A 115,343-nucleotide genomic window follows, 5' to 3' on the forward strand; every position below is an offset into this window, starting at 1 on the left:
CTAGATTTTTGCCATGAGTTTTGGAATAGTACATCGCCTGATCCGCTTCTCGTACAATATCATCTGAAGTCATATATTTGCGCAGCGTACTATGACCGATGCTAAGGGTTACCGTTGTCTCCTGTTCTACGCGATGCCGGATTGACTCAGCGATTTGCTCGGTACGGGCATTGCGATGCGTAATCAGCGCCACTAGTTCCTCGCCTCCGAATCGGCCAGGTACGCCATAGTCCTCCACCTCTTCCCGAATAATCAGAGACACTTGCTTCAAGATTTCGTCTGCTTGATCATGACCATATGTATCGTTGACTTTCTTGAAATTGTCGATATCGCAAAAAATAAATGAAATTTTGTACTCGTTGCGGATATATTGCTGCATCACTTTCATAATATGTCTTCGATTGAATAGACCTGTCAACCCATCCGTAATAGAAGTGCGATAAGTCATATGAAGCAGTTCGACCACGCGCTCGAACAAGATGAAGAACAATAGGGAGTAATAGGCGAGTGGGAGTAGCCGTTCCAACAGGAACAGCTGATTGTTATTGTATGTAAACAGCAAGGCATTCATAGATGTAAGCAAAATCGTGGCAAAGTAAGCTGCTAAGCTGCATATATAAGTGATACGCTGTCCGATTCTGGGTGCTACCCACACATAACAAAACAGCGTTGCGAACATAAGATATAGAAGCAGTGGCCATGCGTTAGCGATGGTAGGTGTGATGTTCGTGTCAAAAGGAATAGACAGCATCGTCGCAATTGGGATGACCAGCAGCATTGCTGAGAAGCGAACACGATATCCTCGAGTAGGCCTCTTGTAGAGCCGGTATATCGCCATGTTCACGAGAACAAAGGAAAACGCTTGCAAGGTCGCGCCACCGACAAACCAGTTATAAATATGAGGGTTCCACTCCAGCAATGGCAGACGAATCACATCAATCAGACGTTCCGCCGCCATAAGGAATAAGGAGATAACGAGCAAAATATATGCTGGTGATCGCTGACGGATATAAAGACGAATCGCCATCAGAATCATAATAAATGTAATGTAAAGGATACAGGAAGACACTGATCCCATCACATTGTTCACTTCAGAAAGGGAATTAGCCAAATGAGTCATGAATGACAGCTCCATTGGGAAGGTTCTTTACTGAAACATATGTTCTAATATATCATAAAGGTTGAATGGCGAAAAGCGCGAACAAGAAGGAGGCGCTCGCATGAATATTTTGCAAGCATTGTTTTTTCCGCCTGAACAGCCTGGAGGGGTATCCTCCATGATTCCATATATACTTGATCGATTTCAATCGCCCCACTGGGAGATGGAGATCTTTTCGCTGCCGAAGCGAATACGGGGCAAAGGGCAGGAAGAAGTCCATTTTCATACTTTCGATTGGAAGCAGTACGGGGATAGTTCGATTGTGCAGAAATATGTTCAAACGTATCGCGACTATGTCTGGTGGTCGAAGCTGCGACTTACGAATCGCTATGATCTGATACATGCACATCATCCCATTGTAGGACTTGTAATGAAGCAGTTGTACCCGGATACACCTGTAATTATGACCGTTCACTCTAGCTTTGAACAAGAGCTCATCTTAAATGGAAAGATTGAACCCAATGGACCGGAGCATCAATTTCTAACATCCTTATACCGTGAGTTGGAGTCTCAAGTGGATGAGATGATGACGGTGTCCGCTTCTTTCCGGACGTATCTGAGGGCTTATGTTCATGATGCGGATCGAATAGAGGTTCTGCCGAATGGATTTGATGAGAAGCGATTCAAACCGATCGCCCATGATAATGCGGTGCCTCAACTCATCACGATGTGCCGCTTAGTTCCTGCCAAAGGGCTCGATGTACTGCTGCAGGCATGTGCAGAGCTAAAGCGGCGGGGTCATGCTTATGTACTTCATATTATCGGCGATGGGCCGATTCGGGAGGATCTAGAGCAGCTCGCACAGGAGCTGTCTATATATGATGAGACGATATTTTACGGCTATATGCTTCATCCCGAGGAGTTTATGCCGTTCTTCGATATTTTCGTATTACCGTCGCGGGCAGAAGCATTCGGTTCTGTATTCGCTGAGGCGGCGCTATGCTGGCTTTCTCTTATTGGAACGAATGTTGGCGGGATAGCAGAGCAGATTGAAGACGGGGTGAATGGACTGCTTGTACCGCCTGATGATCCGACTGCGCTCTGTAATGCGCTGGAGAGAGCGATGATGGATGGATCATTCCGCTATGAACTTGCGCGGGCTGCGTGGGCAAAGGCGAAGCAAACCTATTCGCTAACACGTATCGTGAATGAATTGAAGCGCAAATATTTACATTATCAATTGAAGCGGGGGTGAGGCATTGATTCCGTTTCGTTTTCTACATGCGGCGGATTTGCATGTTGATAGCCCCTTCCGCGGTCTACAAGTTCTGCCGGATAAGCTGAAGGGAGAAGTTCAGGAATCAACGTTCGCTGCCTGGGACAATCTCGTACGGTTAGCAATTCGTGCGAAGGTAGACTTTGTTGTCATTAGCGGTGATTTATACGATGGCAGAGATCGCTCGCTTAAGGCGCAGTGGAGGCTTCAGCGGGGGATGGAGCAGCTTCAGGATAAGCAGATTCCCGTGTATATCATTCATGGGAATCACGATCCACTTCATCGCGAGGTGAAGTGGGAGTGGCCAAGCAATGTGACCGTTTTCCCCACGGATAAACCACAAGCCGTTATTGTTCCGAATAAGAATGCCTCGCCGGTAGCGGTTATATGCGGCATGTCTTATGGAGACATGGCAGTATACGAGAATTTGGCAGCGATGTATCCCAGCCGTCCTGAAAGGAATGCTGTGCAAGCGAGGAATGGCCTTTCCCCGGATGAGGATTGTACGGTGCATGCAGATAGAGTAGAGGAGAACACTCATAGGAGTCAACAGTCAGTTGCAGCTAATGAACTGTTCCGCATCGGTCTGCTTCATGGAACGGTTGATGGAAGTGCAGAACACGATCCCTACGCACCATGCTCCAAGAGAGAGCTTGTGGAAAAGGGATATGATTATTGGGCGCTAGGCCATATTCATAAGAGAGAAGTGCTGCACGAGTCTCCTTATATTGTATATCCCGGCAATACACAAGGCAGGCATGTAAAAGAAACAGGTGCGAAAGGCTGCTACCTGGTTAATGTGAATGAGCTTGGTGATGTCAACCTGCAATTCGAAACATTGGACACGGTTCGCTGGCGTCAGGAGCAGATCGATGTTAGTGGGATAAGTTCACTTCAATCTATCATGCAGCTGCTTGATGAGAAGATGGCAGCTTGGAAAGGTGAAGAGGGGGAGCGATTAACGCTGATTCGTGTGGAACTGACCGGACGAACGCCCTTGTATGCCTCGCTGCAGCAGGAATCCTTCACCGAACAATGGAGGGAAGCATGGCAAGCACAAGAGCTTGACCATGCTTCTTATGAAGAGGTGTCAGGGATTCTGTGGCCAATCGCACTTCGCATCAGCTGTACACCTGATATTGATATTGAGCAGTGGGAGGCGACTGATAGCTTCCCAGGAGACTTGATCCGAATAGCGAGTCAGGCACAACAGCATGATACAGCTAGAGAAGCGTTGATTCAGGAAGCATTGCAGACACTTCTGCAGCAGCCACGCTTGCGGAATTGGCTTGCCTCCCAATCCAGCGAGACACAGGAGGAATGGGTGCGAGAAGCGATGCTGTTAGCCGTTGAGTGGCTCCAGAGCGGGGTGAAGCGTCCATGAAAATATTACAGATTCACCTTATGGGGTATGGAGGATTCCGTGATGCGGTAATCCCGCTTGCGGAACGCGGTTCGAATATGGGGATTACGCTGCTCTATGGACCTAATGAGGCAGGGAAGAGTACGATTACCTATTTTATTCGGGACATGCTGTATGGATTGCCGAAGCGGAGAAGCAGTCATACCCGATATGTGCCGATCGAAGGGGCTATATATGGGGGACGGATGAGCGTGCTCGATCGAAGTGGTGCCGAATGGACGATTGAGCGGTGGGAGCGGGATGGTTCGCTCCATACGAGTATCCGTAAGGTGTCTGCAACAGGAGTTCTGATAGATATCAGCCAATCTCAATTGGAGGATGAACTGTTAGGGGGATTGAATGCGGGACTCTTCTGCCGCTTATTTGGCATAACACTCGATGAGCTGCAGGAGCTGCAAACGCTGCAGGATGACGAGGTTGGGGCCTATTTATATGATACAGGGCTGTATGGCGGCAGAGGGATAACTGAGGCGGAGCGTTGGCTGCAGCAATCGATGGATGGACTGTTTCGGCCGAGGGGCCGCAATCAGTTGATCAACCAGACCCTTCATACGATGGACAAGCTAGAACGAGTTCAGCGAGAAGCGCATCGTCATGCGGGAAAGCTAAGTGAGTTAGAAGATCAGTTGACTCGAATAGAGCTAGAACTGAATCAGTGTGTAGAGCAGCGGATTGTACAACGGGAGGAACTGGCTAAGGCTGAACGCGCAAGCGACGTGGCCGATACGTGGATTCGCTATATAGCCGCCAAGCAAGAGCTGGATGAACAGCCGACAGATCTGTCAATAAGGCTGCCTGAGCTTGCTGCCCAGTGGCGGGAGCTTGATCGGAAGCTTGCTGATACGGAAGCTGCTTGTAGAGGAATCGAAGAGAAGCGGCAAGCAGCAGCTGACCGTAAGAAAGGGAAGGAGCCGTTCAAACAGCTTCTAGATCTGGAGTCGGAGACACGCCGGCTTGCGCAGTTGACGGATACCGTCCAACATTGGCGAGAAGCAGCGGGAGAGGCAGAAGTGGAATGCAATGCTGCCGAAGCTGAATTATGGCGGCTCTCTCGTCAGACAGATTCATCATGGACACCGGAGATGCTGCTGGCGAGCAAAACTTCCTTATACTTGGAGCAGGCGCAGTTGGCAGAGAGACGTGCGGATGCGTGTCGTCTCGCAATCGCGCAATCAGAAGCCGGGATGGAACATGCAGTCCGTGAGGCACAGCTTGCGGCCAAAGAGTACGACGATGCCAAGATGCAGCTCGAACGCTGTGAGACGGCTGGAGTGAATGGCAGTGGCTTTGCCCCAAACGAGGGAAGCGCAGCAGATATCGCACGCGCAGAGCAATCATTAGCAGATGCGATGCGGGTGTGGAATGCTTCGAGTGATGGCAAGGAGCATGTTCCTACACCGGAACGAGTACATAACGAATCCTATTCTCGAAGGAACCGCAATGCACCGCGTCCGCAGAAGTTTGCGCACTCCCGCATTATCTATGGATTTGGATTAGGTGTAGTGCTGCTGGCTGCCGGGCTCGGGTGGATGGCACAGCAATGGCTAATGGCTCTCGTCATTGCCTTGGTAGGCCTAGCAGCTACCGTTGTAATGGCATATGTATCTTCACAATCTCCACCGCATTCTTCAGACAAAGCGGATGTGATGGCGCGTAGCGAGAGTGCGCAAGATGGATTGGAACATGCAATCCGTGTGCATGCTGAGGCGCTCCGTCAATTATTGCAGCCCTATCTCTCTAGCACAGCACGCAGTATACCCGATGCTGGCATCGATGAACTAAGAAGGACTGCACAAGAGGTTGGAGCCTGGCATCGTGAACGATTACATGTACAAGAACGCTGTCGTTCTCTGTATGAGACGGTGATTGTGACTGAACGACGCTGTCGACTGCTTACAGCGGAACTGGATGCTGCGCATAAGAAAGAAGAAGGGCGTCTACGCGATTGGCATGCATGGCTCGATCAAGAGAATCTTCCAGAACGACTCACCCCTGCGGGTGTAAAGGAACATTGCAGAAGGTGGGAACAAGCCGAAGAAGTGGAGCAGCAGCGCCATCGCGCGGCTGTGAAGCATGCGCGCCTGCTTGGCCAGCTGGAATTGTTCGAGCAGGATTGCAACAGCTTGCTGCATACCGCACAGCATCTGATCACAACTCGATCTCAACAAGCGATGAAGGCGAATGACGCAGGTTTGGGGGAAGAAGGAACTGAAGCTGTGTTCCATTACGGAGCCGCTGCTCATGATGATGGAGTGGAGCTTCTGTCTGGATCAATGATAGGTGGATTATTCCGTCTGCTGGAGCGAATCGAGCGTGAACAGGCTGTCGAGCAGGAATATCAGCAATTGATGCTTCACAGCAGTTCCTTAGATGATGAGTGGAAGGAGAAGCACATTCATGCCAGTCAGATGCAGGAGACGATGAATAAGCTTCTCCTGGAAGCCGGTGTGAACACTGGTTTTGAATTGCTGCATTGTGCTGATGCGTACAACTATAAGCTTGAGCTGGAGCGGCAGGTTCGGGAGCTGGAAGCAGTGCTGTATCGCGGAGGAGAACGCACGGCATTTCGACCAATGGAGGAACTGCTGATTCAGTATGATGGACGTGAGCTCGAGCAGCGATGCATTTCCATCGCACGTCAAATGGAACAGCTGGATACACGGATTCGAGAGCTGGAAGGACGCAAGGGAAGATTGGAGCAGGAGCGGGAGAGGTTGAAGCAAGAGGTGGAGGGGGCTTCCCATCATCAGGAAATTGCGCTGCAGGAATCGAAGCTGGACGAGCAAGCGTCCCGTTATGCAGTTCTGGCGCTTGCCAAGACACTCTTGCAACGTACTCGCAGATTGTATGAGGAGGAGAAGCAGCCTGCTGTACTGAAACGTGCTGCCCATTATATGGAGCAGATGAGTGCTGGGCGATATACTCGCGTGCTGATTCCCTTCGGTGAGAAGACGATCGCGCTGGCAAGGCCGGATGGTCAGGTAGTATGGAGTCACCATTTCAGTAGAGGAACTGCAGAGCAGGTATATCTGGCTATTCGATTTGCGCTTGCAGAAGCGCTAACGAACCGGGCATCCGTGCCATTCGTGCTGGATGATATTCTAGTCAACTTCGATCAGGAACGGCTAGGATTGGCAGCGAAGGCGCTTATTGCGCTCTCCGATTCGCATCATGTCATGATGACGACTTGCCATCCTCATGTCGTTGATTTGATAAAGCGTGAATTGCCGGAAGAAGTGCGGTTGATTGAAATGCAACGATTGCATATAGCTCTTAAGCATAGGCGCGGTTCCCTTCAGTAGAGGGACTGCGCCTTATTTGCACCTAGATATAAGGTTCACTGTTGTTAGCTCTCAGGCGGAGAAGTTGGATGCTTCTGACGTGCAGGCTGCAGTGGCAGCGCTGCAGGAAATGGAGCGTCGGTCGGCGGACGATGAGTATGAGTCGGACGCTGTCCAGATGAACGAATTAGCAGGTATATCCATGCAAGGCTGAACACTCCAAATATTGGATACAAGTGAGATACCAGCGGCTTGAAGCCGAATTGACTGAACAGAAAGCAAAATAGCATGATCATGATAATAAGGAGCTTCGGATGAATTCCTGTACGTTGATGCATCTGCAGGGTAATCCCATACACATCGGCAACGTAGGTTGTAAAGATCTCGGAAAAAATAAGCATGACATAAATCAATTGAATGAATACGCCAAGTCCGGATGCAATATGGCCCATGGGAATATCGAATTGCGTAATACCAGGCATGTACACAGCCAACGCAAAATGTCCGGAAAGCAGCATTAATCCAATTAGTACGCCTCCGATAATGCCCCCAAGTTGAATCACTTTTTTGTTCGGCATCGAAGCTCCAAGCGGGACGAGAACAGCTTGCGCCATTGCTAAATTAAAGGCGCCATACAAGAGCGGCGCACTCCATGCTGCATAGAAGGCCTTGTCCGTGCTCAGCGTTAGTGCTTGCGCAGCATTTGGCATTTGGATGGTATGAATGATAATGAACAAGGTAAACGTAAGCATTGTAGGTGCGACGATGGAGTTCAGCTTCAAGATGGCGCCCATTCCTCGGCTAACGAACCAATAGGAACCAACCAATGTAAGCAGCAGACCAATCTGGTAGTTCAAATGCAGATACTCCACGAACACGGATCCTGCTCCTGCCAGCATTACACTATTGACGCAAATAATAATGACCATCGTGAATAGACTGACTGCTCCGCCAATCCGATCTCCGAACAGCATGCGATTAATGTCCTCATAGGATCGAGCCTTGATGTCATGAGACAGGAGCATCAGCTTCGTGCCCAGCCAGATGAACAGCACTGTCGACAATGCGATGGTAAAGGGAGCCCACCACCCATAAGCTGTGAAAAATTGCAATATTTCTTGTCCGGTCGCAAACCCTGCCCCCACGACGGTTCCAATATACGTGAATGCAATTTGCATAACTAACACTGCTTTTCTCAACGTTAAGACGCCTCCTTGCCAGCCAGGCTTGTACGCATTACTATAAAATATGAGCAAGTAGGTTCGGACATGACTGCATGGTTATGATAAAATAGATATCGAATTACGGGAGGGGGGCTTACGGTGCAGACAGTCATGTGGGCGCTGTCCAATTATGGATACATAGCTTTATTTATGTTGCTTGCGCTAGGCATCATCGGCATCCCTGTACCGGATGAGACGCTGATGGTCTTTGTAGGCAGCTTGACTGTAAATGGCCCATTTCAATACACACTTGCCTTCGCTGTCTGTCTTGCGGGGAGTATGACCGGGATGTTCATCAGTTATATAGTCGGTCGTCGGGTGGGGAAGCCCTTGCTGGATCGGTACGGGAAGAAGTTGAAGTTGACGCCGAAGCGAGTTGAACGAACAGAGCGCTGGTTTCAGAAATATGGAAGTTGGAGTATTGTGTTCGGCTATTTCGTGCCGGGACTTCGTCATTTGACTTGTTATTTGGCGGGGATGTCCAGAATGAAATGGACAACTTATCTTTTTGCGGCTGGATCAGGTGCATTATTGTGGGTGGCTACATTTCTAACGATTGGACATATTGTGGGAAATCATTGGCGTGATGCGGTGCGATGGCTTCACTCGAAGGGGAACCCGATTCTGTTTGGTGGTCTTGTAGTGCTTGCGGTAGGAGGCACTATCACATACTTTATTATTCGTTATCGGATGCGAACCAATAAAACGCCTTGACTCCACGTGGAATCAAGGCGTTTCATTTATTATAGAGTCCATTATACGCGCTCGTTGGAAAATAGCTTAACTGCTTGGATCTTGTTTGTCGTCGGATCCAGATCAAGTCTCAACAAGCAGTTCTTTAATTCATAGCTCCACACATAATCTGTATCATGATCTGGACGTCCGAGCACCTTGGAGGCGGTAGCTTCACTGTCTCCAATTGTTAAGCCCTGGATTCCTGTCGAGGTATCCTCACCAGATACTTCAACAAATATGACTCGCCCATCCTGCTTGCATCCGTAAGAGAAGCCTTCGTATTGATACACGTCAATTGGATCGGTATCATCCATGACATAATGCTCCTCAGGTTCTCCCCATAGCTCCTTAACTGCGGCATTGTTCGAAGCAAGCACAATGCCTTTCAATTGAGGGTGTGCACGATCAAAAGCTTGATCCGTATATGTAGAATCACCGTTATGAGAGGATTGGCTCTTTGGTGATGCAATTTCGGTTTTCTCGTTTTGTTTCCCTACAGGCTTGCGTTCATCTGGCTTCACCTGAGAATCTTTCTGGTGCGAATAAGGTGTATCCGTTTCAATTGGGGGGATGCTGTGCTCCTGTGAGGTGCATCCTTGAAGCAGCCACGTCATCATGACTGCGGCCAGTACAATGGTTATACTGCGTTGCCGAGTAGATCGCCACATCGTAAATCCTCCTCTACCGCCTCGCGACGGGCCTAGAACATATTACCCTATATACGGAATTTGAATCAATTGCCAATTTGGACGTTATGAACTAGTTATCAACAGTAAATAATAAAAAATAAGCAAAAATAACCCTCTTATATAGTTAGACGCTTCAAAGCTCCATTTAGTTTCAGTTGATGAAAAGAATTGTCTGCTTTTCTCCATTCACCACTTTGACATATAATAAAAGATAAGATGGTGAGAGGGGGCAACGCAGATGGTGGATGAACGAACGGCTCGCTTTTTGGAAGAAAAAGTGACGGAGGCTAAAAACCATTTTGAACGGGCACTAGCATGCAAACACACGGAATTCGATGATTTGTACCCGTATATGATCGAACACCCTCAATTTTTCTGGTACAAAAGGTATGTCGCTTGGTCAGAATTGCTGACGATCGTAAAGCTGTGCGATCAGATGCAGGTGGGCTGGACAGGGAAATTTACCGCGCAACAAGTTGCGTATATTAACAAGCGTGTCATGTCTGCCAAGGTATTGGACTATTGGTTTGAAACGAACGATACGAAGGAACATGTGGGCTATTGAGATGAAGCATGCGTATGTGTGGGGCCTGCTGATGATGGCAGGCCTTGCATGTTGTACATAGCGGAGGTGTGAAGTACATGATGATGGAGGAAGCGGAGCTTGATCGTTATCGAGTGGAAGGAACATTTGTCAGAGTCATTAGGGACATACTGGAGATGAACGATGTTCGAGGATTCGTGGTTGCATGGGATGATGAGTATGTCATGATTCGCAAGCGAAATCGGCGTGTTGTGAAGCTGAGTCGCAGCTATATGATTCAACCTGCAGATGAGCCAAGAACAGTCCCTGAGACTTGATCGGATATACTGGAATACTGCATGGCAGCGGGGAGGGAAACCTGCCAGCTGCCTTGCAGCAGAAATAAGAAGATATCATTGCAAAAAGTTTATAAAAGTGTTGACGATCCTATAATGACGTGATATTATATTCCTTGTCGCCAGGAAAACAACTTAGCGACTCAATCGGAAGTAATCAAATATGCGGTCGTGGCGGAATTGGCAGACGCGCTAGATTCAGGTTCTAGTGGTAGCAATATCGTGGAGGTTCGAGTCCTCTCGACCGCACCATACTTTCATCAGTGAATCCTCATGCTTATGAGGTTTTTTTATATTTACATGATCTAATAACCCGTCGTCGATGATTTTCGGCAGCGGGTTTTTTTTACGTTTCACCCTTTAATAATCATCAATTTCCCATCAGATTGTATGCGTTAATCACAATCGTTTCATTTTTGCTATGACGGTGCTTGACACAATGGTTCCAACCGTGTATAGTAATGATTACTGATTCCGAATTATTATCGGTTTCAAACGCAACATCTTATATGCGGTCATGGCGGAATTGGCAGACGCGCTAGATTCAGGTTCTAGTGGTAGCAATATCGTGGAGGTTCGAGTCCTCTTGACCGCACCATACTCTAATTAGCAGAATCCTTACGTCATTAAGGATTTTTTTATTTGTCTGTAATTCTTCGATAAGATGTTTTATCATAGCAGCTTTGAACAGGCTCGTAAATCGGATGCATGATGATTTACGGGCCTTTTTTGTGTCCCCATTATAGGTGAAGTCACGATCTTGGCTATCCGAGTGAGATCGTTAGTACAAGGTCGACAGTCATCCAATATCTAGTTAGATACAGGAGAAAAGACTCCAGGCTAAAAACAGCCGGAGTCTTGAATCATCTTACCATTATTCAAATTAACCATGTGCGCAGAAAGTGGTAGTTATAACAGAAGCATAAAGGTTCCGCCAACAAGCAGGAGGAGACCGACAAAAGCTTTCATAGACAATTTTTCCTTAAACACAATGTAAGCGAAGATAATCGTCACGAGTATGCTTAATTTATCGATAGGGACTACGATACTTGCGGGCCCTTCTTGCAGTGCCTTGAAGTAGAGCAGCCAGGACATGCCGGTGGCCAAACCCGATAAGGCAAGGAAAATCCAACTCTTTTTGTCGATTTCTTTGATGCCGCCCTGTTTCTTAGTTGCGAATACAATCAACCACGCCATGATCAGTACAACGATTGTTCGGATGGCGGTGCCTAGATTGGAATCAACATCTTCAATGCCGACTTTGCCTAGGATTGCTGTGATTGCTGCAAAAAGAGCGGATAGTACGGCATACCAAACCCAATTCCCGCTTTTGTCAGAGGATTGTCCAGCATCTTGTTTTCTTTGTATCATCATATACGTTCCAATTCCAATCAACGCCATACTGATGATTTTCAGTAAGGTAACTGGTTCCCCCAGTAAGATAATTGCAAAAAGCATTGTCATAATCGTGCTTGATTTATCAATGGGAACGACGACATTCACATTGCCTAGCTGCAGCGCTCTGAAATAGAAGATCCAAGAAGCACCGGTCGTCAGTCCTGATAATACGAGATAGAAGAGAGACTGCGAGCTGATGTCGAACAGGTTCGTATGTAAGTTCCCTGCAAACACGATAGTCCACGCAAAAATGACAACAATTCCGGTTCTAAGGGCGGTAGCTAGATTGGAATCCGTACGCTGAATCCCGATTTTAGCAAGAATAGAAGTTAAACCTGCAAATAGCGCCGCACCAAAAGCATAAATCATCCACATGTAGGTATCCTCCAAACTCTATGTAAAACACTATGTACCCAGGTAACAGGGAACTTATGATCATCTTCGTTTAGGGAAGACAGCATATCCTTCATTTTACTATATTTCTTCAGCTAGCCTATCGATACTCTCACGATTTCCCAGTCATGCGATGCTGAATCTTGATAACAAATGCCAGATGAGCTCTCTGCGGCTGGATGCTCATATGTATTTGTTCTCCTCAAGCCTCTAACTTCTCCGTTTTCCGTATATTAAATCCCAGATTTCAGGGATGGTAGTTTTATTGATTCTATCTATAATTGATAATGATTATCATTATAGTGGAAGAACAGGGAATTGGAAAGAGGTTAGGAATCCGTCATCCACATCACTGCACAAAAAGATTTGGACGATCACCGCTGCCACGATGCTCAGCCAAGTAAGCCAACAGATGAAGCTTTTCGTTATGGACATGATAGCGTAGATAGTTTCCTGGTTCCTTTGTGTAACCAAGCTGTTCGCGCGCTGTTATTTTCATGCCGACACGGGAGAAGTTTTCATCCAAATAATCTGGATGATAGGTTCGATCATGAGCTTGCGGAAACAGATGACAAATTCGCGCAAGTGAAGCGGCGGGGGGCTGATAATACAAATAGTGCCCCAGCACACGGGCGCCCGGCTTGAGATAAGTCAGCATCGGGAGAAGCGGGAAGATCCGATTGTGCAACGAAAAGTCGTTGAACGAAAAGCTGTCGACGATCAAATCAACGGTAACGGGAGCTAGAGGAAGCTGCCAATCACTGCTCACGATATAAAGCGCCTGCAAATCAGTATGGTTCTGTGAAAGCTTCTCTTTAAGCCTGATCAGCAGTTCGCTCGACGTACCGCAAAAGATGTACATCGTCTCCGGTGGGAGAGATGAGATGTATCTAGGTAGAACCGTGTACACATCAGCGTTGGCTTCCACGATCAGCTGATGCTTGGCAGGTTCGCTTCTAAGTCGGTCGGCCAACCATTGGTTGCCCTTTTCCGTCAAGTTGATAAAAGCAGATGAAAGCAATTGAAAACGCTCGTGCTCATAGCCATAGGTATATGCGGAACGAGCGTTTTCTTTATCCGAGGTAAGCAGAATGCCATCCTTGATTTCAGCCCGATAAGAGCAGGAGCAGTATAATTGTGCGCTAAGCATATATTTTCCCTGAAGGAAGGCGTTTCGTATTTGCAGTGGAATGCGGCAGGAGGGGCAGTAAAGCAGGGGCAAAAAGGAGTAAGGCACTCCGGTCTCTGCTTCCGTCCTAGGCTCGTCCTGTAAAGTGATTAATTTATTTTCAAGCTGATGAAGAGCGTTTTCCAGTTGCTCTTTATCCTTCATTAGCCGCTGTTTCTTTTCGTTCATCATACGTAGATGATGCCAGCGAATGTCTTCGAAGACGGTAAAATCAGAGATTCGCTTCCTCAAAAGCATTTGGCGAATTTCCTGAAGTGTAAAATGAAACTGCTTCATTTCACTGATAAAGGCCATATCCTCAACGCATGAAGGAGTAAATTCATATTGGGCGCTTGCTTTTTTATCCGGAAGCAGCAGCTCGATTTCAATGTAGTAGCGTACCGTATCTACGGACACGTCAAAACGCTTGGCGAATGCCCCAATCTTCATGTAAGCACCTCCCATATTTTCCTTAATCTAATAATAAACTAAAATTGCGGGGGCACTCCAGATTTTTTTGGAAAATGAGATGTATTGCAGGCTTGATCTCAAGTACGCTCCATCTCTTAAGATAAGCGCATAACGAAGAAAGAGGTGAGATGTAATGAAGTTGTCCGAATATGCTAGTTATGACGGTCTGGGGCTTGCTGAACTGGTCAAGCGCGGCGAAGTTACGCCAGAGGAACTGACGGCATTAGCTTGCGAAGCTATCCGGCTGCTGAATCCGCAACTAAATGTGATGGCCGTCTCGATGCAGGAGCTGGCAGAAAAAGAAAGCAAGTCTGCTTTGCCGAATGGCCCATTTACTGGAATTCCATTCTTGGTCAAGGATTCAACTTTGCATGCGGCTGGAGTGCCTCTAAATAGCGGGAGCCGACTGGGGGAAGGAATGATTTACCCGTACGACTCCGAGATGATGAGGCGGTTCCGACAGGCAGGTCTAGTAACACTCGGATCCACCACAGCGCCCGAATTTGGCTTCAATGTAACAACGGAAGCGGTTCTGTATGGGCCGACGAGAAACCCTTGGAATCCGGATAGGAGTCCAGGCGGCTCAAGCGGCGGCTCTGCTGCGGCGGTCGCGGCAGGTATTGTGCCAATTGCACATGCCAATGACGGTGGCGGCTCTATCCGCATTCCTGCGGCTTGCAGCGGTCTGGTCGGCTTGAAGCCGACGCGTGGACGAACACCCAACGGTCCTGACAACGGAGAAGTACTGAGCGGACTCGGTATACAATTTGCCGTGACCAAGACGGTGCGTGATACGGCTGCACTGCTGGATGCGGTTGCGGGGCCAGACCCGGGGGCTTATGCTTGGGCCGAACGGCCGAACCGTCCCTTCTCAGCAGAACTTGCTGAGGAGCCGGGGAGACTGCGGATAGCCTGGACGGGCAAGCCGTATTCAGGCACCCCCGTTGATGCGGAATGCTTGCGTGTCTTGCATGAGACCGTCGGCTTATGTGAGGAACTCGGGCATGAATTAGTGGAGGTATTGCCAGAAGTGGATTATGAAGCATTGTTTGTAGCGACGATGCACATATGGGCGGCCAACACGTATCATGGAATTGAGCGGCTTGCGAAAACCCTGAATAGGAAGCCCTCGGAACATAATCTGGAAGCAACGATACTGAAAGCTTACCAATACGGCGCTACCTTAACCGCCCATGATCTACTTAATGCCCTCGATATCAGTACGCAAGCGTCTCGATCCGTCGGTCGTTTCTTTGAACAGTACGACGTGCTGCTTTCCCCAACGATTGCGTCTGTGCCTTTTCCGTTGGGCGAGCTGAATGCCAACAATCCGGATATCGATCTAAGAAGCTGGACAGAACAAGTATTCACCCGTGCTCCGTTCACTAGTCTCTTTAATACGACAGGCCAGCCTGCTGTATCACTTCCGCTCGGTTGGAGCGTGGACGGCCTGCCGATCGGGATGCAATTTGCTGGGCGATTCGCCGACGAAGCTACACTGCTGCGGCTCTCCGCCCAATTGGAAGCCGCCCGACCATGGAATCATAAGCGTCCCGTCATTCATGCAGCTAACAGCCAATAAGCGATTCATTTTCTGATCAGACGAACAGAAACCCAGGTCGACTTAGTAAAAAGATAGCGATAGCATGTAGGTTATTATTAGGTTCCTTATGATAGGGATGGAAAATCACAAAAAGGAGAGCATATGCGGAATAAAGCAGATGTGGATAGATTAGCAGAAGTATATGCAATGCAAATGATTCTATGAAATAGAGATGTGTACTCGGAGAACTTAATGAAACTGGAGGGGCAAACGACTCAAACTCATCATAACTGAGGAAGAGAATCGGAAGGGCTTGCATAGTCTGGAGTCGCACGAGGTGTTACAAAACGCCTTCTCGGGATGTTGATCAGCCAAATGATCCAAGTGGGGGGCAAGGAAAGACAGTCCCAAATAAGTAAGATAAGCGTTAATGTATTAGAAAAGGCTAGGCTTGGAAAAACTAATTTTCCTAGCCTGGCCTTTCTTGCTTAACATAAAATGTTAAATCCGTTCAATACAAGGCTTGTTTTTGCTATCCTAACCCGCTTCGTTGTTATGCTGCTACGGTTTAATTTTTAAGTTGTGATTGGTTTTTACGATATTAGATTGAGTTGTTGCAGTAGTTATACTTACCATCAAGCTTCCTCCTGTTCTTCAATATAATTTCGACATCTTCCACATGTATCCTTTTAATCGAATGCAAGACAAACAAGGGTATTCAATAATAAGCATCCGTAACAATCGGCCACCTCAATCGATACTATGGTTTAGGAGGGGATGCGAATGCAGGATCCATTTTTTAATACAGCCACGATCCATACGATTCGCAACGGAGTCGAAGTACATGAGTTGTGGCTGCTTATTAACGCACGCTACGATGAGACCGCCAAGCGATTCAAGCGGATCAATGTCGACAATTTTAGCTTCGGTTGGCAAATGCAGGCTTGTGGCACGTATCCAGGTGAAGAAAACATCGGAGATTTAGACAATCAGGGAATGAATTTATGGAAGGCTAACGGGAAAAAGGCATACAGTGTAGGGGATCCTGCACGTGACCAAACCGGTGAAGATATCGGGGCTCTGCAACCGGATGGAAGCTGGCGTGAGTTCGGAATCATGCTGGGATGGAACAATCTGTTTATGTGTGACTCATATGGGGGAGTGACGATCGGAGGATCAGGCATTGAAATTGACGGCTCAGGCATATCCCCGCTCAGTAGGCTTTCACTGGGTAAATTCAGCGGTGGAAGCTTAGTCCCGCAGCGTCCTATTCAAGATTATGTGTTTGCCTATAACGGAATGTGTTGGAATGTTCAACATGGGCTGTGGAACAAAGATATTGGGGAACAGAGCGGCCTCTTCTATGGCTTGGCAGCACCAATCCACTACAATGATAAGGCTGATGGCTCGTTCAACCCGGATTCCAACAAGGCGAACATGGACAAAGCGGAAGTGGTCGTCATGAAATTGCCAGGTGGGAAATCTGCTCAGATCGAAAATTGGGAATATCTTGTGCAAATAACGAGCAGCGGGAACGCAAAAGTCCACGGTTATGATGTCCCGCTAACTCAAGCCATAACCGTTAGTTTAAATCAAAATCAAGCAGCTGACGTATTTTATCCGAATTCAACCTGGAACAAGAGGAATGCGCATATCTTGGGTGTTAAGGGAATGAAGGCTGATGGAACGACAAAATCGGTTCAAAGCTATGATGCTTCCTACTATGATTATGGCATATATCTCAGTATGCCTGCTGGATATACCCAAGCGGAGGTTCTATTGTCGAGAATCGGAATGTCGTCGGAATGATGTAATACAAAAGAGCCGCTTGGCTTAATGGCCAGCGGCTCGTCATTTTCTATAGATGCTATTTACATTTTAAAAACCCATTTATATTCTGAAGGATTCCATTCGATCTTTCCATCCTTGTTCAATTTTCCAAATTCCATAGCAACTGTTTTGTTGACTGCTTTCATCCCATTGTCAAAGGCAAAAGTGAAACGATTGCCGAATGTTTCTTCAATGCTTTGAACTGCATCAGCCAAGTTTACGACGATATCTCTTTTAATCTTGTTGTACAACCACAGTGCAACGTGTTGTTCGTTCATTTTACTTGCTCCCTTCATAATTCCTATATTCACGGCTGACAGTTTTGGGCTTCTCCGTCCTAAAGTCTGATCCCGTATCTTTATATTACTACAAGATCCTACCCAATCCTGCTATGTAAATGTGAAGATCTTTTGTCATTTAACGCTTATATGCTTGAGTGCATAGTTGCTTTACTGTGATAAAACATAAATGGAGCACACAGTTGAGTAGAATCTACTTCTTAAATAATCATATCCTTTTCCCATTATCTTATGCTAAGGTAAGCGGTTTGCGACTACGATTGAGAACGTGTATACAATTATTTAACTTGTATGTAGAGAAATTTCGATTATGATAAAGGAGTAAGAGGCGTAAATGATCTGACTTTTGAAAAAAATGGTATTGACATGGTGGAGTAATGAGAGTATAATCACTATTCAATAGCGCAACACACTCCCTCAACCGTCATTTCACCGTCCATTTCGCCAACCACTTGACTGTCCATTGGTTCGTTACTCACTGTTGCTTCGTCCCTTTTTTAAGCTTGGAATTGTAATTGTAGTGAAGTTTGCTTTATTTTTATTGTGGCTAGTTTAGTTGTGAAATGTTTTTGAGGATTGATCATCCTATGCTGGGATGATGTTTGAACATGTTGTGAAATGTTTAATCATGTTAAAGAAAGAGAATTTTAAGAAACCTGACTCATTGAAAATAGAGCTAGGAGGTTTTTTCTTAAGAAGTTGGAGGAATACAAATGAATACAATACTAGTAAACAATTGGTTGAATCACATGGGTGATTACCGTGCAAGCCGTGCATTGAATGAGCGTAGATTGACTTATCGTATGTCTTATGTACAAGATATGAAGATGAACATGGTGGGTGCGCGTCGTGAACAAGACAAGTTGCGTCATGCCATTACACGTGCGAAGGAACAAGAAATGATCTTCCATGCTGCATGCTCGAAACTTGATGCTGTACATCGCGATGCATTGAATACGCGTTACATGCACAATCAACGAGGCATTGAACCTGGTGTCATTTCCGAAGCGATTGATGCTCTTACTGCGGCATTGCAGTTGATGGAGAAGTACGGTGCGATTCAGTATCGTATTGTTGAAGGCTATGTGATTATGAATTTTGTACAACAGCGCACAGCGTAAGTGTATAGGATGCGATCAGGATTTTATAAACTGTCATCTCACGGACAGTTCTCGTCCGCTTTAGCATCTCATATTGCATCTCATTTTAAACGATTGGGTGAGCATATGTTTTTGGAAAGTATGGAACGTTAACAGCCTCTTAAGGATAAAACTTAAGAGGTTTATTTATTTCCACTTGCTTTAATCAATTAACTTATAAAAGCAACCCCCGAAGCTTCTCTCCTTATGCCTAAAGAAGCCCAAAACACAGCCTAATTGTAATATGACGCTGGAATGCGCCCCCTTGCTTGAACAGATGAAGAGAGCGCTCTTCCCAATTAGAACATGGATTGATAGAACATAACTGCATCACAGATGCGTGATGCAATGAGCGTCTGAGTTCGTGGTTCGGTCAGCAGCTTGCGATCCCGATCATTGCTAATAAACCCGGCCTCAACAATCACTGCTGGCTGCTCCACCCGCTTGAGCAAATAATAAGTAGGGCCGAGCTCTGGCTGCTTATGCGATGCAAAGATTGGATTCAATGATTGTTGTATAAACCAAGCGAGCATTCGGCTTCGCCCTTCCTTCTGATGCAGCACAATCGGGCCGCGTGCAGCTTTGTTTTTGTTCCAATTGACATGAATGCTGATGAATACGGATACGGGGAGTTCTTGACTTAGCTGCCGACGCTGTGCAAGATCCTTGCGATGTCTAGAGCGGGTGACCGACCATCGGTTATCATCGCTAAGCGCATAATCACCGGTTCGGTTGACAATGACCGGAATGCCCCTCGATTTCAGCATAAGATACAACTTCTGAGCGATAGCTAAATTAATGTCCTTCTCCAAGATATTGCCGTGAGTTGTTCCTCCATCAATTCCCCCATGTCCTGCATCAATTAAGACCAGCTTAGAGAAGGGAAGACTCGGAAGTGATCCAATTGGTTCTGTATTGGGTGGAACAGATGCTGCAATAGGTTCAGGGATTGCGTCCACGGCTAACTCCTGATATACGGCTGTCTCATTTGTGGCGGCAGCACGTCCAGCATGTCCGACCCCAATATTAGCGGTACACCCGATGACAATAGCTATAATGCCAGCGACCATTCGGCGCAATCGCGATGCACATGACGGTTGATGTAGCATGAAGCAATCCCTTCTTTCTGTCACATGGTCAACATAATCACTCCATCTTTATCGTGTACAGCGAAGCACAACCTCATTCCTGCCAATTTGGATTGGTGCGCCGTAGATCTGGGTATCCTAAGAATGACGGGGCGAGGCAGCCAAGAGATAACGACGAGAGGATTGAGAACCGTTATGGCTAAAGCAGGAAAAGGAGAAGACTTGATTAAATACATTACACAACGCGTTGTCACCTATATGGATACGCCGGTTGAAGCGCGTCGGGAGCGTCAAATGGAGCGGAAAAATCGTGCAAAGGAATCGTGGCAAACGAAGTGGTTCGGAATGGTGCCATTCGGAGTCAAAATGTGGGCTGGCCAATGGGGGAGTGCAAGCAAGCCTCTGCTCAAGCGGGCCAGAGAACTAAATGTGCTCCGACTATTGCGCAAACAAGTCAAAACAGCCTCAAATTCTCCATCATCAGGATCGGGGACGCCTTCTCAACCTTAGGCAAAAAAAGGGGCACGCCTTTGAAGGTCGTGCCTCTTTGCAAGGATCAAGCTATGAACATAGTTTTATGACTGTGGAATAAATGCCCCCGCCTGCAGTGCATCTGAGGAGGGCAGCCAGCGTATGGATTTCATGTCTTGAGAAGAGACGATTACATACACATTGTCGCTTGTTTTTGCCAAATCGCTTGAATTGCTCTGACCATCTCTATTTCCTCCTCCAAGCATCCATCTCTGAATCCCGATATACGAAAAAGGTTGATTAACAGCCCCGCCACTTATGCGCTGTACATAAACCCAATTTTGATCACGATAAGTAAGAGGAAGCTCCTTGGAGCTATTCATAGATAGCTTAGTCATCCAGTTCACTTTCTCATAGGGATCAAATGGTGCAATCAAACTGCTTGAAGAGGCAACCTCGCTGTAGCTCTGCGAGGAGGCGGCGGCATGAGAGGATAGCAATTGTATCGGAAGCAATCGTTCCTTGCTGTCCATGCGTTTAGATTGACTCGCTGAGGGCTGACTCAACAAGGTCGGGCTATCATTTGCATCTCGCTTTGTTGGCGCTGGTGCATACTGCTTCGGCAGCGGGAGCCATTCTCCACTTTGCGCATCAAGCCAATCAACGTTCCCGTTGTGCCATTCCACTCGCCATACGGTAAGCAGCGGGGCTAGCTGGTACGGGTAAATGCTCGTTACATGAACTTCCTTATTATGTTCCTCAGCAAGCTGCTGCTGTCGATCTAACAATGCATCCTGTAAGGTTGATTCATCGAAGGGCTGCTGTTCGCCAAGCCCATATTCCGACAGTCGTATTCGACCATCGGCATCTGCTTGTAGAATCATATATCCAATTTGCTTTTGCTTGTCCATGACGCGGATGAACCACCCATGCATGCCAGGGCCAAGAGGGAAGCGTTCTGTATCTGCATGCTCCCATTGCTGGAATGGGGCTTTCTTGGCGAGCTGCTGCTGATAGTGGATAATTGCTTCATCAATCTGTTTGTTCTCTCCCCCCCCTGAAAGCGGGGTCAAAGATGCGGGTGCAGACTGGAAGATGTGATAGGTAGACGAAGCAGAAGTAGACGTCAAGATGATCGAATGTTCACTAAATAAGGATTGTTGAAAGGAGAGCGGAGCATAAGCTTCGCTTACCAAGTTCTCATTGGTTCTGCCCGATAGTGGCTTGGCTTCGCTTGATGCAAACAGAATGCCGACAGTAACACTGCCAGCTACAAGGGAAGTCAGTGCAGCGGATGCGGCGATATAAGCCAATTTCGTCCACCAAGGTTCATTATTCATGCGAATCACCTCTAATTTCCGTTGTTACAGGCTTCCTGTATCGGTTGCTGTTAGTTGATTTCCTTAATTGTAAAGGACAAGCTCTAAAAATGGTGTCGTTCCATTGTTCAGGTGCTTGTCCTTTACACGTTCTATTTTTGCCGCAATGTGGCGTTTCTGCACTGTTCATGATTGATAGGCTTAGGCCAATGTCGAAGGAAGATGAATCAGACCTGCATTGAGAAAATTGACCGCAATCCGAGGCTCGAATTGCCACCGAATCTCTTGGCACCTCATGTCATATTGCTGCTGGATCTGTTCTTGTTTCGAAGGGGAATTTGTATTCCCTTGTTCGGGATCAGTGTCGGAATCATCCCCGCCATGCTTGTCCTTGTTGGATGGCATATTCGCAGCCTGCTCGGCATCGGTGCTGAATTGCTGAAGCTGAGGTTCGTAATAAGACTTCAATCTCGCAAGCTCTTCTTCCAATCGTTCTGACGCCTCCACAGCCCATGTATTGTCATAGGTAGAGATGAGATCAATTAATTGTCTTTCTACAGCCTCGCGGGCTTGTTGAATAGACAACGACCAAGGCGCAACATGCACATTGGAAGGAAGCTTAGGGGACAAGGGCATGGACAGCAATTGTTCCATGAAGTCAGTCCGGATGCGTCCCGTTACAAGAGATATTCCGAACGAATGAATTTCCTCTCTCTTCAGATCGCAAGCAAATTCGACGTTAAGATTTAAGAGAAGCCATGGCTCATATGCAGTAGAACGCTTACTACCTCGTATGGAGCTGCTTGCAGCAGTACTGCCGGCATTGGCTGGTTCAGCGAACAATTGAATGAATCGACCCTCGTCATGAACCGCTTGCATGATGCTCGACAGCCGCCGGCTGCCGAAGGTAACATCCTCGCGTGGAATTCGTCCTATGCCTCCACCGCCGCCTGTGAAGGCGGGTGCTACGCCGAAGTAGCGACCGAGAATGGAGTCGCCGGGGGCTGTGCCGGCAGGGATAGAGCCCGGAGGCGGAGCAATAGCAGCTGCACCAGTTGGCGGAGCTGTGGCGGCACCCGCAGGTGGCAGGACTTGCGGGGCAGAAGGTCCACGAGGGGGTTCAGGCGGCATCGCAGAAGGATCGAATACGAAGGTGAATCGCATCGTCTCGGGCTCTGCCCCTGTGCGATCAACGAAACCCCAATAGTAGGGACGGTTCGTAAGCTTACGGTCGGCTCGTTCTGACAGCTTCACGGTTACACTGGCAGGTGAGGTCTCCATGATATGACAATCGGTGGCCTCCAAATAATCGAGCACAAATCGTCGTACTTGCTCCGTATTCATTCCTTCCTACCTCCTATTCCTGTCATCATCCTTCAATCTCGGCACTCATGTTATGCAGGAGATTACTTATTGCTGCACTCTTCTCGTCGTCTTCCATATCTATTTCTTCACGTATCGCATTTAACGAATTGCCTAAACGCTCCACCTCGGTGCGAATCAGATCTTCCGAATCCGATTCCAGAAGAATGCGGGAGAGGCTCTTCTCGAGTGAATCCTGCTTCTCGAACCGTTCCAGGATCATGTCGAGACTGCCGATGACCATCTCGAACATGTTGATTTTCTCATGAAGCAGGTTCAATATATATTCTTCAATCGTTCCTTGCGTCGATAGGTTGTAGATCTTCACATCATTGTTCTGACCAAGCCGATGTACCCTACCAATCCGCTGCTCTACGCGCATCGGGTTCCATGGCAAATCAAAATTAATCATATGATGGCAGAACTGCAGATTGATACCTTCGCCTCCAGCTTCTGTTGCAATCATGACTTGTGCCCGTCCGCGGAAAAGATCCATCATCCAATCCTTCTTGCCGCGGTTCATCCCTCCGCTGTAAGGAACTACGACTATACCGGCATTGCGGAAATACTGCAGCAAGTACTCCTGGGTAGCTCTGTATTCGGTAAACACGATAACTTTTTCATTAATATCGCGAATAATGTTCATCGCCGTTTCGGCTTTGGTATTCGCATTAATGCCTTTAATGAGATCGACAAGATCCCAGATATAATTGCGAATAGGGGAGTCCTCGGCAAGCTTTTTTGACAAATTCACAAGTGTTAAGAAGACGGCATCCCGACTGGAGCATACTTCCCGCTGCAACGTAATGAGGGAGAACATGCTGCCGATATCCCCGCTGCTTGTTCGATATTGCTCCTTTACAAATCGAGTGACTCCATCATAGAGCGCCTGTTCTTCCGGCGAGAGGGTGAGTGGAACATTCTTAACGATACGCTTCGTAAAATGAACATTGCCTTCACCTCTGCGATTGCGCACCATGACCTTCGATAGCTCGCTCTGGAGCATGCCCTCATTCTTCGGCATCCGCTTGTCTGCGACGAAGTTCGTGCTGAACTCCCCTTGACCGCCCAGCTGACCTGGCTTCAGCAGATTGATCAAGTTATACAACTCGTTCATATCGTTCTGAACGGGTGTAGCAGTTAGCAGAAGACAGTATTTCTTGCGCAAATGCTGAATGAATTGATAGTTCGTTGTTTTCCGATTTTTCAGTTTATGGGCTTCGTCAACGATTAACATATCGTATTCCTGCTCCATGAGAATTTCCTTGTGCGGATCGCGCTTAGCTGTATCCATGGAAGCGACTACGATGTCATTCGCCCATTGATATCCCTTCTTTTGGGCGATCGCGGGGATGCCGAACTTATGGTTCAACTCACGAACCCATTGCAGCACAAGAGAGGCGGGCACTAAGATGAGCACTCGCTTCACAAGTCCCCGAATCATGTATTCCTTCAAAACAAGACCGGCTTCGATCGTCTTCCCGAGACCTACCTCATCGGCTAATATTGCTCTGCCTCGCATATCATGCAGCACTTTGCGGGCTGTCTCCAACTGATGCGGCAGTGGATCGACGTTTGTAATATGAGTTAAGCATTGAAGCTCGTCAAATGCATGAATTCGCTTTGCCTGCTGGGCTTCGTATGCAAGCCGGAATAAGGTCCAATCATCCCAAGGGCTGTTTTTGTCAATGCGAGCAAGAAGCTCGTCCGTCCAACCGTTCTCGATAGTAAGGGGGATGCGACCTATTGCAGCTGTGCTAGTACGGGAGGATGAGGAGGGGTTATCTCCATTATTACCCACAGCTCCCATAGATGCTTCGATTCCGGGGTAAGCTAGTGTCGTAGAAGCGTTACTCGGTGTACGAGACTCTTCGTTCGACCGCTGATACGTACGCATGTTGTCTCCCTCCCTAATCGATTCGTTATTCCTCATTACCGTGTAGTATGGACGTAATCTTCTTATTTCATAACTGTTCATACGATACGATGGAAAGAGTTTGAAATGAGGGGTTTATCACAGTAGTTTTGTATATGTTGATGTAAAATACTTTTTGGACACTAGATATAGTGTTGAGTACATACCATGTAAGCAGGTCTAACGCACGTGGTTGTCGGTAATGATTTGATGAATTGAAGAAGCCAGGAGGTCGTTCTCTTTGAATATGCCACAGAAGAAACGCTTGGAAGGATTAAGTGAGAAGATATTTCTAGATCGATATGCAAAAAAGGATGCAGATACGAATAATACCCGAGTGGGGGACGTTGTACTTGTATTAACGAAAGATGATCCGAAATTTCCGACGAAGGAGGTTGGAGAGGTTACTGCACGTAATGGCCGGAACTTATCTGTTGCACTCCGAAGCGGGGCGACCATCCAGACATCTATTGAGCATGTTACCCTGACCGTGGAGAAAACACCGGAGGAAATGTGGGATCGATTGGCATCTGCAATTGCCTCCGTTGAGACTACGGAGAAGCAAGCAGAATGGACGGACAAATTCAGATATATTCTCGATGATTGGAAGCTTGTCCCGGGTGGACGAATCGCAGCAGGAGCAGGAGCAAGTGAGGAGCTAACCTTGTTCAATTGCTATGTCATTCCGTCTCCGAAGGATAGTCGAGGCGGGATTATGCAGACGCTCTCGGAAATGACAGAGATTATGGCTCGGGGTGGCGGCGTTGGCATCAATCTATCCTCGCTTCGTCCAAGACGGGCTATTGTGCGTGGTGTTAATGGCTCATCCAGTGGAGCGGTTTCATGGGGAGGCTTATTCAGCTATACGACAGGACTTATCGAGCAGGGCGGCAGCCGGCGTGGTGCCTTAATGTTAATGATGTATGATTGGCATCCGGACATTTTGGATTTTATTACGGTGAAGCAGACTGCAGGTCAAGTGACGAATGCGAACTTATCTGTCTGTGTTAGCAATGGATTTATGAAAGCCGTGAAGGAGGACTTGGACTGGGAGCTTGTATTCCCAGATACGAGTGATCCGGACTATGATGAGCAGTGGGATGGAGATTTGGAAAAGTGGAAGAAGGCAGGCAAGCCCGTCATTCCTTATCAGACAGTTAAGGCCCGCGACATTTGGCATACGATTATAGAGTCGGCGTGGAAGTCGGCGGAACCGGGTGTTGTCTTCATGGAGCATTATAATCAGATGTCGAACAGCTGGTATTTCAACCCGATTATCTGTACGAATCCTTGTGGAGAACAGGGACTGCCGGCGTGGGGTGTCTGCAATTTATCTGCGCTCAACCTGTCCAAGTTTTATGATGCTGAGAAGCGGGATGTTGCTTGGGAGGAGCTATCGAAGGTAACGCGTTATGCGGTGCGCTTCCTCGATAACGTCATAGATAAGACTCCGTATCATTTTGAGGAGAATAAAAACAATCAACAGAAGGAGCGGCGTGTCGGGCTTGGCTCGATGGGATTGGCAGAATTGATGATCAAGCTTGGAATCCGATATGGAAGTCCTTACTCGCTCGAATTCCTTGACCGACTGTTCGGCTTTATTGCTCGCGAGGCCTACTTGGCTTCTGCGGATATTGCTGCGGAGAAAGGGGCTTTCCCTGCCTTTCAAGCAGAGCCTTACTTGTCAAGCGGCTTCATGAAGCAAATGTGCGGTGTATATCCTGAGGTCGAAGAAGCAATTCAAGCGAAGGGGATGCGTAATGTAACGGTCATTACACAAGCGCCGACGGGCAGCACGGGTACCATGGTTGGCACTTCCACCGGGATCGAGCCGTACTTCGCCTTCAAATATTACCGCCAGAGCCGTCTCGGCTATGACGAGCAGTTCGTGCCGATTGCGCAGCAATGGAAGGATGCGCATCCGAACGACCAGCTGCCAGATTACTTTGTAACAGCGATGGATCTGTCAGCAGAGGATCATATTCGTGCGCAAGCAGCGATTCAGCGCTGGGTGGACAGCTCGATTTCCAAAACGGCGAACTGTCCGAATGACTTTACTGTCGAGCAGACGAAGGAATTGTATGAACTGGCGTTCGACCTCGGATGTAAAGGTGTAACCATTTACCGAGATGGAAGTCGAGACGTGCAAGTGCTGTCGACGGAGAAAGAGTTGAAGCAGGAAGAGAGCAACCATTCAGGATCGGGGCAAGCTGATTCCCATTCGAACTCGCAGCAAAAGCAGCCTGAACAGGATGATTTCCGTGCGGACAATCAGGAGAAGCAGCAATCAACACAGGGAGGGGTTCTGCATTGCGAGTCTTCATTTGTCTCTGAGGGTCAACAGAAGACGAAGAACAATGGGAATGGAAATGAGCAGCAGCTTCATCGTCAGGATACTGGCTCGTCTGGTGCATCGTCTTTGAGTGTCTCTTCAGATCATGAACAGAAGGATGGAGTACGAGCGCAGGAAAGTAATGACGGTCAGGAATCTACTCAGGAATCTACACATGGCAATGCTTCTCCTTCTGCTGAGGTAACTGCAACCAAGGGGGGAGAGTCTGAATCAGCAAGCTCAAATAATGTGTACAAGCGCCGTCCACAAGTATTGCGCGGGGCAACGTATAAGATTAATACGCCGTTCGGGATGGCGTACATTACGATTAATGATTTGAATGACATTCCTGCAGAAATTTTCTTAAACGTCGGCAAGGCTGGATCCGATGTATTTGCGATGGCGGAAGCGCTAGGCCGCGTATGTTCCCTGTTCCTGCGCTATGGCGACCATGGGAACAAAGTAGAGCTGTTAATCAAGCATTTGAAGGGAATCGGTGGATCAGGCTCCGTTGGCTTCGGTGCTAATCGGGTGGAGTCGATTGCAGATGCAGTCGCAAAAGCGCTGGAGACACATATGCAGGAGCAGGCATGTGATCAAGAGCGTCAGCGAAATAGTAAAGGGAGAAACGGTCAGCAGAACCATCAAAATGACAGCGGTCAGTCGCATAACAATAACCAACAATCGAGTGAAAATGGCCATCAGTCAAAAAACAACAATCAGACTGCCAGTGGCAATCATCAACAGGTTAATTCTTCACGACAGGAATCGATCGAACAGGAACCAATCGCAGCTGCGATTGAAGATTCATCATCTGCTCAGAAAGATACATCTCCACCGATGATGAGCGGGATGTCGAGAGACTTATGTCCTTCCTGCGGTTCAGCTTCTCTTATCAATATGGAAGGCTGCAAGACGTGTGCGAACTGTGGATACAGCCGTTGTTCATAAAGAGCTTATGTTCGAAGATTTGAGAGAAATGAGTGCTGTGAATCATTTGTATGTAACGTTCATTGTAATAGTCGGGGCAATACATCGGCTACCTTGTCACCGTGGCGGCATGGATAACAATTCGGTGGCGCTGCTTGGATAATGAAGAGAGGCGCGCAGATCAAATCGCCGATTAATGGTTACAAAGTATAGGGCAAATGGAAAACCCCCGTGAAGCTGCTGTGGCAGCGCCCCGGGGGTTTGTGTTTTGGTCTGGCGCAGCATGACGCCAACTATTTAACCCCTGACAGCCTGTAGTATGGCTGCAGCCGGTCCCTGGTTGTTTTCTAGTTGCATAAAATGAACGGGAGATTACCTTAAACTTCAGATCATTTTATATAGGTTAACAGAATAATGACACTTCTAAAACAACAAAAGCCCTACCTCTCTTTTGTCCTTGCGGCTCCGATGACCGCGCCAGTGTGAATCAGAATTTCGTCTTTACATAAACTCATACTTCGTTTGGGTTATTCAAAATAAGAATTTAAAACTTCGTGGTCACGAAGGGTTATTCTTCTAGCGAGGAACGTAAAAGGGGTTAAATTGATATTACAATATCATATTATATCACAGATGTAACTATCTGGCAAGAGCTCTATTGGGTTCTACTTTGGGCTGCACGGGCGGAGCCGGAAATAACAAAACTGACCTAAATGGTATCCTGATGAGAGTGTTTTCAGTTATTAATTAGATATTGGCTAGAGCCAATTATATGACGATCAATGTGTTGCTGGCAAAGTTTGAAGTGAAGAGAGTGGATTGGTTAAAAAATTGTTATTCATATGAGCAGTTGACTAATCTTGCAGCGCATTTAAAAATACAAAAAAAATTACCTGGCAGTGCTTCAATTTCAAAATAATATACTGGAAATACGAATTCTTACTTATTAAAAAATCGAATGAAATATTTAGGAACCGCCGAATACCGAGCGGTATGTATGTCAGAAAAAGTTATTAATTAACAATTTGAATATTGCAAAGAAAAATTTGGTATGTTACTATTGCGCTAACACTTACGATAGGAGTTGAAGAGGGTAATGTAGAATTTCTTGCTTATGTTTAAAGAATAAAACAAGTTCTATTTGTTCTGTTTTATTCTTTATTGGCAAGAAAGTTACCTTATTCTTTTCACTCAAAATATATCCTTATCTGACTCTGCGTAGGGTTGGGTTTGCTTTATTTTTTTGAGCTGTAAGAAAGGTCAACTTTCTTGCGGCTCTTTTTATTTGAGTATTTTGCATTAATCTGAGCCCTTGATACGCAAGGATTTTCAGTCATAAAAAAGGAACTTCACCCCAACTTGGCGAAGTTTATTGGTGATAAAACCAAAAACACCCAATAATGGAGGAATCTTCGTCCTTGCGCGAAAGAGCTGAGAAGCCGTTTACCCCGAAGGGCTTAAGGTCACTCTATTGTTAAAATATAGAGAAAGGTAGGAAAGGAGAATGTATTCACCAGATCCGCTGTCGAAAAGTGCAAAATATTAGCAATGCCTACAATTTTGATCCAAATAAGGATACTCCTCTGTATTTATAAAACCTCAAACAAATTCTTTCTTACAACCAGAATCGTACAATTCTCATTAAAACAGACAGACATATAATTATTCAATTCATCAGCAAGAATAAGGTGAATTTTCAGGAAATTGAGAACTACTGTGTTACATTCAACCCACAGCGGACAGCATGACCAATACCGGCATTCCAAGGATTCCAAAGAGAAGGAAGGGTATTTATGTCAATGAGCGAAGCCAATCTGCAACTGCAGCAAAATGAGAACGTTTATTTCGAGCTTACGGAAGCGCAGCGTCGAATTTGGTACATGGAGCTTTTGAATCCGCACACGACAGTTGCCACGCTTAATAGTTTGCTTACAATTAAGGGCACGATACAAGAGGATAAGATCGTAGAGGTACTGCAAAGCCTCACTCTCCGTCACGACGCTCTGCGTATGCGATTGCAGCAGAGAGAAGGTGAGGAGCCACTAAGTTATATTGCTCCTTTTCTACCAATTGACATCGATATTGTGAATTTATGCGATAGAGAACCAGAGGCATGGAAAGAAAAAGTCGAGTTTCTGTCATGTCAACCGTTTCCCCTTTTTGACTCCCATTTATTTAAATTTACGCTGTTTCGGACTGGTGAATCAGAAGCCAGACTGTTCTTGAGCATTCATCATATTATTGCCGACGGCTATTCGCTCAACTTGTTGGGTAATGAATTCGTTGAGGGCTATCATGCTTTGCTTTGCAATAGAGAGCTTCCTCAAGAAGCGGCTCCTGCTTGCACGGATCTGCTCCGTATCGAGGAGGAGTATTTACAATCTTCCCGGTTTCAGAAAGACAAGGCATTTTGGGAGGGCGAGTTCCGTACGCTGCCTTCCATCACACGGCTTGACACTTACGAAAGCGCTATTCAGACGGCCGGCAGCTTGGCAAATTATGCCCATTATGAAATTCCGGCATCTGAATGCAACGACATCCGTACGTTCTGCGAATCACAGCATGTTTCTCCATTTAACTTGTTTGTATCTGCCCTTTGCTTGTATATGTCGCGGATTTGCGGTGAAGAAGAAGTTGTGCTTGGAACGATGTACGCCAATCGGACATCTCGAGAACAGAAGTCGATGGTTGCGATGCTCGTCAGCACGACACCTTTTCGCATGCGCATTGACGCTTCTTGGTCGTTCGCAGACTTTCTTAAACAAGTAAAGAACAAGCAGAGCGAGCTGATTCGGCATCAAAAGTACCCGTTTAACCGGATTGTCCCGGACCTTCGCAACCGTTTCGGTTTTACGGAGGCATTGCTGCCCGTGTTCTTCAATTATCACCCGATGGAGTGGGGCACGCTGCCTGACGATGCGCCTTTTCAATACGAGACGCTGCCTCTGGGAAATGGGCACCAGGATAACGAATTGACGGTACACATCCGCGAACATGTAGGAACCGGAGAAATGGCCATTCAAATCGATTATTTGACAGATTTGTATGCGCGCCAAGACATCGATTGTTTGTTCCAAAGATTGCTGCATGTAATCCGGGAAGCGATATCGAACCCCTTGCAGTCGGTAGGGCGATTGCACATTCTGCCTCCTGAAGAACAGAAGAATATACTCCACACTTACAGCTTGGGACAACGGACCGAGCAACGACTTGACCGTTCTATGCACGAATTGTTTGAGACCCATGCAGCAAATACGCCGGATCAAATCGCTGTTGCGGAACCGGGCGGATTGTCGCTGACCTATGGACAATTAAATGAGCAAGCGAACAGGCTCGCTCGGACGCTTCGAAGCCTGGGCATAGGCAGTGGGGAGCCTGTGGCCATTCTGGGGGAACGTTCTCCGCTTATCGTAACTGCCGTTCTTGCCGTATTAAAGGCAGGCGGCGCTTTCGTTCCGTTGGACAACTCATTGCCTGCCGATCGCCTAGCTTATATGGTAACGGATAGCGAAGCTAAAGTACTGCTTACTGCCGACGATTACATGATGACCGTGCCTGATGGCTGCCGAGTCGTAGATTTGAGGCTTGCGTCAAGCTATGACGACGATCCGACCAATTTACTTCACGGTTGTTCACCTGAGCGACTTGCGTATGTTATCTACACCTCCGGAACAACGGGAAGGCCCAAGGGGGTTATGATCGAGCATCGCAGTTGGGTTTCAACCGCATGGTCATGGCATCATGAATACAAGCTTGGAGATATGGAAGTACGACTGCTGCAAATGGCCAGCTTTTCTTTTGATGTATTTGCCGGCGATTTGGCCAGAGCATGGCTGAGCGGAGGACAGCTCGTTATATGTTCGAACGAAACTCGTCTCAGCATGCCTCGTCTCCATGGGATCATCGTCGAACAAGGCATTACACTGCTGGAATCGACGCCGGCATTGCTTGTACCGCTCATGGATTATATCTACGAGAATGGTTTAAGTACGGGACACTTACGTTTGTTAATTATGGGCTCAGACCGCTTTGCGGTGAAAGATTATCAGAGGGTATACGATCGTTTCGGCTCTATCATGCGTATTCTCAACAGCTATGGGGTGACGGAGGCTTGCATTGATGCTTCCTATTATGAGGAAATGAACGGCAGTATACTGCCTCAAGAAGGAAGCGTGCCGATTGGCAGACCGCTCCCGCACGCCAACCTGTATGTGCTTGGTCAGGGCGGGACATTGCAACCCGTTGGTGTGCCGGGGGAGTTGTGCATCGGAGGAGCTGGGGTAGCTCGGGGTTATCTGAACAGGCCGGAATTGACGGCAGAGCGATTCGCTCAAGATCCGTTCGTGACGGATGGACGCATGTATCGCACCGGGGATCGCGCTTACTGGCTTCCGGATGGGAATTTGCAATTTCTTGGGCGTCTCGATGACCAACTTAGTATACGGGGCTATCGGGTTGAGCCAGGCGAGATTGAATCATGCATGATACAAATCGCGTCCATCCGTGAGGCGGTTGTCGCCGTTATGCCAGATCGCCAGAGTCAGCAGGTGCTTTGCGCTTATTACACGGGCGAGAGGGAGCTTGAGACAGATGAGCTGCGAGGATTCTTGGCCTCGATGCTGCCGGATTATATGATTCCTGTCGCTTTTATGAAGCTGGATCAGCTTCCTTTGACGACAAACGGTAAGGTGGACCGAAGAGCCTTGCCTGCGCTGGATGAAAGGATTTCCTCCAAACCATATCTGCTCCCGGTAACGGATGTTGAGCAACGGATGGCAAAGCTTTGGCAAGAAGTGCTGGATCACGAGCAGATCGGACTCCTAGATAATTTCTTTGAACTTGGAGGCCATTCGCTGAAAGCGATGACGCTGTTGACACGCATTCATGAGGAGTTCAAGATCGAACTCGGATTGAGGGACATCTTTCAGGCGTCAGTGCTAAAAGACTTAACCGAGGTGGTCGGCTCGGCGGCGAAACGTAATTACGAGTCGCTTGAATCTGCTCCTGAACAGCTCTATTACCCGCTATCGTCCGCACAGAAGCGGTTATTTATGCTACAGCAATTGGATGTCACAGGACTAAGCTACAATATGCCGGCCGCCTTTCTTATGGAAGGGACGCTGGATAAAGAACGATTGGAAGCTGCGTTCCATTCGCTTTTTGCTCGGCACGATGCTTTGCGTACTTCATTTGCTATTGTAGATGGGGAGCCCATTCAGCGCGTGCAGCAGCAAGTTGATTTCTTTATCGCGGAAGAGGAAGCGGAGGACGGGGAAGCAGACGCGCATATTCGGGCGTTCATCCAGCCGTTCGATCTGGGCGCGGCACCACTTCTGCGGGCCAAAGTCGTACATCTCGGGAATCAACGGCATTTGCTCTTATTTGACATGCATCATATCATCTCGGACGGCATTTCTGTGCAAATCTTGACGAAAGAGCTGGCTGCGGCCTATGCCGGTGAAATGATGGAGCCGCTAAAGCTGCAATATAAAGACTATGCTGTATGGCAGCAAGCCTATAGTCATACGGAGGATTACGCTAAGGAGGAAGCCTATTGGCTGTCGCAGTTTGCCGAGGAGGTACCGGTGCTCCGGCTGCCGACCGACAATCCGCGGCCTGCTGTGCGCAGCTTTAAAGGCGGCCGGGTAGACGCCGAACTGGACGGCGAGCTTGTAACGGCTGTGCGCGAGCTGGCACGCAAGAGCAACACCACTGTGTACATGGTACTGCTAGCCACATACAGCGCATTTCTGTCGCGTATAGCCGGACAAGACGAGATCGTTGTCGGCACGCCGGTGGCGGGACGCCAGCTTGCAGGTTTGTCAGGCATGTTAGGGATGTTTGTAAACACCTTGGCGCTCCGCATGTACCCGGAAGGAGAAAAAACGTTTGCTGCCTATCTCCGCGAAGTGGAGCAGACGGCGCTATCTGCGTTTGAGCATGAGAAATATCCGTTTGAGGAACTGGTTCAGCGAATGGTTCAGGAGCGCGATTTAAGCCGCAATCCACTATTCGACGCAATGCTCGTTCTGCAGCATGGGGAAAATGAAGAGCTGAAACTGGAAAATGTCAATTTGACTCCGTATCCGTTGGATTACACGGCAGCCAAGTTCGACCTGACGCTCACGGTAACCGAGCGAGAGAACAGCTTCTTATTGACTTGGGAATACGATTCTTCTTTGTTTACGCAGCATACTATTGAACGCTGGAGTGGCTGCTTCCAAGAGCTTCTCTTTCAGGCCGTTCATTTTCAAGACGTCAAAATAGGCGCATATGACTTGGTTACCGCCCAAGATAAAGAACATTTGCTTGAGCGGTTCGCCGGTAGAAAAGAAACGTATGATCCAGCATCATCTGTGCTAACGCTCTTTGAGCAGCAAGCGGCGCTAACTCCCGACCTCCCGGCGATTATAGGGGAAGAAGGGGAGCTGAGCTACCGGCAACTAAACGAGTGGGCGGAGCAGCTAGGCGCCGAACTCCGCAGGCGCGGTGTAGGGACGGATACGATCGCCGCCGTCATGACTCACCGTTCGTTAGAAATGGCAGCAGGTATAATCGGGGTCTTGAAAGCAGGAGGAGCCTACCTCCCGATTGATCCGGAATTTCCCGCGGATCGGATTCGATTTATGCTGGAGGACAGCCGCCCGCAAGCGCTGCTTACGTTCAACAAGTATAAGCCGCTCATTGCCGAGCTTCGTCAGGATGTTTCCGTTCTATATTTTGAAGACAATCCGCTGCAAGAAGAAGTTCCCGTGAAAGAGCAAGGATGCTCGATCAGTCCGAAGCATTCGGCCTACGTCATCTACACCTCAGGCACTACAGGAAGTTCCAAAGGCGTTATTATCGAACACGGGAGCTTTACGAACACCATACAGTGGAAAAAGCGCCACTATCAGTTTGGGCCAAGCGACAGGGCGTTGATGCTGAATCCTTTTATATTCGATTCGTTTGTGACTCACTTTTTTGCGCCTATTGTTTCAGGAGCAGCCGTTGTTATGCTGAGCGATCAGAACAGCAAGGATGCTGCAGCCATTCGTGAAGCTATCATCCATCATCAAATCACCCATTTGCAGAGCCCGCCGAGCTTCTACTCCGCTATGCTGGAGAACATGAGCCGCGAGGATTGGCGCTCGGTGCGCAGTGCCGTAGTAGCAGGCGAGGCCGTAGGCATGCCTTTAATTCGCCGTTTGAAAGCAATGAATCCTGAGATGCAATTGATGAACGAATACGGCCCAACCGAAAATACGGTCGTAACGACGGCTGTGGAATTATCGGAAGAGACTGCTGTTTCCATCGGACGCCCTATTCCCAATACTCGTGTCTATATTGTCAATGCACAGGGAAGGCTGTCTCCATTCGGCGTACCGGGAGAGCTCTGCATTGCCGGTCTTGGTTTGGCAAGAGGGTATGCGAACCAGCCGGAATTGACGGCAGCGAAGTTTGTTTCCGATCCTTTCGTACCTGGAGAGCGCATGTACCGTACTGGCGATTGGGCCCGGTGGCTGCCGGATGGAACTTTGGAGTACTTGGGACGCATTGATCATCAGGTGAAAATCCGCGGGAATCGGATTGAACTCGGAGATATTGAAGCACATCTGCTAACGCTTCCTGGGATAAGCGAGGCAGTTGTGACTGTAATTAATGGATCGGAGGGAAGTGCAAGTCTATGCGCCTATTTTGTCGCGGATCGGGACTATACGGCGAAGGAACTGAGACAACGGCTTGGCTTTGCGTTACCTTCTTACATGATCCCGTCTTATTTTGTTCCCATGCTGCAAATGCCTCTGACTGTCAACGGAAAATTGGATCGCCGTGCCCTGCCGCATCCTGAGGGCAGCAACTTGGCCGAAAGCGGAAGTTATTCGGCACCAAGATCCGACGCGGAACAAAAAATGGTCGAATTGTGGCAAGAGGTGCTTGACGTTCGCCCGATCGGAGTGAGGGATGATTTCTTTGAACGAGGCGGCCATTCGTTAAAAGCGACGGTACTCGTTTCCCGCATGCAAAAAGAGCTTCAGGCTGATGTGACGCTCCGGGATCTGTTTCAATATTCCACTGTTGAAGCATTGACGGAAGCGCTCGCTTCCAGATCGGTCAAAGCAATCGATACACTGGAGCCGGCGGCGCCGATGAATTATTACCCGCTGACGTCGGCCCAAAAAAGGATGTACGTGCTGCAGCAGTTGGAAGGCGTAGACGTCAGTTATAACATGCCGGCCGTTCTCCGGATGAAAGGCAGTCTGGATCCCACGCGATTCGAGTCGGCCCTGCAACAAATCATTCTGCGTCATGACGCTTTGCGAACCTCTTTTACATTCATCGACAATCAGCCTATGCAGAAAGTGCACGAGCATGTGCAAGCGACCGTCGTTTACCGAGCAGCGGAGGAACAGCAGCTTGACGCAAGGATAGCAGAGTTTGTACGTCCATTCGATCTGGAGCAAGCGCCTTTGCTGCGTGTCGAGGTTTTAAGTGCGGGAGAACATCTGCATTACTTGCTGCTTGATATGCACCATATTATCTCCGATGGCGTATCCATCAGCATTTTTGTAGAAGAATTTGCGAAACTGTATGCCAGACATCAACTAGAACCCCTTCGATTGCAATACAAAGATTATGCCGTATGGCAGCAGCAATACGCTCATAGTACAGCTTATCAGAAGAATGAGGATTACTGGCTGCAGCATCTGGGTGGCGAGCTGCCTGTGCTGCATATCCCGACCGATTACTCCCGCCCGATGCTGCGAAGTTTTGCCGGAGAACGTGTTGATTTTCATCTTGACAAGGCATTGTCGGAGTCCGTGCAAAGGTTGGCGCTGAATGAAGGGGCGACCGTGTACATGGTATTGCTGGCGGCGTACAGTATGTTTTTATCGCGATTGAGCAGCCAAAACGAGATTATCATTGGCTCCCCGGTAGCCGGGCGCCCCCATGCAGATTTGTCGTCCATGATGGGGATGTTTGTAAATACACTGCCATTGCGTACGTTTCCTTCGGGACAAAAGAAATTTTTGCATTTTATACAAGAAATCAAACAAACGACGATGGATGCCTTAGAGCATGGGGATTACCCGCTGGAAGATTTGGTCGATCAAATTGTCAAAGAGCGGGATATGGGCCGCAATCCGTTATTCGATGCCGTATTTGTGCTGCAAAATACCGATTCTTTACCGATTGTGCTTCCTGATTTGAATGTAGACACGTATTCGTTCGCAGACAAAACGGCGAAGTTTGATCTTACGCTGCAGGTTAACGAGCACCCGGATGGCTATCGCTGCTCTATGGAGTTTTCTACGGCTTTGTTTGCTCGCGAAACGGTAGAGCGTTGGTGCCGTTACTTCACAGTCATGCTGCATGATGTGATTACGGCCCCGGATACGCTGCTTGCTGAAGCAAGATTGATTAATCAAGAAGAACAGATTGAACAGCTTATGACTTATAGCGGATTACCTGTTTCCCCGATGCCGAACGTCTCGATTACGGGGCGTTTTGCAGAGGTCGTCCGCAATTACCCGGAACGATTGGCGGTTGTATGCGGTGAACGTCACCTTACCTACGAAGCGCTACAGCATCAGTCGGGTATTCTGGCGGGCAAGCTTCTTCGAGAAGGACTGCCGCTTCATGCGGCTGTCGGAATTTTAGCTGATCGATCCATTGAATTTATTGTAGCTGTCATGGGAGTTTTGAAGGCGGGCGGCGCCTATGTGCCGCTGGATCCTGAAGCTCCAGAGGATCGTCATCTGTATATTCTGGACGATTGCGGAGCGGAATTTTTGCTGGTTGCCGGCAATTTGCGTCCATCGGAATCGTATGGGGGAGCAGTCATCAGACTTGACACCGATTGGCTTTTACATGAGGAGCTGGTGGCAACAGGGCAATCGCGTACGGTATGCGCCGATGATCCCGCTTATATCATGTACACCTCCGGCACAACGGGAAGGCCGAAAGGCGTGCTGGTCACACACGGCAATGTGGTCAACCTGGTGACAGGCGGCGGATATGTACCGTTTCATGACGGACATCGCTTCGCACAGACAGGTTCGGTCAGCTTCGATGCGGCGACTTTTGAAATGTTCGGCGCTATTCTTCATGGCGGTCAACTATACCCTGTAGAGAAAGAAGTACTGCTGAACGCTAGCCGTTTGGGACAGTTTATCGCAACCAACGGCATTACGGTTATGTTTTTGACGACATCCCTTTTCGACCATTTGGCTGATATGGATGACGAACTTTTTGCCGGAATTCAGCATTTGATCATGGGGGGAGAAGTGCTGCTGCCGAAGCATGTTCGGGCCGTTCAGCAAGCATGCCCATCCATCACGATATGGAACGGATATGGGCCTACGGAGAATACGACGTTTTCAACCGCGTTCAAGGTCAGCGAAGCGGACGGTATGACAAGTATCCCAATCGGCCGGCCGATTGGCGGAACGACAGCCTATGTGCTGGGCGACGGCGGACAGGTGCTTCCTGTTGGCGTGCCTGGGGAATTGTATCTCGGCGGCGCTGGAGTAGCCAAAGGATACTGGAATCAGCTTGAGCTTACGCGTGAGAAATTCAAACCCGATCCTTTCAACGAAGGCAGAACGATGTATGCAACGGGGGATCTAGCCTGCTGGCTGCCAAATGGCAATCTTGAATATATGGGACGGATCGATCAGCAGGTCAAAATTCGAGGATATCGGATTGAACCGGGCGAAATTGAAGCCCGTCTGCTGCTGAATACCGATATTCGGCAAGCGTCCGTCGTCATTCGAAAAGATAAGCCTGGAAACGAAGTGCTTTGCGCTTATTATGTCAGCGATAGTGCGTTAGATCTGTCCGCATTAAGACATGAAATGAGCCTGGCGCTGCCTGCATATATGGTACCTGAGCATTACATCCGCCTTGCAGAGCTGCCGCTTACTAAAAACGGAAAACTGGATCGATCGGCATTGCCTGTACCTGACTATGAAACGGCAGTCGTTGCGCCGTACATGGCCCCTCGTACACGGACGGAGGCTCAGCTAGCCGCAATTTGGGAGGACGTGCTGCAAATTTCGCAAGTAGGAGTAAGCAGCAACTTCTTTGAATTGGGAGGGCACTCTCTTAAGGCGATGATGTTGGCATCGCGCATTCATCAAGCGTTGCATGTACAAGTCGCGATTCGTGACATATTCCGCTTTGCAACCATTGAAGAGTTGGCTCCGCTTGTCGAGCGGCAAGCGAAAGAGCTGCATAAGGGGTTGCAGCCGGCCGAGCCATGCGATTACTATCCGCTGTCATCCGCACAAAGAAGATTGTTCGTGCTGCAGCAGCTTGAAGGCGCGGAACTAAGCTATAACATGCCTGCAGCCTTGTTATTCCATGGACACGTGGACTTTGCGCGATTGGAACAGGCGTTCCGGGAGCTGCTCGCCCGCCACGAGGTGCTGCGAACCGGCTTTGATAGGGTGGACGGCGAGCCTGTTCAACGAATTAGCGCTGAGATCGCGTTCGATTTGCCCTATCGGGAAGCCGGGGACAAGCAAGCCGAAGTCCTCATCCGGGAGTTTATTCGTCCTTTCGAGCTGAGTCAGGCACCGCTGCTGCGCGTTCAGTTGACCAAGCTGAGCGATACGCAGCATCTGCTCCTGTTTGACATGCATCATATTATTTCCGACGGAACTTCCATGAGCATCTTGATTGAAGAGGTGACCAGGCTGTATGCCGGCGATCGTCTTGAGCCCGTGTCGCTTCATTATAAGGATTATGCCGTCTGGCTGGCGGAAAACCGCCATTCGCCTAAGTATGTCCAACAAAAGGAGTACTGGCTGCAGCAGCTTGGCGGCGAGCTTCCGGTTCTTCAGCTGCCAGCCGATTTTGCCCGTCCGTCGATCCAAAGCTTCGCGGGAAGCCAATTGGATTTCGCGATCGATGCGGAATTGACCGCCAGCATCAAGCAGTTGGCGCAAGACACAGGAACTACATTATTTATGGTACTGCTCGCTGCTTACAGCATGTTCTTGGGCAAATTGGCAGGTCAGGACGAGATTATTGTGGGAACGCCGATTGCCGGTCGGCCGCATGCCGACCTGTCCGGCATGCTCGGTATGTTCGTCAACACCTTAGCCATCCGTTCGATGCCTTCTGCTGACAAAACATTCCGAAGCTACTTGGAAGAAATGAAGCAACTGGCTTTAACGGCGTTTGAGCATGCGGAGTACCCGTTTGAAGAACTGGTGGAGCAAGTCGTACGGCATCGGGATGTGAGCCGCAATCCGATTTTCGATGCGATGTTTGCGCTGCAAAATATGAACCGATCCGAACTGCAGATGGCCGATGTCGACATCACACCATACGAGTTGGAAAACCCGACATCGAAATTCGACTTGTCGCTATTTATTCACGAGGCGGGAGAGGAACTGCACGGCAGTCTGGAGTACGCGACAGCGCTCTTCGAGGCGGATACGATCTCACGGTGGAAAGATCATTTCATCACGCTGCTGCAGCATATGGCCGCTGACCCGGATGTCACGCTCGGCAAAGCAAGCTTGCTGAACGAACAGGATCGGATGACGCTCCAAGGTTGGATGGACGGACCTGCACAGAAAACGCCGGATGCCCCGGTGCATCAGCTGTTCCGCAAGCAGGCGAAGGCAACACCGGAAGCGATTGCGCTCGTATGTGCCGATACAAGGCTTACGTATGAAGAACTGGATCGGTTGTCGGATCGCCTTGCTGCTGCCTTGCGCCAGGAACAGATCGGCAGCGGCCGTATTGTCGGGCTGATGGCGGGACGTTCCGCCCACATGATGATTGGTTTGCTGGGCATTTTGAAAGCCGGCGCGGCTTTCCTTCCGGTCGACCCTTCCTATCCGGCGGAGCGCATAGCGTATATGCTGGAAGATTCGAAAGTGGCTTGCCTGCTGGCGGATGCCCCATCCGCTCCAACGAGCGGAGGTCTTGGATATGAGGGCAAGACGCTCATCATCGAAGAGCTTCTTGCGGCAAGCGAGCAAAGTGCGTGGAGCCGTGATAGCTCTGATAGCTCTGATAGCTCTGATAGCTCTGATAGTTCTAATAGTTCTAATAGTTCTAATAGTTCTAATAACACTAATAACTTTAATAACTCTAATAGCCTTGATAGCGCCTCCTTTGAGCCGGATAGCGAGAGCAGCCGATTGCTCTACGTCATCTATACGTCGGGTACGACGGGGAAACCGAAAGGCGTTATGTTGGAGCATAGCAATCTCGTGAACCTGATTATGCATCAATACGAGCGTACGTCCATTCCATTTGACAAGCAGGTGCTGCAGTATGCGTCGTACAGCTTTGATGTGAGCTATCAGGAAATCTTTTCTACCTTGCTGGCGGGCGGAACGCTGCATGTGATCGAGGAGGATATGCGTCAAAATCCGACTGCGCTCTTCCGCTATGTGGAGGAACGAGGCATTCCAACCTTGCTGCTGCCGTCGTCGTTCGTCAAATTCGTTTGGAACGATCCGGCCTACGAAGCGAGTTGGCCAACGTGCGTGCAGCATCTGATTACGGCTGGAGAGGCGCTGATTGTCGGCCCGGCACTGCAGCGTTACTTACAGGAGCAGGGCGTCACGCTGCACAATCATTACGGACCTTCGGAAACCCATGTAGCGACCACGTACACGATGATGCCGCAGGAGCCGATGATGGAGCTGCCGCCGATCGGCAAGCCGATCAGCAATTCGTCCGTATATATTTTGGACGGGCTCGGACAGCTGCAGCCGATCGGCGTAGCGGGCGAGCTGTATATCGGCGGTGCTTGTGTCGGCCGAGGCTACTTGCATCAGCCGGGTTGGACGCAGGAGAAGTTCCTGGCCAATCCATGGCTGGAAGGAACGCGGATGTATCGAACCGGGGATCGGGCTCGCTGGTTGGCCGACGGCAACCTTGAGTATTTGGGCCGTATCGATCATCAGGTGAAAATAAGAGGATACCGGATCGAACCGGGCGAGATCGAAACCAGACTGTTAGCGTTGGATGGAATTCGAGAGGCGGCCGTAATCGCACTGCCCGATGAGCGAGGCAGCCATAAGCTGTGCGCGTATGTGGCAGGCGAACGCGAATTTACATTCGCCGAACTGCGCGAAGCCTTGCGATTGAACTTGCCGGACTACATGATTCCGGCGTATGTCGTGCAGCTGGAAGAACTGCCGATTACGAGTAACGGCAAAATCGACCGCAAAGCGCTGCCCACGCCAGAAGGGACGCTGCGAACGGGAACAGAGTATGCAGCACCGCGCACAGCGACGGAAGCGAAGCTGGCGCAGCTATGGCAAGAGGTGCTGGGGCTGGAGCGTGTCGGCATCCGCGATAACTTCTTCGACATCGGGGGCCATTCGCTCCGGGCGATGACGCTCGTATCGCGCATTCATCAGACGCTGGAGGCGGAGGTGCCGCTGCGGCAATTATTCCTCTCGCCAACGATTGAAAGCTTGGCGGCTGCACTGGAGGCGGCGGAGGGCCGCGCATTTGAAGCGCTCGTGCCTGCCCCGGCGCAGGCGGCGTATCCGCTGTCGTCCGCGCAAAAACGGCTGTATGTGCTGCAGCAGCTGGAGGGCGCCGGGCTGAGCTACAACATGCCTGCTGCGCTGCGCCTGACGGGAACGCTGGATCGCCAGCGGCTGGAAGCCGCCCTCCAGGCGCTCATCGCCCGTCATGAATCGCTGCGCACGGCGTTTGCGGCGGTAGATGGAGAGCCGATGCAGCGCATCGTAGAGGCTCCGGACTTCACCGTCGCGTATAAGGAGGCGAGAGGAGCCGAGGCGCAGGCGTACATTCGCAGCTTCCTCCGTCCGTTTGACCTTGGCGCTGCGCCGCTGCTGCGGACGACGGTGGTACGGCTGGACGAAACGGATCACGTGCTGTTGTTCGATATGCACCATATCGTGTCCGACGGCACCTCGATAAGCATTTTGGTACAGGAATTGACGAAGCTGTATGCGGGAGAAGAATTGGAACCGCTGCGTTTGCAATACAAAGATTATGCGCTCTGGCAGCAAAGGTACCGGCAAAGTGCGGCCTACCGGAAGATGGAAAGCTACTGGCTGAGCCAGTTTGCAGGCGAGCTGCCGGTGCTGAGCTTGCCGACGGATGCTCCGCGACCTGCGGTGCGCAGCTTCGAGGGAGATCGGGTCGAATTTGAGCTGGACAGCGTGCTGGCGGAAGCGGTCAGAGAGCTGGCGAGGGAAAACGGCGCGACCGTGTACATGGTGCTTCTGGCCGCGTACAGCGCCCTGCTGGGGCGGTTAAGCGGTCAAGAAGAAGTGATCGTCGGTACGTCGATCGCTGGACGTTCCCATGCGGATCTGCAAGGGATGCTGGGGATGTTTGTCAACACGCTGGCGCTGCGGATGAACCCGTCCGGAGAAAAGCCGTTCTCGGCTTACTTGGAGGAAGTGAAGCAGACGGCGCTCGGGGCCTTGGAGCATGGGGACTACCCGTTCGAGGAGCTGGTGGAGCAAGTTGTGAGACAGCGGGATATGAGCCGCAATCCGGTGTTCGATGCCATGCTGGTGCTGCAAAACACCGAGCAAGCCGAATTGGAGCTGGCAGGTCTGCAATGGACGCCGTATCCGATTGAGAGCGGAGCAGCGAAATTCGACTTGACGCTGTCGGTTACCGAGCATGAGCAGGGGATGCGATGCTCCCTGGAATATGCGTCCAAACTGTTCGAACGGACGACGATCGAGCGCTGGGCGGGTCACTTTACCGAGCTGCTGCGTCAAGCGGTTTGTCATCCACAAGCGATGCTTGGAAGGATCGAGGTGCTGACGGCTGACGAGCGGGAAGAGCTGCTGGTGACATTTAATGATACGGCGGTGGAACTGCCTGTGGAAGCAACGGTGCATGCGCTGTTCGAACAGCAGGCTGCACGAACGCCGGACCAACCGGCACTCGTAAGCGGAGAGGTCGTATGGACGTACGGCGAGCTGGAGGCGCGAGCCAACCGCATCGCCGGCTGGCTGCGTGCGCACGGGGTGAAAAGCGAAGACCGCGTCGGCGTGCTGCTCAGCCGTTCGCCGCAACTGATCGCCGGTCTGCTGGGCGTGATGAAAGCCGGCGCGGCCTATGTGCCGCTGGACCCAGCGCTGCCAGAAGCGCGCATCGAGGGAATGATCCAGGATGCCGGTATCCGTATCCTGCTGAGCGAAGGGATGCAGACAGAAAAGGTGGCGGAGTGGGAAGAAACGCCGCTGCGGCATGTCCTGTGCTTGGATGAGGAACGCTCTGCCATTACGGAAATAGCTGTTGCGGTTTCCGAAGGGCAGAAGAACTGTTCCGCCATGGTGAGGTTCGCCTCCGCGGAAGAATTGGAAACCTATTCACCGGCATCCACGGGATCAACGGATGTACAGTCGGATGTACAGCCAACCCCGATGTACAGCGCGTATGTGATCTACACGTCGGGCACCACCGGCAAGCCAAAAGGCGTGGTGGTGGAGCACCGGAACGTCGTGAACTTTATCGCGGGGATGGTGCGCTCGCTGCCGTTTGCGCCGTCTGCGTCGATGCTCTCGGTCACAACAGTGTCCTTCGACATCTTCGTGACCGAGAGCTGGGTACCGCTCAGCTGCGGGATGCAGATCGTTCTCGCGAGCGAAGCGGAGCTTCAGGACCCTGCGCTGCTGGGTGATTTGCTGGCGGAGCATCCAGTACAGCTGATGCAGACGACGCCTTCGAGGCTGTCGATGATGCTGGAGCAGAAGCACAGCGCCGCGCAGCTGCGCCGTATACCAGCCCTGCTGATCGGCGGCGAGCCGCTGCCTGCGGCGCTGCTGAAGCAGCTCCGGGCGCAAACGAATGCGTCGCTGTACAATATGTACGGCCCGACGGAAACGACGGTGTGGTCAACGTTTGAACATCTGGAGGATAGCGAAGGGGAAAAAGTCAGCATAGGCCGTCCGCTGGCGAACACGCAGGCGTACGTGCTGAACGAAGCGCTGCAGCTGCAGCCGATCGGAGCCGTAGGCGAGCTGTGCCTCGGAGGCGCTGGGGTCGCCCGCGGATACTGGGCGCGCGAAGAGCTGACCAAGGAGAAGTTTGTCGCTCATCCGTACCTCCCTGGTGAGCGGATCTACCGGACGGGCGATTTGGCCCGCAGGCTGCCAGATGGCAGATTAGAGCATCTAGGACGGATCGATCATCAGGTGAAGATCCGCGGTTACCGGATCGAACTGGGCGAGATCGAAGCGCATTTGCTGCGAATCGATGGCGTCAAGGAAGCGGTCGTGACCGTTGTCACCGGGGAAACGGAGAGGGGCGAACAGGAACTGTGCGCCTATGTAACAGGCAGCAGTGAGCTAACGGCGCAGGCGATGCGGATCAAGCTGGCGGCAGGTCTTCCATCTTATATGATCCCATCACACTTCATTCACTTGGAGAAGATGCCGCTCACGCCAAACGGAAAAGTGGATCGCAAGGCACTGCCAGCCCCGGATGGGGCGCTGAGTATAGGAACGGAGTATGCAGCACCGCGCACGGCGACGGAAGCGAAGCTGGCGCAGCTATGGCAAGAGGTGCTGGGACTAGAGCGCGTCGGCATCCGCGATAACTTCTTTGACATCGGGGGCCATTCGCTCCGGGCGATGACACTGGTATCGCGCATTCATCAGACACTGGAGGCGGAGGTGCCGCTGCGGCAATTGTTCCTCTCGCCAACGATTGAGAGCTTGGCGGCTGCTCTGGAGGCGGCGGAGGGACGCGCATTTGAAGCGCTCGTGCCTGCCCCGGCGCAGGCAGCGTATCCGCTGTCGTCCGCGCAAAAACGGCTGTATGTGCTGCAGCAGTTGGAGGGCGCCGAGCTGAGCTACAACATGCCCGCTGCGCTGCGCCTAACGGGGAAGCTGGATCGCGAGCGGCTCGAAGCCGCCCTCCATGCACTCATCGCCCGTCATGAATCGCTGCGCACGGCGTTTGTGGCGGTAGACGGAGAGCCGATACAGCGCATCATAGAGGATCCCGGCTTCACTGTCACGTACGAGGAGTCGAGAGGAACCGAGGCGCAGGCGTACATTCGCCGCTTCCTCCGTCCGTTTGACCTTGACGTTGCGCCGCTGCTGCGGACGACGGTGGTGCGATTGGACGAAACGGATCACGTGCTGCTGTTCGATATGCACCATATCGTGTCCGATGGCACCTCGATAAGCATTTTGGTACAGGAATTGACAAAGCTGTATGCGGGAGAAGAACTAGAACCGCTGCGTTTGCAGTACAAAGATTATGCCTTCTGGCAGCAAGGGTACCGGCAAAGTGCGGCCTACCGGAAGATGGAAAGCTACTGGCTAAGCCAGTTTGCAGGCGAGTTGCCGGTGCTGAGCCTGCCGACGGATGCTTCGCGACCGGCGGTGCGCAGCTTCGAGGGGGATCGGGTAGACTTCGAGCTGGACAACGTGCTGGCTGAAGCGGTCAGAGAGCTATCCCGGGAAAGCGGTGCGACCGTATACATGGTGCTGCTGGCCGCGTACAGCGCCCTGCTCGGGCGGTTAAGCGGTCAAGAAGAAGTGATCATCGGTACGTCGATTGCCGGACGTTCCCATGCGGATCTGCAAGGGATGATGGGCATGTTCGTCAACACGCTCGCGCTGCGGATGAACCCGTCCGGAGAAAAGCCGTTCTCGACCTACTTGGAGGAAGTGAAGCAGACGGCGCTAGGCGCATTGGAGCATGGGGACTACCCGTTCGAGGAGCTGGTGGAGCAGGTTGTGAAGCAGCGGGATATGAGCCGCAATCCGTTGTTCGATGCCATGCTGGTGCTGCAAAACACCGAGCAGGCCGATTTGGAGCTGGCGGGTCTGCAATGGACGCCGTATCCGATCGAGAGCGGAACAGCGAAGTTCGACTTGACGCTGTCGGTCAGCGAGCACGAGCGGGGGATGCGATGCTCCCTGGAATATGCGTCCAAACTGTTCGAACGGACGACGATCGAGCGCTGGGCGGGTCACTTCACCGAACTGCTGCGTCAAGCGGTTCGTCATCCGCAAGCGATGCTGGGAAGCATCGAGGTGCTGACGGCTAACGAGCGGGATGAGCTGCTGGTAACATTCAACGATACGGCAGTAGGGCTGCCGGCAGAAGCAACATTGCATAAGCTGTTCGAAAAACAAGCGGCAAAAACACCGGATACGGTGGCTGTGGTATTTGGAAATCATCATCTGACGTACTCCGAGCTGAATGAGCGGGCCAACCGGCTGGCGCGAACGCTTCGGGCCGCGGGTGTGGAAGCCGACCGGTTGGTCGGAATTATGGCGGAGCCATCGCTGGAGATGGTCATAGGCATTTTGGCTGTTTTGAAGGCTGGAGGCGCTTATGTGCCGATCGATCCAGCGTATCCGGCCGAGCGCATCCGCTATATGCTGGAGGATTCAGGCGCATCTCCGCTGCTTCTGCAGACACACCTCCAGGATTACGCGAGCCTATTTGCAAAAGCGCTGATTAGGCTGGACGATCCTGCCGTTTACCTTGAAGACGGCACGAACCTGGAGAATGTCTTCAGTTCAAGCGATTTGGCCTACGTCATCTATACGTCCGGCTCGACAGGCAAGCCCAAAGGGGTTATGGTGGAGCACCGGAATGCCGTTAACGTCATTTCGTGGTTTATTTCCCGCTATGAGCTAAGCGATAACGTAATGTTAACAACTTCATTTACATTTGATCCAAGCGTCGAACAATTATTTGGCAGCCTGTTGGCCGGAAAAACATTGCACGTAATCCAGAAAGAGACGCTGCTGAATCCGCCTAAGCTGCTGGATTACATCCACGAGAACAGGATCAATACGATCAATTTCACGCCGTCTTACATTCGGGAACTGCTCGTGGGTCAAACCAAACTACCGGGACTGCAACATGTCATCGCCGGAGGGGAAAAGCTGGACGAACGGCTAAAAGAGGAAGTTTTGCAGCTCGGCTATAGCTTGTACAATCACTACGGACCTACGGAAACGACAATCGAGGTCCTCACAGGATCATGTTATTCAAATGTAAAAGTGGCTGTAGGCAAGCCGATTCATAATACGGCGGTCTATATATTAGACGCGCGCGGCGGATTGCAGCCGATCGGCGTCGCCGGGGAGCTGTACATCTCGGGCGTCGGAGTGGCAAGAGGCTACTTGAACCGTCCGGAGCTGACAGCGGAAAGGTTCGTCGAAAATCCGTTCGAGCCGGGCCGTCGGATGTACCGAACAGGCGATTTGGCCCGCTGGCTGCCTGATGGCACTGTGGATTATTTGGGCCGGATCGACGATCAGGTGAAAATCCGCGGTTACCGTATTGAGCTTGGAGAAATTGAAGCGCAGCTCCTGAGGATAGCTGCTGTGGAAGAGGCGGTCGTGGTCGCACGCGAGGATGCTGCTGGGCAAAAGCAGTTGTGCGCGTACATTGTGGCGGAGCGCGTGCTGACGGTCGGAGAGCTGAGGAAGGAGCTTGCCCGCGAACTGCCGGAATACATGATTCCAGTGTACTTTATGCAGCTCGACCGAATGCCGCTGACCTCCAGCGGCAAAGTGGAACACAAAGCGCTGCCAGCGCCAGAAGCAGGCATGAGTGCGGGGACGGAATACGTCGCCCCGCGCACGGGCGAGGAAAAAGCGCTCGTGTCCGTCTGGCAGTCGGTGCTGGGCGTAGAGAAGATTGGCATAATAGATCATTTCTTCGAGCTTGGCGGCGATTCGATCAAAGCGATTCAAGTCGCTTCACGGCTATTGCAAGCCGGGTATAAGGTCGAGATGAAAGATCTGTTCCGCTATCCGGTCGTCTCCGAGCTTAGCTCTCAGATGACGGCGGTCACTCGCCGCGCGGAACAAGGAGAGGTGCACGGTCCAGTCCTGCTGACGCCGATCCAGCGCTGGTTTGTGCAGCATGATCCCGTGGATATGCATCATTTCAACCACGCGGTCATGCTGCACCGGGAAGACGGATTCGACATCGATGCGCTGTGCCTGACGATGCAGCGCATCGCTAGGCATCACGACGCGCTGCGGATGATTGTCACGCAGACGGAAGACGGCTACGCTGCTTGGAACCGCAGCGTGGAAGACGGCGAAGGCTACAGTCTGGACGTATATGACTTCCGTGGCGAAGAGGATTGGAGCCAGCAGGTCGAGACGGAGGCCGACAAGCTGCAGGCCAGCTTCTCGCTGGGCGCCGGTCCGCTCCTGAAACTGGGCTTGTTCCAGTGCCCGGACGGGGATCATTTGCTGATCGCGATTCATCATTGGGTCGTCGACGGAGTCTCCTGGCGCATCCTTTTTGAGGATATCGCGTCAGCTTACGAACAAGCGGCGCAAGGACAGGACATTCGGCTGCCGCTGAAAACGGACTCGTTTCAAACGTGGTCGCGGCAGCTTGGCGCCTATGCGGCAAGTCCAGCAATGGAGGCGCAGCGTGCTTACTGGCAATCGATTATAGAGAAGGGCGTAGTGCCTCTGCCCAAAGATAATGAGAAAGGCGCGTCAACGCTGGCCGCCAGCCGGACGCTGACGGTGGAGTGGTCGCAGGCACAGACGCAGCAATTGTTGAAAGAAGCACATCGGGCCTACGGGACGGAGGTCAACGATCTGTTGCTGACCTCACTGGCGATGGCGGTTCAAGCGTGGAGCGGACTCGAACGCGTGGCGGTCCTGCTGGAAGGCCACGGCCGAGAACCGATCGCGGCGGATGTGGATGTAAGCCGAACGGTCGGCTGGTTTACGAGTACGTACCCGGTGGTGCTGGAGATCGAGCCGGAGATGAGCCTGCCGCAGCGGATCAAGCGCGTGAAGGAAACGCTGCGGGCGATTCCGCAAAAAGGGATCGGCTACGGCCTCCTGCGATACATGTCCGCGTCGGATCAGACGGAGTGGGCGTGCGATCCAGATATTTCGTTCAACTATTTGGGACAGTTCGATCAGGATTTGGAGCACAGTTCGCTGCGAATCTCGCCGCTTTCTACGGGCGAGGCGATAAGTGGCCGAAGACAGCGTGCGGCGGCACTGGAATGCAACGGCATGATCGCGGAAGGAGAACTTCGCCTGCACATCAGCTACAGCGCGGAGCAGTACCGCCAAGCGACGATGGAGCGGTTCGCGCACGAGTTACAGATCAGCTTGCAAGAGCTGCTGGCCCATTGTGTCGCGCAGGAGAGAATGGAACTGACGCCAAGCGATTTGCTGCAGCCAGGCTTTACGCAAGAAGAGCTGGATGCGCTCATGCAGCGGAGTGAAGCGTTAGGCGAGATCGAAGATGTGTACGCGCTGACGCCGATGCAGCAAGGGATGCTGTTCCACAGCCGCCTGGACCCGCAAGCCGGCGCCTACGTGAATCAGATCCATCTGACCCTGCAAGGCGAGCTGCAGCCGACAGCGTTTGAACAAAGCTGGCAAACCGTCGTACAGCGGCATGCGGTGCTGCGAACGAGCATCGACAGTGAGTGGCGAAATGAGCCGCTGCAAGTCGTGTACCGGAAGCGGCCGTTTACAATCGCTTATCGCGATCTGTCGATGTACGACGCGGGCAAGCAGGCTGCTAGCATAGCACAGTGGAAGTCGGACGACCGGAAGCAAGGCTTTGCGGTAGCGTCGGAGAGCCTGATGCGTGTGTCGGTGCTCCGCACAGGAGAGCAAACCCACGAGGTGTTATGGAGCTTCCATCACCTGTTGATGGACGGTTGGTGCTTGCCGCTGGTGATGGAAGAAGTGTTGGGGATTTACAACGCCTTGCGCGCCGGAGAAGAGGCGCCGTTGCGCAGCGTCCGCGCGTACAGCGACTATATCCGCTGGCTGTCCGAACAGGACGGGAATTCGGCACGAAGCTACTGGAAGGAGCAGTTGGAGGGCAGCGAAGCGCTGTCTGCGCTGCCGAAGCGGCAGCGTCAGACGCAAGGATATGAAGCGGCGCAAGGATATGAAGCAAAACGTGTGAGCTGGATCGTCCCTCGGGAGCAGAGCAAAGCCATCGCGCTGGCGGCTACTGCGCACGGCGTAACGGTGAGCACGCTGCTGCAAACGGCATGGGGCCTGGTGCTGCACGCCTACAGCGGCAGCAGGGATGCGGTATTTGGCGGCGTCGTGTCGGGCAGACCGGCAGACCTGCCTGGCGTGGAAGGAATGATCGGACTGTTCATCAATACGCTGCCTGTCCGGGTAACGTGCGATGGACAGGAGACGGTTGCGGATCTGCTGCGCCGCATGCAGGGGCAGGCGCTTGCTTCGCAAGGGTACGCCTACTATCCGCTGCATGAGATCCAGGCGCAGTGCGCCGGAACGAGAGAACTGTTCGACCATATTCTTGTGTTCGAGAATTACCCGATGCAAACAGCGCAGGCGGAAGCGTCAGCGGATGCAAGCGGACTGGAAATTACGGGGGTTCAAGCGGACGAACAAACGAATTATGACCTGAATGTGATGATTCAGCCGGGAGAAGAGCTGCATATTCATTTCGATTACAACGGACAGGTGTACGAGCAAGGCACGATGGAACGATTGCAAGGTCATTGGATGCGGATGGTAGAGCAGATCGTGTCCACCCCGAACGTGGCGGTAGACAAGCTGGAACTGCTGACGGCCGAAGAGCGGGAAGAGCTGCTGGCGACATTCAACGATACGGCGATGGAGCTGCCTGCGGAAGCGACGGTACATGGGCTGTTTGAACAGCAGGCTGCACGAACGCCGGAGCAGCCGGCACTCGTAAGCGGAGAGGCGGTATGGACGTACGGCGAGCTGGAGGCGCGAGCCAACCGCATCGCTGGCTGGCTGCGTGCGCATGGGGTGAGAAGCGAAGACCGCGTCGGCGTGCTGCTCAGTCGTTCACCGCAACTAATCGCCGGTCTGCTGGGCGTCCTGAAAGCCGGCGCAGCCTATGTGCCGCTGGATCCAGCACTGCCAGCAGCGCGCATCGAGGGGATGATCCAGGATGCTGGTATCCGTATACTGCTGAGCGAAGGAACGCAGACAGCAACAGTGTCAGGCTGGGAAGAAACGCCGCTGCAGCATGTCCTGTGCTTGGATGAGGAACGCTCCGCCGTTACAGAAATAGCCGCTACGATTGTTGAAGGGAAGAAGGAATCCTTGGCCGCTACGGATGTCGAAGAGAAGAAGGAACGCTTAGCTGCTACGGATGTCGAAGAGAAGGAGGAACGCTTAACCGCTGCGGTTGTCGAAGGGAAGAAGGAACACTTGGCAGCCAGTGATGCTGCAGGGCAGAAGAACTGCTCCGCGATGAGGTTCGCCTCCGCGGAAGAACTGGAAACCTATTCGCCGGCATCCATGGGAGCAACGGAAGTACAGTCGGATGTACCGACAACGCCGATGAACAGCGCGTATGTGATCTACACGTCCGGTACCACCGGCAAGCCAAAAGGCGTGGTGGTGGAGCACCGGAACATCGTGAACTTTATCGCGGGGATGGTGCGCTCGCTGCCGTTTGCGCCGTCTGCGTCGATCCTCTCGGTCACCACGGTGTCCTTCGACATCTTCGTGACCGAGAGTTGGGTACCACTCAGCTGCGGGATGCAGATCGTTCTTGCCAGCGAAGCGGAGCTTCAGGACCCTGCGCTGCTGGGTGATTTGCTGGCGGAGCATCCGGTACAGCTGATGCAGACGACGCCTTCGAGGCTGTCGATGATGCTGGAGCAGGAGCACAGCGCCGCGCAGCTGCGCCGTATACCAGCCCTGCTGATCGGCGGCGAGCCGCTGCCTGCGGCGTTGCTGAAGCAGCTTCGGGCGCAAACGAATGCGTCGCTGTACAATATGTACGGCCCGACGGAAACGACGGTGTGGTCTACGTTTGAACATTTGAAGGATAGCGAAGGGGAAAAAGTAAGCATCGGTCGTCCGCTGGCGAACACGCAGGCGTACGTGTTGAACGAAGCGCTGCAGCTGCAGCCGATCGGAGCCGTAGGCGAACTGTGCCTCGGAGGCGCCGGGGTTGCCCGCGGATACTGGGCGCGCGAAGATCTGACCAAGGAGAAGTTTGTCGATCATCCGTACCTCCCTGGGGAGCGAATATACCGGACTGGCGATTTGGCCCGATGGCTGCCAGATGGGAGATTGGAGCATCTAGGACGGATCGACCATCAGGTGAAGATCCGCGGTTACCGGATCGAACCGGGAGAGATCGAAGCGCATTTGCTGCGAATCGATGGCGTCAAGGAAGCGGTCGTGACCGTTGTCGCCGGGGAGACGCAGGAACTGTGCGCCTATGTGACGGGCAGCAGTGAGTTAACGGCGCAGGCGATGCGAAGCAAGCTGGCGGCAGGTCTTCCGTCTTATATGATCCCATCGCACTTCATTCGCTTGGAGAAGATGCCGCTCACGCCAAACGGGAAACTAGACCGCAAGGCGCTGCCGGCGCCTGAAGGGGCACTGCAGACGGGAACGGAGTATGCAGCGCCGCGCACAGCGACGGAAGCGAAGCTGGCACAGCTATGGCAAGAGGTGCTGGGACTAGAGCGCGTCGGCATCCGCGATAACTTCTTTGACATCGGGGGCCATTCGCTCCGGGCGATGACGCTCGTATCGCGCATTCATCAGACGCTGGATACGGAGATTCCGTTAAGAGACGTGTTCCGTTGTCCGACAGTCGAAGGGATGGCGCAGGCAATCTCCGGGTTGGAGCAGAAGGAGTACGCAGCCATTCCGCTCATCGAAGCAAGGGACTACTACCCGGTGTCCTCGGCGCAAAAACGGATGTACATTTTGCAGCAGATCGACGGGGCAGAGTTGAGCTACAACATGCCTGGCGTTTTAATACTTGAAGGAGCACTGAACCGCAATCGCTTGGAAGAGGCATTCCGCAGTCTTATTGCTCGTCATGAGACGCTGCGTACAGGCTTTGAACTGGTCGGTGGTGAACCGGTACAGCGTGTGCACCGGGACGTGGAATTTGCCATCGCGTATGCATGGGTACAAGAAGGGGAAGAGAAGGCGCATATTCAGGAGTTCGTGCGGCCGTTTGATCTTCGCCAGGCGCCACTTTTGCGGGTGGGACTTCTCGAACTGAAATCGGATTGCCATCTGTTGCTCTTGGATATGCATCATATCATCTCTGACGGAGCCTCCATGGGCATACTCACTCAGGAGCTTGTTCAGTTGTATGAGGGAGCGGAGCTGCCGCCGCTACGCGTTCAGTACAAGGATTATGCAGCATGGCAGCAAACGGAAACTCAAAGTGAGCGGATGAGCAAACAGGAAGCGTACTGGCTGGGTGTGTTTGCGGGAGAAATCCCGGTGCTCGAACTGCCAACAGACGATGCCCGGCCGCCGGTCAGAAGCTTTCAAGGAAATCGACTTGACTTCGTGATCGACGAGCGAAAAAGCGAAGGATTAAGACAGCTGGCCTCGCAAACGGGAACGACGTTGTATATGGTATTGCTGGCGGTATATACGACCTTGCTGTCCAAGTACAGTGGACAGGCAGATATTGTCGTAGGAACGCCAATTGCAGGCAGGTCGCATACGGAACTGGAGCCGATTCTAGGGATGTTTGTGAATACGCTGGCGATCCGCAACGCCCCGGTGGGGGAGAAGACGTTCCGGGAGTATCTGCAGGGAGTCAAAGAAAATACGTTAAGCGCCTATGAGAACCAGGATTATCCGTTTGAAGATTTGGTGGGCAAGCTGGATGTGCCGAGAGATGTAAGTCGCAATCCGATCTTTGACACGATGTTTGTACTGCAAAACACAGAGCGAAGAGAACTGAGCCTGGAAGGCTTGAGATTTAGTTCCTATCCGTTCGAGTATAACTTGGCCAAGTTTGACCTGACTTTCAGTGCGGCGGAGGAATCGGAAGGGATTGTATGCGGCATCGAGTATGCCACCTCCCTGTACAAGAAAGAAACGATCGAGCGGATGGCGGGGCATTTCAAACAGGTGATCGATGTCATCGTGAATGAACCGCAGACGAAACTGTCATGGATCGAGATCGTGAGCAAAGAAGAGAAGGCGCAGATTGTGGAGATATTCAACGATACGGCGGCAGACTCTCCGAGAGACAAGACGATTCACCAGTTATTTGAGGAACAGGTGGAGCGGACACCGAATCAAGTGGCTGTTGTATACGAGGGCAGCCAATTGACATACCGTGAATTGAATGAAAGAGCAAATCATCTGGCAAGAACGCTGCAAGCGGAGGGCGTAGAGCCGGATCAACTGGTAGGTATCTTGGTTGAGCGTTCGCTGGAGATGATTGTGGGTATTTTCGGGATCTTGAAAGCCGGTGGGGCGTATGTCCCGATTGACCCGGAGTATCCAGCGGAACGGATTGACTATATGCTAAAGGATTCGGGTGCGAAGCTGCTGCTGACACAAAGTCATTTGGTAGAGCATGTGACTTTTGCCGGCCAGTGTTTGATGCTGGATGACGAACAACTGTACATGGAAGACGGTTCGAATGTGGAATCGGGTGCGACAGCGGATCATCTGGCCTACGTGATCTACACGTCGGGAACGACGGGCAAACCGAAAGGGGTTATGGTTGAGCATCGCGGTTTGTGTAATTTGAAACAGATGTTTGCAAACACACTACAACTCGGAGAACAGGATCATGTAATCCAATTCGCGAGTTTGTCTTTTGATGCGTCGTGCTGGGAGATCATTCAGGCGTTATTTTTGGGTGGAACGCTCCATATTCCTACCAAATCGACGATTTTGGATCATCAATTATGTAAGAGCTATATGAACGACCATCAAATTACGACAGCAACTTTGCCCCCAACGTATGCAGCCTACTTACAACCAGATGATCTGCCAAGTTTAAAGAAATTGATCACGGCGGGCTCCGCTAGTTCGGTTCAACTTGTCAAGCAGTGGCAAGACAGCGTGATGTACTTTAATGCTTACGGTCCGACAGAAGACTCGATTGCAGCAACGATATGGCCAGCATCTACTGGCGCTTCTACCGGCAAGCTGGTACCTATCGGTCGTCCAATTCTGAACCATCGGATCTATATCGTGGATGAGAACGATCAGTTACAACCGATTGGCGTAGCCGGGGAGTTATGCATTGCGGGCGTAGGATTGGCGAGGGGTTACTTGAATCTTCCAGAGCTGACGGCGGAGAAGTTTGTGAGCAACCCATTCGAACCAGGTACGCGGATGTACCGGACGGGCGATTTGGCCAAGTGGTTGCCAGATGGGAACATTGAGTACTTGGAGCGTATCGACGATCAGGTGAAGATTCGAGGTTACCGGATTGAGCTCGGTGAGGTGGAAGAGCAGCTGTTGAAGGTGTCGTCGGTTCAAGAAGTGGTCGTAGTCGCACGGGAAGATGCGGGCGGACAAGATCAGCTATGTGCGTACGTTGTATCCGATCGGAAACTGGCTGCAGGCGAACTGAGAGAACACTTGGCTCAGCGATTGCCGAATTATATGATTCCTGCGCACTTCGTGCAGATCGAAAGGATACCGCTGACGGCAAATGGTAAAATCGATCGAAAAGCGCTGCCGGCGCCGGAAGAAAACCTTATAGCCGCGGCTGAATATGCAGCGCCCCGAACTCGCGTCGAAGCGCAGCTTGTGTACATTTGGCAAGAAATACTTGGTCTTGACCGTGTAGGTGTACGCGACAACTTCTTTGAAATCGGCGGTCACTCTTTGCGCGCTACGGCCATGGTGAGCCGTCTGCATAAAGAACTGCAAGTGAACGTACCGTTGCGGGACGTATTCCGTTACTCCACCATCGAGCTGCTGGCCGAAGCCATTGCGGATAGAAAGCAGCAGATGTTCACTGCTATCGAACCTGTCGAAGAGAAGAGGTATTATGCAGTGTCTTCCGCGCAAAAGCGGCTGTATATCTTGCACCAGCTCGAAGAAACGGGTTTGAGCTACAATTTGCCTATAGTGCTGGAACTCAATGGGGCGCTTGACCGGCAGCGGTTTGAATCCGCGCTTCACAAGCTTATTGCCCGTCACGAGACGCTGCGCACAAGCTTTCACATGGAAGAAGGCGAGCCTGTACAATGTGTGCATCATGAGGTTGGCTTCACTCCGGAATATGTGCAAGCAAGCGAATCGGAAGCCGCGGAAGCCGTTCGGACATTTATTCGCGCCTTTCATCTGGAGCAGCCGCCGATCTTACGCGTCGGGCTGATAGAGCTTACGTCTGAACGCTATTTGTTCGTGCTCGACATGCATCACATCATTTCCGATGGCGTATCGATAGGCATTTTGGTAGATGAATTTGCTCGCTTGTATGAAGGGGAAGAACTTCCGCCTCTGCGTATTCAGTACAAAGACTACGCGGCATGGCAGCAGTCCGAGACGCAAAAAAAGCGCAAGCAGCAGGAGGAGACCTATTGGTTGAACAGGTTCAGCGGGCCTATTCCTGTTCTGGAGCTGCCAACCGATTATGTCCGGCCTGTGGTGCAAAGCTTCCAGGGAGAAGCGATGTCATTTATGCTTGGGACTCCGCTCCGCCGGAGCTTGAAACGAATAGCGGCAGAAACCGGAGCGTCTCTGTATATGGTACTGCTGGCGGTATATACAACCTTACTGCATAAATATTCAGGGCAAGAGGATATTGTTGTCGGCACGCCGATTGCAGGCAGATCACATAGCGACTTGGAGTCACTGGTGGGGATGTTTGTAGGCACGTTAGCGATACGCAGCTATCCGGCAGGCAACAAAACATTTTTATCGTATGTAGAAGAAGTAAAAGAAACGATGCTTGATGCCTACGAGCACCAAGGCTATCCATTTGAAGAATTGGTCGAGAAGGTGCAGATCAAAAGGGATAGAAGCCGCAACCCAATTTTCGATACGATGTTCGTTCTACAAAATGTGGAGCAAAGAGATTTGCAAATCCAAGATTTGCACATCCAGCCTTATACAATCGAACATTCCGTAGCGAAGTTTGACCTCACCTTCCAACTGGCAGAGATGGAGAACGGAATTTCGTGCAGCATCGAGTACGCTTCTTCCTTGTTCAAACGAGAGACCATTGAGAGGATGGCGAAACACTTCAAGCAGTTGATTCATGCGGTTACGGCAAATCCGCAGGCACAGATTGCGTCGTTAGAGATCCTAACTGCGGAAGAGCGCGCACAGCTTGCGGCAGGAAATGCGACAGCTTCGGAATATCCTCGAGAAGCAACGGTTTACCAATTGTTCGAGCGGCAGGCGGAAAAAACGCCAGAAGCGGTAGCCATCGTTCATGAAGAAGAGCAAGTGACATACAGCGAGCTGAATGCCCGTTCCAATCGATTGGCAAGGACATTGCGGGCAGCCGGCGTACGATCGGATCAATTGGTCGGCATTTTGGCGGATCGGTCGGTGGAAATGATCGTCGGCATACTAGGTGTGCTAAAAGCCGGAGGAGCTTACGTGCCGATTGATCCGGAGTATCCGGAACAACGCATTCGTTATATGTTGGAGGACTCCGGTTCGCAGGTGCTTCTCACGCAGCATCATTTACTGGCTCGCGTACAGTTTGAAGGAAAGCTTATCGATCTAAACGATCAGGCCGCCTACAGCGGAGAAGAATGGAATCTCGATCCGGTATCAAACGCCAACGACCTTGCTTATGTGATTTATACATCAGGAACGACAGGAAATCCGAAGGGAGCAATGATTACTCATCAGGGCCTGACGAATTATTTATGGTGGGCGAAAAATGTATATGCTGCCGGGGAAAAGCAGGATTTCCCGCTGTACTCTTCCATATCCTTCGACTTGACGGTGACATCCGTATTTACGCCTTTGCTTACAGGCAGTCTGATTCGGATTTATAGCGGAGAAGACAAAGCGTTATTAATTGAGCGGATTGTAACCGATAATCAAGTCAACATTGTCAAGCTGACGCCTGCTCATTTACGTTTGATTAAGGAATTGAAGGTCACGCCCGGATCGAACATCCGCAAGCTGATTGTCGGTGGAGAGAATCTTGCCACGGATCTGGCGAGAAGCATCTATGACCAATTTGGTGGAGAAATCGAGATATTCAATGAATACGGCCCGACAGAAACGGTTGTCGGCTGCATGATTTATCGATACGATCCGGCAACAGATACGAGCGGGTCGGTTCCCATTGGCGTACCGGCTGCGAATGTCAGCATCTATTTGCTCAACTCTGATGGCAAGCAAGTTCCGATAGGGGTACCGGGAGAAATCTATATTGCTGGAGATGGAGTCGCGAGAGGATACCTCAACCGCTCCGACTTGACGGCAGAGAAGTTCGTAGACCATCCACTCGCTCCAGGAAAGCGGATGTACCGCACAGGAGACTTGGCAAAAATGCAGTCTAACGGAAACATGGAGTATTTGGGACGTGCAGACGACCAAGTGAAAATAAATGGCTTCCGTATAGAGCTGGGCGAAGTGGAAGCAGCTCTGGCGAAAGTGAAGGAAGTGAAAGAAGCGGCGGTCATCGCTCGCGAAAATGAAGCGAGGGAGAAGCTTCTATTCGCATATGTCGTAGCGGATACCGAGCTTGTGGCCGGAGAACTGCGGAGATCCTTATCCAAGCAGCTCCCAGCCTATATGATTCCGACGCGCTTCGTGCAACTGGATATGCTGCCGCTTACAGCCAATGGCAAAGTCGATCGCAGAGGTTTATCTCATATACAGCTCAATGAGCCTCTTCAAGCAAATTATACAGCGCCAAGAAATGCGTTCGAACGAGCGCTTGCGGACATTTGGCAGGAGATTCTCAGCCTAGAGAGGATCGGCATTCACGATAACTTCTTCGATGCAGGCGGACATTCTTTAAAGCTGATTCAAATGATTGGTGAAGCTCGCCGTAGATTGGACGTGGACATCTCGTTTAGTGCCGCCTTCGCTTACCCGACGGTTATGGAACTCGCTGATCACCTTCAAAGCGGAAGCAGCCCAGACGATCTAGCGAAGCAGCCAACGGAAGGAGTGTCTGTGTGGAACGGAAACAATGCAGACGGCATAATCTTGCATTGCTTCCCGCCTATCGTCGGCTTTGGTCAAGTATTCACGATGCTGGCGACATTACTGCGAGATACGGCTGCTATATATGCCTATGATTTTATTAGCTGCGAAGATGCAGCCTCATACTTTGCACAAAGCGTTCATAAGATGCAGCCTCAGGGTCCGCTTTATTTGTTGGGCTACTCTGCCGGGGGTAATCTGGCGTTTGAAGTGGCCAAGCAGCTGGAACAACAAAGTCGTGAAGTAGCCGGCATCATTATGCTTGATGCCTACCCAAGAAATTCGCATTCCTTGAACATGCAGCAAGAAGAGTACCTGGAGACGCTGCAAGAAGAAATTTCTCTATTTCTTCGTTATGTTCCAGAACTAGACGCAGAAGAAGTTAGACAAAACATAACGGCTTACAACAATTGGATCGATAATATGGAAACGACAGGAGAAGTTCGAGCAGACATTTATCTGATCCAATCGTCAGAAGCAATAGGCGAAGTAGAACGCGGATGGACGTCCTGGAGCGAGTTAACATCGGGACAATTGCACTTCTATTTAGGAAACGGCAAGCACGAGCAGATGCTGGAAAGAGACTATGCTCCAGCAAACGCATCACTCATAAAAGCAATTTTGGAAAAGTCCAAAGCTTACAAGTAAAGAAAAAAAGGTTGACCATTGCATGTAAACGGGTACCCATAGACTGGACACGAAGAGAAAAAGGTGTTCAGGCTGTGGGTATCTTTTCGTATAATGAAGTAAGCATGAAGGGGATGACATGAATTGCCTCCTGGGTGGAAAGTGAAAGATATAGTGTGCCAAATTTACGATAAATTGATACTATGGATAACTTACGCGAATTGCCTTATTAGGGATCTCTATTGTGGATTTAATATGTCAGAAATGACATTTCATTTTCATGAGTTCGTAACACAATCACTTTCCGATAGTACTATATTTAGGATGAGAATTGGCTTAAAGTATGAGATAGAAAATATGTGGTTAATTCATGGTATAAGGAGAGGATCCAACATGAAGTTTACATCTACTAAAAAAGTTTGGGCTGCCTTTGCAGTTGCGGGCGTTATCGGAATTGGTGCGTCTTTGGTGAACTCTTCGGTTTTACCGGTACAGCAGGTAGAAGCTGCAGCCGCAAGCCAAGATAACTACGCTTCCGAACATGCACTCAAAACGTTAATGAGCTTTTATAAACCAGCGTTGGAAGGGCAATTTCCGGGAGCAGTAAGCAACCTGACGGTTGGAAAAAGCACCAGAAAAGATGTCTTTAAAGCCATCGGCGATCCTGAACAACCCAGAGAAGACGTAAACGGTTATGACGTATACAGCGCTAACATGGGTAACCCCGGTTATGCTATCACCTATCAATCCGATAAAATTAGCGAGATCCGTTACTTCGGTACCAATGTTGAGAGCCAAACCAATATTGGCGGCATTACGATGAGCATGGTGAAGCAGTATTGGTTTGCACCTAATTCCACAACAGCGATTAAAAACGGAAAAACGAAGCAGACCAAGCTCACATATATCCGCGGAGATTATAAATTGGAGTTTATTTTCAACAGCAGCACCAATTTGGATCATATTAATCTGTTAGGCGTTTTTAAGACAAACGAAAAGGTTTAAAGAACTCGGTGATGAACTCACCGAGTTTTTTTTGAATGTACGACTTAAGAATGGAGCTTCACCCGATGCTGAACAAGCAGGAGATGACAGAAAGAGAGGGACGATTCATTTATATCGTGCTCGAGATTCCTACGATTTTGTAAGATTATATTTCCGAAAAACAGTTTTAAATACTTTACTTATAACTATTTTGTGCTATTATGATAAACATCAGTACCAAAAATACCAAACTGGTACTGTAAGTACATAGAAGATAAGCAGAGGAGAAAACGAATGGCAGTAACGATGATTTGTTTCTTACATATCGGGATGCCCTTGATGATGAAAATGCAGACAGAGGGGGAAATACGTTGAGATTTTGGGAGATTAGTTTGATTATTGTTAATTTCGCACTTATGGGATGGATACTATTCGCGAGAAGGGAGACAAAACGTTGGTTTATCATCGCTTTGACAGTTGCCTACTGTGTACTTATCGCACAGCTCTTTGCGGAAGGCTATCGTTGGCAGATGATCCCGGCTTATTTGTCTTCAGTTATCATGACAGCTTGCTATCTATTGGCCAAGCGGAAAAAGAGTGTCAGAAACCGGGTTACGCTCACGCTTAAGTCATTGTTGCTGGTCATTTATTTGTCTGTAGCGGTTGTGCTGCCTGCACTCATGCCAGTGTCTTTATTTAAACAACCGACCGGCCCATTTTTGGTCGGTACGACCCTATATCATTGGGTGGACTATGGACGGGAAGAACCGCTTTCTAAAGATCCTAAAGATCGGCGCGAGCTGATGGTTCAGATTTATTATCCTGCAGGTGATAAAGGCAAGGGGAACCGCGAACCCTATATCCGCAACTCGCATGAGATCGCAAAAGGAATGGCAAAAGATTTGTCCATCCCGGCATTCACGCTTAGCCATCTGGGTTTGGTGGAATCGTATGCGTTCACGGAAGCCCGGATGTCAGATTCGGAGAAGCAATATCCCGTTTTGCTCTTCTCTCATGGTTTAGGCGGTTTTCGCAATCAAAACACGTTTGAAGTCGAAGAGTTAGCGAGCCAAGGTTATATCGTAGTATGTATCGATCATGCCTATGACGCTGTGGCTACTGTTTATCCAGATGGTCGAACCGCATACTTTCAGTCAGCTAATATGACTGATATTTCTGAAAGAGATGGCCATATCAAATTATGGAAGGGAGATGTCTCTTTTGTGCTTGATCAAGTAGAGAAGCTAAACCAAAGCAATGGCCGCTTTGCAGGAAGGATTGATACGACCCGAATCGGGATGTTCGGGCATTCTTACGGCGGGGCTACTGCCGCGCAGATGCTAGCAGAAGACTCCCGCATCAAAGCTGCCATTGATATGGACGGCACGTTATATGGGGCTGCTTATTCAGAGTCAGGTATCGGAAAACCTTTCCTGCTCATGAGTGCAGAGATGAGCGAAGACTCCAAAGAAGATTCCGATGAAGAAGAGGCTCGCAATAAACGAGCGCTCGCCGGTGGTGGCATGTCTATGGTCATTCCTCACACGGATCATACGAGCTTCTCAGATTTTCATCTGATTTCACCTTTATTACGAAGTCCGGGCGAAGATCCGCATTACGTTCATCGTATCATTAACGAATTCAGTCTCGCTTTTTTTGACCTTTATGTGAAACAGACAGGCGACAGCTCGGCCATGGACAGGCTGGCTGCCAATTACCCGGAAGTGAAATTTAAAGTGAACTAATGGTGTCCCTGAACATAGACAGAAAGGAAGATGACCATGGCTGAAAATCAATTGAAAAAGCATGGAGGTAACATTCTGATTTCTGATGATGTCGTTGCCACAATTGCTGGTCTTGCAGCGCTTGAGACTCCAGGAATTGCTGCTATGTCTGGCGGACTGTCGGATGATTGGGTGAAGATGTTGAGTGGCAAGAACGTGCAGAAGGGCGTGTCCGTCGAGGTAGGTGAAGTTGAAGCTGCTATAGACCTGCGAGTTATGGTTGTGTACGGTATGAAAATTCTGAAGTGTGTCATCAATTGCAGGTAAACATCCGCGAAGCGGTTCAAAGTATGACTGGACTTTGCGTTGTAGAGATTAATGTAAGGGTAGAGGGGGTCTCTTTCACAGATGAGGAGGTGAAGGAAATTCAACGAATTAGCAAATACACTATTCTACAAAAGTGCAAAAGGGAGACAATGTATTAATAGATTCAACTGGAATCGATACATCTTTGGCAAAGGAACTTGTGAAAGCCGTGCATAAAGCAGGTGGGCACCCATTCGTGAATCTGCGCGAAAGATCATCCATGCGGCAGCAAACAACACCGAGCGGCTAAATAATATCTTAGATGCGGATGAAGGTGCACGTTACATAGGGGAGTTTGCAATTGGGTTAAATCCTGCTATTAGGGAACCAATGCAGGATATTCTGTTCGATGAGAAAATCGATGGCAGCTTTCATTTCACACCGGGACGATGCTATGATAATGCTTCAAATGGGAATGAGTCAGCAATCCACTGGGACATGGTGATGATTCAACGTCAGAGTATGGCGGTGGAGAGATTTGGTTTGATGATCGACTGATTCGAAAAGACGGACGTTTCGTGATTCCAGAATTGGAAAAGCTAAACCCCGAAAATCTAAAGTAGTTAGTGCTAACTTGGTTGTTGAATTTGACCCCAAAGAAATAAAGAGTTACACTTTCCTAGTACCCAAAGTACTATAAAAGGATCTATGGGTACTACTCTTGGTTTGAGGTGAACTAAGGATGAAAGAACGGATTGCCAAAACTGCTATCGCGCTATTTCATGAAAAAGGAATCAAATTTACAATGAATGATTTGGCGCGCGAATTAGGTGTAAGCAAAAGCACGTTGTACGAGCATTTCCCGTCCAAGGACGAACTTATAGGTTATGTGGTTCAGCAAGTAAACGAAGAAACGGAAAGACGATTTCGAGAAGTGATCCAAGATACGAATTTGAGCATATCTGAAAAAATGAAAGGTATACTCTTGATTGTTCCTCATGATTTTCAGAACAGCTATGTACGCTTACTGGTCGAACTTCGGCGGTACTACCCCGAACGGTGGAGGGAAATGGAACAAGGCATTAATGATGAGTGGAATATCATTACTAGTCTCATTGAAGAAGGCATCCATAATGGTGATTTTCGTCCGATGCATATTCCAACACTGATCCAAACCCTCAATTTCTTAATGACATCGATTTTCGATCAGCGCAATTTAGCTTCCAGCCAAATTACGGTGCAAGAATCTCTTTCCATGATGGTAGATATCATATTGAATGGAATTAGGAAGTAGAATGAGGCTCCCATTTGTTAGAGCTGAGAAAAACAATACTTACAGGTTGCCGTTCTTCTCAGCTTTTTTTGTTTTCGTGGATTCACTAAGAGCAAATGTATGCAATACTTATTGTTAGTACCGAAAATAATATTTTAGTACTACTAGTACTTAGATGAAAATGAAGAAAGGTGGGAGAATCCGATGGGATTTTGGGAAATCGGTTTGATCTTTGTAAATTTCGCCCTTCTGGGGTGGACTCTATTTGCAGGATGGAAGACAAAACGGTGGTCTGTTACCGCCTTGACGGTTGCATACGGTGTTCTTATCATACAGCTTATCGCTGAAGGCTACCGTTGGCAGATGATTCCGGCTTATTTGTCCCCTGTTATATTGACAGTATGCTATCTATTGGCCAGGAGCAAAGAGAGCCCCAGAAACAGAATTACGGTCACGGTTCGTACATTGCTGCTTGTCATATATTTGTCTGTAGCGGTCGCGATGCCTGCACTTATGCCTGTATCTTTATTTCATAAACCGACCGGCCCATTTATGGTCGGCACAACGCTGTATCATTGGGTTGATGATCAGCGGGAGGAACTTTTTACAAATGATCCGAATGACCGGCGCGAGCTAATGGTACAGATGTATTATCCTGCAGGTGATAAAGGCGAGGGAAATCGCGAGCCCTTTATCCGCAATGCGCATGAGGTCGCAAAGGGACTGGAAGCAGATGTGTCCGTCCCGGCATTCGTACTAGGCCATCTGAATGTGGTGAAATCGAATGCGTTCTCGGAAGCCCGGCTATCAGACGCCGAGAACCGTTATCCTGTATTGATCTTCTCCCATGGTTTGAACGGTTTTCGCAATCAAAATACGTTTCAAGTCGAGGAGCTAGCAAGTCAAGGTTATATCGTCTTATGTATCGACCATGCCTATGACGCTGCGGCTACCGTCTATCCAGACGGTCGAACTGCATACTTTCAGTCTACGAATCTAACTGAACTTGCTGAAAGAGATCGCCATATCAAATTATGGCGGGAAGATACCGCTTTTGTGCTAGATCAAGTGGAGAAGCTTAACCGAGGCGATGTAGACGACCGCTTTACGGGAAGGATCGACACTTCGCGGATCGGTATGTTCGGCCATTCTTACGGTGGAGCTACCGCCGCGCAAATACTGGTGGAGGACTCCCGCATCCAAGCAGCCATTAATATGGACGGTCTGTTATATGGATCAAATGTGCCAGATAAGGGAATCGGCAAACCGTTTCTGCTCATGATCGCAGGAATCATCGATGATCCACTTGAAGATATCAAGGTAATAAATAACCGCAACGAGCGTGCGCTTGCCGGCGGTGGCATGTCGATGGTCGTTCCTGGCACGGATCATACGAGCTTTACTGATTTTCATCTGATTTCACCATTATTGCGAAGCCCAGGCGAAGATCCGCGGTACGTTCATCGTATTATCAACGAGTTTAGCCTCGCTTTTTTTGACCTTTATGTGAAACAGACAGGCGACAGCTCAGCACTAGAAAGGTTGGCCGCAAAATACCCGGAAGTTAATTTTAAAGTGAACTGAAAAGTAGGGGAAATCATGAAACTTCTTAATCAAAAAAAGGAGAGGACAAACATGAAAAAAACAGGAGTACTTATCTTAGCGGCCGCGATAGGATTAGGCTTTAGCAGCAATGTATATATTCCGGTTGCTATTGCAGCCGAGTCGACTCCGACTATCCTGCCGATCAATTTAGCTGTAGACGGGACGGTAACCGCAAGTGGTGAAAATGGGTCACATGAGGGCAAGGATAAAGCATTCGATCAGTATATTTTTTCGAAGTGGTTAACATTCAGTACTCCAGCATGGCTGCAATATGAATTCACGACTGCAAAGATCGTTAACTCGTACTCCATTACAACTGCGGAGGATGAGCTTGGAAGAGATCCGAAAAGCTGGGTATTAAAAGGGTCCAATGACGGGATTGTCTGGGATGATCTGGACACACAGCAGAATCAAAGCTTCACCTCCCGCCATCAAACGAAAACCTATTCATTTGCCAATACAGCTGCTTATAAATTTGTAAAGTTTGATAACTTTGCTAATCAGTACGATGACGGCGGGATGCTGCAGTTATCCGAAATTAAGCTATTCGGTAATGATGTGCAGACTTTCAGCACGATTAAGCCCACGGTTACAGCCAGCGGAGAAAATGCTCCAGACGATATCAAGTCGAATCTGGTTGACGGATCAAGCAATACCAAGTGGCTAACTTGGAACAATACGGCATGGTTGCAGTTCGACTTTGGCGAACAGGTTACGATCGATGGTTACGCGCTTACGTCGGCTAAATCGTACAACAATAGTCCCGATGCTGATCCGAGAAGCTGGGTTCTGCAGGGATCCAATGATTCTATTAACTGGACGGATTTAGACACGAAAAGCGATGAGAACTTCAAGCTTCGTCATCAACGTAAACATTACTTATTGAATAACAATACAAATGCCTATCAATACTATAGGCTCAACAATATCCAAAATCATAGCGGCTACGCTCTGCAAGTAAGCGAAGTTGAATTTTCGCGCACGAATGACATGTGGCATACCGAGAACCCGATCATCGAAGTTCAGAACTTTGCAGGCTACAGTTTATTCGATCAAGCTCTACCCAATGCCGAGCAAGAAATTTTGACGATCTTGCGTAAATTAAATGAAATTTTATACAAGAGTCCGGCAGAAATGCCGGTTAGAGTAAAGAAAATTCTAGTGGAAATCGTAGACACCCCTGGAGTTGCCTGGATGTCAGGAGACAATGAGTTAAAAACGCTAGGTATCAGTTCTCAGTATCTCGCAAGCTTCGCAGCTAATAATCCCAACAACTCATTACGCGATGAAATTATTGGAATCCTTTACCACGAATTGGGTCATGCTTATCAATATAGCGACTTTGATGTGGAAGCAGTAGCTGATAGCTTGCGTTACGAAACGGGTTATCATAATCGTTATGGTATCAGCCCGGGTGGAACTTGGTCTAGCAATGGAACGGCGAACTTCATTCGCTGGATTGAAGATACGAAACATCGCGGATTCATTCGTGCATTAAATGCGGCAAGGATCCCCTATGGCATGAATGAGCAACAAATTCAATTGTGGAAAGAAGGTCAATTTCAATTGATTACTGGCATAGACGTGAATACCCTCTGGTCTCAATATCAACAATCACTTTCTAATAATTGATTAGGTATCTCAGTCTTGCAAAAGAGAGTGATGGGCGGCCCTTACATGGAAAAGTAGGGGTCGCTTTTCTGTTTACATTACATTTCTTCCCCGTTTTCGAGTGATCCAGCTCTCTCCATCTCCGGCTTAACCCATCTAACCCTTCATCTCAATGATGCTCAATAGTAGTCAACTCGGTTGCATGTTTCCATAAATGACAAAGGTCAAAATTTTACCCACACTAGGTCATAATCCATCCTTTGTTCTCCCTTGCCTGCGAATTATGATGAAGTCAACAAATTATAAGCTGAGGTGACATAAAAAGTGGAAGAGACAAAATCAAGTTATCAGCTTCCAAAGCAGCAGGCGGAGAGCGGAGTGAAAAAATTTTGGTCGCCACGGAGAAAGGAAGCATTAGTTGGTTGGCTGTTTTTACTGCCAGAAATAGTGGGTATGTTAATGCTTAATGTATTTGCCCTTGGATTTTCATTGTATTTAAGTTTTACAGATTGGGATTTATTATCTGGGGTATCAGGTATTAAATTTGCTGGCCTGCAAAACTTCATTCATTTATTTCAAGATCCAACGATATGGAAGGCATTATATAACAACTTAGTATATACGGTGTTAACCGTGCCAATTCCGATTGCGCTTGCGCTTGTATTAGCAGTTGTTATTCATAGTAAAGTCTACTTTAAGGATTACTTTAAAGTCGTATTCTTTATACCTTACATTTCTTCGATTATCGCTGTGGCAGCAGTGTGGAGCATCTTGTTCCACCCTTCACTAGGCCCTATCAATCAATTTCTAATGGATCTTGGTATATCGAATCCTCCGAAATGGCTCGTTGATCCGAAAACATCACTAATTGCGGTCGCTATTATTAGTGCGTGGGCAGGGCTCGGTTACACGATTATTATATACATGGCGGGATTGTCCAATATTTCCGAAGAGTTATATGAAGCGGCAGAAATTGATGGGGCGACGGGACTGAAGAAGTTTTTCAATATCACGATCCCGCTGCTCCGTCCAACGACGTTCTTCTTGCTTATTACGATGCTTATTGGTTCATTTAAAGTGTTCGATATTATTTCGTATTTGACCGAAGGCGGTCCTGATAATTCGTCAACGGTAATTGTATTCCGCATCTATCAAGAAGGTTTCGTCAACTACAATATGGGCTATGCATCTGCAATCTCTTGGCTGTTATTTGCGATTATCGGTCTGATTACTGCGGCAACGTGGAAGATGCGCCAAGAAGAATCATTTTAATAGAAAGGGAGAATACGATGCTAACCTTACGTAATAAGATTACTAAAATTATCGCTACCGTGTTAATGGGGGCATTGTCTATACTTTTTATCTTTCCATTATTATGGATGGTGTCGTCAGCGTTTAAATTTGAAAAAGATGTCATGCGCTTCCCGATTGAATGGATTCCATCTGCAACTAACTTTGTCAATAACTTTAAGGCAGTATGGATGCAAAAGGTACCGTTCGGTCAGATTTATTTCAACTCCATTAAAGTGGCAATTATCGTTACTTTACTCTCGCTACTTATATCAACGATGGCAGCCTATTCCTTTACGAAACTACAATTTCGCGGTCGAAACCTTGTATTTGCCGGGCTGTTAGCCATGATGATTATTCCGGATCAAGCGACGCTCATTCCTCGTTTCATGCTTATTCGTTGGTTGGGACTATATGACACCCATGCAGCGCTAATATTGATGGGTATGTTTTCGATTTACTTTACATTCTTGTTGCGTCAGTTTATGGCCGGTGTGAGTGATGATATTTTGGAAGCTGCTAAAATTGACGGTGCAGGGCACCTGCGCAGCTTCACTTCGATTATGCTTCCGCTGTGTCAGCCTGTAATCGCGACGGTGGCGATTATTAAGTTCATCTGGTCGTGGAATGATTATCAAAATCCGTTAATCTTCTTGCAATCGAAATCTTTGTATACCGTTCCGCTAGGCATGACCTTGTTTAGGGATGATTATACGACCAACGATGCGATTATGATGATGGCGGCAGTATCAGCGATTATTCCTCTGCTGATTGTGTTTATTGTTTTGCAGAGACAAGTTATTAGTGGGATTGCCCTTGGTGGTGTGAAAGGGTAAGCAATACGGACTCATGATAAATCTGTTAGGCATCTCTAGTTTAGAGAGTCTTCTAATAAGTCAAAATCGTTATCGCACAAGCACAAAATTATACACGCAGGCAATTTGCAAACGTTATATACTGTCTGTAAGCGCTAACAAGGCCTTGACTCAAAGCTTACTATCATTCATTTTAGGGGGAAGTTGCACATGGCAACTAAAAGTAAACGTTATTTTCTTCTGTCCACATGCCTACTACTAGCATTAATGATGTTTACAAGCGCTTGTGGAAACAAAGCTGATGAATCCGCACAATCGAACGGTACAGAGAAGAAGGAAGTGACCCTTAAGTACTATAACTGGGACAATGAGGCTCAACAAGAGGGTACAGACGCAATGCTGCGTGAGTTTGAAGCAGCTAACCCTGGTATTAAAGTGGAACATGTCGTGCTCGTCCCAGGTAATTCATTGGAAATGTTGAAGAAATTGGACTTCCTTATTTCGTCAGGAGATGAAGTTGACGTCGTTCAATTGCCAAGTACTTCAGCGGTCGTTGAAAGAGCAGTTCGCAGTGCATTTACGCCACTAAATGAATTCTATGATAAAGAAGGTTTGAAAGCGGAAGATGAGTATTATGTAAATCCGCAAGTAGACGGCAAATATTACGGGATGCCATATACATCAGGTTATACCTATGTCATGCTCAATAAGAATGCGTTGGATGAAGCGGGACTGCCCGTTCCTAAATTCGGCTGGACATGGGACGACTATCGCGAGTATGCGAAGAAGCTGACAAAAGGCGAAGGCGTAGACAAACGATACGGAACCTACTTCCATACGTGGGAGTTGTATATGAATGCCCCAGCGCAAACGGTAATGAAAGATCCGTTCCGCTATGACGATGGCAGCACAATTCTGTCTGACCCAACCTATCCGTACTTCTTCCAATTGCGCAAAGACATGGAAAGTGTTGATAAGTCAGCGAAACCCTATGCGGATGTGCTAGCATCTAAGCTTAACTATCGCAGTGAATTCTTCGGTGGTAGTGCAGCGATGATTATGTCAGGCAGCTTCACGATTCCTGATCCAGGCAATCTTGAGCAGTACCCACATGATTTTGTGACTGCTTTCGCGCCAGTTCCTTTGCCTCCAAAGAATGCTTTGCCTAAAGATTATGAGGGCGGTAAATACTTTGTTGGCAGTTCACAATTAGCAATGGGTTCAACAACGAAGCACAAGGAAGAGTCATATAAGCTGATGCGCTTCATGTCTACAGCAGATTCAGCCAATAGACAAGAGTTTTCCGGTTGGAAGAAAGCAGATCAGACAAAACTATTGGAGCGCATGATCGGTAAAAACACGGACAAGTACGATGTAGAGTCATTGAAGAACACGCTGTTTGGCGCCGATATTAAGTATTTGGATGCTTCCAAGGTCCTTACCACTTCGAGTGCTGATTTAACAAAAGTTATCGACGATGGCTTCAGCAAATTTATGCTTAGCACGGAGCCAATTGAGAAAGTACAAGCATGGATGGTTGAAGAAGCAACGAAGATTATTAATGAGAAAGAGAAGAAGTAACGATTTGTAAGTAATATAATAAATAGAAATCCGCTGAAACTAGGCGTCTCTATATTCCATGCTATATAAAGTACAAATAGTGGGAAGAGGGACGCCTTTTCTGTATGGTGCTCAGAGAAGGGGTGAAGAGTGATGAGAAAAATACTTAGTTTGTTACTAGTAGTTGCAATAGTAGTCACGTTCTTGCCTGTTGGCACAGGTGTAGCGATGTCATCAAATGTAAATAATTTATTTCCGAATGGTGATTTCGAATCAACTGCAGCGCCGAGCGGTACTTGGACTCAATATACGGATACGAACCCTGTACCTGTTAATTGGGACACATGGATTCCTGTAGGTTCTGGTAAACCAACTGGTAGGACAGTAAGTGTAACGGTTGCTACCTATGATTCTTATAGTGGTCAGCAATCGATGCTGATAGATGCTTCCGGCACAAGCCGTGTATCGATTAATGCTAAGGCACCCGTGGAGGCTGGGAAATCGTACCGCTTGCAAGTGTGGTATAAAACCGAAAATATTGCAGGTGGCAGCGGCGCTTATTTCCGCACTTCTGTGCTTAATCCTTCTAACACAAAATTAATAGATGGACCTACTTCAACGAAGGTGTATGGTACGAACGATTGGACGATGCAGCAAGTTTTTATAACGGTGCCGGCTGGTGGTGCTAAATTTTTTGTTGAATTGTTTTTAGAAAATAGCACCGGCAAAGTGTGGTTTGATAACATTCGGCTGGAGGAATATGACGGCATAACGGGGTTAGCGCTTGAACCGACGGCAACGATGATGACGGTTGGAGAGACGAAGCCGCTAACATTAACCGTCACTCCAAATAATCTTCCATCTCCCAAAGTAAAATGGAGTACTAGTGATGAGAACGTAGCTGCTGTTGATCAAGATGGTAATGTAACAGCTATTGCTGCGGGTGTAGCAACAATCACTGTTGCAACAGAAGATCAGATGATAAAGGCACAAAGTAACATTGGTGTAGACTCCACAGAAACAGCAGCTGCTTACGACCAATTGCGTGAACGCTGGAAGCAGAAGTTAGTAGGAGCTGTAGACGATAACCTCGCTTCTGATCCCGCTATTCAGGCACTAGTAGCTGAGATGGACAATAATGTATCCAATGCCGCTAAGACGGGTTATCTCGATACGCTTAGTGCTAATGATAGCAGCCGTAGATACTTATGGTCGGATCTTGTCGATAACGCCGACACGAAGGAGCAGCATGCCAACAACATCGTTAGCGAGTTTACTCGTATTAAGACAATTGCAACCGCTTACAATACAGAGGCTTCTCGTTTCTATCACGATCCACAGCTGCGGGATGCAATTATAGGTGCCCTGGATTGGATGTACGCTAAGCGTTATAACGAGCGTTTATCCTACAGCAGCGCCAGCAGCTGGTGGGGATTTGAAATCGGTGCACCGCAGCTGTTAAATGATTGTCTGATCCTTATGTATGATGAGTTGAACGATCAGCAAATAGGCAACTTCATGCGGACAATTGATAAGTATTGTCCTAATCCAACAAAGCGGGTGCAAAATAGCTCCGTGATCGAAACCGGTGGCAATTTGCTGGACAAAGCACTTGTTGTAACTCTTCGCGGCGTAATTGGTAGAAATAGCGCTAAAATTACGCAAGGACGGGATTCGATTGGTTCCGAATTTAACTATGTCACGAAAGGTGATGGTGTATATGAGGATGGTTCACTGGTGCAGCATGCGAATATCGCTTACACGGCTGGCTATGGTGCAGTCTGGCTCAGCCGCACGGCGGACATCACTTATTTGCTCAACACTTCACCATGGCCTGTGACTGATCCACGTGTGGCTAACATTTATAAGTGGGCAAGTGATACATTCGAACCCGTTATTTACAAAGGGCTGTACATGGATATGGTTAACGGGCGGGGGATCTCCAGAAAAGACTCGGGTACGGCTCGCGGCACGATTGTAGCTTTAGCAAGTTTAGCAGAGGGTGCACCACCAGAGGTTAGCGCTAATATTCGCAGTATGGTTAAGGAATGGGTAAGCAAGGATACAACCTTTAATGATTACTATAAAGGCTTGCCGCTTTATAGTGTGATGTTGCTGAAGAAAGTGATGAAGGATGATACTGTCGCACCGCGCGGTGAATTGTCGAGCAGTTATATGTTCAACGGTATGGCCCGTGTCGCGCATCATCGTCCGAACTACGCTTTTGGGCTAAGCATGTTCTCAGACCGCATTTCTGCCTTTGAAATGGGCAATAAAGAAAATGTAAAAGGCTGGGATACCGGTCTTGGCATGACCTATATCTATAACGAAGACTTATTGCAATATCGCGATGGATTTTGGGCAACGGTTAATAGCTTCCGTTTGCCAGGTACGACAACAGACGGTTCTGGCGAAGGAAAGATGCCGGGCGAATGGGCGTACTATTACAATACGAAAAGTCATGTTGGCGGTGCCACACTAGATCATTTATATAGTGCAAGCGGCATGGATTTCTCATTAACGAAAGTAACGGGCAGTGATTTAAGTGGTAAGAAATCATGGTTTATGTTCGATGATGAAATTGTTGCCCTCGGTACAGATATTCGTAAAACATCGGCCGCTACAAAATCGGTAGAAACGATTGTTGATAATCGCAAGTTGAATAGCAGCGGTGATAACGCATTTGTGATTAACGGTGTACAGGTGCCTGCAGCATTGGATTATTCAGCAGATATTAACGATGTAAACTGGGCGCATCTGACGGGCAATGGTGCAGGTTCTGGTGCGGATATGGGCTATTACTTCCCAACTGCCCCCACACTCCATGTCGTTCGCGAGGCGAGAACAGGCTCTTGGTATGACATTAACAACGGTCAATCGCAAGACAAGCTCACGCGCAACTATGCCAGCATAGCCTTTGAACATGGGAATAATCCACAAGCCGCTAGTTACGAATATGTGCTGCTTCCAGGTAAGACAGCGGAACAAACACAAGCTTATAGTGAACAACCGGCAGTAGAAGTGCTTAGCAATACATCAACCGTACAGGCCGTTAGCAATAAGCAGCTTGGCATCACAGCTGCGAACTTCTGGAGTGCGGATACTGCAGGAAGCATCCAAGCTAAATCTGCAGCTACGGTCATCATGAAAGAAGAGCGTGGCGAAATGACAATTGCGATATCCGATCCAACGCAAAAGCAAAACACAGTGACGATTGAAGTCCATCAACCGAACTTGACATTGCTAACTGCAGATACGGGGATGAAAGTTACACCGATACAAGATGGAGTTAGCATTGAAGTCAATACTTCGGGATCGCTCGGTAAGACGTACACGGCAACATTTGATCTCGGCAAGACTTACACCGTAACCATGGAAGGTGTAACAGCAGATAAACAGACTGCTAAGAAAGGTGAAACCGTAACTGTAGTACTAGATGCGCCTGTGGGTAAAGTGTTCGACAAGTGGATCGTTACGCCAGCAAGCTTGACGTTGACCCAAGATACAACGAATAACAACATGTATACGTTCATCATGCCAGGTGAAGCAGTTAAAGTAACAGCAACGTATAAAGACGATACACCGGTAGGTGGCGGATCGACGCCATCAGCGGATCCAACACCAACATCGCCGACACCAACACCTAAACCTAAACCAACTGAACCAGTGAAACCTACTGATCCAGTATCCCCTACAGTAGATTTGTCTGATATCGCAGATCATTGGGCGAAGGTTTCCATTGAAAAATCAGTTGAGCTTGGTTTTGTAAGTGGCTATGAGGATGGAACCTTTAGGCCGAATGCTACGATAACTCGCGGTGAGATTTCAGCAATGTTAGCTAGAGCGCTAAAGTTGGAACCCGTAAATACAGGGTTTATTTTTGCGGATCAAAGTCAAACACCAGTATGGGCACAGCCATACATTCAAGCACTTGCTAAAGCGGGATATATATCAGGCTATGAAGATGGTACATTCCGTGCGAATAAAGATATCACCAGAAGTGAACTCGTTGTTATGATTGTTCGTGCACGGGGTCTTGAAGTACATCCAAATGCAACTCTGACGTTTAAAGATGCGGATCAAGTGCCAGCATGGGCTAAGCCTTATGTGGCAACTGCAGAAGAAGCAGGCCTGATTAAAGGAAATGGAGTTGGTAAATTCAATCCTAATGCTGCTGCAACCAGAGCTGAAGCAGTTACTTTGATTCTAGGCATGTTAAATGATTTGAAATAAGAGATGCTGTCTATTCAAGCCATCTGCATTAGTCACGTCTTAAGGTCAACGACTTAAGTAGGTGCCAAACTGTATCATCTAAATGAAGGTGACTTCCCAGCAGGCTTGAGTACAGAAGAAGATATTTCCATTTTACAGTTAGTAGAGGTTAAAATAACCAATCGAAAGCCAAGGTCCGATTTTTAGGATCTTGGCTCTTTCGATGTTAAGGTCAAAATATTGCATATATATAAAAAAATAATGCGTGTTTCTACCTATCTTTGATTTGCTATTATTAGCCTAAGTTAGGTTGGGTTTTTAATTTCCATATAGATATGTATGATATCTTTTTATATTTTTCAAAATGTTGCAGCGGGAAAATGAGAGGGGGGAAATGGTTATGAACAGCAGTGGAGTTATAAAAACAGAGCAAGTTAAAGCGGCAGCGTTGGTGCGGCCGTCTGAGCGGCAGTTGGCGATACAAGAGATGGAGTTTTACGCTTTTGTACATTTTACAGTAAATACGTTTACGGACCAGGAATGGGGCAGTGGGCAGGAGCAGCCGGATATTTTTAATCCGACACAGCTGGATGCAAGGCAGTGGGTACGCGCTTGTAAGGCCGCAGGGATGAAAGGGCTGATTCTGACTTGCAAGCATCACGATGGGTTTTGTTTGTGGCCGAGTGAGTATACAGAGCATTCGGTGAAGAATAGCCCATGGAAAGATGGCAAGGGTGATGTCGTTCGTGAGGTGGCAGATGCTTGTCGTGAAGGCGGGTTGAAGTTTGGGATTTATTTATCGCCTTGGGATCGTCATGAGCCGTGTTATGGGGATTCGCCAGCTTATAATGAGTACTTTACCAATCAACTGCGCGAGCTGTTGACTAGGTATGGGGATATTTTCTGTATGTGGTTTGATGGGGCTTGTGGTGAAGGTCCTAACGGCAAACGGCAAATATATGATTGGAATGGCTATTATGCACTGATTCGTGAATTGCAGCCAGAAGCGAGTATTTCGGTATGTGGGCCGGATGTGCGCTGGTGTGGCAATGAGGCGGGGCATTGTCGCAAGTCGGAGTGGAGCGTAGTACCTGCGCAGCTGCAGGATAAGGAGAGAATTCAGGAACATTCACAGCAGGAAGATAATGCTGAATTCGCCAAGCGTTTCACTTCAGAGGATGAAGACTTGGGTAGCCGCGACATTATCGCAAATGTATCGGAGCTTGTCTGGTATCCAGCGGAAGTGGATACGTCGATTCGTCCGGGATGGTTCTATCATGCGAGTCAAGATGATCAAGTCAAATCGCTGGATGAGCTGCGGAATGTGTACTATGGTTCGGTCGGAGGCAATGCTACGCTCTTGCTTAATATTCCTGCCGATACGCGCGGTCTGCTCCACGAGAATGATGTGCAGCGGTTAGAGGAGCTCGGAGCTTGGATTCGCAATACGTTTGAGACGAATGTGGCACGCGATGCTGCTGCTACGGCTAGTGAAGCGATGGCTGGATATGAAGCGACCAATATACTGGATGGCAATCGAGATACGTTTTGGGCTCCTGAGCAAGGTACAGAGGTGGCGAGTATCACTGTCGACTTAGGAACAGAGCAAACGTTTGACCATATCGTACTGCAGGAGTATCGCTATACGCAGAGGATTGAGAGTTTCCGCTTAGAGTATTGGCAAGCCGATGCTGCTGCAACGACAGAGGATTGTACGGATACTGCTGCAGGCAGAGGGACGTGGCAGCCTATTCTGAAGGGTACCATTATCGGTCACAAGCGGATCTGCCATTTTCCAGCCATAAGCAGCAGTCGCTTGCGTCTTCAGATCACTGGCTCCCGCTGGTGGCCAAACTTGTCCACATTCGAAGTGTACAACAGTCAGGTTCAGGGTGGTGAAGGGGAATGAATAATCGAAATGCTCATCCGGAAGTGGTCACCTTCGGGGAAAGTATGGCCCTATTGATCGCCGAGGGGGGGAAAGGTCTTGAATATACATCGAATTTGACGCCTTCCTTTGGTGGAGCTGAGACGAATGTAGCGATCGGTTTGTCAAGGCTTGGACATTCCGCAGGCTGGTGCGGTCGGCTTGGAGATGATCCGTTCGGGCAGCGGATTTATAAGATGGTGCGGGGCGAAGGCGTAGATGTTAGACGCGCTTCATTCACAGATGAAGCTCCAACCGGACTAATGATTCGAGAGAATGCGGCTGGAAGAAATTCTGTCTATTATTACCGCAAGCTATCGGCGGCAAGTAAAATGACTCCTGAGCATTTGGATGAGGAATATATTGCTGGAGCAAAGATTTTACATATTACCGGGATCACACCTGCATTAAGCACATCCTGTGCGGAGACGGCGGCAGCAGCGATGGACATCGCGAAGCAGCACGGCGTCAAAGTGAGCTTCGATCCGAATTTGCGTTTGAAGCTATGGGATGTGAAAGCAGCCCAAAAGGTTCTGTTGCCATTGGCGCTAAAAGCGGATTATTTCTTACCGGGATTAGATGAATTGAAACTGCTGTATGAGACGGAATCGATGGATGAGATCGTTGCCAAGCTCAGTGAGCTGTCCGCTGTAAGCATTATTAAAGGTGGCGAGGACAAAACCTATATTCTGGAGCACGGTGAACTGTCATCAGTTCCTTACTATAAGGTTGATCATGTAGTTGATACGGTAGGAGCAGGAGATGGCTTTTGTGCTGGATTTCTAGCTGGTTTGCTGCGGGAATATAGCCTTGAAGAGGCGGTTCGTCTCGGTAATTTGATAGGCTCGCAGGTAATCCAGACGGTTGGCGATTGGGAAGGTCTCCCTAGTGGAGCGCAAATCGAGCGATTGCTTGCCGGTAAGGTGCATGTTGAGCGGTAAGTTGTGTTTCATTGAGGACTATTAATAGAAACGACATTCGATAAATGGGGAGGAGAACAATATGAAGAAAATGCAGATTACTCAGAAGATAGTACAGGAAGGTGTCGTTGCCGTACTTCGCGGGGAGACGGCAGAAGAAGTTGTCGCAATGGCCGAGGAAGCGATTCTCGGCGGAATTAAAGTGATAGAGATTACGATGACAGTTCCATTTGCGTTGAAAGCAATTGAGACACTAGCTCAAAAATATAAATGGGATTCGTCGGATGAATCTACTTATGCGATTATTGGCGTAGGAACCGTGCTGGATGCTGAAACGGCACGTGCGGCGATTCTTAGCGGCGCTCAATTCGTAGTGTCCCCTTTCCTTAGCGCTGAGACCGTAACCATGTGCAACCGATATCGCGTACCGGTAATGCCAGGAACGATGACCATCAAGGAAATTAATGAAGCGCTTGAGCTTGGAGCCGATATCGTCAAGCTGTTCCCAGGCAACCTGTATGAGCCATCCGTAATCAAGGCGATCAAAGGCCCATTGCCGCAGGCTAACATTATGCCAACCGGCGGTGTGTCGTTGGATAACCTAGGTGAATGGGTGAAAGCCGGAGCGGTAGCGGTAGGGATCGGCTCCGATTTAACAAATGAAGCAGTTAAGAACAAAGATTTCTCGTTGATTCGGAAGAAAGCTGCCGCATATGTAAATGCCTATCGTCAGGCAAAGGGGATATAAAATATTCGAAATGATATACGCAGATCGGACGATTCAGCATGTATGAATCGTCCGATTTTTTTGTGCAGCATGGACCAGAAAAATAGAGTGACGTGTATAGGTTGTTGCACGATTCGAATGGATCATGATGGAAGCAACTGAAGCGTACGAGTCAAAAAGCGACACACACATGGTCATAAAAGTGCATCTATTTTTAGGTGGAATGTCGATATAATGGTGCGAAGTACAATATTGGGGATACGAGCTATTACACAGGATTCTGTAAAGAAATGAGGGTAGCTTAATGAATCATATAAGCAACTATTTTTTGCTTGAGCGGACAGCGGCTAGCAAATGGACGGAAGCGTTTCCAATCGGTAACGGGCGCTTAGGGGGCGTTGTATATGGTGGGATACAGCGCGAGCAGATTCAATTGAATGAAGATTCGATTTGGTATGGTGGTCCAAGGGATAACGATAATAGAGCAGCGCAAGCGGCGTTGCCGGAAATTAAAAACTTGTTGCTGCAGGGTAACGTGCGCAAGGCAGAAAAGTTAGTGTTGAAGCATATGACGAACGTTCCGCAATATTTCCATCCTTATCAGACATTAGGCAACTTGTTGTTGGATTTTGATACGGATATAGATGTTCATGCAATTCATCATTATTGTCGTGAGCTAGACTTGGATAATGCTTTGGTTCAGGTAAATTATGAAGTGGGACGGCAAGATGCAATTCAGTACAGCCGTGAGATATTTTCTAGCGCCGCTGATCAAGTGCTAGTAATCCGGATGACTTCGACCGCCGCCGCAGGCTTAACCTTTGCAGCCAAATTCGATCGTAGACCATTCACCGGTGAAATGGTTCAGACAGATGATGGACAGGCTATTGCCATGAAAGGACAATTAGGAGCAGATGGCGTACGTTATGCCGTTGTGCTGCGGGCAGTAGTTGAGGGTGGACAATGTCAGACGGCGGGCAGTTATCTTGATATTCGTCAAGCTCGTGCAGTCACGCTTATTGTAGCTGCGCAGACTTCATTTCGCTGTGCAGATGATTATGCTGTTGCTTGGCAACAGGCAAAACAGGCAGCTCAAGTGCCATATGAGACATTGAAGCAGCGGCACTTGGATGATTATAAGCCGCTGTTTACCCGTGTAACGTTGGATTTGGAAGCGGAGGAAGGAAGAAGCACTGAGCCACAGCTTCAGGTTCCTAGACAACAATGCTTGTCCACGTCGCAGCGACTAGAACAATATCGGCAAGGTGCCGCTGATAATGGGCTGGAGGCGCTGTTTTATCAGTACGGGCGTTATTTACTGCTAGCCAGCTCCAGACCGGGAACTCTACCAGCTAACTTGCAAGGGATTTGGAACGATAGTTTTACTCCTCCATGGGAATCGGACTATCATCTTAACATTAACTTGCAAATGAACTACTGGCTTGCCGAGACAGGGAATTTAGCGGAATGTCACCTGCCGCTATTTGATTTTATTGAACGCTTAGTCATCAATGGACGCCAGACAGCGCGCAACATTTATGGTGCACGTGGATTTGTTGCTCACACGAGCAGCAACCTGTGGGCGGATACAGGCATTTACGGTGAATATGTGAGCGCCAATATGTGGCCGATGGGTGGCGCATGGATTGCGCTGCATATGTGGGAGCACTATTGTTATAACGGCTCACTTTCGTTCTTGCGCGAACGTGCGTATCCCGTGTTGAAAGAAGCGTCGTTATTTTTCTTAGACTTCTTATTGGAGTTGCCATCAGGACAGCTGGTGACCGTACCATCACTATCTCCAGAAAACTCGTATCGCAGTGAACAGGGTGAAGTCGGGGCACTATGCTATGGTCCATCGATGGACTCACAAATTTTGTATGCGTTGTTTACAGCATGTATCCGTGCCGGTGAGCTGTTGCAACTGGATGAAGGGTATATGGAACAGGTGTGCCAAGAGGACAAAGATTTATTGGCACAGTGGAAGCAAGTCCGCAGTAAGCTGCCACAGCCGCAAATCGGCCGCCATGGACAAATTATGGAGTGGGCGGTTGATTATGAGGAAGTAGAGCTGGGGCATCGCCATATTTCTCATCTATTCGCTTTGCATCCAGGGGAACAGATCATTCCTCATCGCAGCCCTGATCTTGGACAAGCTGCTAAGTTCACGCTGCAGCGGCGCTTAGCTCATGGTGGAGGACATACGGGCTGGAGTCAAGCGTGGATTGCAAACTTCTGGTCAAGGCTGGATGAAGGAGAGCAGGCACATCTGAGTTTGCGCAATCTATTAAGCAAAGCGGTACACTCGAACTTGTTCGGCGACCATCCTCCATTCCAAATTGATGCCAACTTTGGTGGAGCAGCAGCGATGCAAGAGATGCTATTGCAGTCGCATGGGGATGAAATCCGGCTACTGCCGGCTCTTCCACTTGCATGGCGGCAGGGTCATGTTACTGGCTTACGTGCCCGCGGTGGATTTACCGTTGATATGGCTTGGAAGGAAGGCAAGCTGCAGCAGGCGCAGATAACGTCTACGCTTGGCAAGCCTTGTGTTATTTATAGTACGGTTCCGCTTACTTTCCGTTCTGGTAAGCCATCAATGGCAGTCGCTGTAACACAGCCCGCGCCACATACGTATCAGCTGGATATCCCGCTTGGAGCAACGGTTATAGCAAGCTTAGCGTAGGTTACTATCGAACTAATAACATAAAAAGGAAAAAGTAAAGTCAATTAAGCAATAAAGTCAAAATTGTTCACAATCGAGCAAAATAATTGACTTACTATTGCTGGGAGCATTTACTATGATGATTGTAGGTTCAATATCGAATGATCATCATTGTTCATTGTGATGAATCCAAGTCTATGAAATCGGGAGGAACTAGAAAATATGCAAACTATGGAGACACGCTACGCGTATGCGCCACAATCGATCGCACGCATGACAACAGAAGAATTGCGCAAGGAGTTTTTAGTGGAGCAGGTGTTTGTTCCCGGTGAAATTCGCTTGACTTACTCGCATAATGACCGTTTGATCTTTGGTGGCGTAACACCTACGAAAGAGCCGTTAGAGATTAAGCTTAGTAAAGATTTGGGTGTTGAGTATTTTCTAGAGCGTCGTGAACTAGGTGTCATTAATATCGGTGGTCCTGGGTTTATTACGATTGATGGTGTGCGTGAATCGATGAACAATCAGGATGGCTATTATATCGGCAAAGAGACGAAAGAAGTGCTGTTTGCTAGTGCAGATGCTAGTAATCCAGCGAAATTTTATATTTCTTCTAGCCCGGCTCATCACAAATATCCGAATGTACGTATTTCCATTGATAACATTAAGCCAATGGAGACAGGTGCTGATAACACAATGAATAAGCGTAAAATTTATCAGTACATTCATCCGAATGTGTGTCAGTCATGCCAGTTGCAAATGGGCTATACGCACCTAGAAGAAGGAAACGCTTGGAATACGATGCCATGCCACACGCATGAGCGACGCATGGAAGCGTATGTATACTTCGATATGGAAGGGGACAACAAGGTATTTCATTTCATGGGCAAACCTGATGAGACGAAGCATCTCGTTGTCGGCAATGAGCAAGCGGTTATCAGTCCAAGCTGGTCCATTCACACCGGTGTTGGCACTAGCAACTATACGTTTATTTGGGCAATGTGCGGCGAGAATATCACATACACCGATATGGATATGGTCGCTATGGACGATCTAAAGTAGATAGATGAATAGATAGGGTTTATAGAGAGGGGAGTATGAAGAGTTGTCACAATTTTCGGTAGATCAATTTCGCCTTGATGGCAAGGTAGCTCTCGTTACAGGTGCAGTGTATGGGATCGGATTGGAAATGGCATGCGCTATGGCGCGTGCGGGTGCAAAAATTGTATTTAATGCTCGTGAGCCAGAAACGGTAGAGATCGGTATGGCTGCTTATAAGGAAGCCGGCATTGAGGCGCATGGATATGTATGCGACGTGACCGACGAGCCAGGTGTACAAGCGATGGTGCAACAGATTGAAGCGGAAGTTGGAGTCATTGATATTCTAGTCAACAATGCTGGCATTATTAAGCGGATTCCAATGACAGAAATGACTGCGGAAGAGTTCCGTGAAGTCATTGATATTGACTTGAACGGACCATTTATAGTTTCCAAAGCGGTTATTCCAGGGATGATTAAAAAAGGTGGCGGTAAAATAATTAATATTTGCTCGATGATGAGTGAATTAGGACGAGAAACGGTGTCTGCTTATGCTGCTGCCAAAGGCGGCCTCAAGATGCTAACCCGCAATATCGCTTCTGAGTATGGCCAATATAACATCCAATGTAATGGTATCGGACCAGGCTACATTGCTACGCCACAAACAGCGCCGTTGCGTGAGCTTCAAGCTGATGGCAGCCGTCATCCGTTCGATTCCTTTATTATTGCGAAGACACCTGCAGAGCGTTGGGGAGAAACTCAGGATTTAGCAGGTCCTGCGGTATTCTTAGCTTCGCCAGCTAGTGACTTTGTCAATGGACATATTTTATATGTTGACGGTGGAATCCTTGCCTATATTGGTAAGCAGCCTTAATTTCGAATAGTAAGATGAAAATACTGAGACTAACAGGAGTACGTTGCTGTTAGTCTTTGTAATTTATCTGTGTACGATTGAGTTATGAGGTTTGTTGTGCTGTGAAAACTGTTGAAGGAAGCGTGAATAATCGTGATGGAGAAAATACGTAGCATGCAGTGGAATCATCGTGACGATGTAGCGGAAGCCCTATTGACGTTAGTAGAGCCGTTAAGGTCAAGGTTAGCAGAACAGCCTGGACACTTAGCATTAGGAAGCCACGGCACGGTCTATACCGAAAATCGCAGAGATGCCGAAGGATTCTTACGAATCCTGTGGGGATTGGGGCCTTTCCTCGTTCATTATGATGACGAGCAGCTTCAGCGTCAATGGATGCGTGGACTAGCGGAGGGTTGCAACCCACACAGCGAGCATTATTATGGCAAGACGATGGATGGCGATCAACTGCTGGTCGAGATGGCTTCTATCGCGACTACACTGCTGCTTGCACCGCACAAAACTTGGGATACTCTTTCGAAGACAGAACAGCAGCATTTGGCGGACTGGCTATGGCAAATTAATGAACGCCGTTTGGCACCGAATAACTGGCACTTCTTTCGCATCTTAGTGAATGTGGCACTGAAGCGGCTTGGCATGAAGTATTCTCAGGAGAAGATCGAAGAAGATTTTGCCCTGATTGAGTCTTGCTATGTTGGCGATGGCTGGTATTTTGACGGAGTGGATCAGCAGTTTGATTATTACATCCCATGGGCGTTCCATTATTATAGTTTAATCTACGTTACGTTTATGGCGGATGAAGATCCGGAGCGGGCAGCTAGGTTGAAAGAGCGGGCTATTCTTTTTGCGCGCAGCTATCAGTATTGGTTCGATAGCAAGGGAGAAGCGATTCCTTTCGGTCGCAGTCTAGCGTATCGATTTGCGCAAGCAAGCTTCTGGAGCGCGCTTGTGCTGGCCGACGTTGAAGCTCTGCCATGGGGCGTCATTAAAGGGTTGTATGCGCGCAATATGCGCAGCTGGATGAATCATAATATTTTTACGACAGATGGCGTGCTAAGCGTAGGCTATCACTATCAGAACTTGGTGATGGGCGAGGGCTATAACGGTGCGGGTTCCCCGTATTGGGCATTCAAAAGTTTCTTATTGCTTGCTGTTTCGGAAGACCATCCTTATTGGGAGGCAGAGGAAGTAGAGCAAGAGGTATCACCAGGCCGGCTGCCGCTGCCGAGCATGAAGGCGTTGATTGAACATACGCATCATTCACAACATGTGCTTATGTATCCGGTAGGTCAATTTATTGGCTATCAGAACCATGCTTGCGCCAAGTACTCTAAATTTGCCTATTCGACTGTATTTGGCTTTAGTGTGCCGCGAAGTAATTATTACTACTATGAAGGTGCTTTTGATAGTGTGCTTGCTGTTAGTGAGGATGGCGTACATTTTCGTGATAAGCCGCTTGATTCGAGCTATGAGCTGCATGAAGATCGACTTATACATAACTGGAAGCCGCAAGTCGGAGTTACGATTCGCAGTACGATTATCCCTTGTGGTGACAGCCATGTACGCATACACGAGTTGGAAACTAGCCGTGCCTTAATTGCCTATGATGCCAGTTTCTCAGCGCCGTTCGCCACGGTTACCAGTGACGACACAGCCGTAGTCAAGACAAGCTGGGCAAGTTACGATTCGCCTGTTGGGAGCACCATCGCCAAGGCGGTTAGAGGATTCACACAAGCGGAGATGATTCGCACCGAGCCTAACACCAATGTATTCTATGAGCGTACTCTGATGCCTGCACTGCGAGCTGAACTTCAGCCAGGGACACATTTATTAGTTAGTGTGATGGCAGGAGTTCCTGCTGGTTGTGAGTCGCAGCTGCCTGAGGTGAGGCTGACATCGGATCGCGTAATTGTGCACCATAACGAGCAGACGACAACGGTTAAGGTGAAATAGAGGAAAGCGAATACAACAAAAAAGTCAAAATTGTTCACATTTCACACAAATTAAGGCGTACATTCTGCGGAATGTATCCGCTATCATAAGAAATGCATTGAGTTATTTTTCTGGGAGAGGGCTGAAATGCAGATGTCTACAGAGGGAACGCAAACAACGGTCATGCAAGCAATTAAGCTTTACACACAAGCAATTGAAAATATTCTAGCGAAGACGCTGAACAATATTGATAAGTTTGGAACTCAGTTTCCGCATGTTAGCCTTAATGGGAAATATCAACTGAATGATAACAACGACTGGACAAATGGCTTCTGGTCGGGAATATTGTGGTTATGCTATGAATATTCACAAGATGAGCGTTATCGGCAGGCAGCAGAAGCTACAGTGGCTAGTTTCCGTCAGCGCTTTGATCAAAAAGTTGTATTGGATCATCATGATATTGGCTTCCTATTTAGCTTGTCTTCCAAAGCGCAGTGGATCATAACAGGCGATAATCGTGCTCGTGAGCTGACACTGGAGGCAGCTGATCATTTATTGAATCGTTGGCGTAACACGAGCGATGGAAGCGGATACATTCAAGCTTGGGGAACGAAAGATAACGAGCAAGAAGCGGGTCGTATCATTATCGACTGTTTGCTTAATCTGCCATTGTTGTATTGGGCAAGCGAACAGACTGGTGATCCAAAGTATCGAGAAATTGCAGAAATCCAAGCAGAGAAAACGCGGCGCTATATCGTTCGTGGAGATGATAGCTCATACCATACGTTCTTCTTCGATACCGAGACGGGGGTTCCAATCGGCGGTGCGACTCATCAGGGCTATAGCAACGGTTCGACGTGGACGCGGGGGCAAGCTTGGGGCGTATATGGCTTTGCACTTTCCTATCGTTATACGGGAAATGCAGCATTTTTGGAGACATCTAAGCGTATGGCGCGCTATTTCCTTGAGCATTTGCCTGAGGACAGTGTTGCTTATTGGGATTTCAATGCGCCTGTAACGGCTGATACGTATCGCGATAGTTCAGCTTCAGCGATTGTGGCTGCCGGACTGGTGGAGCTTATCTCACATTTGGATGCTGCTGACCCCGACCGTCCTTATTTCGAGAAGATGCTGACAATCAGTATGGAGTCGCTGATTACCAACTATGCTACGATTGGTGACGATGCAGCGGAAGGTTTGCTTAAGCATGGCTCGTACTATGTCCATGGTGGGTTGTCCCCTGATGATTATATGATTTGGGGCGATTATTACTACTTGGAAGCGCTCATGCGTCTTACACGCGGTATTCCTGGCTACTGGTATGAGCGTAAATAGAAATAGGAAATAAAGTCGATGATTTGGCTTGAACAGTAACGGAAATGATGAAGGATTGAAGGAAGGGAAGTGACGCAAACCACATGTTCCATTTAACTTACTATAAACGAATGTTACTTTCCTTCATGCTATTTATTATCGTACCGATGGTTGCTGTATCTGCGCAATCTTTTTATCTAATTAAAGAATCGATGCTGGATAAGCTGCATGCAACGAATGAGAACATGTTGAACGTAATTGGAGCAGAATTTAGCAAAACAATCGATGATGCTACATTTGCCTCCCATTTCATTGTAAACGATGAAGGCTTCAAAACTAGCTTACGTAATTTCGCTGATGTGAAGCAATTAAATAGTTATGCTGATTATGAGAATTTCTCACAAATCAAAGCTGTATTTTCGCTTATCAATTCAAAAACGTTGAATAGGCAGACGCAGATGTACTTAATTAACCGCCAGCAGTTTATTATCCCTTCAGGAGATGATGAACCGGCGAAACTACTGCCACATTTACCTGAATTGTATAGCAAAATTAATTTCCAGCAGCCAGAAAGGCTGCAGTGGTTAGGACTGCTCGAGGACAAGGGAGCTAGTAAATATTATATTGCTCGTGTCATCTATGATCGCGTTAGTAAAGGGCATACGGCCGTGCTGCTGATTGGAATTGAACAGTCCTATTTCGAAAAAGCATTACAATCGGTGAAGTCATGGGATGTTGCTCTCTTGGATGAGCATGGTGACCGGATTGCTGGCTCAACACAATTGCTTGCATCCGATTCAGATAAGGTGGACGATCGAATGCGCTCGGAAGTCGTGCTGAGCAAAAACGGGTGGAAGCTTGTGTATGAGATGAGCAACAACACGTTTAGAGGCATCATTTCAAAGACGCTTTATATCGGTTCTGCTGAAGTCATGCTTTTTGTCATTATATTCTCTTTGTTTGCACTGCTGATCTCTAAACGATTGCATCGTCCAATTGAGCAATTACAGCAGGTTGCAGGGCAATTTGGCAACGGTAAGCTAGATGTTAGGCTGCAAGTTAAGGGAGATGATGAGCTAGCAGCGGTTAGCAAGACGATTAACTTGATGTTGGATCAGCTGCAACAGTCCATTCATGACATGGAACGGCAACAGGAGCAGAGACGAGTGTTGGAGCTTGAGGCGCTGTTTATGCAAATTCGTCCCCACTTTCTGTTGAATACGCTTAACTCAATTAAGTGTAGCCTAATGTTGCAGAAAGATCGCCTGCATAGCGGCATGATTGACTCTTTAATGAGCTTACTGCGTGCCTATATGAATTTCAATGCACTAGCAACACTGCAAGAAGAGTGTGAGTTAATGGGTCACTACATTGATATTATGCAAATGCGCAGTGATATTCCAATCCAACTGCAAGTCGATGTAGAGCCGCAATTGCAGTTGCTTAAGTTTCCAAAGTTATTACTACAACCGTTAGTTGAAAATGCAATTTTACATGGTTTTGTCGATACTGATGTAGATATAGAGGGCAGTGATAGTGGGCGCCAGCAATCTCAAATTTGGATCTCCGTCTATCAGGACACGGATACCATCGTCATTGAGGTTGCCGACAACGGAGCAGGTATGGATGAGTCTTTGTTGCATCGCCTGAATGAAAGTGTGTTACGTTGCAGTGATGAACCTGATCCTAGTTATAAGCGGGTCGGATTGGTTAATGTTGCTCAACGCTTGAAACTATCTTTTGGTTCAGAGGCTACGCTTTCTTTTGCTCCTAACAGGTATGACGGTATAACGGCACGAATGCAGATTCCAGTGACATCAAGCGGGGGGACCACCAGTGATATACAAAGTGATGCTTATTGATGATGATGTGCCAATGCTCAAGCTATTGCAGCAAATGATTGATTGGGAACAATTACAGTTGAAAGTTGTAGCTGCCACCTATTCCAGCGTAAAAGCAGTACACCTATTTCAGCAGACCGTTCCAGATATTGTGATAACAGATATTGGCTTGCCACAAAAAAATGGGATTGAGTTAGCCGAACAGTTTCGCCAACTCAAACCTGACGTGCGCGTCATTTTCTTAACCTGTCATGAAGACTTCAACTACGCGAGACAAGCACTTAAGCTTCAAGCTGACGATTATTTAATTAAAGATCAGTTAACAGAAGAGCAGTTGCAACAAAGTTTGCATAAGTCGCTGCGCTTACTGAAAAAACAATCATCGTCTGTCAGTGTACAACCTTCAAGCTACAATCAACAGTTGCTCAAGCAAGGTTTATTGCAGAGTGTGCTTGATCGAACGAATGTTGACGAAATCCTTAAATATGCTGCTGGCATTGGAGTAAGGTGGAACTGTCCCTGGTATATGCTCAGTCTTGTGCATGTACAATATGCTAGTTACGATGAACATTACTCACAGCAATCGTTATCGTTAATTTGCTATGCCGTCTACAATATTGCGGAAGAATTAGCACGCAAGTTCGAAGGGATTACACCATTTTTGCAGCAACAGCATCTTGTCATTGTGTATAACTATCACGATAATTTAGCAGATAACACCGTGTTGCACTTCAACAGCTATTTGCAAAAATTGAAAGAGCGAGTTGCCCAATATATGAAATTGCAGCTTGTAAGCGTCATGGTAAGTGATAAGCTGCAACTTAAGCAAATGGGTACTTGTTATCACTCCTTATTGCGCCATAAATATGAGTTCTATGTTGGGGAGTCGATGCAGATTGCCGATCGCCAGCAGGCGATAGGATCAACATGGCTGCAATTGCCTGCAGGGGAGTTGGACAACTATAAAGTTGAACTGAAGCAGGCGCTAGCTATTCATGATATAGATGGCATACAACGTATTATCGGGAGTATGAAGCAACATTTTCAAGCAAGGATGATTGAACCTGCTTCATTCATGCATGAGCTGCAAGTCTGCTTACGCGAGCTGACGATTGCAGCTTCGGTTAGACTCGATGAAGCGATCTTCAATTATATAGAGCAGTCACGAACCCTTGTTGATGTGCTTGCATTAGCGGAACGCACGCTAACCGCAATGGCTATGCCTAGCGATAAACAAGGGAAACAAGGGCAAGGTACACTAGCTAATAGCTATGAACCTAAGTTACAGCAAATTCAACATTATATCGAACAAAATTTAGCTGATAGTATTACTTCCATTGATATTGCGCGCTATCTGTATTTGAATCCAAGTTACTTCTCACGCTATTTCAAACGCATGACGGGCAGCAATTTCACGGATTATGTACATCAGTATAAGATGAACATTGCTTCACAAATGTTGAAAACATCTGGGCATACGTTGGAACAGATCGCACTGACACTAGGTTACTCAGACCGTACCTATTTCTCTAAAGTGTTCAAGAAGTATATGGGCGTGACACCGAGTGAGTATAAGAACGAATGCTCGTAAATCTATCAAAAATAACGGAAGAAAGAGATGATCATCTTATGACACCACTAACGCAATTTACGATTGAAATTCACGATGCAAATCATACCGTATTGGCAGCTACGTCTGATCAGGGGCAAGCCCAGCTTGTATATCATCAGCCCTATCAAGAGGGTGACCAAATTGTTGTAAAGAGCGAGCATCCCAATCAATATGTAATGTTGCAGCTTGATGATACGATGCCAGAAACGTTCGTATATTTAGCGACAACTTGCTATCGGCTTACGATTCCATTTGGAGAGAAGAAAATCTCCTATAATCCGAAATCATATAGTGGTGACATCCATGCCCTTAGTGTGCGTCTAGCGACTGAAGCGGAAATCTCCAGTTACAAAAATGTAGCGCTTAATCCGTTCGACCAACATGAGAATGACAGTTGTTATCCGCATGCGATTGCGAATGTGGAGACGCGTGGAGAGTCCGTGTTTGCCGCACGCAATGCCATTAATGGCAATTGTTTTAATGCAGGTCACGGGGCATGGCCATTTGAGTCGTGGGGCATTAACCAGCAAGATGATGCTGAAATGAGCGTGCAGTTTGGACGTACTGTAGAAATTGACTGCATTGCTCTAACGCTGCGAGCAGACTTTCCTCACGATAACTACTGGGAGCAAGTAACCGTCTGCTTCTCAAACGGTGATTGTGAGACGATTCATCTAACGAAAACGCATGCCAAGCAGGTATTTAAGCTTACGCCGCGTCAGGTAGAGTCATTGACAGTAAAGAACTTAATCAAGTCCGACGACCCGTCGCCGTTCCCTGCTCTAACGCAAATTGAAGCTTATGGCTATGAAGTAAAGTGAGCGAAAAAAGATATAGAACCTAACCTGTTGCAGACAGGGAGGTCTATATCTTTTTTTTTGGTGATGTTTTAAAATAATGTTGAAACTATATACCTTTTAAGGGAAGACATTTTGACGTCCCTTAATTCGCTTTTAAAGAAGATTATACATTAATCATTTTTTATACCTTTGTCTACAATAGTATGAAACTGGCAAGTGATCGCCTAAACAAACAGTGCTTGGCTCAAGCTGTTTAGCAAAAAAACGATAAAATTTGAATTGGAGTAGTCTACAGTTTTTTAGGTTCAAACATTATGAAATTGATTCATTTTAGTATGGGCTGCCTAGTGCAGCTCTTTTTGGTTCATTATTTATTGTAGCTAGGGAAGTAATCATTACAGGGATTAGACTTCTCTATTTATATTTTTTTGGCACGAAATACAATGGCTTAGAACGATAACCCCAGAAGCCTGTGCTCGAAATCAAACTATTGACACAAAAGTGTATTACACGTATAGTACACGCATAAGATGTATGAACCACTTAGTACACACACTTACCGTATGGAGTTGGTTGCATGACAGAAGAACAAAAATTAGGTGTCAGCTTTAATGTTCGAGAACCGGTATATATTCAAGTTGTCCGCTACTTTAAGGAACAGATTGCTACAGGGCAAATCGGAGCGGGAGACAAAATTCCTTCACGGCGTGAACTGGCATCAGTAATGAAGATTAATGCGAACACGGCGCAGAAGGCATATAAGGAGATGGAGGAACAGGGTTTGATCGTAACAGAAGGAAATTCACCGAGTCGAATTACACAGGATCAGCAAATACTAAGCTCGATTCGTGCTGAATTAATCGAAAGTGCAGTGGATATATTCATCAGTTCCATTCGGAATATTCAAATTCCAGTTGAAGAACTAGTAGATATCATAAAGACAAAATATACATCCGAGCGAAAGTTATCCCCAGAGGGTGGTGACACAAAATGATCCAAGTGAATCAGATGGTGAAGAATTATGGATTTAAGAAGGTACTTAATGGCGTTAGCTTCACTGCTGCCAGGGGAGAGATTACCTGCCTGATCGGAATCAATGGTGCCGGGAAGTCAACGGTGCTGAAGTCCATCATGGGACTGACACCATACAAAGGTGAAGTCTTAATCGATAATGTATCACTAACACCTGTGATGTATGAGAAAATTACTTTTATTCCAGATTCGTTAACGATGCCCTCCAATATGCGAATTGCTGATTGCTTGAGCTTTATGACTGACTTTTATCGGAATTGGAACGCTGAACGTGCAAAGGAATTGCTTAAGTTCTTCCAACTGAGTTCTTCGGATCGCGTATCCTCATTGTCGAAGGGAATGGCTGCGAAGTTAAATTTGTTGCTCGGACTTGCCTTGGATTGTGATTACATCCTAATGGACGAACCGTTCTCGGGGATTGATATGTTCAGCCGCGAGCAAATTGCTGATGTGTTCACGAGTGAATTGATCGAGGATCGTGGTGTGATTATTACAACTCATGAAATTAACGATATTGAGTATTTAATTGATAAAGCGGTCTTGCTACAGCACGGGAAGGTAGAACGTGAATTCTACTGTGAAGAAGTTCGCGAGCAGGAAGGTAAGTCCATTACGGACGTAATGAGAGAGGTGTACATAAAATGAGAGCTTTTGTGAAGCTATTGAATTTTGAAATGAACCGATTTGCCAAAATATATATTGGACTCATGGTGCTGACAGCCGCCTTGCAACTTGCAGCAGTCGCCATCGGTGCTAATCATTGGCTGGATTCTGCGAATGAGGCAATGAGAGTGAATCAATGGACCCTTGAGCAATATCACAATGTGACTGGATATATTCAGCTAAACAGTACGGTGTATGATCACTATAATAAACTTCTATATTTCGGACCCATATTTTTGAGCATAACAGTGCTGCTAATATATAGCTGCTTCATCTGGTACCGTGACTGGAGAGGTAAAAATACGGTAGTATATCGCCTGCTCACGTTGCCGTCCAATCGGGCGAATTTGTATTTTGCCAAGCTGGTTACGATCTTGCTATTCGCCTTTGGATTTGTCGCCCTGCAAATTGTCCTTGTTCCACTGGAGAATTTGATAGCACAGTCGATTCTTCCTGCTGAATTATATCGAAACATCTCGGTATTTGATTATTTGAAGCATCCTACTGTGCTTAAAGTTCTGATTCCGCCCTACTTTTCTGAGTTTGTACTATACTATGGACTGGTCATTACGGGCTTGATCGTCTTGTTCACAGCGATTCTAATGGAGCGGAGCTACAGACTGAAAGGGATCGGCTTTATCGTACTATACTTTGCGGTTCTAGCTGGATTAGCCTCAATACCCTATCTTATGGGTTATAGCAGATACGATAGCTACTTCTATCCAGGAGAAATCATAGGCACTTGTCTCGGATTAATAGTGATCATTGCTGGAGGTTCGCTTTGGTACAGCTTGTATCTATTGCGTAAGAAAATATCGGTATAATTGAAGGGTTATGGAGGTTAAGGTATGAGAAAATATATGGTTAACGCCATTCTTGTAGTGTTCGCGGTTATTACAATCGGGACGTATTATGTACAAGCTTCACAAGAGACACCACCTAATTATAAGCTGACGATGGTTCAAGGGGATGCTTCTCTCGTTGAAGGTATAGCTTTATACGGAAATTACATGAGTAAGGATAGTGTTTTTGGCATCGAACGAGCTTATATCACTACAAATGGTACAGATTATCCACATGAAAATTTAACGATAAGCCAAAGCTTAAACCGAAGACCAGTGAAAACGCAATTGGATAAATGGGTGGATCAGCATCGTCAGTTCATGCGTGGGAAGAACAACTTAGCTGGGTTCTATGAAAATCAGGACATACTTGCTTATGTGAATTGGACCGTAGATAAGCAGCAATCCAATGATCCATCAGCGAAGAAGAATGCAGAGCTCAGTATTTCTGTGCTTAACAAGCAGAAGGACAATACACAGGAAATCAGATCCGATATCAATGTAGATCATGATGTTTCAGATATCTTTGTAGAAAATGTACAACTTGTTGATCAACAGCTTGTTGCAATGGTGTCTTTGATTCACAGTGCCAAAGGTTATGTATCTGAACCGCAGATTATCCGTGTTAATCTAACAACAAAGGAGATTACGAATGAGCCGCTCGCGTTACTAGGAGCTAAATCTGTAGCAGCAAATGGGGATAATCAAATCGTAAGGTTAGCTAATCAAAATTTGGATCACACGGATCAATGGATTTTAAGTGTTAGTAAAGATAATCATAAAAAGGCATATCAAGTGGATGTTAAAACAGGACAAATCTCGCCGCTCACGTTCAAAGGGCATGAAATGTTATTGAATAATAATATTATGTATGCCTATGGACAGAAAATTTATTTCCTGCAAAAAGCTGCATCGAGTAAGAAAAATATAGGATTCACTGTTATTTCTTACGATCTCGTGAGTAAAGAATATGAGACTACTCTGAAGAATTCAAATATAGATTTAAGTGAAAACATTACCTATGATTTTAAACAAGACTATCTCTATATTGTGGGTCATAAGAATTTTAAAGGTAATCGTCTATATGTATTCAATTTGAAAAGCGGTAACCTTGAATACGAAGGAAAAGCAGTATCAACAGAGGCTGCAAATCAGGCCGAAGATGAAGCTAACATGGATTTGAATTTTATCGATCTCGGCCAGTTAGAATAGAAAAATAGAGATAAAGAGATATAAAAAGGCAACAAAGGCCGAGCTAATGACTTCTAATAGTCAATTAGCTCGGCCTTTTAGTTGAAAACTAGAATACAAAAATGATGTGGAAACTTAAGAATTATCGGGTACGGACGGTTACCTATCCAGACATAGAAAAAGGAGTACCTCCCCAACTCTCGAATAGGTTATTCGTATATATGTTTTTTCAGCCATTGTCTGAAAACCTGCAACTGTTCCTCAGTATGGAAATAGTGTTCTCCATTCTCCATTACTTGCAAATTACAGTTAAAACGTTTATTAAATTCAGATACAACGTCAAACTCACATACGTTATCTTCTGAACCATAGAGAATGGAAGTTGGAATATTCCAAGCAACAATAGGATGTTCTTTCACATAACAGTAGTAGTCCCAGTAGAGAGTTTGTCCAATAGGTGTAGCAATTTCTTTCTCTATTTTTAATCTACTCTCACTTACGTTAAACCATGTCATCATATTATTTATAATACGTTCCATATTTACCACAGGAGAGAGAAACAAGCACTGCTTCAACGGCTCATGGCTATATGCTAATAGGCTAAAATACGCTCCCATGCTACAAGCAAAAAGGCTTATATGATTTGATAACGATTTTGCATAGGTCATAATTGTATGAAGGTCTTGAACACAGTTCTGAACGTTGCAAAGGTAAGTATCATCCTTACGATCACCATGTTGAGGTAAATCAAAGCTAAGCACTTGATATCCTAATGCTGTTGCTTCTTCTGCAAATACAATAATCGAGTCATCAGCCTTGTTTGACATGTTACCATGCACCACCACAAATAACTTATCTGATTTGTCACCCCACAAAATCGCTGGAATATTTTCTATTTTCAAATTATTTTTTATCATTATAATTTATCCTCCATGATATTAAATCATTGCTGATTTATTTAGTTGCAACACCATTAAACTAATTAGTGTTGAATGAAGTCAAAGAAATGGATTTCCCATATAATACCTCCGAACCTGTATATATGGCTTAATTATACTATGTGTTTTCTATTAATATATTAATTTTCAACATCTATTTAAACGTAGCCATTTTTTTAAGCAAAGGTCAAAATTTTACCCGTGGAAGGTCATAATCCGTCCTTGGGTCTCTCCTTCTCGCTGAGTATGATGGTATCAACAATCAGATATGTGGAAGGAGCATGTTTCAAATGGGAGAGCAGAACCAGAACAAACAAGGCAGAGGGCGCCTCACCATCCCTACCGACCTTGATGTCGTAGGAGAAACGCTGAAAACGATGGAGTTGTGGGGTGCTGATGCTGTGCGCGATGCAGACGGCACAACTTTCCCGCAAGAGTTAGCAGAATGTGGAGCGAAAGTATACGCTACTTACTATACAACCCGCAAAGACAACAATTGGGCGAAGGCAAACCCAGATGAAGTACAGCAATGCTATATTTCAACGAAATTTGTTCCTGCCACAGGCGCTGAACTTTCCATCCGTCTGTTAGAGGGAATCAGCGAAGACTTATTGCAAGTCAACAACCGCGATGATATTTACCGTTGGTGGGAAGTTATCGATCGTACCACTGGCGAGGTCGTACCTACGAATCTCTGGAGCTATGATGAAGCTAGCGGCTGTGTAATGATTACGAACACGATACCTTACCATGAGTATAGCGTGAGCTTCTTAACCTATCTGATTTGGGATCCCGTTCATATGTACAACGCCGTCGTGAACGATTGGAAAGATTTCGAACGACAAATTACGTTTGACGTACGTCAGCCTAAGACACGGGAATACTCCAAAGGCAGACTTCGTGAATTTTTGCGGGACAAGCCTTATGTAAATGTAGTACGATTCACAACGTTCTTCCATCAGTTCACGCTTATATTCGATGAACTGCGTCGGGAGAAATATGTGGACTGGTACGGCTATTCCGCGAGCGTCAGCCCATATATTCTCGAACAGTTCGAGCGTGAAGTTGGCTATAAGTTCCGTCCGGAATATATTATTGACGAAGGGTACTACAACAACCAGTATCGGATTCCGTCAAAGCAATACTTGGACTTTATGGCCTTCCAACGTCGCGAAGTGGCGGGGCTCGCTAAAGAGCTCGTTGATATTACCCACGAAGAAGGTCGCGAAGCGATGATGTTCTTAGGGGACCACTTTATTGGTACTGAGCCTTATATGGATGAGTTTAAGACCATTGGGCTGGATGCAGTCGTCGGCAGCGTCGGCAATGGTTCAACACTGCGTCTAATTAGCGACATTCCTGGGGTGAAATATACAGAAGGGCGCTTCCTGCCATACTTCTTCCCGGATACGTTCCATCCTGGCGGGAATCCAACGGCGGAAGCTCAAGAGAACTGGTTAACGGCAAGACGAGCTATTTTGCGTAAGCCTGTAGATCGCATTGGCTATGGCGGTTACCTGAAGCTGGCGCTGGACTTCCCAGACTTTGTTGATTATGTAACGCAAGTTGCCGATGAATTCCGCGATTTATATGAGAAGGCACGCACGAAGCCGATGTGCTTAGCTAAAGTTGCCGTTCTGAACTGCTGGGGGAAAATGCGCTCTTGGGGCTGCCATATGGTGCATCATGCGCTGTACCAGAAACAAAACTACAGCTATTCGGGCATTATTGAAATTTTGAGCGGAGCTCCTTTTGATGTATCGTTCATTAGCTTTGACGACATTCGTGAGCAGCCGCAGCTGCTAAAAGATATCGATGTCATTATTAATGTCGGTGACGCTGACACCGCACATACCGGCGGTGACAACTGGAAAGACCCGTATATTGTTGAGCAAATCCGTGCATTTATTGCTGGCGGAGGCGGCTTTATCGGGGTAGGTGAACCTTCTGCGGTTCAACATCAAGGTCGTTTCTTCCAGCTGGGCGATGCTCTTGGCGTTGAGCTGGAGCGCGGCTTCACCCTCGGCTACGATAAATATAATTGGGACGAAAAGCCGTCTCACTTTATTACCGCCGATATGAATGGTGACATTAACTTCGGTGAAGGCAAGAAAAATGTATACGCAACGAGCGCTGATATTTTAGCTTGCAAGGATAAAGAAGTGCATTTTGCAGTCAATAACTACTTCGGCGGTCGATCTGTCTATATCGGTGGACTGCCGTATAGTGCGGAGAACGCCCGCTTACTGCATCGTGCAATATTATGGTCATGCAGCAAGGATCACGAATTGCACAATTGGTTTAGTTCGGATGCCCATACGGAAATCCATGTCTATCCGGAAACAGGTACGTATTGTGTTGTCAATAACACGGCAGAGCCGCGCAACACGACTGTGTACGCGAATGGCAAGAGCTTCGAATTGGAGCTCAAGGGCGGCGAATTGCGTTGGTTTGATATGTAAGTTTACGTCGTATTACAATTGAATAACAATTAGATTAGGCTGGGCAATTAGTGAGATAATTGTTCCAGCCTAATCCTGTTTTTGGCTGACATCATCATCACTTATTGCTACATTCATTACAGCCACTCCATTAATAATCAGATCGCTTGATTCTATAATATTTTTATGAAGTCTATAATTTTGAAAATGCGAATTCATCGAAAGAAAGGGATGGACATGATGGAAGGTAGGAGTGAAGAGCGCGATAGATATATGGAAGCCTATCATGTATGCGACAATGTAAAGTTATACAGTAAATATTCGTCGCGAAACAGCACGCCGAGCGTCATTTTTATTGCCGGATTAGGTGATAGCAGTGAGACATGGGAGATCGTGCAGAATCGAATATCAAAAGCAGCGTCGACCTTTTCTTATGATAGAGCAGGTATTGGCAGAAGCCAATCCGTATCAGGAACACGAACATGTCGTTGTTTAGTCGAAGAACTTTCCGAATTGCTGCAAGTGCTTAACGTAGAACCTCCATATGTATTGGTGGGGCATTCCTTTGGCGGCTTAGTCGCTAGATTATATGCAGGCCTTTATCCGCAAGACATATGTGGAATCGTGCTGGTAGATGCAGCGCCTGAATACAAAGAGTTGGCATACGAAAAGGTGCTTCCGAAAGAACGGATTGTGGAAAATAGGGAATATCTGATGAACCCATTGCAGAATAGTGAGCGAATCGACAAGATACGAAGCTATGAGCAAATTGCCGAACATGTACAACTATATGACATTCCACTCTCTATTATCATAAGAGGGTTGCCCGATGAGTACCATGAAGGATGGCCTCACATGGAAATATTAGAAATGGAACAAAAGCTGCAATCCGAGTTTCGGCGATTATCGACGTCAAGCAAGATTCGAATAGCCAATCAGAGCGGACATTACATTCATCATGATGAACCTGAGATCGTAGTAGAGGAAATCATGAATATGCTAGAGGAGAGTAAAAGTTGAGCAATTCTCTCAAATCCCCGTAGAATGGGTATGAACGAGCCACTCTACGGGGATTTTATACATAAATTATAAAAATGGCACAGAATGCGACTCCTATATCACAACTCTATGCAATATCGAATTTCTTCTGCTTTCTGCTCAAATCCGAGCGACTCATACAATTGCAATGCTGTTCGATTATCGGTTAATACCTCAAGGCTCGCACGTGGTATGTCATGAGACTTCGCATATTGGAGTGATTGAGCAAGCAGGAACTTCGCAAGGCCCTGTCCACGCCATTGCTCGCGAACGAATACATTTTCGATTTGGGCATAATCGTCTTCTTTCCACGTCAATAGACCGGCGACGACGGTATCCCCTTGGCGGACAACCATTGAATTCCAGAGCGGGTACTGCCTGTATTCATTCAGTCTTTCCAATCCAAGCGGATTATCTGGCCAAATTTCTGTGTCGATATCCAGATAGGCATGAGCTTCTTCATCTGTATCCAAATTCCAATGAGAAAATTGATAACCTTCAGGCAATTGCAATTCTGGGATAGGTGCTTCTATCATTCTTTTCATACGATATAGACTAATCAGATGACGGAAACCACGCTGCAGGAAGAATTGACTGTTCACCTCTTCAGTTGAATCATTACCAACACAGAGTCTCGTTCCGTATTCGGCAGGAAGTGTTGCCTTCAATTCAACGGCTCTTGCGTACAGCAGCTCATAAATGCGGGCAAGTAATACATAATCATGCTCACGTTCTGGGATCGCTTTGATATTAACGTAAATGGCATGCTTGTTCTCTTGAGCGCGACCGGGCGGTACAATATTGATGATGCCGACTTGTCCCTTGGCAACCATCTTGCCATGATCAAAGGCACAATACACGTTGCTCCAGTTCGCTTCCTCGCCGACCCACCAAAATATCGCATCTGGACGCGATGTAACAGATTGATATAACTCCCCTAATAATGGCATGTCCTCTTGCTGAAAATGACGAATCTGCAATTCAGTCGTTGTATGCTCCATTCAATACCTCTCTCTGTAAGTAGTAATTTTGTGCTGGCAGGTTGTTCTGCTCCTCATCCACTATAGTATACAAAAATTGGGTTGACAATATATCCCTCGATTGTGTATCATCTATTTTAATATCCATCTAATTTAATGATTATCTAATTAAATTATTGTTTAATTCGTGCATGCTCTACGGATACTGCAACATTACTTAAATAAGTTGAGGAGGAGTGAATGCCTGTATGCAGTTAGACAAGGTGGTTGCCTATCATAAGGCGTTGGCGGATCCAACACGTGTCAAGATGCTCATCCTGCTTGCGGAAGGTGAGCGGAATGGTCAGGTGTTAGCGGAGAAGCTGTCGGTTACTCCTGCCACGATTACTCATCATGCGGCCAAGCTTCGCGAAGCGAGCCTTATCAACGAACGAAGAGAGAAGAACACGATTTATTTTTCATTAAATGATTATTTTCTAAAAAATAATGCTGCTGCGGCTATCAATCTTATTTACCGCGGAGCTGATGGAGGTATAGGGATGTTGAATGAGGAGCAGCAGCGTTTGAGGGATTCGGTGATTCGCAATTTCTTCTCGAAAGAGGGCAAGCTCAAAAATATCCCGTCTCAGTTGAAGAAGAAGCTTATCATCCTAGAGCATATGGTGACTAATCTGGAGTCGGGACGCAGATATAGCGAGAAGGAAATCAACGAATACATTAAGGCCTACCATGAGGATTTCGCAACGATTCGTCGGGAGTTCATTATGCATCAATTTTTATTCCGAGAAAAGGAGATTTACGAGCTGAACCCGCAGGAAATGTGGGCAAAGTGGGTGAATCTTGCTTGAGAACGAGAAGCGACTGTTCTGCTGGATACCGTGGGAAATCTGCAAGTATCCAGCGATTTTTCAATCAGATCGAGCAAGGCGAATTGCCGGTTCATAGTTTGATCGTGTGTCACCATGGTTCTACGATTGCAGAGTTCTGGCGCGAGCCGTATCGCAAGGATTGTCCGCAACTGTTGTATTCCTTAAGCAAAAGTGTGACCTCCATTGCGGTTGGTATTGCATGGGACATGGGATTCATTCGTCTGGACGATCTGGTCATTTCATTCTTTCCCGAGCGGCTGCCAGAGCGAGTATCCGACAAACTATCCGCGATGACGATCCATCATCTGCTATCTATGACAGCAGGTCATGAGGGTGATATCTACCCTGTTGTGGCTAAGGAACAGGACTGGGTCAAGGCATTTCTAGCGCAAGAGGTGGATCATGAGCCGGGTACTCAATTTCAATATAGTACACATTCGACCTATATGCTGTCTGCCATATTGGAGCGGGTAACGGGGCAGAATCTAGTAGACTTTCTCATGCCTCGATTATTCGAGCCGTTAGGCATCGCTAGACCTGTATGGGAAACCTGTCCGATGGGAGTTACTGCTGGGGGGATGGGGCTGAGTCTAACGACGAGTGACGTAGCGGCATTCGGTCAGATGCTGCTGAACAAGGGCATGTTCAAGGGAAAGCGCATCGTGTCAGAGCAATATATCCAGATGGCGACAAGCGAGCAAAGCGATAATCGCAAAGGAACCAATCGAATCGATTGGGCTCAGGGCTATGGCTATCAGTTCCATCGCTGTCGAGACGGCTGCTTCCGAGCAGACGGGGCATTCGGTCAGTTATGCTTTGTCTCTCCGAAGGATGGGATTGTCATTGCTGCGACGGCTAGCTATCCGACCATGGATATGCTGCAGACACTTTTGAATCTCATTTATGAACATCTCCTTGACGAAGTTGACAGCAGTGGTGATACTCGGGAGCATCCGCATACAGATGTGCAGCAAGAGGGTCATCCATTAAGTATTGATTTTTCCAGTCAGTGGCCTTCCGTTGAGTCTTGGTCTTGGACGGTTCCGTTGCACAGAGAAGCGCGGCATACAGTAGGGGGAAAGCATGCCCAACAAGTACTGGAACTGCCGGAACTGCATCAGCATGTGTACGTCATGCAACCGAATGCTAGTGGATTGAAGCAAATTCGCTTCGATGATCAGAGTGAGACGGTGCAGCTTTATTTGCTATATGGAGATGAGCGGGATATTGCTGTGCCTATAAACGCAGCGCAGCCGATGCGTACGAAGGCTGTATTTTACAAAGATCTATCCATGTCCCTGCAGGAAGTCGTTGTGTATGCATCCTGGGTGAGAGAATGTACCCTGCAAGCGAAGCTATTTTATATCGAAACGCCTTACGTGGTGACCTATATCATGAAGTTCCAGCCGCAGTCGATTGAGTTGGAATTTGCTATCAATGTGTCTTTTCATTTGTCCAACTTTATAGCCGTTGGTTACAAGGAAAGTTTGTAGCTTGTAGTATGCGCAGTGTGTGGCTTGAGTTACGGATGGCATAACGTTTGCATCATGGATGTGATTGCGTATAATTATGGACAGCACGATAAGGGAAGGAAATGACACGATATGAACCAGAACTCCAAGAAGAGCATCATTGATAAATTAAATTTGAACAAATACCCGATGAAATTAATCTTAAACAAACCTGACGATATGTCGGACTTCGATGGGTTGGATTATGACACTGCGATCAAGGGGGACAGCTATGATCTTATTTTTGCCTTCATCTACTCGCTAGAGCAATTTACAGAGCTGGTACAAATGGTTATCGATAAGCAGTTGCTGAACAGCAAGGGATATCTATTTACCGCTTATCCGAAGAAAAATAATCCTAAATACGAGCAATATATTGAACGCGACAGCTTCTTCAGCATCGGATTCGTTAATGAGGAAGGCTATGTAGGAAGCAGCGATATTAAATTCGCACGGATGGTCAGCTTGGATGACGTCTTTACCGTAATCGGCTTGAAGTCCGAAGCCAAAAAAGCAGCCAAATCAGCATCTCCTAAAAAGAGCCAATGCGTTGATGATTATGTTGAGCATGTTGCAGATATTCAGGCATATTTAGCAGGCAGTGCGGAACTGGAGTTTTACAACAGCCTGACACCGGGATATCAAAAGGACTGGGCGCGTTACGTGTACAGTGCTAAGCGGAAGGAAACACAGGACAAAAGGCTTGAAGAAATGAAGGCGATCTTGGCCGAAGGATATAAATCTTTTGATTTGTATCGCAGACGGGATAAGTAGTGCATCATGTGTTTGTGGGGGAGAGACAATGAGTCACGCTTTTGCCAAAGAGATACATAACTGGGATTCATGGGGAGCGGTGTATCAATCGATTGAAGATTTTCGACAGCTCATCGAAGTCATCTACCGAAAAGAAAACCTGAGCTGGGCAGAGCATATATTCCATGTAACTCCGGGTACAAATGCGGTATTTCGTGCCGGCAGCTATGTGATTAAGATATTTGCACCCAAGGAATCCGGAGCGAATACAGATGCGGATTATCAAGCAGAAATAACTGCTATGGAACGTGCTATCCAGCAGGGCATCCACGCACCGAATGTGATCGCAGCGTCCTATATTCAAGATAAGTATTTGTTCCGATACATCATCATGGACTTTATTCAAGGTCAGGAAGCGGGGAAGGTGCTCTCAGGCTGGACATTAAACCAGAAGGAAGCGTTCGTGAAGCAGCTGCTTGCTAATTTGGACAAGCTGAATACGTTGCCTTCGGAGCAAGTCGATGCAAGTGCAATACAGCAGAGGGTTGTACGCAATACGAGATGGAACTTCTTTTCAGAGTCCATTCGGGCGCAAATTGCTGAAATCGTGACACAAAGCCCGGTATCCCAGCCCGTATACGTACATGGAGATATTACAGCGGAAAATGTGATGGTGGATGATGAAGGCCAATTATTCATTATCGACTTTGCAGACAGTACGATCGCTCCTGCCGAATATGAGTACCCGCCAATCCTGTTCTCCTTGTTTGATTTTGATGCTGATCTGATTCAATTGTTCAGGAGAGAGATAGGATGCAGTCGTGAAGTATTTATCGATAAGCTGTTTCTCGCGATATTGCTGCATGAATTCGGATTTGTATTCGTAAAAATGATTTGTGAGAAATATTCGGATCAGGAAGCGCAGGCCTTAACGGATATTTACGAAGTAAAGAGAATGCTGCAGGCGCATCTGCCAATGTGATGTCAACGACAATTGAAGATGAGCAATAAACGAAAGAGAGCACACCGAACTCGTAGGGGAGCCGGATGTGCTCTCTTCTTCGTATATTTAGAAATAGTCAGAGAAGTATGGGATCTGCCGAATAATGAGCTTCTCCAGCAGGTCGATGGTGGCCTCGTTGGCTTGGAATCGACCGATTTTCGCCAAGTAGGATGGGCGCTTGTATCCCATAAGCATCGTGGTCAAGGTTTGAATATCGAATTCAGCATCCCGCTGATTCCCGCCTTTGGTAAGATGCCCGTTGCCCTGCTCATCTACCGTTAATGTAAATACTCCCTGATTCCATTCCAGCATCGGATCATGAAGTACGAAGGTGAAGCTGCATTCAGCTTCTTGCGGCTGGAACGGATACTGCTCCAGGAACAATCCGATATCCACGATTCGTGCCATATAGTATGGCGCAATAATTTCTTTAATATCGCTGTCCTCGAGCAGGAACGCAAGCGGCTCATCCGTGTAAATATGTCCCTTTACACGGGTCACCATGGAGAAATGTGCGCTAATAAAGTTCCATAACCCGTTGCGTGCCTCTTGATTGACATACACCATTTCTTTCATATAGAACACTTCTTCAGCGATCCAATAGAGCAAATATCCTGTCGGTTCATGGTTGCTGTCATAATAGACTGCGACCGTCATGTCATCGAGATCCCAACGGAGATATTCTTCCCATGCCAGATCGTTGCGCAGCATAGCGCCGTGTGTCAGCAGGGCGAAGCGATGATAGACTTGGCGAACATCAGGATGCTCAATGGTGACGCGTTCGACATTGCCAGGAACTGTCTTGAGCTTCGGTAGCTGAGTGTCCTTCACATCGAATGAGATTTTATCAGAGATGATTTCCCAGCCTTTGCGACGGTAATACGGGATGGAGTAAGGATATAAGTAGGACACGGATTGCTTGCGCTTGCGCATGTTCGTCAGTGCTTGACGCATTAATTTATTCATTAAGCCAAGATTGGCGTATTCTGGGTAGGTTCCGACACCTGTTAATCCACCCATTTCGTAGATTTGACCGAATATATTCACTTGGAATGGATACACGGCGAGTTGGGATATCAGCTTGTCTCCATCGAACCATCCTAGTACATCGGCCTGCTTCAGTATGGGCAGCTTCGCTTGCGCGATTTCGCGATTCTCCCATCCAAGCGCCTGCAGATCATGATTGGTCACTTGGAATACATAGCGCAGCAGAGCGTTGAATTGCTCGCCGTGGCGGATTTCAACGTCCCTCATTTTCAGTCTCTCTTGCAGCTCTTGGCGGCTCATGAATGAGAACCTCCTTTTCATGGATGAATCACCTTATATTATCTTACACTAATTTCCCATGCTTCAATCATGCAATGGTGTGCACTCTGGAGTCTGTGATAATAAACAAAAAACGCCACCACAGGATGTGATGGCGCTGCATTCTGCGACATATCGCTTACTTTCGTTCCATAACGGCAAAGTAGTTATTCTCATCGTCAGCAAAGTTGAATACCCTTGCACTAGGCATTGTCACGACATCACCAACTGTAATGCCTTTGTTCTTGAAATCTTCATACAGTGCATCGAGATTGTCGGAGAATAGCATGATCGAAGGAGTCCCTAGGTTGAGTTCTGGCTGCATTTCGGCAATAAGCTGCTTATTGTGGAGCACGAAGGATGTCTGTGCGCCTTGTGCAGGAGCAATTTCAATCCACTTCATTCCATGCCCGTTGTTATCTTCCGACACGACAATGAATCCGACTTTTTCTGTCCAAAATTGCACCGCTTGGTCTTGATTATTGACATACAGCATAACTTGTCCGATTTGATTGATCATGGATCATTCTCCAATTCTAACGTTTTGTGATTGAATTCTTATCGATCGTACAATTTTTAGGCAATGAATGCAAGTGGAGGTGAGTAAGTAAGCAACCCTCTATCGTAGGCCGGTATATTTGGATATTCCTGAATGTGATTGGAATCACAAAGTATGTAAACAAGTTCAATATAATAGAAGTACGTGGGGATGAAGTCTAAAAAGTCATAAGGGAAGTCATGAGTATGAGTGTATACTTTCGTGATAGTTGAAGGATTGACTTTGTCTAGAATGGGGTAATGAAGGTACTAAAACTAAAATTCAGGAGAGTGAGAACTCATGCAGAAAAATCACGTGACCGAGTATCAAGAATATGTAGAGAACAAATTTACGAAACGAATTATTCATAAGGATGAGGAAAATGTGATATTCGTACTGAACTTCAGTCCGGGAGCCGAATTGCCGAAACATCGTCATCCGGGAGCAAACGTCAATATTCTAGTTCTGGATGGAAGCGGGATCGTGAATAGTGATGGCGTGGAGACAGGAGTTGCTGAAGGTGACATCCTTCATATTACTGGTGACGAGAGCTTCTCTTACCGCAGCGGAACAGATGCCGTTTCCTGTCTATATGTCGTGTTGACGAAAATGCCGAGTGAGCGCTACGCCCAAAATATTTGATCAAAGCGTTGGATGAAGCTGTCGATGGATTCGTGCCCCGAGATCAAAAAACCGTTATTTTGAAAAGAGATTGATCAAAATAACGGTTTATTATTTGATTAAATATAAATTTTCATATAATAGTTTGATCATTTCTTATTTAACTAAAGCACCCGATCGTTTAAGTTTATATATTCACAAACTTTCCCCATAAATGGTTATTATCAAAAACAGAGAAACCCAATATGGATAGTAGAGGTTTTTGCTTTCTGAATGGTCTTATCCCTAAACCCTTTTGTCGTCTGCGCCCGGAATAAGTCTTTCCATCATTCAGCTACTTTTGGATGTAGCATGAATTGGACTGATTTTATCCATTGCTACTCCTTGCTTTTTATATTTAAAAATAAACAAGCCATTGACTAATAAAACCAATGATCCAAATGCCAATGCTGCCGTAGAGTTCCATTCAGAAATCAAACCAGATAGTATAGTCGCTATCATTGCTGCAATTCCACCAAAAACGTATATGGAACTTCGAACCCTGGCGATCAAATAGTCTGGAGTAATCCCCTGTTGAACAGTTATCTGAACAACAAATGCCATAGAAAGTGCCCCATCAAAGATTATCATTCCGAAACACATGGTGATAAATGAATTTGATATCAATAATAAAATACCAAATGAAGATATAATCATTAAAGTACTGAGAAGATATAACCAGTTTGCATTTTTAAATTTGTTCATTATAAGTACGCCAACGACATTACCTATACCAGCACAAGATAATAGTATTCCAATATACTCTTCTGAAAAATGGAGAGAATATTTAGAATGAATGGTAACACTAAGCACAATAAAACTGGTTGAAAATCCGAGAACCAAAGCTGAAATCGTCGATACAATTTGAGCTCCATTAGCATAGAGGTACTTTACACCTTCTTGGGAATCCCGAATGAAACTCTTCAGTTTCTGTTTTCCCTTCATGGGCTTATCATCCGTTTCCTTACGTACATTTCGGTATTTTATAAGTAAAATAAATAACATTGAAACAAGTAATAAACTACCGGATTTACTACCCTCCTCTTATTTAAAATCTGATTAATCAATCTGCTAGACCCATAGAATATCCTCCTTGCAATATCAATGTCCAAGTCACTTTCTTCAGTAAAATCACCCCTACTATATGAGTGGCAATTGTATTTTTGTATTAAATACTTTGTCACTCTATCAAATAATACAGTTTCGTTCATAAATAAACTAACGCCTCCGTTAGTTGAACAAAAATCATTATTTTTACTCATTATCCTACTAAGACAATAGCTAACAATAATGCTGGCTTTTCCATTTATCTAAAGTTTATTTCCTTTACATCATTTTTTTGAGGTATGGAATCTTTCGCCATACAAAATGACTTAGCAAAAAACTTAGAATGATTCCTAAAAATGCCGTTATAAGAAATTTAGCCATGACCGGTATTGGTAGGTCATTCAATGTATATTGAAGGAACACAACTACTGGCACATGGATGAAATAAACAACAAATACATTGTTTGATAACCTCTTTGACCAACGATTAGTGCCGTTAATTTTTTCTCTAAATAAAATTAGAAGACCGATTACAAGCGAAATACACAGTAACGTCTCAATTAATGATCGAGTCAACGAACCGAAGTTTGGCCCCCCTTTTAAAAGAAAAGGATCTACCGTATTCCCTCCAAAATACAAAATAGTTACTATTAATACTCCAATAATAAGCCAGATGTATCCTACTCTCGCACTCAAAGTTAAAAACCATTTGCGATGATAGGCCATAATGCCTAAACAAAAGAAACTCACATACTGTGGTACATGTGCAAATTCTGTTTGAATAAATCCTACGAAAGCTGTCCAATGATCAATAGGAAACCATATCCTTGTAATGAAAGTCACTAAACTAACGATCAACCACAAGGAGAGAATCTGATAAACCTTAATGTTTCCATCAAATTTTTTTGTGGATTTCTTGGATGTAAAGAAGGTCCAGACTGAAAACACAACCGCATACACAAGTAAATGCTCTAAAAACCATAAATGTCCAAATTGCATATCAGGCCATGATGGCCCGGACCAGTTCGAGGGTTCATTACCAAGTCCAAAAAATATATTAACATAGTAAGGAAAATATGAGATGGGTTCATAATTTCTGAAATTAATGTAGTATAAATACATCAGAATAGGAATTATCACGAGAAATCCAAGTAGTAATGGAATCCCAATTCTAATAAGCCGTTCTTTTAAAAACCGTTTCGGCCCTTTTCTCGCGATTGATTGAGGGAGAAAATAGGCTGATAAAAAGAAAAACATACTCATAAAAAATGCTGCATTTACAGAGAAAAACCTGCCCAACCAGTTGATAGATTCATCATCCATAAAATACCACCAACCACCTGGTCCATATGCTTGTCCAGCATGGTGAGCTACTACAAGCATAATTAAAGCTATTTTTAGATTATCGATGAAATATAAACGATCGCTCTCTTTATTCACCTATAAACCCCTTTCCTATTAAAAGTTACACTGAGATAATAGCAATGTATTTTTCACCACTACAGGAAAATAATTTTATAAATGATCAATGTTTATTTTAAATAAGCATACTTTGTTTTTAATGATCAATCTTTTTTATAAGGCTACAACTTGGATGGTATTCTATGTCTTATCTTTGGGGCACGATAAATTCGGAACAGTTAGATCATGCTTCGTTCTCTAGCATTCGAATGGAGCTGGGAGTTCCGACGCAAAGCCGAAGTGATGCGCAATGATGTCCACGATCCGCTTGGAAGCTTGTCCATCACCAAACGGATTGCTAGACTTGGTCATGTCTTGGTAGGCCTGCTCATTCGCAAGCAGTCGGTTGGCAATGTTGAAAATCGTGTCTTCCTCTGTTCCGGCTAGCGCGACCATATTGGCGGCTACGGCCTCAGGTCGTTCCGTTGTATCCCGCATCAGCACAAGTGGCTTGTTGAATACCGTTGTCTCCTCCTGCAGACCACCGGAATCACTCATTATGAGATAAGAGCGAGCAAGCAGGTTAATCATATCTGGATACTCCAATGTGTTCAGCAAGTGAATCCGTTCATGTCCAGACAGTAGAGTATGTGCTGCATCCCGCACGACTGGGCTCATATGGACAGGATAAATGACAGCCGTATCAGGATGTTCGTCTACAAGTCGACGAATCGCTTGGAACATGTGCTGCATCGGTTCCCCATAGTTCTCCCGGCGATGAGCAGTAACCGTAATAAGTCTTCCGCGGTGGTGAATCAGCTCATTTAATGAAGCTTCATGGAATGTATAATCCTCTTGGTATGTCTGCAGCGCAGCATCTACAGCCGTTTGCCCCGTTATATAAATATGCCCAGCATCGTACCCTTCACGAAGTAAATTGTCCTTCCCAACTGAGGTAGGCGCGAACAGCAGATCGGTTACGACATCTACAATTCTGCGATTGACCTCCTCTGGCCACGGGGAGTATTTGTTATGGGAACGCAAGCCTGCTTCTACATGCCCGACAGGGATTTTGTGAAAGAAGGCCGCTAGTCCGCCGCACATCGCCGTTTGCGTGTCGCCATGAACAAGAATCATATCCGGTCTATCTTCTGAAATGATATTATCCAGCCCTGCGATTGCAGCAGAGGTGAAGTAGGCTAGCGATTGATTTTCCTTCATTAAGCTTAAGTCAACATCCGGTGATAACGAGAAATGAGAGAGTGCCTGATAGAGCTGCTCTCGATGCTGTCCCGTGACGACAACCTTGGTATCGAACCAATCGGAATGCTGCTTCAACTGTTGAACGACTGGGCACATCTTCGTCGCTTCCGGTCTCGTTCCGAAGATGACCATGATTTTTTTCTTTGTCTCCAATGGAAAGTCCCCCTCTAAAGAATTCAACCTACATTCCTCATATTACCATGGGTCGAAATGGAAGTCATATGTAAGGAGTATGCTTCCCTATATAGCATTTAACGGCATACATAACGTATAAGGGACAACAATTAATGCTGTCTTTTTTTTGCGCAGAACTAGTCATTTTACCACTAGAAATAGTAATGATACTCCCCTATTTATTTGTTTTATTTATAGCTACAATAAACTCAACTTCAGTAGTACACTTCAAACATTTTGATGCAAACAACATTAAATTAGGAGGGGCATTTAATGAAAAAATCATTAGTTCTTATGACTGCGGCTGCTACGCTCTTGATGGCTATCCCAGCATATGCACAACCATCTATTTCAAATGTGGCTCAAGCTAAAAGCTCTGTTAATGCTGCAAATTACACGTGGCATTTTGAAGTCAGTGCAGATGATACAGAGGATTCTAGCGCATTCTATCCATCTGGTGACAGATTAACTTTAACGGTGAAGCAATCCAGTAACGGAAAAACAAAAATTAAATATTGGCTTTATGAGGACAAGACTGATAAATTAGTAGACTATGCGACAGTGAGTGGAAACCATGATGAGAAGGAACCTGTGTTTGAAAATGTTCCAGTTGATACAAATAAGAAATACCGTGTAGAGGCTCAAAACAAAGGTAATAAAACAACAAAAGGAACAGCATACATCTCCTACTAAAATTAATTCTGTTGAAGCCCGTTATCTCCCTTTGTGGGAATTGGGCTCCTGCAAGATTAGCTCCTTTAACAAAAGAGCCAGTGGGCAACCACGGCGAGTATATTCTACTTTTCAACGAAAAGCCACCGATTAAGGGCCCAACCTAGTCTCGGTGGTTTTTTCGCTTGTTGTACGCTTCTTGAAACGCTTGGTAAAGCAATACGTTACTAATATTCACGTCAGCTTTAAGATTTTTTTCTAAAAAACAGAAGAGAAATCAGGATAATTACTAGAATTGCAAAAATATTAAAAATCACTTGGAATGTTCCAACTTGTGTCCGAGAAATAATAAAACCCATAATAGCAATAACTAGAACCACTAACCCCAAAAAGATATTTTTTTTATTCAAATTAACCCCTCCTCAATTTCACAAGGATTCAGATTCTAGCACATTTTCAGAAAATATATTATAAAAAATAGGAAAGCTAGAGTAAAGGTACGAAGAGAGGTTCCTATACAAAATGATTTTCTACATAGTTTTCATGGTAGCGTCAAGAATTTTGTGTAAATGAAAATATTCCTTTGCTGTAGGTGGCCACTGAAAAACTTGCATTTATTTAAGATACAATTCATCTCTTTTTAGGTAGTCAATTTGAATATTCGCTTTAGATTAACTGCGAATATCCCGCAAGGAACTCAACTTCTCTTTGACGCGGGAGAGAGAAATAGATACACTCTTTACAAGGTAAAATATGGATGTAAGACGAGGTTAGATGATGAACCAAGTTAATCATGCTCAAGAAATCGACTATCTCATTCGAATATATGTCATGTTTCAACGCTTGCTAGCAGGCGATCTCGACTTCGAACGTGTGCGGAACTGTGTGTTTCTCTTCATGGAGAGCTTTCTATATCTAGGCAAGGTACATGTCACTGTAGAGCAACAAGGCGATGACCGGCCACTCTCTAATCATCTTGTACAGGGATATGAATTTGTTCGTATTCGAAATCAGTTGATTCTTGTTCGTTACCACCTTTGGAAGGATCCTGACACACACCTCCTTTTGTGCGGATAGAAACGCTCAATGTAAGGAGGAGTACGAGAATGACAAGTAAATGGTTTGAGAGATGGAGCGAGAAATATCGCAATCGAAACTTGATACCTTACTTGGAGCAAGTGATAGAGATGAGGAAGATTCATGCACAAGCATGGAGTGATTCGGAAATCAAGCAGCGTGCGAAAACGATGAAAATGAGGGTTAGAGAAGGAGTAGCATCGGCTCGTGATGTCATAGAGGCAGCGGGACTGGTTGATGAGGCCGCATGGAGAGTGAAGGGAATCCGAATATATGACGTGCAATGGCTCGCAGGCATGGCTTTACATGAAGGCTGCATCATTGAAATGCAAACTGGTGAGGGTAAAACGTTAGCCGCCGTTCTCCCCGCCTTTTTGCATGCTTTGTCAGGGCGCGGGGTACATGTTCTTACATTTAATAATTATTTATCCAACAGAGATGCAGAATGGACGAGACCTATTTATGAATATTTAGGCGTGACAGTTGGCTGTATTACGGAGGGGCGCAATTCTGAGGATAGAAAGCGAGCATACGCTGCTGACATAACGTATTTGACAGCCAAGCAGGCAGGTTATGACTACTTGAAGGATTCGCTGGTTAGGGACACAGAGCAACTCGTCCAGCGCCCATTTCATGCTGCATTAGTTGATGAAGCTGACTCGATTCTGCTTGATGAGGCGAGAGTCCCTTTGGTCATTGCGGGTGAGAGGGGAGTTTCGAAGCGGGAGGCGGTGTCTTATGCAGGCATTGTTAAGCAGCTCATCTCTGGAGTAGATTATGAGACAGACAAGGAGTTTCGCAATGTATACGCTACAGACTATGGCATCGATAAAGTCGAAGCCACACTTGGTTGCGGCAATTTATACGAGGATCACAATATAAACGTACTGACCATGCTGCAATGCGCGCTGCATGCTGAGGCGCTCTTGAAGAGAAATGTTCATTATATTGTGAGGGATGGGCGAGTCCAGCTCATTGATGAATGTACGGGTCGAATCGCACAGCACAGGCATTGGCCGGATGGGCTGCAGGCAGCGGTAGAAGCGAAGGAAGGATTGGACATACGAGCGAATGGTCAGATACTAGGCACCATTACGCTACAGCATCTGCTTCATTTGTATCCAAAGAAATGCGGCATGACGGCTACGGCACAGTTGGCTGCTCAGGAGTTCATGGACATGTACGGGTTCCAAGTGATCTCCATTCCGCCCAACAAGACCAGTCGAAGAGTAGATGAGCCGCATATGGTATTTACCCATCGAGCTGCGAAGCAGCAAGCCATTGTGGATCAAGTTAGGGCTGTCCATCAGACAGGGAGACCCATCCTGATCGGAACGTCCAGCGTCGAGGAGTCGAATGAATATGCAGAAGCACTGCGTAGGGCTGGAGTGACCTGTCAAGTTCTGAATGCATACAACGACTGGGAAGAAGCTGCGCTTATCTCCAAGGCAGGAATGCTTGGGGCAGTTACGGTGTCCACGAATATGGCAGGCAGGGGAGTAGATATCGTCCTAGGCGGCGGAAGCTTGGAAGAATATAAGAAGGTGACGAGTCTGGGCGGCCTTTATGTAATTGGAACGAATGTACATGAGAATGCGAGAATTGATAATCAACTAAGAGGGAGAGCGGGACGTCAGGGGGATCCAGGAACTTCACGTTACATGATTAGCTTGGAGGATGATCTATTCATTCGCTATGACCTTGCTGAGGTACTGCCGCATGATCTCCTTGCTCGCAGGCAGGACGAGCCCTTGAATGATTCCCGAATCTTGCAGTTGATTGAGCATGTACAGCGAGTTGTGGATGGACAGCATCTGGATATGAAGAAGACGTTGAACAAATACGCAGATTTATTGGAGCAGCAGCGAATGATCTTGTTCAATCGACGCAATGAAATCCTGCATGGGAGACAACGACCTAACATTATTGCTGATTATGCACCAGAGCGTTACAGGCAACTGTGTGAACAATTCGGAACGTCAAGAGTCCATGCTGCTGAGAGACAAGTGCTTCTGGCAATCATGGATCAATGCTGGGCAGACCATTTGGCGTATGTCGCCTATGTGAAGGAAGGCATCCATTTGGAGAGCCTCGGAAATAACAATCCGTTGGATGAGTACAACCGACTCGTCATCGCAGCATTTGAGCAGATTGATGGGGACATAG

General features: G+C 47.4%; 63 protein-coding genes, 2 tRNA genes and 2 pseudogenes (2 of these 67 only partly in view). 49 read left to right on the forward strand and 18 right to left on the reverse strand.

Translation table 11 applies throughout. The annotated features are described in order from the left end of the window. Nucleotides 1-1,120, reverse strand: partial view of a GGDEF domain-containing protein gene (locus BLS15_RS15685; protein WP_021253198.1) — the 5' portion only. Its footprint begins 47 nt before the window's first position; 1,120 of the gene's 1,167 nt are visible here — the first part of the coding sequence; it begins with the start codon at nucleotides 1,118-1,120; its stop codon lies beyond the left edge, outside the window. A 100-nt stretch (nucleotides 1,121-1,220) separates the two neighbouring features. Here BLS15_RS15685 and BLS15_RS15690 point away from each other — a divergent pair, with 100 nt between their 5' ends. The 3 genes from BLS15_RS15690 to BLS15_RS15700 are packed head-to-tail and all read left to right on the forward strand — an operon-like array spanning nucleotide 1,221 to nucleotide 7,100. After that, nucleotides 1,221-2,354, forward strand: a complete 1,134-nt coding sequence (locus BLS15_RS15690; protein WP_021253197.1) for a glycosyltransferase family 4 protein — start codon at nucleotides 1,221-1,223, stop codon at nucleotides 2,352-2,354. Between the two features lie 4 nt (nucleotides 2,355-2,358). Next, the gene (locus tag BLS15_RS15695; RefSeq protein ID WP_028533874.1) at nucleotides 2,359-3,759 is read left to right on the forward strand and encodes a metallophosphoesterase family protein; all 1,401 of its coding nucleotides are present in this window, start codon (nucleotides 2,359-2,361) and stop codon (nucleotides 3,757-3,759) included. Then, on the forward strand, nucleotides 3,756-7,100 hold the full coding sequence (locus BLS15_RS15700; RefSeq protein ID WP_028533875.1) for an AAA family ATPase: 3,345 nt from the start codon (nucleotides 3,756-3,758) through the stop codon (nucleotides 7,098-7,100). The genes BLS15_RS15695 and BLS15_RS15700 overlap by 4 nt, the downstream gene beginning before the upstream one ends. A gap of 44 nt (nucleotides 7,101-7,144) precedes the next feature. On the opposite strand, the gene BLS15_RS15705 is transcribed toward BLS15_RS15700, so the two are convergent. Then, a complete protein-coding gene (locus tag BLS15_RS15705; RefSeq protein ID WP_021253194.1) occupies nucleotides 7,145-8,278 on the reverse strand; it encodes a YkvI family membrane protein in 1,134 nt (377 codons plus the stop codon). Nucleotides 8,279-8,401: 123 nt separating this feature from the next. Here BLS15_RS15705 and BLS15_RS15710 point away from each other — a divergent pair, with 123 nt between their 5' ends. Further along, nucleotides 8,402-9,016: a DedA family protein gene (locus BLS15_RS15710; protein WP_021253193.1), complete on the forward strand. Its 615-nt coding sequence runs from the start codon at nucleotides 8,402-8,404 to the stop codon at nucleotides 9,014-9,016. A gap of 41 nt (nucleotides 9,017-9,057) precedes the next feature. On the opposite strand, the gene BLS15_RS15715 is transcribed toward BLS15_RS15710, so the two are convergent. Next, entirely contained in the window at nucleotides 9,058-9,705 is a 648-nt protein-coding gene (locus tag BLS15_RS15715) for a hypothetical protein (RefSeq protein ID WP_021253192.1), read from the reverse strand. 259 nt (nucleotides 9,706-9,964) lie between these two features. On the opposite strand from BLS15_RS15715, the gene BLS15_RS15720 reads away from it, so the two are divergent. The 4 genes from BLS15_RS15720 to BLS15_RS15735 all read left to right on the forward strand — a co-directional run bounded on the left by BLS15_RS15720 (nucleotide 9,965) and on the right by BLS15_RS15735 (nucleotide 11,203). Further along, nucleotides 9,965-10,291 carry a hypothetical protein gene (locus BLS15_RS15720; RefSeq protein WP_021253191.1) on the forward strand — a complete coding sequence of 109 codons (327 nt, stop codon included), beginning with the start codon at nucleotides 9,965-9,967 and terminating at the stop codon, nucleotides 10,289-10,291. 80 nt (nucleotides 10,292-10,371) lie between these two features. After that, nucleotides 10,372-10,587, forward strand: a complete 216-nt coding sequence (locus BLS15_RS15725) for a hypothetical protein (protein WP_072729734.1) — start codon at nucleotides 10,372-10,374, stop codon at nucleotides 10,585-10,587. A gap of 183 nt (nucleotides 10,588-10,770) precedes the next feature. Then, nucleotides 10,771-10,857, forward strand: a tRNA-Leu gene (locus BLS15_RS15730). A 259-nt stretch (nucleotides 10,858-11,116) separates the two neighbouring features. Next, nucleotides 11,117-11,203, forward strand: a tRNA-Leu gene (locus BLS15_RS15735). 311 nt (nucleotides 11,204-11,514) lie between these two features. Here the strand turns inward: BLS15_RS15735 and BLS15_RS15740 are convergent. Both BLS15_RS15740 and BLS15_RS15745 read right to left on the reverse strand, forming a co-directional pair. Next, on the reverse strand, nucleotides 11,515-12,378 hold the full coding sequence (locus tag BLS15_RS15740; protein ID WP_090512401.1) for an EamA family transporter: 864 nt from the start codon (nucleotides 12,376-12,378) through the stop codon (nucleotides 11,515-11,517). Nucleotides 12,379-12,745: 367 nt separating this feature from the next. Then, a complete protein-coding gene (locus BLS15_RS15745) occupies nucleotides 12,746-14,014 on the reverse strand; it encodes a MerR family transcriptional regulator (protein ID WP_175460786.1) in 1,269 nt (422 codons plus the stop codon). Nucleotides 14,015-14,168: 154 nt separating this feature from the next. Between BLS15_RS15745 and BLS15_RS15750 the strand changes: the two genes are divergently transcribed. Then, nucleotides 14,169-15,617, forward strand: coding sequence for an amidase (locus tag BLS15_RS15750; RefSeq protein ID WP_090512409.1), 1,449 nt, complete (start codon nucleotides 14,169-14,171; stop codon nucleotides 15,615-15,617). 744 nt (nucleotides 15,618-16,361) lie between these two features. Then, a complete protein-coding gene (locus tag BLS15_RS15755) occupies nucleotides 16,362-17,387 on the forward strand; it encodes a hypothetical protein (RefSeq protein WP_021253186.1) in 1,026 nt (341 codons plus the stop codon). 62 nt (nucleotides 17,388-17,449) lie between these two features. On the opposite strand, the gene BLS15_RS15760 is transcribed toward BLS15_RS15755, so the two are convergent. Beyond that, nucleotides 17,450-17,686: a DUF6953 family protein gene (locus BLS15_RS15760; protein ID WP_021253185.1), complete on the reverse strand. Its 237-nt coding sequence runs from the start codon at nucleotides 17,684-17,686 to the stop codon at nucleotides 17,450-17,452. A 734-nt stretch (nucleotides 17,687-18,420) separates the two neighbouring features. Between BLS15_RS15760 and BLS15_RS15765 the strand changes: the two genes are divergently transcribed. Continuing rightward, entirely contained in the window at nucleotides 18,421-18,828 is a 408-nt protein-coding gene (locus tag BLS15_RS15765) for a hypothetical protein (protein WP_021253184.1), read from the forward strand. Nucleotides 18,829-19,145: 317 nt separating this feature from the next. Here BLS15_RS15765 and BLS15_RS15770 read toward each other — a convergent pair whose 3' ends face one another. Beyond that, a complete protein-coding gene (locus tag BLS15_RS15770) occupies nucleotides 19,146-19,955 on the reverse strand; it encodes an N-acetylmuramoyl-L-alanine amidase (RefSeq protein ID WP_254777352.1) in 810 nt (269 codons plus the stop codon). 174 nt (nucleotides 19,956-20,129) lie between these two features. On the opposite strand from BLS15_RS15770, the gene BLS15_RS15775 reads away from it, so the two are divergent. Continuing rightward, nucleotides 20,130-20,444, forward strand: a complete 315-nt coding sequence (locus tag BLS15_RS15775; protein WP_021253182.1) for a YqzE family protein — start codon at nucleotides 20,130-20,132, stop codon at nucleotides 20,442-20,444. Between the two features lie 65 nt (nucleotides 20,445-20,509). Here BLS15_RS15775 and BLS15_RS15780 read toward each other — a convergent pair whose 3' ends face one another. The 3 genes from BLS15_RS15780 to BLS15_RS15790 form a co-directional block, all read right to left on the reverse strand. Then, entirely contained in the window at nucleotides 20,510-21,745 is a 1,236-nt protein-coding gene (locus tag BLS15_RS15780; protein WP_090512413.1) for a hypothetical protein, read from the reverse strand. A 180-nt stretch (nucleotides 21,746-21,925) separates the two neighbouring features. Beyond that, nucleotides 21,926-23,068, reverse strand: a complete 1,143-nt coding sequence (locus BLS15_RS15785) for a YqhG family protein (protein WP_021253180.1) — start codon at nucleotides 23,066-23,068, stop codon at nucleotides 21,926-21,928. 25 nt (nucleotides 23,069-23,093) lie between these two features. Next, nucleotides 23,094-24,983 carry a DEAD/DEAH box helicase gene (locus BLS15_RS15790; protein WP_021253179.1) on the reverse strand — a complete coding sequence of 630 codons (1,890 nt, stop codon included), beginning with the start codon at nucleotides 24,981-24,983 and terminating at the stop codon, nucleotides 23,094-23,096. 259 nt (nucleotides 24,984-25,242) lie between these two features. Between BLS15_RS15790 and BLS15_RS15795 the strand changes: the two genes are divergently transcribed. From BLS15_RS15795 to BLS15_RS15930, 28 genes and pseudogenes are all read left to right on the forward strand, one after another. After that, nucleotides 25,243-28,284, forward strand: a complete 3,042-nt coding sequence (locus BLS15_RS15795) for an adenosylcobalamin-dependent ribonucleoside-diphosphate reductase (RefSeq protein ID WP_254777353.1) — start codon at nucleotides 25,243-25,245, stop codon at nucleotides 28,282-28,284. A gap of 1,772 nt (nucleotides 28,285-30,056) precedes the next feature. Further along, nucleotides 30,057-60,773, forward strand: a complete 30,717-nt coding sequence (locus BLS15_RS15800; RefSeq protein WP_090512417.1) for a non-ribosomal peptide synthetase — start codon at nucleotides 30,057-30,059, stop codon at nucleotides 60,771-60,773. 372 nt (nucleotides 60,774-61,145) lie between these two features. Next, nucleotides 61,146-61,757 (forward strand): YjgB family protein, encoded by a 612-nt coding sequence (locus tag BLS15_RS15805; RefSeq protein WP_090512696.1) that lies wholly within the window; start codon nucleotides 61,146-61,148, stop codon nucleotides 61,755-61,757. A 350-nt stretch (nucleotides 61,758-62,107) separates the two neighbouring features. Then, on the forward strand, nucleotides 62,108-63,481 hold the full coding sequence (locus BLS15_RS15810) for an alpha/beta hydrolase family protein (protein WP_090512421.1): 1,374 nt from the start codon (nucleotides 62,108-62,110) through the stop codon (nucleotides 63,479-63,481). 36 nt (nucleotides 63,482-63,517) lie between these two features. Then, a pseudogene (locus BLS15_RS15815) lies at nucleotides 63,518-63,945 on the forward strand (Asp23/Gls24 family envelope stress response protein). A 91-nt stretch (nucleotides 63,946-64,036) separates the two neighbouring features. Next, nucleotides 64,037-64,389, forward strand: a pseudogene (locus BLS15_RS15820) (aminopeptidase); the annotation flags it as partial. Nucleotides 64,390-64,508: 119 nt separating this feature from the next. After that, nucleotides 64,509-65,060 (forward strand): TetR/AcrR family transcriptional regulator, encoded by a 552-nt coding sequence (locus tag BLS15_RS15825; protein ID WP_090512426.1) that lies wholly within the window; start codon nucleotides 64,509-64,511, stop codon nucleotides 65,058-65,060. 183 nt (nucleotides 65,061-65,243) lie between these two features. Next, nucleotides 65,244-66,623, forward strand: a complete 1,380-nt coding sequence (locus tag BLS15_RS15830; RefSeq protein WP_090512430.1) for an alpha/beta hydrolase family protein — start codon at nucleotides 65,244-65,246, stop codon at nucleotides 66,621-66,623. A 51-nt stretch (nucleotides 66,624-66,674) separates the two neighbouring features. Further along, nucleotides 66,675-68,276 carry a basic secretory protein-like protein gene (locus tag BLS15_RS15835; protein WP_090512433.1) on the forward strand — a complete coding sequence of 534 codons (1,602 nt, stop codon included), beginning with the start codon at nucleotides 66,675-66,677 and terminating at the stop codon, nucleotides 68,274-68,276. Nucleotides 68,277-68,579: 303 nt separating this feature from the next. Next, nucleotides 68,580-69,527 carry a carbohydrate ABC transporter permease gene (locus BLS15_RS15840; RefSeq protein ID WP_021254836.1) on the forward strand — a complete coding sequence of 316 codons (948 nt, stop codon included), beginning with the start codon at nucleotides 68,580-68,582 and terminating at the stop codon, nucleotides 69,525-69,527. A 17-nt stretch (nucleotides 69,528-69,544) separates the two neighbouring features. Beyond that, the gene (locus BLS15_RS15845) at nucleotides 69,545-70,381 is read left to right on the forward strand and encodes a carbohydrate ABC transporter permease (protein ID WP_021254837.1); all 837 of its coding nucleotides are present in this window, start codon (nucleotides 69,545-69,547) and stop codon (nucleotides 70,379-70,381) included. A 189-nt stretch (nucleotides 70,382-70,570) separates the two neighbouring features. Next, complete coding sequence (locus BLS15_RS15850) at nucleotides 70,571-71,941, forward strand: ABC transporter substrate-binding protein (RefSeq protein ID WP_021254838.1); 1,371 nt, start codon at nucleotides 70,571-70,573, stop codon at nucleotides 71,939-71,941. 132 nt (nucleotides 71,942-72,073) lie between these two features. Then, nucleotides 72,074-76,153: a polysaccharide lyase family 8 super-sandwich domain-containing protein gene (locus BLS15_RS15855; protein WP_021254839.1), complete on the forward strand. Its 4,080-nt coding sequence runs from the start codon at nucleotides 72,074-72,076 to the stop codon at nucleotides 76,151-76,153. 373 nt (nucleotides 76,154-76,526) lie between these two features. Further along, complete coding sequence (locus BLS15_RS15860; RefSeq protein WP_090512437.1) at nucleotides 76,527-78,041, forward strand: alpha-L-fucosidase; 1,515 nt, start codon at nucleotides 76,527-76,529, stop codon at nucleotides 78,039-78,041. Beyond that, nucleotides 78,038-79,000 carry a sugar kinase gene (locus BLS15_RS15865; RefSeq protein WP_090512442.1) on the forward strand — a complete coding sequence of 321 codons (963 nt, stop codon included), beginning with the start codon at nucleotides 78,038-78,040 and terminating at the stop codon, nucleotides 78,998-79,000. The genes BLS15_RS15860 and BLS15_RS15865 overlap by 4 nt, the downstream gene beginning before the upstream one ends. A gap of 61 nt (nucleotides 79,001-79,061) precedes the next feature. Next, on the forward strand, nucleotides 79,062-79,727 hold the full coding sequence (locus BLS15_RS15870) for a bifunctional 2-keto-4-hydroxyglutarate aldolase/2-keto-3-deoxy-6-phosphogluconate aldolase (protein WP_021254842.1): 666 nt from the start codon (nucleotides 79,062-79,064) through the stop codon (nucleotides 79,725-79,727). Nucleotides 79,728-80,010: 283 nt separating this feature from the next. Then, nucleotides 80,011-82,392 (forward strand): glycoside hydrolase family 95 protein, encoded by a 2,382-nt coding sequence (locus BLS15_RS15875; protein ID WP_090512447.1) that lies wholly within the window; start codon nucleotides 80,011-80,013, stop codon nucleotides 82,390-82,392. Nucleotides 82,393-82,602: 210 nt separating this feature from the next. After that, nucleotides 82,603-83,433: a 5-dehydro-4-deoxy-D-glucuronate isomerase gene (kduI, locus tag BLS15_RS15880; RefSeq protein ID WP_090512700.1), complete on the forward strand. Its 831-nt coding sequence runs from the start codon at nucleotides 82,603-82,605 to the stop codon at nucleotides 83,431-83,433. 43 nt (nucleotides 83,434-83,476) lie between these two features. Then, a complete protein-coding gene (locus BLS15_RS15885; protein WP_021254845.1) occupies nucleotides 83,477-84,283 on the forward strand; it encodes a gluconate 5-dehydrogenase in 807 nt (268 codons plus the stop codon). A 153-nt stretch (nucleotides 84,284-84,436) separates the two neighbouring features. Continuing rightward, nucleotides 84,437-86,233 (forward strand): DUF2264 domain-containing protein, encoded by a 1,797-nt coding sequence (locus BLS15_RS15890; RefSeq protein WP_090512450.1) that lies wholly within the window; start codon nucleotides 84,437-84,439, stop codon nucleotides 86,231-86,233. 126 nt (nucleotides 86,234-86,359) lie between these two features. Next, on the forward strand, nucleotides 86,360-87,547 hold the full coding sequence (locus tag BLS15_RS15895) for a glycoside hydrolase family 88 protein (RefSeq protein WP_021254847.1): 1,188 nt from the start codon (nucleotides 86,360-86,362) through the stop codon (nucleotides 87,545-87,547). Nucleotides 87,548-87,630: 83 nt separating this feature from the next. Further along, nucleotides 87,631-89,388: a sensor histidine kinase gene (locus BLS15_RS15900; RefSeq protein ID WP_021254848.1), complete on the forward strand. Its 1,758-nt coding sequence runs from the start codon at nucleotides 87,631-87,633 to the stop codon at nucleotides 89,386-89,388. After that, entirely contained in the window at nucleotides 89,363-90,958 is a 1,596-nt protein-coding gene (locus tag BLS15_RS15905) for a response regulator transcription factor (protein ID WP_021254849.1), read from the forward strand. The genes BLS15_RS15900 and BLS15_RS15905 overlap by 26 nt, the downstream gene beginning before the upstream one ends. Before the next feature lie 38 nt (nucleotides 90,959-90,996). Further along, nucleotides 90,997-91,800 carry a hypothetical protein gene (locus BLS15_RS15910; RefSeq protein ID WP_021254850.1) on the forward strand — a complete coding sequence of 268 codons (804 nt, stop codon included), beginning with the start codon at nucleotides 90,997-90,999 and terminating at the stop codon, nucleotides 91,798-91,800. Between the two features lie 556 nt (nucleotides 91,801-92,356). Then, nucleotides 92,357-92,773, forward strand: coding sequence for a GntR family transcriptional regulator (locus tag BLS15_RS15915; RefSeq protein ID WP_021254851.1), 417 nt, complete (start codon nucleotides 92,357-92,359; stop codon nucleotides 92,771-92,773). After that, nucleotides 92,770-93,456: an ATP-binding cassette domain-containing protein gene (locus BLS15_RS15920; protein ID WP_021254852.1), complete on the forward strand. Its 687-nt coding sequence runs from the start codon at nucleotides 92,770-92,772 to the stop codon at nucleotides 93,454-93,456. Before BLS15_RS15915 ends, BLS15_RS15920 begins: the two co-directional genes overlap by 4 nt. Further along, a complete protein-coding gene (locus BLS15_RS15925; RefSeq protein ID WP_021254853.1) occupies nucleotides 93,453-94,298 on the forward strand; it encodes a hypothetical protein in 846 nt (281 codons plus the stop codon). The genes BLS15_RS15920 and BLS15_RS15925 overlap by 4 nt, the downstream gene beginning before the upstream one ends. A gap of 24 nt (nucleotides 94,299-94,322) precedes the next feature. After that, on the forward strand, nucleotides 94,323-95,528 hold the full coding sequence (locus BLS15_RS15930) for a hypothetical protein (protein ID WP_021254854.1): 1,206 nt from the start codon (nucleotides 94,323-94,325) through the stop codon (nucleotides 95,526-95,528). Nucleotides 95,529-95,716: 188 nt separating this feature from the next. Here BLS15_RS15930 and BLS15_RS15935 read toward each other — a convergent pair whose 3' ends face one another. After that, the gene (locus tag BLS15_RS15935; protein WP_021254855.1) at nucleotides 95,717-96,424 is read right to left on the reverse strand and encodes an alpha/beta hydrolase; all 708 of its coding nucleotides are present in this window, start codon (nucleotides 96,422-96,424) and stop codon (nucleotides 95,717-95,719) included. Between the two features lie 311 nt (nucleotides 96,425-96,735). On the opposite strand from BLS15_RS15935, the gene gnpA reads away from it, so the two are divergent. Both gnpA and BLS15_RS15945 read left to right on the forward strand, forming a co-directional pair. Further along, nucleotides 96,736-98,907: a 1,3-beta-galactosyl-N-acetylhexosamine phosphorylase gene (gnpA, locus tag BLS15_RS15940; protein ID WP_090512454.1), complete on the forward strand. Its 2,172-nt coding sequence runs from the start codon at nucleotides 96,736-96,738 to the stop codon at nucleotides 98,905-98,907. Nucleotides 98,908-99,093: 186 nt separating this feature from the next. Further along, nucleotides 99,094-99,906, forward strand: coding sequence for an alpha/beta fold hydrolase (locus tag BLS15_RS15945; RefSeq protein ID WP_254777359.1), 813 nt, complete (start codon nucleotides 99,094-99,096; stop codon nucleotides 99,904-99,906). 98 nt (nucleotides 99,907-100,004) lie between these two features. Here BLS15_RS15945 and BLS15_RS15950 read toward each other — a convergent pair whose 3' ends face one another. Beyond that, entirely contained in the window at nucleotides 100,005-100,925 is a 921-nt protein-coding gene (locus BLS15_RS15950) for a GNAT family N-acetyltransferase (RefSeq protein WP_028532494.1), read from the reverse strand. 227 nt (nucleotides 100,926-101,152) lie between these two features. Here BLS15_RS15950 and BLS15_RS15955 point away from each other — a divergent pair, with 227 nt between their 5' ends. The 4 genes from BLS15_RS15955 to BLS15_RS15970 all read left to right on the forward strand — a co-directional run bounded on the left by BLS15_RS15955 (nucleotide 101,153) and on the right by BLS15_RS15970 (nucleotide 105,019). Further along, nucleotides 101,153-101,752 (forward strand): DUF2087 domain-containing protein, encoded by a 600-nt coding sequence (locus tag BLS15_RS15955; protein ID WP_028532493.1) that lies wholly within the window; start codon nucleotides 101,153-101,155, stop codon nucleotides 101,750-101,752. Further along, nucleotides 101,749-103,266 carry a serine hydrolase domain-containing protein gene (locus tag BLS15_RS15960; RefSeq protein ID WP_090512458.1) on the forward strand — a complete coding sequence of 506 codons (1,518 nt, stop codon included), beginning with the start codon at nucleotides 101,749-101,751 and terminating at the stop codon, nucleotides 103,264-103,266. Before BLS15_RS15955 ends, BLS15_RS15960 begins: the two co-directional genes overlap by 4 nt. A 111-nt stretch (nucleotides 103,267-103,377) precedes the next feature. Beyond that, nucleotides 103,378-104,058: a YdeI/OmpD-associated family protein gene (locus BLS15_RS15965; protein ID WP_021254861.1), complete on the forward strand. Its 681-nt coding sequence runs from the start codon at nucleotides 103,378-103,380 to the stop codon at nucleotides 104,056-104,058. A gap of 28 nt (nucleotides 104,059-104,086) precedes the next feature. Continuing rightward, nucleotides 104,087-105,019 carry a phosphotransferase gene (locus BLS15_RS15970; protein WP_021254862.1) on the forward strand — a complete coding sequence of 311 codons (933 nt, stop codon included), beginning with the start codon at nucleotides 104,087-104,089 and terminating at the stop codon, nucleotides 105,017-105,019. Nucleotides 105,020-105,106: 87 nt separating this feature from the next. Here the strand turns inward: BLS15_RS15970 and BLS15_RS15975 are convergent, their stop codons facing one another. Both BLS15_RS15975 and BLS15_RS15980 read right to left on the reverse strand, forming a co-directional pair. Beyond that, nucleotides 105,107-106,327 (reverse strand): GNAT family N-acetyltransferase, encoded by a 1,221-nt coding sequence (locus tag BLS15_RS15975; protein WP_021254863.1) that lies wholly within the window; start codon nucleotides 106,325-106,327, stop codon nucleotides 105,107-105,109. Nucleotides 106,328-106,484: 157 nt separating this feature from the next. Further along, nucleotides 106,485-106,865 (reverse strand): VOC family protein, encoded by a 381-nt coding sequence (locus tag BLS15_RS15980; protein ID WP_028532490.1) that lies wholly within the window; start codon nucleotides 106,863-106,865, stop codon nucleotides 106,485-106,487. A 318-nt stretch (nucleotides 106,866-107,183) separates the two neighbouring features. Between BLS15_RS15980 and BLS15_RS15985 the strand changes: the two genes are divergently transcribed. Continuing rightward, complete coding sequence (locus BLS15_RS15985; RefSeq protein ID WP_028532489.1) at nucleotides 107,184-107,525, forward strand: cupin domain-containing protein; 342 nt, start codon at nucleotides 107,184-107,186, stop codon at nucleotides 107,523-107,525. Nucleotides 107,526-107,834: 309 nt separating this feature from the next. Here BLS15_RS15985 and BLS15_RS15990 read toward each other — a convergent pair whose 3' ends face one another. The 3 genes from BLS15_RS15990 to wecB all read right to left on the reverse strand — a co-directional run bounded on the left by BLS15_RS15990 (nucleotide 107,835) and on the right by wecB (nucleotide 111,407). Continuing rightward, the gene (locus BLS15_RS15990; protein WP_175460787.1) at nucleotides 107,835-108,488 is read right to left on the reverse strand and encodes an MFS transporter; all 654 of its coding nucleotides are present in this window, start codon (nucleotides 108,486-108,488) and stop codon (nucleotides 107,835-107,837) included. A 381-nt stretch (nucleotides 108,489-108,869) separates the two neighbouring features. Further along, on the reverse strand, nucleotides 108,870-110,030 hold the full coding sequence (locus BLS15_RS15995; protein WP_090512462.1) for an acyltransferase family protein: 1,161 nt from the start codon (nucleotides 110,028-110,030) through the stop codon (nucleotides 108,870-108,872). Nucleotides 110,031-110,249: 219 nt separating this feature from the next. After that, the gene (gene wecB, locus BLS15_RS16000; protein WP_028532486.1) at nucleotides 110,250-111,407 is read right to left on the reverse strand and encodes a non-hydrolyzing UDP-N-acetylglucosamine 2-epimerase; all 1,158 of its coding nucleotides are present in this window, start codon (nucleotides 111,405-111,407) and stop codon (nucleotides 110,250-110,252) included. 294 nt (nucleotides 111,408-111,701) lie between these two features. Between wecB and BLS15_RS16005 the strand changes: the two genes are divergently transcribed. Next, on the forward strand, nucleotides 111,702-112,121 hold the full coding sequence (locus BLS15_RS16005; RefSeq protein WP_028532485.1) for a hypothetical protein: 420 nt from the start codon (nucleotides 111,702-111,704) through the stop codon (nucleotides 112,119-112,121). Nucleotides 112,122-112,345: 224 nt separating this feature from the next. Here the strand turns inward: BLS15_RS16005 and BLS15_RS29040 are convergent, their stop codons facing one another. Further along, nucleotides 112,346-112,510 carry a hypothetical protein gene (locus tag BLS15_RS29040; protein ID WP_155987267.1) on the reverse strand — a complete coding sequence of 55 codons (165 nt, stop codon included), beginning with the start codon at nucleotides 112,508-112,510 and terminating at the stop codon, nucleotides 112,346-112,348. A gap of 696 nt (nucleotides 112,511-113,206) precedes the next feature. Between BLS15_RS29040 and secA2 the strand changes: the two genes are divergently transcribed. Further along, nucleotides 113,207-115,343, forward strand: partial view of an accessory Sec system translocase SecA2 gene (gene secA2, locus BLS15_RS16015; protein ID WP_036667079.1) — the 5' portion only. 146 nt of this gene lie beyond the right edge of the window; only the first 2,137 of its 2,283 coding nucleotides appear in the window; its start codon is at nucleotides 113,207-113,209; the stop codon falls past the right edge of the window.

Source organism: Paenibacillus sp. cl6col, assembly GCF_900102125.1.
GTDB lineage: Bacteria > Bacillota > Bacilli > Paenibacillales > Paenibacillaceae > Paenibacillus_B > Paenibacillus_B suaedae.

Coding starts and splice junctions, on each gene's coding strand:
- BLS15_RS15830 (WP_090512430.1), top strand. CDS start 65,244: ATGGGATTTTGGGAAATCGGTTTGATCTTTGTAAATTTCGCCCTTCTG.
- BLS15_RS15945 (WP_254777359.1), top strand. CDS start 99,094: ATGCGAATTCATCGAAAGAAAGGGATGGACATGATGGAAGGTAGGAGT.
- BLS15_RS15900 (WP_021254848.1), top strand. CDS start 87,631: ATGTTCCATTTAACTTACTATAAACGAATGTTACTTTCCTTCATGCTA.
- BLS15_RS15915 (WP_021254851.1), top strand. CDS start 92,357: ATGACAGAAGAACAAAAATTAGGTGTCAGCTTTAATGTTCGAGAACCG.
- gnpA (WP_090512454.1), top strand. CDS start 96,736: ATGGGAGAGCAGAACCAGAACAAACAAGGCAGAGGGCGCCTCACCATC.
- BLS15_RS15895 (WP_021254847.1), top strand. CDS start 86,360: ATGCAGATGTCTACAGAGGGAACGCAAACAACGGTCATGCAAGCAATT.
- BLS15_RS15910 (WP_021254850.1), top strand. CDS start 90,997: ATGACACCACTAACGCAATTTACGATTGAAATTCACGATGCAAATCAT.
- BLS15_RS15965 (WP_021254861.1), top strand. CDS start 103,378: ATGAACCAGAACTCCAAGAAGAGCATCATTGATAAATTAAATTTGAAC.
- BLS15_RS15825 (WP_090512426.1), top strand. CDS start 64,509: ATGAAAGAACGGATTGCCAAAACTGCTATCGCGCTATTTCATGAAAAA.
- kduI (WP_090512700.1), top strand. CDS start 82,603: ATGGAGACACGCTACGCGTATGCGCCACAATCGATCGCACGCATGACA.
- BLS15_RS15970 (WP_021254862.1), top strand. CDS start 104,087: ATGAGTCACGCTTTTGCCAAAGAGATACATAACTGGGATTCATGGGGA.
- BLS15_RS15745 (WP_175460786.1), bottom strand. CDS start 14,014: ATGAAGATTGGGGCATTCGCCAAGCGTTTTGACGTGTCCGTAGATACG.
- BLS15_RS15720 (WP_021253191.1), top strand. CDS start 9,965: ATGGTGGATGAACGAACGGCTCGCTTTTTGGAAGAAAAAGTGACGGAG.
- BLS15_RS15775 (WP_021253182.1), top strand. CDS start 20,130: ATGGCTAAAGCAGGAAAAGGAGAAGACTTGATTAAATACATTACACAA.
- BLS15_RS15925 (WP_021254853.1), top strand. CDS start 93,453: ATGAGAGCTTTTGTGAAGCTATTGAATTTTGAAATGAACCGATTTGCC.
- BLS15_RS15755 (WP_021253186.1), top strand. CDS start 16,362: ATGCAGGATCCATTTTTTAATACAGCCACGATCCATACGATTCGCAAC.
- BLS15_RS15955 (WP_028532493.1), top strand. CDS start 101,153: ATGCAGTTAGACAAGGTGGTTGCCTATCATAAGGCGTTGGCGGATCCA.
- BLS15_RS16005 (WP_028532485.1), top strand. CDS start 111,702: ATGAAAAAATCATTAGTTCTTATGACTGCGGCTGCTACGCTCTTGATG.
- BLS15_RS15930 (WP_021254854.1), top strand. CDS start 94,323: ATGAGAAAATATATGGTTAACGCCATTCTTGTAGTGTTCGCGGTTATT.
- BLS15_RS15805 (WP_090512696.1), top strand. CDS start 61,146: ATGAAGTTTACATCTACTAAAAAAGTTTGGGCTGCCTTTGCAGTTGCG.
- BLS15_RS15790 (WP_021253179.1), bottom strand. CDS start 24,983: ATGCGTACGTATCAGCGGTCGAACGAAGAGTCTCGTACACCGAGTAAC.
- BLS15_RS15975 (WP_021254863.1), bottom strand. CDS start 106,327: ATGAGCCGCCAAGAGCTGCAAGAGAGACTGAAAATGAGGGACGTTGAA.
- BLS15_RS15765 (WP_021253184.1), top strand. CDS start 18,421: ATGAATACAATACTAGTAAACAATTGGTTGAATCACATGGGTGATTAC.
- BLS15_RS15800 (WP_090512417.1), top strand. CDS start 30,057: ATGTCAATGAGCGAAGCCAATCTGCAACTGCAGCAAAATGAGAACGTT.
- BLS15_RS15835 (WP_090512433.1), top strand. CDS start 66,675: ATGAAAAAAACAGGAGTACTTATCTTAGCGGCCGCGATAGGATTAGGC.
- BLS15_RS15750 (WP_090512409.1), top strand. CDS start 14,169: ATGAAGTTGTCCGAATATGCTAGTTATGACGGTCTGGGGCTTGCTGAA.
- BLS15_RS15860 (WP_090512437.1), top strand. CDS start 76,527: ATGGTTATGAACAGCAGTGGAGTTATAAAAACAGAGCAAGTTAAAGCG.
- BLS15_RS15950 (WP_028532494.1), bottom strand. CDS start 100,925: ATGGAGCATACAACGACTGAATTGCAGATTCGTCATTTTCAGCAAGAG.
- BLS15_RS15935 (WP_021254855.1), bottom strand. CDS start 96,424: ATGATAAAAAATAATTTGAAAATAGAAAATATTCCAGCGATTTTGTGG.
- BLS15_RS15715 (WP_021253192.1), bottom strand. CDS start 9,705: ATGTGGCGATCTACTCGGCAACGCAGTATAACCATTGTACTGGCCGCA.
- BLS15_RS15865 (WP_090512442.1), top strand. CDS start 78,038: ATGAATAATCGAAATGCTCATCCGGAAGTGGTCACCTTCGGGGAAAGT.
- BLS15_RS15740 (WP_090512401.1), bottom strand. CDS start 12,378: ATGTGGATGATTTATGCTTTTGGTGCGGCGCTATTTGCAGGTTTAACT.
- BLS15_RS15845 (WP_021254837.1), top strand. CDS start 69,545: ATGCTAACCTTACGTAATAAGATTACTAAAATTATCGCTACCGTGTTA.
- BLS15_RS15850 (WP_021254838.1), top strand. CDS start 70,571: ATGGCAACTAAAAGTAAACGTTATTTTCTTCTGTCCACATGCCTACTA.
- BLS15_RS15700 (WP_028533875.1), top strand. CDS start 3,756: ATGAAAATATTACAGATTCACCTTATGGGGTATGGAGGATTCCGTGAT.
- BLS15_RS15770 (WP_254777352.1), bottom strand. CDS start 19,955: ATGCTACATCAACCGTCATGTGCATCGCGATTGCGCCGAATGGTCGCT.
- BLS15_RS15990 (WP_175460787.1), bottom strand. CDS start 108,488: ATGAAGGGAAAACAGAAACTGAAGAGTTTCATTCGGGATTCCCAAGAA.
- BLS15_RS15890 (WP_090512450.1), top strand. CDS start 84,437: ATGCAGTGGAATCATCGTGACGATGTAGCGGAAGCCCTATTGACGTTA.
- BLS15_RS15870 (WP_021254842.1), top strand. CDS start 79,062: ATGAAGAAAATGCAGATTACTCAGAAGATAGTACAGGAAGGTGTCGTT.
- BLS15_RS15760 (WP_021253185.1), bottom strand. CDS start 17,686: ATGAACGAACAACACGTTGCACTGTGGTTGTACAACAAGATTAAAAGA.
- BLS15_RS15785 (WP_021253180.1), bottom strand. CDS start 23,068: ATGAATACGGAGCAAGTACGACGATTTGTGCTCGATTATTTGGAGGCC.
- BLS15_RS15875 (WP_090512447.1), top strand. CDS start 80,011: ATGAATCATATAAGCAACTATTTTTTGCTTGAGCGGACAGCGGCTAGC.
- BLS15_RS15855 (WP_021254839.1), top strand. CDS start 72,074: ATGAGAAAAATACTTAGTTTGTTACTAGTAGTTGCAATAGTAGTCACG.
- BLS15_RS15725 (WP_072729734.1), top strand. CDS start 10,372: ATGATGGAGGAAGCGGAGCTTGATCGTTATCGAGTGGAAGGAACATTT.
- BLS15_RS15920 (WP_021254852.1), top strand. CDS start 92,770: ATGATCCAAGTGAATCAGATGGTGAAGAATTATGGATTTAAGAAGGTA.
- BLS15_RS15690 (WP_021253197.1), top strand. CDS start 1,221: ATGAATATTTTGCAAGCATTGTTTTTTCCGCCTGAACAGCCTGGAGGG.
- BLS15_RS15980 (WP_028532490.1), bottom strand. CDS start 106,865: ATGATCAATCAAATCGGACAAGTTATGCTGTATGTCAATAATCAAGAC.
- BLS15_RS15780 (WP_090512413.1), bottom strand. CDS start 21,745: ATGAATAATGAACCTTGGTGGACGAAATTGGCTTATATCGCCGCATCC.
- BLS15_RS15985 (WP_028532489.1), top strand. CDS start 107,184: ATGCAGAAAAATCACGTGACCGAGTATCAAGAATATGTAGAGAACAAA.